The organism is Streptomyces fradiae ATCC 10745 = DSM 40063 (assembly GCF_008704425.1).
GTDB classification, from domain to species: Bacteria; Actinomycetota; Actinomycetes; order Streptomycetales; family Streptomycetaceae; genus Streptomyces; species Streptomyces fradiae.
Window position 1 is genome coordinate 6,061,060 of record NZ_CP023696.1, and the last position, 113,926, is coordinate 6,174,985.

Here is a 113,926-nt window from a genome sequence, read left to right on the forward strand (position 1 = left end):
CCCCGCCTGACCACGGGATATGAGGGTGAAGGGCACCTCAAACCCCTGGTAGAGTTATCCATGTCGCCGCGGGGAACACCCCGCGAAACGGCAGACACCTTGTCCGGGTGGCGGAATGGCAGACGCGCTAGCTTGAGGTGCTAGTGCCCTTTATCGGGCGTGGGGGTTCAAGTCCCCCCTCGGACACCATCACGGAAGAGACCCCAGTACACCTGGGGTCTCTTCCGTTTACGGCTGCATCGCACGTGGCCACACTTCCAGCAGGCGAGCGAACGCCCTGGTCACATCGTGGATGTCCTTCCGTACCGAATGACAAAGAAGAGCCGTCACCCGCGTATGCGCCCCGGCGGAGGGAAGCCCGCCGGGAGTCCGGGATCGGTTCGTCACGTCAGGGGGTAGCGGGGAAGTCTTCGGCTACCGCGTCCATCAGGAGTTCATCGCAGGGGCGACCGCGCCAGTAGCCGGACTGGCGCAGGCGCCCGGCGGGTTTGAACCCGGCCTTCTCATAGGCGGTGAGCCCTGCTGCGTTCGGCTCCAGTACCTTCAGCCAGACCATCCGCAGGGCGGCGTACTCGAACGCCCACCGCAGCGTCAGGGCCGTTGCCTCTGTGGCCAGCCCTTGGCCCCGGACTTCCGGTGCGAGCAGGATGACGTACTCGGCGGTCCGTACGGCTGAGTCGATCTGGAGGGTTGTGAGACCGACCGGAGTGCGCTCCTCGGTCGTGATGACCTCGAACTGGGGGAAGTCCCGGTTCCGTCCGGCCGCTTCCCATCCGCCGGCACGAACCTCCCAGGACTGGGGAACCTGGGTCCCGAAGCCCAGGATCGTGCCGGGGTCGTTCTCCCAGCGGTGGTAGTCGGGCAGGTGGTCGCGGTCCGGCATAGCCAGGCTGACGCGCTGGCCCGGGAGCAGGATGTGAGGGTCGGTCATCGATACCTCTTCGGTGTTGGCTCTGGCCCGTTGATGGGCGAGTAGTCCCCAGTCTGGTCGGGTTCCTCGACAGGCTGGCCGTGAACGTCACAGATCCACGCATGCATACGAATCGGATCGATGGCGACGCCGTGCCTCCAGGCTCCTCCACGACCGCCAGCCGCCAGCAAGAGCGCGGCTGTCGTGGACTCCTCCAGGCATGCGACACGGGCGGGGAACAGTCGCGCGGCCCAGCGGACCGACCGGACTGCCAGGGTGGCGTGCGCCCGGGTCGGGCGCGGGAGGTTGCGGCCCGCTTCTGCCAGCCGTACCAGGCGACCGAAGCGCATGCGCCCTCGTCCCAGATGGCGCGTTGCGAGGGTGCCCGCGAGAAGCACGCTCGCCGCGATGCGCCACGACCACGGGGGCGGTGCCGGAGCGTTCAGCCGTGCGGCTGACTCACTCGTCCCCCACGAGGTTTCCGAGGGACGGACCGTGACGGGGGCGGGTGCTTCGCTGTGTTCCAGGCAGTCGAGCCAGCGCGAGAGGGAATCGCCGGTAAGGACCACGGTTGTTCCGGTCCGGTAGTTGACGACTACGCCCGCCGCTCCGGTCAGTGCGGTACGGGTGTGACGGCTCGGAGCGGGGACCTTCACGGCCTGTCCTCCCAGCGGACTCGTTCGGTTGCGGTGTCGCTGATACGTAGCCATAGCTCGGTGCCGAGCAGCGGTTCGAGCAGTCCCCAAGGAACGTCCACTCCGAGCACGGCGCGCCGGAGAAGCGAGCGGAGGACTGCCGGGCGTACAAGTCCGAGGTCCGCCAGGTACCCGTCAGCGAGCTCCAGGACGTTCGCCTGGTGAGCACGTAGGCCGTGGTGGTGGTCCACCGCGAACAGCCCTTTGGAGCCGCGTCGCACAACCTCCCCGGGCAGGAGGTCCACGACCGCATCGGTAAGCAGCGGCTTGTATCGGCGGGCCGACCATCGGTCCGAGGCGGGACCCGACATCACCGCTTCCAGAACCCGGGTATCCGTGTACGGGTTGTGCATCTCGATGCCGTACGCGGCGGCAAGCTGGTTCTCCGTCGCGGCGGTACGGCCGACGTACCGTGCTTCGGTGAGAAGGTGGCGGTCGGCGTAGCCCAAGCCGTCAACGCCCGTCTCCGGCGAGATGACCGACTCGGCCAGGGCGGTTGCCTGGCGGGTGAGCCAGGGCTGCGGGAGCGCTCTGCCTGCCAGCCGATCGGGCGCGTTCCAGGCCGCTGTCACGGCAGGCCAGGGGCTCGAACGGTAGAGGCGGCCCCACGCCTGAGCATCACGCGCTAGGCGGACAAGGCGGCCGGAGCGGACTAGGTCTGCCAGGTGGACCGGCGGCGGCATGAACAGGGTGTCGCCGCCATCCCCGGTCAGATGCACGGAAGCACCCTCCTCCGCCAGTAGAGCGAACTCGTGGCAGAGCTGCGCGATGGTCACGGCGGACGGTGCCGGCTCGTCGGTCAGGACCAAGGCGTCCAGGTCGGTGAACGGAAGGTGCTCGCGCCCCAGGGCCATGAGCCGGTGCCGGATGGAGGGGAACGCACGGGCCACCTTGCGGGCGTGGTCCACGTCCCCACCCGACTCCCGGTCCTTGGGGTGGAAGGTGACTCCCAGGACTGGCCCGCACTGCGCGGCATAGGCCGCGAGAGTGCTGGAGTCCAGACCGCCGGACAGATCGGAGGAGACTTCCCGCCCGCTCGCCCGGATCAGCACGCCGTCCGACAGGTCGAGTCGTAACCTTTCCACCGCCTCCGACCACGTGGAAGAACATGGCCGCCAGTACGGCACGGAGAACGGCGACCCGTCACGCGGAGCCGTCCACCGGTGGCCCGGCGGTATCTGCGCTACGCCCGTCCACGCCGACCGCCCCGGGACACAAGCGGTCGGGTGTGCGAGGTGGGCTGCCAGCCAAGCCGTGTCCGGCCGACTCCCCAACAGGGAGGCGAGCGCCAAGGAACTCGACGCCCAGACGAGCGCGCCATCGGCTTCCGCCACGTAGAGGGGGCAGGAGCCTGCCGGGTCGGCCCACAGGGTGAACGATCCCACGCCGTCGTCCAGGGCAAGGGCACAGGAGCCAGACCAGGTCGAGGCCGCCGCGTCGAACTCTCGCAAGTCCGTGGAACGGGCCAGCCGCTCCAGTTCCGGGTTCGTCGCTCCGCACGGGCCGAACACTGCCAGCCTCCGCCCGCCCTCGCTCTCCGCGTGGCGCACTGTGGTGCCCACGGTCCAAGCGTCCGGCTTCTGCCATAGGGCATCAGCGCCCACGGGTCTCGGGGCCTTGCCATAGGGGGCGAGTGCCCCGCCGAACCAACGCATGCCGTCACCTCCTTCTTCTGCGAGTGGGAAAGGGCGCGGCGGCACCCCCGCAGGAATGCCGCCGCCGGGCGTCAGGCCCCGTAGGGCGAGCGCTTGTTCTCCACGCTGGAGTTGGTGTTGCCCTTCGTCAGACGCGTCGCGTCCTCCAGGGTCACGACCTCCTCCTCCGGCTCGGTGTCGAGCTGAGAGCGGTTCTCCATGGTGTTCACCTCCGTCCGAAATCCGTAGGGCGTGGAGGGGTGGCGTCCCCGCCACGGTGGTACAACCTCCCGGTGCGAGTGCTGCGGCCCGGGAAGAGCGTGGGCCGGATCGCTTGGTGATCCGCGCGGGTCCCTCAGCCGGTCGTTTCCTGGTCCGGTACCGACCGATCGACCAGGGGCGACACGAGGTCTTCCAGTGCGCTGTGCTGAGTCACGGTGACACCGAGGAGGAACAGAGCCAGGACGTGGTCCAGCGCCCAGGGGGCGGTCAGTGCCGATCCGATGGGGTCGTGCCGTTCCCCGCGATGCCGACCCTTGGCCTGGCCGAACCCGAGATCCACGTCGTTCTCCGCTGCCATGTCCGCACGCCTCCGCAGGTTCACCACCGTGTCCGTTTGCGACAACCCCAAGAGAAGCGGAGGGAGCCCACGCGCTCCACGGCATCGATGCGGCAGTCTTGATGCACCTCCGTGCACGGGGGTGCCACACGTTCAGGTCAGGGGAAGGGGCCGTCATGGGACTGGCCGAACGGCGCAAGGCCCTGGGCTACAGTCAGGAGAAGTTGGCCGAGTTACTCGGGGTGGACCGCACCACGGTCGGGCGCTGGGAGAGCGGCAGGATCAAACCTCAGCCACCGCAGCGACGGGGCTTGGCCATCGCCCTCGAAGTCACTCTCACCGAGCTTGACGCCCTCCTGACGCAGCCACGAGCAGTCAGCCAGGAGGCCGCAGGGCACCAGTCCAGTGACCACCCAGGCGCGGGAGACCCCGACGAAATGATCCGCCGCGAATTCCTCCGCATCCTCACCGTCAGCGGAGCCCTCACCGCCCTGCCGTTGGATGAGGCGGAAGCCCTCACCGAGGGAGTACGCAGGGGCGCACCCGCCGACTTCACACGGATGAACAGCCACCTGTGGCAGGTCTACCAGCTAGCCCGCTCAAAAGGCTCCGTCTACCCCGTCGTCCGCGACCAGCTCTCGACACTGAACGAAGCCCTGGCGGACACCCGAGGCAACTCCCGCCCTCTCCTGAACGCGGCAGCCGACCTCTTCCAGCTCGCCGGAGAAGTCGCCTTCGACGCCAACCGATACACCGACGCGGCAGTGTCCTACTCCCTGGCGGCATCCGTCAGCAAGGACGCCCGAGCCTTCGACCTGTGGGCATGTGCCCTCGTGCGGCACGCCTACGTGGACGTGTACGAGCACCGATACGAGCAGGCGGCACAGATCCTCGGAGCGGCGGAGAGACTGGCCCGGCGGGGAGACAGCAGCCTCGCCACCCGTCACTGGGTCGCCGCTGTCCAGGCCGAGGCGTACGCCGGCATGGGCGACCTGGCCTCGTGTGAGCGCGCGCTGGATGAGGCCGAGCGGGTGCTGGAACTGGGCACGGACAGCGCCAACGGGGGCTGGCTGCGCTTCGACGGCACGCGGTTGGCCGAGGAACGGGGAGCGCGCTACGTACAGCTTGGACGCCTCGACCTGGCAGAAGAGACCTTGAAGCAGGCACTGGCCCAGTCCGCCCTTGCCTCCGGGCAGTCGTACCGGCGCAGGGGTGCCGTACTGGCCGACCTTGCCGCCGTCGGAGCGAAGCGGCGTGATCTCGAACAAGTCGTCGCGTACGGGCGGGAGGCCATCCGGTTGGCCCAAGCATCATCGTCCGGGTACGTCGCCCGTGGACTCCAAGCCCTGTGCGATGAGTTCGGCCCCCTGAGCAGGGACCGCCGGGTAGCGGAGCTGGGGGCGGAGATCGCCACGCTGAGCACGCCGTGACGAGAGGGGTTGGCATGTCGCAGGTCGAAGGCGCACGAGTGTTCCGGGAAGCCTGGATCGAAGGAGTGCACCGCCACTTCCCGGGGGAGCCGAAGCCCGGGTACGTCACCCCCTGGGAGGACACGCCGCAGTGGGAGCGTGAGGCCGCAGGCGCCGTGTACGACCAGGTCCGCCAGTTCATCGAGGTCAGTGGCGGTCGCACGGCGAAGCTCTCTCGGGAGCAGAAGGGCCGGTTCGTGGCGGTGTGCTGGACGGCGCAGATGTTCAAGCACTTCGAGAACCCCAAGCCGGGGTACGTCGCCGACTGGCCCGACCTCCCGGCATGGCAGCAGGAGACGGACGCCGATATCTTCGAGGTCATCGAAAAGTCCTGATCAGGGCCAGGGCCCGAGGGTTGGTCACGTGACCGACGCATGACCAACAGGGGCCCGAGAGGGCCTGAAACAGCAGGAAAGAGCGGGAGAAACGCCCGCCGAAATCGAAGCCTGTCGACGGGCGTTTCCCCAGGTCAGAGCGGTTGTGGGCGGGTGCCCGAGAGGAGAGTTCGAGTCCCCCCTCGGACACTCATGCGAGTGCACAGACGCTGGTTGCGACCTAACGGTCACAACGCGCGTTGTCGTGTGACAGGCGACCCGGCCGCCGACGGGGTGGTGCCGTGACGGCTCGCCGTCTCGCGTGTGCCTGCGCGCGGACCATGCCCGCGCCGTGTCAGGTGCCCCAGTTGGCGATGGACGCGGCGCGGTCGCCCCAGCCGAAACGGGCCAGGTCCGGGGTGGTGCAGCCCTTGCGGGCGAAGAACTCGTTCCCCTGCCAGTCGAAGGCGTCGAACAGCGAGACGTCGAAGCGGCACCAGCTCAGCGACGAGATGACGTCGTTCCAGTTCTGGGTGGAGAGGAAGCCGCGGCGCACCCGGCTCAGGTTCGGGTAGCCGAGGCCCGCATCGAGGCACTTCACGTCGCCCTGCTCGCCGGCGTCCTCGAAGAAGCACACGCGCGCGGGGAGGGCCGCCGGGTTCGTCGTGCAGATGGTCTCGAAGGACGCGCGGGCCCGCTCCAGCCGCTCCGGGGAAGGCTCCCCGTGCGTGCCGTCCTCCCGCCGTACCGCCTCCAGCATCGCCGCCCGGTCCGTGAACGCGGCCAGCACCGCGGTGTCGCCGTGCCCCAGCGGGGTCAGATGCAGGGGCCCGGCCAGGTCGGCGTGCTCCTCGTGCGCGACCGGCTCCCCGTCCAGCACCAGCGGTACCGACGCCCCGAACGGCCGGACGAGGCCCAGGGGCGCCCGGTCGGCGAAGAGGTGCCGCTCGGCGTGCTGGGGGAGGGGGCGGGGCTGCTCGTCGGGTACCGCGCCCTGTGCCGCCCCGGTCTCGTCGACGTGCCGCTCGGTCATGGCGCCACCTCCGTCCACCCGTCCAGGCTATGCCCGCCCTGAGGGACCCGCTCGGCGGGACGGGCGGAGCCGGGGACGGGGGGTGGCGGAGGCCCCGGAGCGGAGCCGGGGGCAGGGCCGGGGCGGGGCCGGGTGGGTGCTCGGCGGGTCCCGTACCGAGGTGTCGGCCCCGGCCGATGGGGCGGCCCTCAGCCGGGCGGCGCGGGCGGTTCGACGCGGGCGGCCAGTGCGTCGAAGTACCCGCGCGTGACGGCGGCCAGGTCCACCTGCTCGGGGTCCAGCAGCCACAGCAGGTGGACCCCCTCCAGGAATGCCGCCGCCTCCGCCGCCAGGGTCTCCACCGGCAGGTCCGCGGGGGCCGAACCGGCCGCCACGGCCCGCCGGAACACCTCCGCGAGCCTCGACCGCAGCGCCCGGTTGCGGTCCCGGAACCACGCGTGCAGCCCCGCGCCCGGCTCCAGGTTCTCTGCCGTCAGCGTCGTGTGCAGGGCGGCCAGCTCCCGCTCGGCCGCCGCCGTGTGCTCCGCGTCCCGTACGAGCCAGTCGAACGCCTCCCGGACGGTGGGCCGCGCGGCCGGTGTCGCCGACAGCCGCTCCAGGGCCCGCCGGTCCGCCTCCTCCAGCACGGCCCGCAGCAGGCCCTCCTTGGAGCCGAAGTGGTGGATCAGGGCGGACGGGGTGACGCCGGCGCGCTCGGCGACGGCGGCGACGCCCGTACCCCGTACGCCGCCCCGCGCGAACAGCGTGATCGCCGCGTCCACCATCGCGCGGCGCCGCTCCACGCCCCGCCTCTGCACCTGTCCCTTGACCCCGGCCATGCGGAACAGGGTGCCGGGAGCGCCGCCCCGCGTCCAACCGGCCCCCGCACGACAGTGCCGTCCGCCCGCGCCGGCGCCGGGGTGGAGGGGCGGCACGAGTGGTCCGTCCGCGGGGTGGGGGCGGCGCACACCCGGCCGGAAACCTGTGGCGCCGGGCCTCCGTACCCATTATGTTGAATGGCCATGCAGGAAAATGAGTGCGGGACCGAGAAGGACCGCCACACGGGAATCGAGCGCATGGTGCCGGCCGGGGAGCTGGAGCTCTGGACCGAGGAGTTCGGCGACCCCGAGCATCCGGCGGTGCTGCTGCTGATGGGAGCCGGGGCCCAGGGCGTGCAGTGGAACGACGGGTTCGTCCGGCGCCTCGTCGCCGGGGGCCGCCGCGTCATCCGGTACGACCACCGGGACGTGGGCCGCTCCTCCACCGTCGACTTCGCCGCCCACCCCTACACGGTCGCCGACATGGCGGCGGACGCCGTCGCCGTGCTCGACGCGCTCGGCGTCGAGCGGGCGCACTTCGTGGGGGCCTCCCTCGGCGGTGTCATCGCCCAGTGCCTCGCGGTGACCCGCCCCGACCGGATGCTGACCCTGACCGCCCTGGCCTCGTCGCCGATGGGCACCGACATGTCCGCCATCGTGGGGCGTGCGATGGCCGGGCAGGCGCCCGCGGACGGGGAGCTGCCGCCGCCCACCCCCGAACTGCTCGCCGCGCTCGCCTCGTTCCCGCAGCGGGCCGGGGCCGGGCTGGAGGAGTACCTGACCGGGAGGATGCCGCTCTGGCGCGTGCTGCACGGTCCCGACCTGCCGTTCGACGAGGCCGAGTACCGGGCGATGGAGACGCGCGTGTACGAGCGGGCGCGGGATCTGTCCGCCGCCGTCCACCACACGCTCGCCGGGGCGGCCGGCAGCGGGAGCACGGAGGACCTGGCCAAGGTGGCCGTGCCGACGCTGGTGCTGCACGGCACCGCCGACCCGATGTTCCCCTTCGCGCACGCCGAGGCGCTGGCCGCCGCGATCCCGGGAGCGCGCCTGGTCGCCGTGCCCGGCATGGGGCACACCCTGCCCGCCGCGATGGACGGGATGCTCGCCGAGGAGGTGCTGCGGCACACGAGGTGAGTTGGGGCGGGGGAGGCCCGGTCGCGTGAAAGGCCCGCCCCGCCCCGGGTGAGTCCCTTCCCTGAGGCGGGGCGGGCCCGGCCCCGTACGGGGCTCACCGCGTCGGGCGCGCCCCGTGCTTGCGGCCCCGTCGGGTGAACCCGTGCAGGAGGCCCCGCTGCGGGTCCTGGGCGATGACGCCCTGCTGTGGGGCCGCACGCGGTGGGGCCGCACCCGGTATCACCCCTCCGTGTGGCCCCGCCCGCCTCGGGCGTCCCGCCCCGCCGACCACGGGCCGGCCGGGGCGCGTGCGGTCCGTGGCGTCAGGGCGCGGCCGTGAGGTGCGCCTCCACCGCCGCCTTGTCGACGCCGAGGCCGCTCAGCACCCCGTCGCCGTTCTCGTACTCGAGCTGGGCCAGCAGCAGGTGCGCCGGGCCGACGTACTGGTCGCCGAGGCGCAGGGCCTCGCGGAACGTCAGCTCCAGGACCTTCTTGGCGGCCTGGTCGTACGGGACGAGCGACGGCGGCTCGTCGGCCGCCGGGGGGAGCGCGTCGGTCGCCGCGCGCCGTACGTCGTCCAGCGTCACGCCCTGCGCCGTGAGCGCCCGGACGGCCGCCGTCTCCGGCTCGGACAGCAGGCCCAGCACCAGGTGGGGGAGGCCCAGCTCGGCGCTGCGGGCCTGCTGCGCGGCCGTGTGCCCCGCGACGACGACCTTCCGGGCGGTCTCGTCGAAGCGGCCGAAGCCCTGGCTCGGGTCCGGTTCGGTGGGCTCGCCGGGGTCCTTCGGCACGAAGCGCTTCTGCGCCGCCTGGCGGGTGACGCCCATGCTGCGGCCGATGTCCGTCCAGGACGCGCCGGAGCGCCGCGCCTGGTCCACGAAGTGCCCGATCAGGTGGTCCGCCACGTCGCCCAGGTGGTCGGCGGCGATGACGGCGCTGGAGAGCTGGTCGAGGGTGTCGGTGTGGGTGGTCTTGATGGCGTGGATGAGGTCGTCCAGGCGTACGGACGCGGCGACGCCTTCGGGTTTCGTCATGTGTCAACCGTAAGTTGACACCCCTCTGGGTGTCAACTGGTGGTTGACGCCTCGCGGTCCGGGGTCGCGGCGGGGCGGCCCTTCGGGGTCAGGGCAGTGCGAAGCGCAGCTCCGGGCGCTCCCAGGTCACCTTCGGCGGAATCGGGGGCGACATGCCGACACGCTCGGCTCCCATCCTCCGGTAGAAGGGCTCGGCCGGCGGGTGGGCGATCACCCGCACCTCGGAGAGCCCCGCCTCCCCGGCGCGGGTGAGCATGTGCTCCATCAGCAGGCGCCCGACGCCCGCCCCCTGGGCGTCGTCCGCGACGAACGCCAGGTCCAGCTCGGGCGGCGCCAGGATGAGCGCGTAGAAGCCGAGGATCCGGTTGCCGGTGCCCACCGCCGCGAAGACCTCGTGGCGGCTCACGTACTCGGGTGTGACGTCGTACCCGGCGACCATCGCCGCGTAGGGCCCGCGATAGGCGCCGGACGTCCGGACCAGTGAGGTGAGGCGCTGCGCGTCCTCGGGGGCGGCCCGTCTGATCATGGGGGTGCGCATGGCCTGAGTATAGGGGTGCAATGGGCCTTTGGGGCTTACGAGGGAGGGTGGTGCCGGTGGGGTGCGGCGAGGGCGCCGGGGGTGCCGGCGGGGGCTGCGGAGGGCGGCGCCGTACGGCGGGGCGCAGGGGGTGCGGTCGCGGGCGGCCGGGGGAGCGGTGCCTGGTGACGGGCTGTCGGTGGCGACCGCTACAGTTCCCGTGCGCATGCGTGTTCGGGGCGCGTGTGGCGGAGCGGAGGGAAGACCATGCACGCGCGACTCATCGATGTGGCACGGGAGTTGGCGCCGCTCCTGTGGCGGGAGCACACCTTGTACCGGGAGCGGTCGGGCGGTGTCGTCATCCGGGGCGAGCACGTACGGCGGTGGGTCAGCCTCTCGCCGCGCGGCACCCGTGACGACGTGCTCGTCCGGGCGGGCCGCATACTCGACGGCGGGACCACCGCGCCCGCCCGCTCCGAGGTCGTCGTGAGCCTCTCCGTCGGCCGGGGAGAACTGGCCGCCGTCTGCCGCCGCGTGCTGGCCGAGGCAGCCGCCGACGCGGTGCCGTCCGGAGCCGTACGCGCGGAGTCCGCTCGCGCGGGCGCCAAGTCCGCGCGGCGCGGCGGGAAGGGCGCGCGTACGGGCCGTGCGGGCGGGCCCCGCCCCCGCAAGGGCCGCTCGCGGCACACCGGCCTCACGTCCTGGGCCATCCTCCTCGGCGTGATGGCCCTGGTCGGGGTCTACGCCTACAGCGTCTCCGCCGCCTACCGCTGACCGCCCGCCCCCGCGCTCCCCGCCCGTGGCGAGGACCCACCGGGCGGCGCCGTACTCGAACGGACCACCAGCTCCGTCTCCAGCTCCACCGGTAAGCCGTCCGCCGCCCCGCCCGGCGCCAGGCGCGCCAGCAGGGCCAGCGCGGCCCCGGCCATCTCCGCCACCGGCCGCCGCACCGTCGTCAGCCCCGGCACCGCCCACCGCGCCTCCGGCAGGTCGCCGTACCCCACGACCGCCATGCCGTCCGGCACCCGCAGGCCCCGCTCGGCGAGGGCGCCGTACACCCCCGGCACCCACGCGTCCGAGCCGACGCACACCGCCGTCGGCGGCTCCGGGAGCTCCAGCAGCTCCAGCGTCCGCAGCCGCGCCCCGCACGGCCCCGGCTCGCCGGCCCCGACGCGGCGCACGTACGCGGCCCGCTCCGGCAGCCCCGCCCCGGTGACCGCCTCACGCCAGCCCGCCAGCCACCCGGCGCCGGCCCGCCCCGGCGCGGCGGCGGCGAGCACGGCGATCCGCTCATGGCCCAGCGCCAGCAGATGCGCCGCGGCCGCGCGGCCGCCCCCTCGGTCGGCCGCGCCCACCCACGCCGCTCCCCGCGGAGGCTCCCCCCACGGGTCCACCAGCACGTACGGCACCCGGTGCCGGGCCAGCCACGCCCGCTGCGCCGCGCTCGGCGCGTCCCCGTGGAACAGCACCCCCGCCGTGCCGCGGGCGGCCAGCCGGTCCAGCCGGTCCCGCCCCAGGTGGCGCCCGGCCGACACCACGACCTCCAGGCCCTCGGTGTGGGCGGCCCGCTCCACCCCGTGCAGCACCGCGGAACCCTCGGCGCCCCCGCCGAGCGGCGAGGCCAGCACCAGGTCGATCATGCCGTGCGGCTTCGGCGGCCCGCCGCGGCGGCGGCGCACGTATCCGAGCCGGTCCAGGACCTCCGTCACCCGGCGGCGGGTCTCGGGCGCCACGTCGTCGCGGCCGTTGACCACCTTCGACGCCGTCGGCACCGACACCCCGGCCTCGCGGGCCACCACCGCCAACGTCGGCCCGGCGGTGCTCCCCGTACGCGGCATGGCGTTCCTTCCGAACCGTGAGCGGTGATGGTAAGCGCTTCCTATGCGGCACCCCACCCTAAGCGGAGCCCCACGGGCCCGAAAGCCCCCTACGGGAGCACCCCTGATGCGGCCTGCCCCGTCGGCCCCATCCCGTGCGGCCCCATCCCGTGCGGCTCATCCCGTACGGCTCATCCCGTACGCCCTCACGCCCTACGCCCTCACGCCCTGCGCCCTCACCCGCAGCCCCCTCCCAGCCCCCGCCTCACAGCCCCCACCCGGACCCGCCGAACCCCTACGCACCCGATCACCCCTGCGCCCCCTGGTCCCGCCCTGGCCCTCGCCCCCGCAACCGCTCCGCCACCGCCGCCACGGTGTCCGGGCCGACCCGGCAGCAGCCTCCGATCAGCCGCGCCCCGGCCTCCCGCCACTCCTCCGCCAGATCGGCGGAGAAGGCGGGCCTCCCGCGCCAGCCCCGCGCGGCGGCGTCCCACCGCTCCCCGCTGTTCGGGTACACGACCACCGGCTTGCCTGTCACACGGGCCGCCACCTCCACCGCCCGCAACGCGTCCTCGGGCGCGCAGCAGTTCACGCCGACCGCGACGACCTCCTCCGCGTCGGCCAGCAGACCGAACGCCTCCTCCAGCGGTTGCCCCGCCCGCGTCCGGTCGCCGCTGACGGTGTACGACAGCCAGGCCGGTACGCCCAGCCCCCGCACCGCCCGCAGCAGCGCGCGGGCCTCGTCGGCGTCCGGCACGGTCTCCAGGGCCAGGACGTCCGGCGCGGCGGCGGCCAGGACCTCCAGGCGCGGCCGGTGGAAGGCCTCCAGCGCGGCCGTGCCGATGCCGTACCGGCCCCGGTACTCCGACCCGTCGGCGAGCATCGCCCCGTAGGGGCCTGCGGACGCGGCGACCCACAGGGGGCGGCCCGCACCGGCGGCGGCGGCGCGGCGGGCGGCCCGCCGGACCAGGTCCACCGAGAGCGCCAGCAGTCCGGCGGCGCACTCACGGCCGATGCCCCGGCGGGCGAACCCCTCGAACGTGGCCTGGTAGCCGGCGCTCGTCACGACGTCGGCCCCGGCCTCGTAGAAGGCGAGGTGGGCGGCGACCAGGGCCTCGGGGTCCTCGACGAGGAGCCGCGCCGACCACAGCGCGTCGCCGAGGTCGTGACCGGCGGACTCCAGCTGGTGGGAGAGTCCCCCGTCGAGGACGAGGGCGGCGGACGGCGAGGCGAGGGCGTCGGCGAACGGGGGAGCGGCGGTCGTCATGCCGCCGACCGTAGCCAATCCGGCCCCGATCCGGCCCACGCGCGCGGCACGCACGGCCGCCGGGTCCGTGCGAGCGGTCACCCGCGCCCCCGGGTCGCGCGCGCCGCCGCGCCCCGATCAGATGCGGGAACCGAGGTCCGGCACCGTCCAGGCCGGGGCCGTGCCGGTGAGCTGGCAGACCATGAGGTACAGCGGGATCGGCGGCGTGTACGGGGACGTCGTTCCGGGGCGCCGCATCAGGCGGGGCTGCCGGTCGGGGACGTAACCGCCGGGCGCGTAGCAGGCGGGCAGCGGCCAGCGCAGGTCCGCGTCCGAGCCGGCCGGGACGAGCCACCACCACCAGTCGGAGTCGGCGAAGACGCAGCCGTTGCCGGGCAGTCGGCTCAGCAGCCGCAGCCCGTGACGGGCGGGCACGCCGACGGCGTCGCAGCCGAGTGCGGCCGGCAGATGGGGCGGCGGCGTGAGCTGGACCTCACCGAGGGACGCCCCGCCGAGGGACGTCTCGCCGAGGGACGCCCCGCCGAGGGACGTCTCGCCGACCGGGCCCCCGCGGTGGCCGTGCGCGCCGTGCAGCCCGTGCGGCCCATGGGGCCGAGGCGGACCGTACGTCCCCTGAGAACCATGAGAACCACGAGCCCCTTGGGAATCGTGAGCCCCCTGATCGCCCTGGGAACTCTGCGAACCCTGCGGTCCATGCGAACCCTGATACCCGCGCGGACCCTGGGATCCCTGAGGACCCTGGGATCCCTGAGGACCACGGGCACCAGGGGAGCCGTGTGGCCCGTGCCCCCCGTGCAGCAGTGCCACCATCGACCTCAGCATGGCGCCGCCGTGTCGTGGAGCAGCTCGGCCCAGACGACGCGGCCCGCCCCGTGCCGCGCGTCGTGGCTGCCCCAGGCCGCGCACATGGCGTCGACGAGCAGCAGGCCGCGTCCGCACTCCTCACGGTCGGCCGTGCGCAGCCGGGGCCCCGTGACCCGGCAGCCCTCGTCGTGGACGGCTATGCGCACGTGCTCGCCCCGGTCGCGCAGCTCGCAGACGACGCGGCCGCTCGCGGTGTGGACGACGGCGTTGGTGAACAGCTCGGAGACGACCAGTTCGGCGGTGTCCCGCACGTCCCCGCCGACGCCCCACCGGGCGAGGCGCTCCACGACGAGCCGGCGTGCCCTGGCGACGGCCTCGGCGCGGGCGGGCAGCTCGAAGGCGAAGCGGCGGACGTCGGCTGTGTGCGACCGGGCCGGATGCGCGTACGGGCGGGGTGCGTGGGGCAGTCCATGAGGATGTGACGCGGGGGTCACCGGTCGAGCGGCTATGAGCTGGGGGGTGAGCGCATTACCAGGTGCCACGACCGATTCCTCACATGGGAGCGGCGCCGAGCGGCGCATCTCCTCGGGGCAGAGCGCGCGGCAGCCGCGTGAACTGGTTCACCGACTGGTTCATCGGAATACTTTCCTCCCGTCGCGGACACTTGGCAAGTGGCACTGTGAAAATTGCAGAGTGCGGTGTTCTCTCTGGCCGTCACACATGGCACACTCGACCAAAAAGCGCGTGGGGAGGTCAGAAGTGAGCGAGCCGCGGTCCGCCCCCACCGTGGGACAGGTCGTTCTCGGTAGACGGTTGCAGGATCTGCGGGAGAGGGCGGGTCTCAAGCGGGAAGAGGCCGCCAAGGTCCTGCACGTGGCCCCGGCCACGGTCCGGCGCATGGAGACCGCCGAGGTCGCCCTCAAGATCCCCTACGTCCAGCTGCTCCTCCAGGCGTACGGCGTCGACCGCGACGAGGCCGACGGTTTCGTGCGCCTCGCCGAGGACGCCAACAAGCCCGGCTGGTGGCAGCGGTTCCACGACGTGCTGCCCGGCTGGTTCAGCATGCACGTCAGCCTGGAGGGCGCGGCCAGCGTGATCCGGTCCTACGAGCCGCACTTCGTCCCCGGCCTCCTCCAGACCGAGGAGTACGCCCGCGCGGTGCTGCGGGCCGGCGCGGTCGGCCAGGTGGGCCCCGAGGACATCGAGCGCCATGTCGCGCTGCGCATGGAGCGGCAGGCCCTGCTGACGCGCGACGACGCGCCGAGGTTCTGGGTGATCATGGACGAGACGGTGCTGCGGCGCCGCCCGCCCGGCACCGGGCCCGCGCTGATGCGCGCCCAGCTCGACCGGCTGGCCGAGGCGGCGGAGCAGCCCCACATCACCCTGCAGGTCGCCGAGTTCGCGACCGGTCTGCACCCCGGCGCGTACGGCCCCTTCGTCCTCTTCCGGTTCGCCGTGCCCGAACTGCCGGACATGGTCTACAGCGAGTACCTGACCGGCGCCGTCTACCTCGACGCGCGCCCCGAGGTGGCCTCCCACCTCGAGGTCATGGACCGCATGGCGGCGCAGGCCGCCACCGCACAACGCACGAAGGAAATCCTCCGGGCTTTCCGCAAGGAGCTGTGAATGGTTCGCATATACAACGGCATGCCCGCCGCCGACCTCGGCGCCGACGGGTGGCACAAGCCGTGGAGCGGCGGCAACGGCGGCAACTGCATCGAGGCCATGAAGCTGGCCGACGGCAGGGTCGCGGTGCGCCAGTCGGCGGATCCGGACGGCCCCGCCCTCATCTACACCCCCGCCGAGATCGCCGCGTTCATCCAGGGCGCCAAGTCGGGACAGGCCGACTTCCTGCTGACCTGACCGGAGACGCACCTACCGGAGGCGCACCCACCAGAGGCGCACCCACCGGAGGCGCACCCACCGGAGGTGTACCTGCCCGAGGGAGTACCTGCCCGAAGCCGTAGCTCACCGAAGTCGCACATCGACCCCGGTCGTGTACGGCCCAGGTCGCACACCCGCCCAAGTCGCATCGGCCAAGCCGTACCTGACGAAGCCGCAGCTGACCCCGCGTCATACAGTGTCACCCCCACGGTGCGGCCCGCGCGGGCCGCACCGCGCGGCGCACCACCCCGAGACAGCGAGCACACAGCCACCCCCGATCACCCCGATTCTGGAGCAGCCGATGACCGGGAACGACACCGCCACCGACGGCGCGACCACCGAAGGCGTACGGATCGACACCAGCAAGCCGCATCCGGCCCGGATGTACGACTGGTTCCTCGGCGGCAAGGACAACTACCCGGTCGACGAGGAGATGGCCCGCCAGCTCCTCACCATCGACGCGCGCGGACGCGACATGGCTCGGGTGAACCGGGCGTTCATGCACCGCGCCACCCGGTGGCTCGGCAAGGCGGGCGTCCGCCAGTACCTGGACATCGGCACCGGCATCCCCACCGAGCCGAACCTGCACCAGATCGCCCAGCAGGTCGCGCCCGAGTCGCGCATCGTCTACTGCGACAACGACCCGATCGTCCTCGCCCACGCCGAGGCACTGCTGCGCTCCACCCCGGAGGGCGCCACCTCGTACATCCAGGCCGACGCCCGCGACCCGCAGACCATCCTGGAACGCGCCGGGGACGTCCTCGACTTCGCGCAGCCGATCGCGCTGTCCATGCTGGCCCTGCTCCACTTCGTGGACGACGAGGACGGGGCGTACGAGCTGGTGGCCCGCCTCGTCGAGCGGCTCGCACCGGGCAGCTACCTCGTCCTGTCCCATGTGACGGGCGAGTTCGACCCGGAGGGTGCGGCGAAGGCGCGCGCCATGTACCAGGGGCGCGGCCTGACCCTGCGGCCCCGGACCCGCGAGGAGCTGACCCGCTTCTTCGACGGGCTGGAGCTGGTCGAGCCCGGCGTCACCCTGACCGCCGAGTGGCACCCGGAGCTGGGCGAGCCCGTCCCGGTCGCCGGTGACGCCCCCATCCCCGGCTACGCGGGTGTCGCCCGCAAGCCGTGACGCCCCTCCCCGCCGGGGCCCGCCGTCCAGGACGGGAGGCCCCGGCGGGGGCGAAGCCCCCGGCGCCCGGCAGTCGCGTCCCCCTCCTCACCGGGGGTGCGCCTAGCCCAGGTAGGCCAGCCCCGGATGCTCCGCGCGGTACGCGTCGAGCAGCCGCCGGGCCACGGCCACCGAGTCGACGAGCGGGTGCAGGGCGAAGGCCTTCACCGCCGCCTCCCGCGACCCGCTCTCCGCCGCCGCGAGCACCTCCCGCTCCACCGCCTTCACCGCCGCCACCAGCCCCAGCGCGTGGTACGGCAGCGGCGCGACCGCCACCGGGTGGGCGCCGTTCGCGTCGACCAGGCACGCCACCTCGACCACCGCGTCCGCGTCCAGCCCCGGCAGCGCCGACCGGTTGCGGACGTTCAGGATCAGCGTGGCCCGCTCGTCGCGGGCGACGGCGCGCATCAGCGCGAGCGCCACCCGCTCGTACCCGCCCGGCTCCAGGTCCTCCGGGGCGCGGCCCCCCGCGTCGCCCGCCGCCTCCCGGTTCGCGGCCATGTACGTGGCCTCCCGCTCGGCCAGGGTGCGCCGCCAGGCGTCCAGGGCCCGCACCTCGGGGCGGGCCGCCGCCGTGTAGAACCCGGCCTGCTGGTCGCGCAGGTAGGCGCCGCGCGTCCGCTCCGCCTCCCGGTAGGCCCGCACGGTCTCGCGGTTGGCGTAGTAGTAGTGCAGGTACTCGTTGGGGATCGCGCCCAGCGAGCGCAGCCACGCGGCGCCGAAGAGGCGTCCCTCCTCGAAGGAGCCGAGCGCCGCCTCGTCCGCCAGCAGGTCCGGCAGCAGGTCCCGCCCGCCGACCCGCAGCCCCCGCAGCCAGCCCAGGTGGTTCAGGCCCGCGTAGTCGATCCACGCCCGCGCCGGGTCGGCGCCCAGCACCCGTGCCACGCGGCGGCCCAGGCCCACCGGCGAGTCGCAGATGCCGATCACGCGGTCGCCCAGCACCCGCGACATCGCCTCCGTCACCAGGCCGGCCGGGTTGGTGAAGTTGACGACCCAGGCGTCCGGGGCCAGCCGCGCCACGCGCCGGGCGATGTCCACCGCCACCGGCACGGTCCGCAGGCCGTACGCGATCCCGCCCGCGCCCACGGTCTCCTGGCCCAGCACGCCCTCGGCGAGCGCCACCCGCTCGTCGGCGGCCCGCCCGGCGAGACCGCCGACCCGGATCGCCGAGAAGACGAAGTCCGCGCCCGTCAGGGCCGCGTCCAGGTCGGTCGTCGCCGTCACGGCCGGCGCGTCCGCCACCCCGTCCGCCTGCTCGGCCAGCACCCGGCGGATGGCCGCCAGCCGGGCGGGGTCCACGTCGTGCAGGACGACCCGGTCGATGCGCCCCTCGCCCCGGTCGGCCAGCAGCGCCCGGTACACCAGGGGCACCCGGAACCCGCCGCCGCCCAGAATCGTCAGCCTCATGCCCGTACGCTACTGCGTCGAGGTCAGCCGAAGTCGAGGGCGTTGGGCAGCCCCAGGCGGTACCGGGCCAGGTCGTGCCGCTTCAGCGGCTCCAGCTCGGGCGGCCGGAACAGCGGGGTCACCGCGCAGCGCGGCGCCGTCGAACCGGTCCGGTCCAGCAGGGCGTTGACGGCCTGCCGGGCCGAGGCGTTCGCGCCCTCCATGGTCGCCAGGTCGATGTCGACGGAGACGTAGTCGCCCGCGAGGAAGAGGTTCGGCACCCGCGTCGCGGCCGGCGGCCGGTCGTGGAACGTGCCCACCGGGTGGATCAGCAGCTCGTCCTCGTTGGTCGGGTGCGGCGTGCCCAGGCCGTCCACGCCGGGGTCCAGGAACCACGAGTGGAGCGCCCCGTCCCTGAGCGCCGGCGCGCCCGTGTCGTTGAGGGCGGCCTTGAGCTGCGCCCACACCTCCCGCGCCACCTGCTCGCGGGTGCACTGCTTGGCGGTCTTCCCGTACAGGACGCCCGGCCGGTCCCACTCGGAGACGTCGACGGACAGGCAGTCCACCACCGTCCCGTCGCCGTACACCCCGGCGAAGTCCCGTCCCGCCCAGTGGTGGGCCTGCGCGATGGCCGTCAGCGCCCAGGGCGAGTCGACGCAGTTCACATGGCCCCGCACCAGCGGCGGGCGCTCGGTCAGATAGAACTGGATGCCCGTCATCCAGTCCGTGCGCAGCCGGTCGCAGCGGGCCAGCCGGGGGTCGGCGGCCCGCAGCGCCGGGCCCCACGTGCGGCGGGCGTGCTCCACCGGCAGGGCGCAGACGTAGTGGTCGGCGGCGACCGCCCGGCGGGTCCCGTCGGGGCCGTCGACCAGCGCGGCGGTGATCCGCCCGTCGCCGTGGCGCAGCTCCCGCAGCGTCCAGCCCACCCTGAACTCCACGCCCAGGGCGCGCAGGTGGGCGACCCACGGGTCGATCCAGGCCTCGTTCGTCGGCGCGTTCAGGATGCGGTCCGGGGGGCCGTCCGCGCCCCGGCCGAGCGCGTTCAGCACGAACGCCTCGCCGAGGGTGCCGACCGTGCGGGTGCTGGCCTCCTCGGCCTTGGTGGCGACGATGTTCCGGGTCACGCCGACGGCGAGGAGCCGCTGGTAGTCGGCGGACATCCGGGCGGCCCGCGTGAACTCCCACCACGGGGTGCGCTCCCACTGCCCGTCGCGCCGCTCCTGGCAGCTCGTCAGGAACACCAGGGCGCGGCCGACGAAGTACGCCACCTCGTGCGCGGGCAGCCGGACGGCCGTCTCCAGCAGCGCGGTCAGGGCGCGGCGCAGCTCGTCGAGGGTGAGCGGCTCCGGCCGGTGGCCGGGCCACGGGATGGGCAGGCGCAGGTCCTCGCGGCCGGTGCGGGCCATCATCATCTCGCCGGGTGCGACCAGGTTGCCGTACACGCCGTCCGGGTTCCCCGGGTAGGGGATGCGCCGCATCGTGTCGGGGAGGTTGTGGTAGATGCCCGGGATGAAGCGGAAGCCGTGCTCGGCGGGGAGCGGGCGCCGCCCGCCCGCGGCGCTGCCGGGCACGTCCATGCTGCGCGCCTTGCCGCCGAGGGCCCGCCGCTCGTACACGGTCACGGCGAAGCCCCGCTCGGCCAGCTCGTGCGCGGCCGTCAGCCCGGCGACGCCGCCGCCCAGGACGGCGACCGTGCCGGCCGGCGCCGGACGGGCGCGCCCCGCCCCCGCGGTGGCGGGCCCGGCCGCGCGGGCCTGCCCGGCCCCGGCGACGACCGCCGTCCCGGCGAGGCCGGCCCCGGTGACGGCGGTCGCACCCGCCACGAACGTGCGCCGCGTCGTACCCGTACCGTCCATGCCCACCCCTTTACCGGAGGTAACCACCTGTCCGGCGCAGGAGGATAGGGGCGCCCCCGCGGACCCGGAACCACCGTGGGCGGGGCCCGCCCACAATGGCCCGAAACCGCTCCTGGGGCACAATGGCCGGCATGTCCCGACGCACGCCCCGACGCACGTCCCGCCCGGCGGCCGCCGCCGCACCGGGCCCGAAGGCCCGCCCGAGGTCCGCCGCCGCGCCCGGCCCGGCGCCCGCCGTCCGCCCGGACGGGCCCTGCCCCTGCGGGCTGCCCGCGGCGTACGGGGAGTGCTGCGGGCGCTTCCACACGGGGGCGGCCACGGCCCCGACCGCCGAGCGGCTGATGCGCTCCCGCTACAGCGCCTTCGTGGTCCGCGACGCGGCGTACCTGCTGGCCACCTGGGCCCCGGCGACCCGCCCGCGCGACGTCGACTTCGACCCGGACATGCGCTGGACCGGCCTGGAGATCCTGGACACGCGCGACGGCACGCCGTTCCACACCACCGGCACGGTGGCCTTCACCGCCCGCTACACCCATCGGGGCGAGCCCGGCGAGCTGCGCGAGCGCAGCCGCTTCGAGCAGGCCGGCGGCCGGTGGCTCTACGTGGACGGGACCTTCGGCTGACGGTCAGCGGACGCCGCCGCCGGGCCGCAGCACGAGGCCCGGATGGTACGCGGCGAGGACCTTGTTGGCGCGGGCCAGCGTCGCCAGGGCGTGCTCCCGGTCGGCCTGGTCCTCGGGGCACATCGGACCGCGGAAGCGGCGCACCTCGCGCGCGGCGCATTCGGCGTCGATCTCCGCCTGGAGCACGCCCGGCGGCATGCAGGACCCGATCAGGGCGGCGACGTGGTCGGGGATCGGGACGGGGATGAGACGCGACACGGTCACGTGAGGTCCTTTACTGCTGTCCTGCCCGTGGCAGGCGCCGGGTGCGGGATGTACTCCACCATGGTGACGGCTCGCGGGCCCCGATACGGCCTCCCGTCCGTAATCGTCCTGCAACCGTTGGGACGTTTCAGGCCCGCGCGGCGGTGATCCGGAACGGCCCGCGCCGCCCCAGGGAACGCTCGCGCATCCCCCCGCACCCGCGCACCCCTCGCACCCCCCGCACCCCCCGCATCCCCCGCGCCCCTCGCATCCCTCGCCCCCGCCCCCCCGCACCCCTCACGCGCCCGAGAGCACCTCGTCCAGGTCGTACGACACCGGCTCCTCCAGCTGCCCGTAGCCGCAGCTCTCCGGGGTGCGGTCCGGGCGCCACCGGCGGAACTGCGCGGTGTGCCGGAACCGGTCGCCCTCCATGTGGTCGTACCCCACCTCGCACACCCGCTCCGGGCGCAGCGGCACCCACGACAGGTCCTTCCGGCCGGTCCAGCGGCTCGGCGCACCCGGGAGCCGCGCCCCTTCGTGCGCGGCGGCCTCGGCCCAGGACGCCCACGGGTGCCCGTCGGGCGGGTCCATGACCAGCGGCGCCAGCTCCTCGACGAGCTCCGCGCGCCGCGCCGCGGTGAACGCGGCGCACACCCCGACGTGCTGGAGGACGCCACCGGAGTCGTACAGACCGAGCAGCAGGGAGCCCACGACCGGACCGCTCTTGTGGAGCCGGTAGCCGGCCACCACCACATCCGCCGTCCGCTCGTGCTTGATCTTGTACATGGCCCGCACGTCCGGCCGGTAGCGCAGGTCGAGCGGCTTGGCGACCACCCCGTCCAGGCCGGCGCCCTCGTACCGCTCGAACCACCGCTCCGCCACCGCCGGATCGGTGGTGGCGGGCGCCACGTGCACCGGGGGCCGCACCCCGCCGAGCACCCGCTCCAGCGCCGCCCGCCGCTCGCTGAGCGGCGCGTCCATCAGGGACGCGTCGTCCAGCGCCAGCAGGTCGAAGGCGACGAACCGGGCCGGAGTCCGCTCCGCCAGCGTCCGCACCCGCGAGTCCGCAGGGTGGATGCGCTCGGAGAGCCGGTCGAAGTCGAGCCGGCCGCCGTGCGCGACCACGATCTCGCCGTCCACCACGCACCGTCGCGGCAGCCGCTCGCGCACCGCGTCCACCAGCTCGGGGAAGTACCGGGTCAGCGGCTTGCCGGTGCGGCTGCCGATGACCACCTCGTCGCCGTCGCGGTGGACGACGGCCCGGAAGCCGTCCCACTTCGCCTCGTACTGCATCCCCGGCGGGATCGTCTTGACGCTCTTGGCGAGCATCGGCTTCACGGGCGGCATCACCGGCAGGTCCATGGCACGATTCTGCGCCCGGACCATCCCGATATGCGCGTTGTACGTGCTCCGCCTACCGTGGCGCCCATGGGAGAAGCGGTGGAGCTGGAGGCCGGTGGGCGGACCGTGCGCCTGTCCAACCCGGACAAGGTGTACTTCCCGGAGCGCGGGTTCACCAAGCTGGACGTCGCCCGGTACTTCCTCGCCGTCGGCGACGGCGTCACCCGCGCGCTGCGCGACCGCCCCACCACCCTGGAGCGCTTCCCGGACGGTGTCGGCGGCGAGTCGTTCTTCCAGAAGCGGGCCCCGAGGAACCTCCCCGACTGGATCCCCACCGCCCACATCGCCTTCCCCAGCGGACGCTCCGCCGACGAGATCCGCCCCACCGAGGTCGCCGCCGTCCTGTGGGCCGCCAACCTCGGCACCCTCACCTTCCACCCCTGGCCGGTGCGCGGTGACGCCACCGAGCACCCCGACGAGCTGCGCATCGACCTCGACCCCCAGCCCGGCACGGGCTTCGCCGACGCGGTCCGCGCCGCCCACGAGCTGCGCGCCCTCCTCGACGAGTACGGGCTGCGCGGCTGGCCCAAGACGTCCGGCGGGCGCGGCCTGCACGTCTTCGTGCCGATCGAGCCGCGCTGGACGTTCACCGGGGTGCGCCGCGCCGCCATCGCGGTCGGCCGCGAACTGGAGCGCCGGATGCCCGGCGAGGTCACCACCGCCTGGTGGAAGGAGCAGCGCGGCGAGCGGATCTTCGTGGACTACAACCAGACGGCCCGCGACCGCACCATCGCCTCCGCCTACTCCGTACGCCCCCGGCCGCACGCCCCCGTCTCCGCGCCGCTGCGCTGGGACGAGCTGGACGCGGCCGACCCGCGCGACTTCGACCTGCTCACCATGCCCGCCCGGTACGCGGAGCTGGGCGACGTCCACGCGGACATGGACGACCACGCCTTCGGCCTGGAGGGGCTGCTGGAGCTGGCCGAGCGCGACGAGCGGGACCACGGCCTCGGAGACCTGCCGTACCCGCCGGACCACCCGAAGATGCCCGGAGAGCCCAGGCGCGTACAGCCGAGCCGCGCCAAGAAGGAGTGACACCTCCATGCTGACCAACCGTTTCGTCACCGGGACGCCCATCTGGGTGGACCTCGGCACCCCCGACATCGACGGGGCGAGCGCGTTCTACCGGTCCCTGTTCGGCTGGGAGTTCACAGCGGGCGGCGCCGAGGTCGGCGGCTACGGGATGTTCACGAAGGACGGCCGGACCGTCGCGGGCGGCATGGCCGTACCGCCCGAGCAGGGCCCCTCCGCCTGGACGCTGTACTTCCGCACCCCCGACGCCGAGGGCGCCGCCACCGCCGTGCGGGCGGGCGGCGGCAGCGTCGCCCTCGATCCGATGGACGTCATGGACCTCGGCCGCATGGCCCTGTTCACCGACCCCACCGGGACGGGCTTCGGCGTGTGGCAGCCCGGCGGCATGAAGGGCCTCGACGCGGTGGGCGAGGAGGGCGCCCTGTGCTGGACCGAGCTGTACACCCCGGACCCCGTCGCCGACCTGTCCTTCTACGACATGGTCTTCGGCACGGAGGCCCACACGGACGCGGCCGGGGCCACGGGCGCGACCTACACGCTGCTCCAGCCGGCCGGTACCGGCACGGCCTCACCGGCCGACGCGTTCGGCGCCGTCGTCCCGCTCGCCGACGACCCGGCGGAGGCGGCCGACGGGCCGTCGTGGACGCCGTACTTCGCGGTCGGCGACCTCGACGCCGCCGTGGCGGAGGCCGAACGCGCCGGCGGCAAGATCCGCCGGGGGCCCGCCGACCTGCCGGGCCTCGGGCGGAGCGCCAAGCTCACCGACCCCTACGGGGCCCGCTTCGCGGTCCTGGCACCGGCGCGCGACGCGGGGTGACACGCCCGGCCGGGGAACCCCTTGTCCCGCCACCGCGCGGGGGGCCATCCTGGCTCACGCCGGAGCGAGCGCCCGCCGGGCGTTGATCCGGCGTTGAGGAGTCGTTTATCGGCGTCGGGCAGCGTGGTCCGCATGCCGACGCACACCTTCGAAGACCGCGCCGCGGTCCGCACCGCAGCCCGTTCCGCAGTCCGCTCCGCCGTTCGCCCGGCCGCAGTCCCGGCCTCCGCCGTTCGCCCGGCCGCCGCCTCCGCCGTTTCGGCCGTCGCCGTCCCGGCCGGCGCCGAGCCGTCCTGGCAGGAGAGCGCCCTGTGCGCCCAGACCGGCCCCGAGCTGTTCTTCCCGGAGCCGGGCTCCTCCACCCGCGAGGCGAAGTTCCTGTGCGGGCTCTGCGAGATCCGCGAGGCGTGCCTGGAGTACGCGCTCACGCACGACGAGCGGTTCGGCGTCTGGGGCGGCCTTTCCGAGCAGGAGCGGTACGAGCTGAGGCGGCGGCGCTCCTCGTCCGCGGCCTGAGCGGCGGCCGCCGCGCACCGGGCCTCGCCGGGGACGCTCTGCCGGATGCCGGATGCCGGATGCCGGATGCCGGATGCCGGATGCCGGATGCCCGGACGCCGCAGGGCGCCGGGCGCCGCCGAGCACCGGACGTGCGGCCGGCCGGCCGGCCGCACGGCGCCGGGCCGGCGGCCGTCAGCGCGCGGCGCGGGCCGCCATGCGGGCCTTGCGCGCGGCGAGCTTCTCGTCGAACTTCGACGCCTCCGAGTCCAGGCCGTTCATGTACAGGCCCAGCTCCTCCTGCGCCTTCAGGCCCTCCGGGCCGAGGCCGTCGATCTCCAGCACCCGCAGGAACCGCAGCACCGGCTGGAGCACGTCGTCGTGGTGGATGCGCATGTTGTAGATCTCGCCGATCGCCATCTGGGCCGCCGCGCGCTCGAAGCCGGGCATGCCGTGGCCGGGCATGCGGAAGTTGACCACCACGTCGCGCACCGCGCTCATCGTCAGGTCGGGGGCGAGCTCGAACGCCGCTCCCAGCAGGTTCCGGTAGAACACCATGTGCAGGTTCTCGTCGAGCGCGATGCGCGCCAGCATCCGGTCGCACACCGGGTCGCCCGACTGGTGCCCGGTGTTGCGGTGCGAGATCCGCGTCGCCAGCTCCTGGAACGCCACGTACGCCACCGAGTGCAGCATCGAGTGCCGGTTGTCCGACTCGAAGCCCTCGCTCATGTGCGTCATCCGGAACCGCTCCAGCTGGTCCGGGTCCACGGCCCGCGACGCGAGCAGGTAGTCCCGCATCACGATGCCGTGGCGGCCCTCCTCGGCGGTCCAGCGGTGCACCCAGGTGCCCCAGGCGCCGTCCCGGCCGAAGAGGGAGGCGATCTCGTGGTGGTAGCTCGGCAGGTTGTCCTCCGTGAGCAGGTTCACCACCAGGGCGATCCGGCCCACGTCGGACACCTTGGACTGGGCCGGCTCCCACGCCTCGCCGTCCTCGAAGAGGCCGGGGAAGTTCCGGCCGTCCGACCACGGCACGTACTCGTGGGGCATCCAGTCCTTCGCCACCTTCAGGTGGCGGTTCAGCTCCTTCTCGACCACCTCTTCCAACGCGTACAGCAGCCGGGCATCAGTCCACTGGGCCGAACTGCCGAGGTGGGGAGAGGTAAGGGTCACGGGGGCTCCTGGAAAAACGGATCACTACCTACGGGCTCGTAGGTTACGAGACCGTAGGTTAAGCGGGCCGTAAAGCCCTCGCCAAGCCCGGATCCGGCTATGACCGGTTACCCGCCGTTATGCGGTGGGGTGAGCCGGTCCATGTCCAGGCGCCGTGTGACGCCGATCGCCTCCAGGAACGGCTCGTCGTGGCAGGCCACGAGCAGTGCCCCCTCGTACGCCTCCAGCGCCTGGGTGAGACTGCGCACACTGGCCAGGTCCAGGTTGTTCGTCGGCTCGTCCAGCATCAGCAGCTGCGGGGCCGGCTCCGCCAGCAGCAGCGCCGCCAGCGTCGCCCGGAACCGCTCGCCACCCGACAGGGTGCCCGCCGGCCGGTCCGCCGCCGCGCCCCGGAACAGGAACCGCGCGAGCCGCGCCCGGACCCGGTTCGGCGTCGCGCCGGGCGCGAACCGGGCCACGTTCTCCACGACCGTCAGCCCGTCGTCCAGCACGTCCAGCCGCTGCGGCAGGAAACGGTGCGGCACCCGCACCGCCACCTCGCCCGCGACCGGCTCCAGCTCCCCGGCGACGGTCCGCAGCAGCGTGGACTTGCCCGACCCGTTGCGGCCCACCAGGGCCACCCGCTCCGGGCCTCGCACCTCGAACTCCCCGTCCAGCCGTCCCCCGTGGCGCAGCGTCAGGTCGCGCAGGAGCAGCACGCCCCGGCCCGGCGGGACGGCCGTGTGCGGCAGCTCCACCCGGATCGCGTCGTCGTCCCGTACGGCCTCCACGGCCTCGTCCAGCCGCTCCCGCGCCTGCTCCAGGCGCTGGGCGTGCACGGCCCTGTGCTTGCCCGCCGACACCTGCGCGGCCCGCTTGAGGCCGCCGGCGACGATGGGCGGCACGACCTTGTTGGCGGCCTGCTTGTCCCCGTACCTCTTGCGCTTGGCCAGTTTGACCTGCGCCTCGGCCAGTTCGCGGCGCTGGCGGCGTACGTCGGACTCGGCGGCGCGCACCATCCGCTCGGCCGCCTCCTGCTCGGCCGCGACGGCCTCCTCGTACAGGGAGTAGGGCCCGCCGTACCAGGTGACGCCGCCGTCGCGCAGCTCCGCGATCCGGTCGACGCGCTCCAGCAGCTCCCGGTCGTGGCTGACGACGACGAGGACGCCCTGCCAGGCGGCGACCGCCGCGTACAGCCGGCGCCGGGCGTGCAGGTCGAGGTTGTTGGTCGGCTCGTCCAGCAGCAGCACGGCGGGCCGCGCGACGAGCAGCGCGGCGAGCCGGAGCAGCACGCACTCGCCGCCGGAGACCTCCCCGGTGGTGCGGTCGAGGTCCACCCGCTCCAGGCCGAGCTGGTCGAGCGTGGCGCGGGCGCGTTCCTCCACGTCCCAGTCGTCGCCGACGGCCGCGAAGTGCTCCTCCCGCACGTCGCCCGCCTCGATGGCGTGCAGCGCGGCCCGCGCGCGGGCGATGCCCAGCACCTCGTCGACCCGCCGGTCCGTGGCGAGGGTGGCGTCCTGCGGCAGGTAGCCGACCTCCCCGGCGGCCCGGACGGTCCCGGAGGCCGGGGTCAGCTCGCCCGCGAGCAGCTTCAGCAGCGTGGACTTGCCCGAGCCGTTGCGCCCGATGAGGCCGGTCCGGCCGGGGCCGAACCCCACGCTCAGCTCGTCGAGGACGGGGGTGCCGTCGGGCCAGGAGAAGGACAGGCGGGAGCAGGAGAGGGCGGCGGTGGTGGGGGGATGTGACATGAGCGTCTCCCTGTTGCGTGATGCGCGTCGCGTGTCGCCCGCGTGCCGTGTGCTCCGTGGCTTGGGCGAGTCGCGTGTCGCGGTGGGATGAGTGCGGGGCAACGGGTGAGACACCGGGGGAGCGGCCTGGGCGGGGGCGCGGGCGCCACGCGGCGCGACCGCCTCACGGGGCGGTGCGTGCGGAGGGGCGGGGGACGGGCTCGTACGCCGAGGTCGCACACGGGCGGCGCGCACGGCACGCGGAGGCGCGCGGGTGCGGCGGCACGGTGTCTCAGGACCTCAGACGAGCAATGTCCTACTCCGATCGACGGCGATGGGCCGAGGAAGACGTTAGGCGGGGCCCGGCGGGGCGGCAACCGGTTTTCCGGGGGCGGCGGGGACGCGCGCCGCCGGCGGCGACGGGCGGCGGGCGACGGGTGGCGGACCGCGGGCGGCCGGGCCCGGCCCGCGCCCGCACGGCGGCCCCGGGCGGCCCGGTGCGGGACCGGGCGCGGGGCCCGGTGAGGTGACCGGGTCAGCGCGCGTCGCGCAGCAGATGGGCGAGGTCCCGGTCCAGGTCCAGGAACAGGTACTCGCACCCGGAGGGCACCACCTGCCGGGTGCGGCGCAGGAAGCGGCGCACCTCGCTGGTGCGGACGTGGACCACGGCCACGCCCTCGACGGCGTGGAACTCCACCACCGTACGGTCGTGGCCGTACGGCCGGATCCGCACGTCGCCGACGCCTGCGGGCGCGTCCGCCCCGGCCGCGAGCAGGTCGCGGGAGAACGCCCACTCCGCCTCCACCCCTTCGAGGGTCGCCGGCGCGGGGAAGGCCATGCGGACGGCGAAGGGGTCGGCGGGGTCGTAGCGCAGGACGACCGGGACGACGTCCATGCGGGGAGCGGACGCGACGAGGCGGGCCTGCAGGGCCTGTTCGATGACGGTGGACACGTCCGGCTCCCTCGATGGTCTCGCTCTTCACGGGGGAGGACGGTGAATCCGGCCACGGCGTGCACCGCGCACGGATATGACCTGCGTCACCCGACCCGGCTGCCGGGGCTCGTACGGCGGCCGGGCCGGCGGCCGACCTCCGCCCGCGACCCCGCCCACCGAGGGACGGCGGCGCCTAGGCTTGCGGGCACTATGACGATCATCGAAACGCCCGCCGGGTGGCCCGCCGACGAGACCGAGGCGCTGGCGGTGCAGGACCGGCTGCGCACCCGCGTGGTGCTGGACGAGCCGGGGCCACCGGTCGGCACGGGCCTGGTGACCGGGGTGGACGTGGCGTACGACGACGAGCGGGACCTCGTCGCCGCGGCGGCCGTGGTGCTGGACGCGCGCACCCTCGACGTGGTGGACCGGGCGACCGCGGTCGGCCGGGTGGCCTTCCCGTACGTGCCGGGGCTCCTGGCGTTCCGCGAACTGCCCGCCGTCCTCGCCGCCCTGGACGCCCTGTCGGCGGGGCCCGGTCTCGTCGTCTGCGACGGCTACGGGCAGGCGCACCCGCGCCGCTTCGGCCTCGCCAGCCACCTGGGCGTCCTCACCGGGCTGCCGGTGCTGGGCGTGGCGAAGAACCCGTTCACCTTCACGTACGAGCAGCCGGGGCCCGCGCGGGGCGCCACGAGCCCGCTGCTCGCCGGCACCGAGGAGGTCGGGCGCGCGGTGCGCACCCGCGACGGCGTCAAGCCGGTCTTCGTGTCGGCCGGGCACCGGATCACCCTGGACGGCGCGTGCGCCCACACCCTGGCGCTGACGCCCCGCTACCGGCTGCCGGAGACGACCCGGCACGCCGACGCCCTGTGCCGGGGCGCGCTCGCGGAGGCGGTACGGAGGGGGAGCGGCGCCTGACGGCTCCCCTGGCCGGGAGGCGCCGGCTCCCGCCCGCGCCCGGCCCGCCGCCACGCCGGTACCCGGCCGGGGCCCGCCCGCAGCCGGGCTGTTCAGCCGCCCCGACGGCGCCGTCCCTCCCGCCTCGGACGGGAACGACCGCCTCGGCGCCCCGCCTGGCGTCCCGGCCCGGCGTCCCGGTCCCACGCCCCGGCACCCCGCACCGCTTCCGGCCAGGTGCCCCGCCGCCCCGCCGCCCTCAGCGGGCGTCCGCCACGCGGAAGCGGATGCCCGCCGCGCGCAGCCGCTCCAGCAGCGCGTCGCCCATCGCGACCGCGGTCGTCACCTGCCCGGCCACCGGCGGCAGGCCCTCGTCGAGGGCGAGGCACAGCGCGGACTCGGCCAGCATCTTCGCCGTCTCGTCGTACCCCGGATCGCCGCCCGACACCTCCGCGCACACCCGCCGCCCGCCGCCCTCGCCGACGAACCGCACCCGGAACCAGCTCCGCCGCCGGCGCTCCGCGTCCGGCCCGCGGCCCGGCTCGTAACGGCCCATCAGCCACCGCCGCGCGGCCGGGACCTGGGCCAGCGCCGCGCCCGCGCCGACGGCCGCCGCGCCGCCCAGCGCCATCGGCAGGGTCCGCACCGCCGCGTAGTGCCGGTACCGGAAGTCGGGGCCGTACAGGGGCAGCGCCGCCGCCGACCGCTCCACCACGCGCGGGTCCAGCGTCGGCAGCGGCAGCGCCCACGCGCCGGTCTCGCGGCTGAACCGGGGCGCGCCCAGTGGTGCCCGCGCCCGCCGATCCGCCTGCCGGGGCTCGTGCAGCCGCCGGTCCCGCGCCGCCCGCGCCGCCTGCCGCCCCCGGCCCGCCGCGGTGAGCGCGGAGGCGAAGGTGCCGCCCGAGAAGGCGGCGTTCGACCGCACGAACCCGTCCACCCGCAGCGGCACGCCCCTCGGCAGGTGCCGCACGGTGAAGTAGACGCCGAGGTCGTGCGGGACCGAGTCGAAGCCGCAGGCGTGCACCAGCCGCGCCCCCGTCTCCCGCGCCCGCGCGTCGTGGCGCACGTACATCAGGTCGACGAACTCCGGCTCGCCCGTCAGGTCGACGTAGTCGGTACCCGCCTCCGCGCACGCGGCGACGAGCGGTTCGCCGTACCAGAGGTACGGGCCGACCGTCGTCGCGACCACCCGCGCCGACTCCGCGAGGCCCCGCAGCGCGGCGGCGTCGCCCGCGTCGGCGACCAGCAGGGGCACCCCGGCGCACTCCGGGTGCTCGGCCGAGAGCCGGTCGCGCAGCCGCTCCAGCCGGTCGCGGTCCCGCCCGGCGAGCGCCCAGCGGCAGCCCTGAGGGGCGTGCGCGGCGAGGTACCGGGCGGTCAGCTCCCCGACGAAGCCGGTCGCCCCGAAGAGCACCACGTCGTACGTCCGTGCCGTGTCGTTCCGCGTGTCCATCCGGTCCTCCGCCGCTGCTCTGGTGGGCTGGTCCACGAAAGGCAGAGGGTAGGGCCTCTCCCCGGAACCGTCCCGGCGCGGACGGGGCGAGTCCGCGTCCGGCCGGGAAGCGCGGGCCCCGTCGGAGGGGGTTGTGCGCAGTGGAACACGTTCTTAACATCATCACTGTTACAGCGGAAGTGTCACAGTGGCGTGGCGGCGGCGCGGCGCCGCGGCCATCCCGCCGACGGGGACGGCCGCGACGGGGACGACCACGGCGCGGCGACCGCGGCGCGGCGACCGCGGCGCGGCGACCACGGTGAGGCGACCGCGGCGCGGCGACCGACGAGGCGTCCGCGACGAGGCGAGGAGGCCGGATGGCGGCGGCAGGGAACGGCCCGCTCGGCGGGGTGCGCGTGGTCGAGCTGGCCGGGATCGGTCCCGCCCCGTTCGCGGCCATGCTGCTGGCCGACCTCGGCGCCGACGTCGTCCGCGTCGACCGGCCCGGCGGCGCCGGGATCGGCATCGACCCCGCGTACGACCTCACCAACCGGAACAAGCGCTCCGTCCTCGTCGACCTCAAGGCCGGCGACGGACCCGCCACCGTGCTCGACCTCGCCGAACGGGCCGACATCCTCATCGAGGGCTACCGTCCCGGCGTCGCCGAACGCCTCGGCGTCGGCCCCCGCGCATGCCTCGCCCGCAACCCGCGCCTGGTGTACGGGCGGATGACCGGCTGGGGCCAGGACGGACCGCTGGCCGCCCGCGCCGGCCACGACATCACGTACATCGCCGTCACCGGCACCCTCTCCGTGATCGGCGCGCCGGACGAGCCGCCGGCCGTCCCCGCCAACCTGCTCGGCGACTACGCGGGCGGCTCCCTCTACCTCGTCGCCGGTGTCCTCGCCGCCCTCCACCACGCCCGCTCCGAGGGCGGCGCGGGACAGGTCGTGGACGCGGCCGTCGCCGACGGCGCCGTCCACCTCGCCACGATGCTCCACGGCATGCTCGCCGCGGGCGCCTGGCAGGACCGGCGCGGCGCCAACCTCCTCGACGGCGGCTGCCCCTTCTACGGCGCCTACGAGACCTCCGACGGCCACCACATGGCGGTCGGGGCGCTGGAGCAGCGGTTCTACGACGAGTTCGCCCGGCTCCTCGGCCTCGACGACGAGACCGCCGCCGCCCGCCACGACCCGGCCCGCTGGGCGGAGCTGCGCGACGCCGTCGCCGCCCGCTTCCGCACCCGCACCCGCGCCGAGTGGACCGCCCTGTTCGAGGGGACCGACGCCTGCGTCGCGCCCGTCCTGTCGCTGCGCGAGGCGCCCGGCCACCCGCACCTCGCCGCCCGCTCCGCGTTCACCCGCCACGGCGGCCTCACCCAGCCCGCGCCCGCGCCCCGCTTCTCCGCGACCCCCGGCTCGGTGCGCCGCCCGCCCGCGCGGCCGGGCGCCGACGCCGCCGAGGTCGCCCGCGACTGGGACGTACCGGGCCTCAACGGCGACCCCGCCGATCCCGCACGCCCCACGGACACCACCCACCCGGCAGCCCCCACCCGCCCCGCCGGCCCCGCCCATCCCGCCGACCCCGCCGCCGACCGGAGGCCGAGTTGAAGCGCACCCTCTTCCACGCCGAGCACGAGGCGTTCCGCGAGACCGTCCGCACCTTCCTCGCCAAGGAGGTCCTGCCCCACTACGCGCGGTGGGAGCGGGACGGCGTCGTCGCCCGCGACGCCTGGCTCGCCGCCGGCCGCCAGGGCCTGCTCGGCGTCGCCGTGCCCGAGGAGTACGGAGGCGGCGGCAACCCCGACTTCCGCTACGCCGCCGTCCTCGCCGAGGAGTTCGCCCGCGCCGGCGCGCCCGGCCTCGCCCTCGGCCTGCACAACGACATCATCGGCCCCTACCTGGTGAACCTCGGCACCGAGGAGCAGAAGCGCCGCTGGCTGCCCGGCTTCTGCACCGGTGAGACGATCACCGCCATCGCCATGACCGAGCCCGGCGCGGGCTCCGACCTCCAGGGCATCCGCACCACGGCCGAGGACCGCGGCGACCACTGGCTGCTCAACGGCTCCAAGACGTTCATCTCCAACGGGATCCTCGCCGACCTCGTCATCGTCGTCGCGAAGACCACCCCGGAGGGCGGCGCCCACGGCCTGTCCCTCCTCGTCGTGGAGCGCGGTACGCCCGGCTTCGAACGCGGCCGCAACCTCGACAAGATCGGCCAGAAGGCCCAGGACACCGCCGAGCTGTTCTTCCGCGACGTCCGCGTCCCCAAGGAGAACCTGCTCGGCGACGCCGACGGAGCCTTCGGCCACCTGATGACCCACCTCGCCCAGGAGCGCCTCGCCATCGCCGTCGCCGCCGCGGCCGGCGCCGAGCACCTGCTGGAGGCCACCACCGCGTACGTCAGGCAGCGCGAGGCGTTCGGCAGGCCCCTCGCCAGGCTCCAGCACGTCCGCTTCGAGATCGCCGAGATGGCCACCGAGTGCGCCGTCACCCGCGCCTTCGTCGACCGGTGCGTCGAGGACCACGCGGAGGGCGGCGGACTCGACGCCGTCCACGCCTCCATGGCCAAGTGGTGGGCGACCGAACTCCAGAAACGGGTCGCCGACCGCTGCCTCCAGCTCCACGGCGGGTACGGCTACATGAGCGAGTACCCCGTCGCCCGTGCGTTCACCGACGGGCGGATCCAGACCATCTACGGCGGCACGACCGAGATCATGAAAGAGATCATCGGCCGCTCGCTGCTCGGCTGACTTGACCCCGGATGTCCAAGCGACCTCCGCGACGCGAAAGGCCCGACCCAGTGACCACCGAAGCGTACGTGTACGAAGCGATCCGCACCCCGCGCGGACGCGGCAAGGCGAACGGCTCCCTGCACGGCACCAAGCCCATCGACCTCGTCGTCGGCCTCATGCACGAGATGCGCGACCGCCTCCCCGGGCTCGACCCCGCCGCCGTCGACGACGTCGTGCTCGGCGTCGTCTCCCCGCTCGGCGACCAGGGCTCCGACATCGCCAAGATCGCGGCCATCGCGGCCGGGCTGCCCGACACCGTCGCCGGGGTGCAGCAGAACCGCTACTGCGCCTCCGGCCTCGAAGCCGTCAACACGGCCGCCATGAAGGTCCGCTCCGGCTGGGAGGACCTCGTCCTCGCCGGCGGCGTCGAGTCGATGTCCCGCGTCCCCATGGGCTCCGACGGCGGCGCCTGGATGTCCGACCCGATGACCAACCACGACACCCGCTTCGTCCCGCAGGGCGTCAGCGCCGACCTCATCGCCACCGTCGAGGGCTTCACCCGGCGGGACGTCGACGAGTACGCCGCCCTCTCCCAGGAGCGTGCCGCCACCGCCTGGAAGGAGGGCCGCTTCGACCGGTCCGTCGTCCCGGTCAGGGACCGCAACGGGCTCGTCGTCCTCGACCACGACGAGCACATGCGCCCCGGCACCACCGCCGACAGCCTCGCCTCGCTCCGGCCGTCGTTCGCCACCGTCGGCGAGGCGGGCGGCTTCGACGCCGTCGCCCTGCAGAAGTACCACTGGGTGGAGCGGATCGACCACGTCCACCACGCCGGGAACTCCTCCGGCATCGTGGACGGCGCCGCCCTCGTCGCCGTCGGCTCCCGCGAGGTCGGCGAGCGGTACGGGCTGACGCCGCGCGCCCGGATCGTCTCCGCCGCCGTCTCCGGCTCCGAGCCCACCATCATGCTCACCGGCCCCGCCCCCGCCAGCCGCAAGGCCCTCGCCAAGGCCGGGCTCACCATCGGCGACATCGACCTGGTGGAGATCAACGAGGCGTTCGCCGCGGTCGTCCTGCGCTACGCCCGCGACATGGACCTGCCCCTCGACAGGATCAACGTCAACGGCGGCGCCATCGCGCTCGGCCATCCGCTCGGCGCCACCGGCGCCATGATCCTCGGCACCCTCGTGGACGAGCTGGAGCGCCAGGACAAGCGGTACGGCCTCGCCACCCTCTGCGTGGGCGGCGGCATGGGCATCGCCACCATCGTCGAACGCCTCTGACCACCCGCCACGGCCCGCCCGCGTCCGCGCCCGTATCCGCCCGGCCGCCCGCGCCCCGATCCGCCCGCCCGCACCCGCGCCGGCGCCCGTGCCCACCCCCGTATCCGCCGCCCGGCGCCGCCCGCCCGTCCGCACCCGCGCCACGACCGAGCCGCCGCGAGCACCCGCAGCGGCCCGCAACGGAAGAAGCATCCATGACCGCCACGCCGACGCGTTCCACCATCCGCTGGGAGCAGGACGAGACCGGGATCGTCACCCTCGTCCTGGACGACCCCGAGCAGTCCGCCAACACCATGAACGAGGCGTTCCGCACCTCCCTCGCCGCCGTCGCCGAGCGGGCGGAGGCCGAGCGGGACGCCATCCGCGGCATCGTCTACACCTCCGCCAAGAAGACCTTCTTCGCCGGCGGCGACCTCGGCGACCTGCTGAAGGCCGGCCCCGCCGACGCCCGGCGGGTCTTCGACGCCTCCCGCGACATCAAGCGCGCCCTGCGCCGCATCGAGACCCTCGGCAAGCCCGTCGTCGCCGCGATCAACGGCGCCGCGCTCGGCGGCGGGTACGAGATCGCCCTCGCCGCCCACCACCGGATCGCCCTCGACGCGCCCGGCGCGAGGATCGGCCTGCCCGAGGTCACCCTCGGCCTGCTCCCCGGAGGCGGCGGCGTCACCCGCACCGTACGGCTCATGGGCGTCACCGACGCCCTCCTCAAGGTCCTCCTCCAGGGCACCCGGTACGCGCCCCGGCAGGCCCTGGAGAACGGCCTCGTCCACGAGGTCGCCGAGACGCCCGAGGAGATGCTGGCCAAGGCGCGCGCCTTCATCGACGCGCACCCCGAGTCCCGCCAGCCCTGGGACGAGCCCGGCTACCGCATCCCCGGCGGCACGCCCGCGCAGCCCGCGTTCGCGGCGAACCTCCCCGCCTTCCCCGCCAACCTGCGCAAGCAGCTCGGCGGCGCCCCCTTCCCCGCCCCCCGCAACATCCTCGCGGCGGCCGTCGAGGGCTCCCAGGTCGACTTCGCGACGGCCTGCGACATCGAGGCCCGCTACTTCACCGAGCTGGTCACCGGGCAGACCGCCAAGAACATGATCCAGGCGTTCTTCTTCGACCTCCAGGCGGTCGACTCCGGCCGCAGCCGCCCCCGCGGCCCCGAACGGCGCACGGTCCGCAGGGCCGCCGTGCTCGGCGCCGGGATGATGGGCGCCGGCATCGCGTACGCCTGCGCCAAGGCCGGCATCGAGGTCGTCCTCAAGGACGTCACCGAGGAGGCCGCCGCACGCGGCAAGGCGTACTCCGAGCAGCTCTGCGCCAAGGCCGTCGAGCGGGGCCGCACCACCCGCGGCAAGGCCGACGCGCTGCTCGCCCGCATTCGGCCCACCGCCGACGCGGCGGACCTCGCCGGCTGCGACGCGGTGATCGAGGCCGTCTTCGAGGACACGGCGCTCAAGCACAAGGTGTTCCAGGAGGTCCAGGGCGTCGTGGCGCCCGACGCCCTGCTCTGCTCCAACACCTCGACGCTGCCCATCACCGACCTCGCCGACGGCGTCGAGCGGCAGGCGGACTTCGTCGGCCTGCACTTCTTCTCGCCCGTCGACAGGATGCCGCTGGTCGAGATCGTCAAGGGCGGGCGGACCGGCGAGGAGGCCCTGGCCCGCGCCTTCGACCTGGTCCGGCAGATCGGCAAGACGCCGATCGTCGTCAACGACTCGCGCGGCTTCTTCACCTCACGGGTCATCGGCCGGTTCATCGACGAGGGCGTCGCCATGGTGGGCGAGGGCGTCGAGCCCGCCTCCGTCGAGCAGGCGGCGGCGCAGGCCGGCTACCCCGCGAGGGTGCTCTCCCTCATGGACGAGCTGACCCTGACGCTGCCCCGCAGGATCCGCGAGGAGACGCGGCGCGCGGTGCTGGAGGCGGGCGGCACCTGGCACACCCACCCGGCCGAGGCCGTCGTCGACCGCATGGTCGACGAGTTCGGCCGTCCGGGCCGCAGCGGCGGCGCCGGCTTCTACGAGTACGACGAGGAGGGCCGCCGCACCCGTCTGTGGCCGGGCCTGCGCGAGCACTTCACCCGGCCCGGCGCGGACATCCCCTTCGAGGACATGAAGGAGCGGATGCTGTTCTCCGAGGCGCTCGACGCGGTGCGCTGCCTGGAGGAGGGGGTCCTCACCTCGGTCGCCGACGCCAACGTCGGCTCCCTGCTGGGCATCGGCTTCCCCGCCTGGACGGGCGGCGTGCTCCAGTACGCCAACGGCTACGCGGGCGGGCTGCCCGGCTTCGTCGCGCGGGCGCGCGAGCTGGCGGAGCGGTACGGCGAGCGCTTCGCACCGCCCGCGCTGCTGGTGGAGAAGGCGGAGCGGGGCGGGACCTTCACGGACTGAGGGGCGCCGACGGGGCGCCTGCCGCAAGGGGCTGCCGGGGGCGCCCTCCGCGGCGGGCGCCCTCGCGGCGGGCGCGCCCCTCCGCGGCGGGTGCCCTACTCGGCCGGGGCCCGGAAGGCGGCCCGCAGCTCGTCGGTGAGGGAGCGCTGGAAGGCGGTCACCAGGGCCTGGAGCACCAGCGGCTGCATGTGGGCCGACAGCGACTTCATGGCCTTGACGCGCCGCGGGTCCTCCGGGTCCGGCTCCCGCTCCCGGTACGGGCCCCACACCTCGTCCCGGAAGAGCCGGGTCAGCTCCTGCGCGGCCGCGCGGGTGTGCTCGACCAGCACCTCGCGGGCGGCCACGATGGTGGCGTGCGGGATGGGCACGTCGAGCAGTTGCAGGCCGAGCCGCAGCAGCCCGGGGTCGACCCGCAGGGCGCCCCGCGCGTCGGGCCCGGAGAGCACGTCCATCGCGGCCAGCAGGTCCATGTCGGCGTCGGTCAGCGCCCGCCCGGCCCGCCGCTCCAGCTCCCCGCGCGTCAGGCTCTCCGTGCTCTCCGGCGACCAGCTCGCGACCAGCGCCCGGTGGATGGCGAGGTCCTGGGCGTCGACGTCCGGCGGCAGCTGCTCCAGGTACCGCTCGATCGCGGCGAGGGTCATGCCCTGGTGCTGGAGCTCCTCGATGAGCGCCAGCCGCGCCAGGTGCTCCGGCCCGTACCGGCCGACCCGGCGGGGGCCGATGACGGGCGGTGGGAGCAGCCCGCGCGTGCCGTAGAAACGGATGGTGCGGACGGTGACGCCCGCCCGCGCGGCCAGCTCGTCCACGGTGAACGCCTGCTGCTGCGTCGTCTCGGCCGCCACGCTACCGCCCCCGTCCTCCTGCGCTGTCGCACTGCTGCAACAGTATTGCTGTCTCACCACCACTGCGAAACCGCACGGCCCTCCGGCCCGCCTCGGCTCCGGCCCCGCCGGGACGGCCACCGGCCGCTCCTCTCCCGGCGGTGATGCCGGTGGCGCCTCGTGCGGTGGCGGGTGTGACGGGGACGGGGCCCCGGCTCGGCTGCGGGCCGGCGGGTGGCCGGTGGGAGCGGGTGGAGCCGCTGACAGCCGCGCGTCTGGCCGCCCGCGGCGTCCCGGTCACCGTGTACGACGTGGACGGCCCCGGCGGGTGAAGGGCCCCGGGCGCGGGCCGACCGCGGGGGCGATCAGCAGGAGCATGGCGGTGGGAAGGAAGAAGGACATGCCGCCCATGGCGCCGATGAACGCCCACACGCAGAGGCCGGCCCCGAGGAGCAGGCACGTCCACGCGAAGGCGAACGGCCACCGCGCCAGCAGGAGCGGCGCCGCCACCGGCGCGGCCGTCACGAGGGCCAGCCCGCCGACGGCCGTGTCCATGAGAAGCAGGCAGGGACCCGCGGTCCCCAGGGCGGCGAGCACCGCCACCGCGTACTGGAGCCCGTGCACCCGCGTGTGTGTCCGCGCTTCCGCGTCCATGACCACCGCCCCCTGGAGAGTGAACCCTCGGAATTGAACACGTTCAAACTACCTCATGGGCCCGCCCGTAAACGACTTGCCGGTCCCTCCGGCACCGTGGTCGGCTGGCCCGATGGACCCTGAAGGCGTACGCGAGCTGTTCGACAGGCGGATGCGGCGGGAGGTGTCCCCGGACGGCCCCGGCTGCCGGGTCGAGCGGGTGGGGGACGTCGTACGGCAGACGGGCCCGCCCGACGCGTGGAACGGCGTCCTGTGGAGCGGCCTCACGGCCGCCACCGCGGACGCCGCCATCGCGGAGCAGATCGCCCACTTCACCGCCCTCGGGCGGGAGTTCGAGTGGAAGCTCTACGCGCACGACGCCCCGTGCGACCTCGGCGACCGGCTGCGCGTCGCCGGTTTCACGGCCGGGCCGCGCGAGGCCCTGATGGTCGCCGAGTCCGAGCGGATCGCCGCGCTCGGCACGGCGCCGCCGGACGGCGTGGAACTGGTCCCCGTGACGGACGCCGCCGGGGTGGAGCTGATGGGGGAGGTGCACGACCGCGCGTTCGGCACGGACGGCACCGCGCTGCGCCGCCGGCTCGTCCGGCAGCTCGCCGAGCGGCCCGGCACGCTCGTCGCCGTCGTTGCCGTCACCGTGGCCGACGGGCGGCCGGTCAGCTCGGCGCGCATGGAGCTGGTCCCCGGCACCGGCTTCGCCGGGCTGTGGGGCGGCGGCACGGTGCCCGGGTGGCGCGGGCGCGGGCTGTACCGCTCCCTCGTCGCCCACCGGGCCCGCGTCGCCGCCGACCTGGGCTTCCGCCGGCTCCAGGTGGACGCCTCCGACGACAGCCGGCCGATCCTGGCCCGGCTCGGCTTCACGGAGCTGTCCACCACGACGCCGTACGACTACCGGCCGGACGCCACGACCGGGTAGTGGTCCGACAGGTTGGTGTACGTGTACGAGGTGCCCCAGCTCGACACGGTCCAGGGGGCGCTGCGCTCCTTGACCACCGTGTTCGTCCAGCCGGCCGGGCGGGCGTGCCCCGCGCGGTGCAGCACGTGGTCGAGGTCCTCACGGGGGTCGTCCGGGTAGCGCTCGGCCGCGATGGAGTTCTCCGCCGTGTCGAAGGAGTACGGGTGGCCGGTGCGGCCGTCCGCGTCGGCCAGGCCCGCGTTCGCGAGCATCGACGCGTACTCCGGGGTGCGGGTGTCCACGTTGAGGTCGCCGGCCACGATCACCTGCTCCGACGCGGGGATCCTCTTGGCGTCCAGGAACGCGTCCATCGCCTGGAACTGCCGGGCGCGGGTCTGCGCGGCCTGCCCGGCCGAGCACCCCGGATCGGTCGACTGGGCGTGGGTGCCGACCACGTGGACCCGCCGGCCGTCCACGTCCAGCACCGCGTACACGAAGCCCTTGTTGGAGTACCAGTCGGCCCCGCACGCGTCCTTGAAGACGTACTGCTCCTTGCGGAGGATCGGCCACCTGCTCAGGACCGCCACACCGCCGTCCTCGGGCGTGGCCGAGGAGTACGACCCGCCCGTCGCGTCCCACCCGGACGTGGAGCGCCCCATCACGGGCGTGCGGTGCGGGTACTGGGCGGAGGCGTTGCGCAGCAGCGCGTCCGACGCGGTGTTGTCGAACGCCTCCTGGACCACCACCACGTCGTTGCCCTGGAAGAACGGCGCCTCCGGGACGGCCTTCGCCCGGTGGTCCTGCCCCCAGTTCGGGTAGAGGTGCCGGCTGAACAGGAAGACGTTGTACGTGAGCACCCGCAGACTCGGCGTGGCCTCGGCCGAGGCGGCGGGCACGGTCGCGGTGGACGCGGTGGACGCGGTGGTCGCGGCGGGTGCGGCGGGTGCGGCCGAGGCGGCCGGAGCGGAGGCGGCCAGTGACGCCGCGGCGAGGACGGCGGAGACGGCGGCGGACAGGACGGTGCGCGGCGTGCGGCGCGGCGTGCGGCGCGCCGCGGAACGGGGCTCGGACTGCGTCTGGGGCACGGCAACTCCCTTGTGCGGGGGGCGGGTTTCGTACGGGGCGCCGCACATCAAAGCAGCCGCGGTTACTCTCGGGTAGACACCGGTTGGAGGAGATCTTGCGTGGATCGGGCGGCCCGGCGAAGATCCTCCTGCCCGCGCCCCCGGCACCCCGCCGCACCTCCGCCGCCGGTGATCGCATACTGGAAGTCCACCGACCCGGCGGCCACCGGCCGGGCCCACCGCCCAGGAGACCGGGCCCGGCCACCGCGCGCGCCCGCCGGAGACCGGCTCCGGCCAGCGGCCCCCGCCCCCGGCCGCACCCGATGACAACCCCCACCAGAACCGGAGCAGCGCCCATGACCCACGCGTCCGGCCGGCCCGCACCGCCGCCGCCCGGCGGGGTGCTGTGGACCCTCACCGGCGACATCCGCTCCCTGCTGATGCTCCCCGCCGCGTTCGTGCTCCAGGTCGCCCATCCGGCCGTCGGCGCGGGAGTCGACGAGCACTCCGTCTTCCGCACCGACCCCTGGGGCCGCGCCGACCGCTCCCTGCGCTCCCTCCAGCTGTGGGTCTACGGCGGCGAGCAGGCCGCCGAGGAGGGCCGCCGCCTGCGCCGCGCGCACCGCGCCGTCCGGGGCACCGACGCGCACGGCCGCCCGTACCACGCCCTCGACCCCGCCGTGTACGCCTGGGTCCACGCCACCGGCTTCCCCGTCCACCGCCACGCGGCCCGCTACCTCGTCCGCCCGATGACCGCGGCGCAGGAGCGGGCCTTCTACGCCGAATGGCTCCAGGTCGGCCGGATCCTCGGCATCCGCGACCGGGACATGCCCCAGACGATCGAGGAGTTCTGGCCGTACTACCGCAAGGCCCTCGCCGACGTGGTGGAGCCGACCGCGGTCGTCCGCGAACTGCTCGACCCCGGCGTCCCCGTCCCGCCGCCCGACCGCGGCCCCCTGCCGCTGCGCCTCCTGCTGCGCGCCCTGTGGCCGCTGCTGTGGCCCCGCTTCACCCGCTTCCGGGCGTTCGTCGCCACCGGCTTCCTGCCGCCCGAGGCACGCGAGGCGCTCGGTGTCGGGTGGACGGCGGCCCAGGAGCGGAAGCTGCGCCTCCTCGGCCGGGTCGCCCGCGCCGTGGTGCCCGCACTCCCCGAGCGCCTGCGCTACCTCCCCCTGGCCCGCAGGGCCCGCGCCGCCCACCGCGCGGACCTCCGGGCGCGCCGCCCCGTGCGATGACCCCGGCGACCTCCCGGTCCTGCCGCACTCGGCCGGCGTGGCGGGTCTCCGCCGTACGCGCGGGTCGGCGCGGGTACCGCGGCTCGCGCCCGGCGGCCGGCGCCCGCGCACGCCGGCACCCGCCCGTGCCGGGGCCTACGCCGAGGCGCGCAGGACCAGTTCCGTCGGCGTGATCACCGAGGCCGGCGCCGCGCCGGGGGCGCCGTCCTGGTTGAGGGCCCGCATCAGCAGCCGCACCATCAGCCGCCCCATGCCCTCGATGTCCTGGCGGACCGTGGTCAGCGGCGGGTCCGTCGTCTCGGCGACCGACGCCATGTCGTCGAAGCCCACCACCGCCACGTCCTGCGGCACCCGCAGCCCCCGCTCGCGCAGGACCCGCAGGGCGCCCGACGCCATGAGGTCGTTGCCCGCGAACACCGCGTCCAGCCCCGGCCGCCGCTCCAGCAGCTCGGCCATCGCCCGCGCGCCCGACTCCTCCGTGAAGTCGCCCTGCGCCACCAGGCCGGGGTCGGCGTCCAGCAGCACGTCCCGGTAGCCGGCCAGCCGGTCCGTCGCCGACGTCTGGTCGCTCGGGCCCGCGAGGTGCGCGATCCGCTCCCGGCCCAGGCCCAGCAGGTACCGCACGGCCTCGCGCGCCCCGCCCCGGTTGTCCGCGTCCACGTACGGGGCGCCCGCGTCACCGGCCGCGCCCGGCCAGCCGGGGCGCCCGCCGAACACGGTGGGCACCTGTACGCGGCGGACGACGGACGGCAGCTCGTCGTCGTCGTGGACCGAGAACGCCAGCGCCCCGTCGACGTGGCCGCCGCCCAGGTAGCGGGCGATCCGCTCGTAGTCGCCCGGGCCCTCCACCCACAGCAGCACCAGCTGCGTGTCGTGGGCCGTCAGCTCGCGGCTGATGCCCCGCACCTGCTGCTCGAAGAACGGGTCGGAGAAGATCCGGAACTCCGGCTCCGCGATGATCACGGCGACGGCGCCGTTGCGCCGGGTCACCAGGGTGCGGGCCGCGTGGTTCGGGACGTACCCCAGCTCCTCGACGGCCCTGCGCACCCGCTCCGCCAGCGGTTCGCGCACCCCGGCCCCGCCGTTGACGACGCGCGACACCGTCGCCCGTGACACCCCGGCGCGGACCGCGACGGCTTCCAGCGTGGGACGGGCCCCCGGGCTCGAATCGGGCAAGACGGACTCCTCAGGCGGCTCTGACGGGCGTGCCCGGTCAGAATATCGGGTGGCCGTCCTGGTGAGAGCGCTCTCTCCGTTGCCGGGCCGGGGCCCTGCGGCCGTCGGCCCCGCCGGGCGCGGGCCCCTGCGGGCGGGGCCCGGCGCGGGTGGGCGAGCCCCTGTGGGCGAGCCGGTCCCGGCGCGGGCGCCGCGGGCGGCCCCTGCCGGGTGCGGGGCCCGCGCCGCGCCCGGTCCGGCTGGGCGCGGTGCGGGCCGTCGCGACCGCCCGCGTACGGAGGCCACCCTTTCCCTGCGGTCGGGCACCCCGCGATCACCGGGTGCCTGCCGGAACGGCCGGGTGCCGCCCGCACCGGCCGCCCGGCGCCCCGGCGGTCCGGCGCCCGTTCCCCGTACCCGGCGATGGCCGTGGCCCTCGCGGCCTAGCTGTATTGCCCTGTGAGGTTGGGGACGCGGCTGGCGGGTGGTTTGCCTGCGAGCGCGGTGTGTCCGCGGTGGTGATTGTAGGTATGCAGCCAGTCGGGGAAGGCATCGCGTCGTTCCTGCTCTGAGCGGTAGGGGCGGGCGTAGGCCCATTCGTCGAGCAGGGTGCGGTTGAAGCGTTCGACCTTGCCGTTGGTCTGGGGCCGGTAGGGCCGGGTTCGCTTGTGGGTGATCCCGGCCGCCGCCAGCGCGTCGCGCCAGGCGTGGGATCTGTAGCACGAGCCGTTGTCGGTCAGGACCCGCTGCACCGTGATCCCGCATGAGGCGAAGTAGGCGTGGGCCCGCTGCCAGAAGGTGGTGGCGGTCTCCCTCTTCTCGTCGGCCAGGATCTCGCTGTAGGCGAGACGGGAGTGGTCGTCGACGGCGGTGTGGATGTAGCTGTAGCCGACGCCGGACTTCGTCTTGCGGCCGGCTTGGCGGCCGAGGGTCTTGTGGCCGCCGCCGTCGGGGATGTTGCCGAGTTTCTTGATGTCGACGTGCACGAGTTCGCCGGGCCGGTCGCGTTCGTAGCGTCGTATGACACGGCCGGTGGCCCGGTCCAGGGAGGTCAGGCGGGCCAGCCCGAAGCGGGTCAGCACGCGGTGGACCGTGGAGGGCACCAGGTCCAGGAGGTGGGCGATGCGGGCCGGCCCCCACCGGCGGATGAGGCGGACCTTGATGATCCGGCGTTCGGTGCGGGTCGGGGTCCGGCGCGGGCTTGCGTGCGGACGGGAGGAACGGTCGCCCATCCCGGCCTCGCCCATGGCCCGGTAGCGGGCAGCCCATCGATGGGCGGTGGTGGGTGAGACCTGGAAACGTTCGGCGGCCCGCCGAAGCGGCCAGCCGTCCTTGACCACGCAGCGGGCCAGGCGCAGCCGTCCGGTCTCGGTCAGGGGTGCATTACGGTGGGGCACGAGGGCCTTTCTGGTCGCCGGTGCAGATGTCGCAATCCACACCAGGCCAGAAGGCCCTCACCCATTTCAAGATCCCTCAGCCGAGACCTGCATCACCCGTCCACAACCTCCCGGGACAGAACACCTAGCGGTGGCCGTGGCCCTCGTGACCGTGGCCCTCGTGACCGTGGTCGCCGTGGTCGTGGATGGTGTTCGTCGCGGCGATCTTGGACCAGGACCTGGGCGGGCTCGACGGAGCCGCCGGGGCCTCGCGGACCGGGGCGGACGCGGCCGCCCCCGCCTTCCCCGCCGTACCGGACCCGGCCGCCGGAGCCGGCGGGGCCTCCGGCTTGGACGGCTGGTACAGCCAGGTGTCGAACAGGCCGCCGAGCCGCTTGCCGGACACCTGCTCCGCGTAGGCGACGAAATCGGCCACCTCGGCGTTGCCGTACGCCCGCTCCGTGGGCCAGCCCTTAAGGACGCGGAAGAAGACCGGGTCGCCCAGTTCGTTGCGCAGCGCCTGCAGGGCCAGCGCGCCCCGGTCGTAGACGGCCGTGTGGAACTGGTTCTCCGCCCCCGGATCGCCCGGCCTCACCTTCCAGAACGGGTCGTCCGCGGGCCGCGAGGCGTACACCCAGTCGGCCAGCTCCTGCGCCGTGCCCTCGCCCTCCCGCTCGGACCACAGCCACTGGCTGTAGCGGGCGAAGCCCTCGTTGATCCAGATGTCCCTCCAGTTCCGCACGGACACGCTGTCGCCGTACCACTGGTGGGCCAGCTCGTGGACGACGACCGACACGTTGGAGCCGTTCGCGAACTGGCGCGGGCTGTAGAAGGGGCGGGTCTGCGTCTCCAGCGCGTAGCCGCTGCGCACGTTCGGCACGTACCCGCCGAGCGCGTTGAAGGGGTACGGGCCGAAGACCTCCTCCAGCCACTCGGCGACCTCGACGGTCCGCTCGACGCTGGCGCGCGCCGCGCCCGCGTTGGCCCCGAGGTCCTTGCTGTACGCGTTGACCACCGGCAGGCCGTTCGCCGTCGTGTCGGTGGTGACGTCGAACCGGCCGACCGCCAGCGTCGCCAGGTACGTGGCCTGCGGCTTGTCGGACCGCCAGTTGTAGCGGGTCCAGCCCAGCCTGGAGCTCTGCGACTGCAGGACGCCGTTGCTGATGGCCTGCGTGCCGTCCGGGACGGCGACCGAGACGTCGAAGGTCGCCTTGTCGAGCGGGTGGTCGTTGGAGGGGAACCACCACACGGCCGACTCGGGCTGCTGCGCGGCCACCCCGCCGTCCGGGGTGCGGTGCCACGCCGTCCAGCCGTCGATCCGCACCTCCGAGGGCTTCCCCGCGTACCGTACGACGACCGAAACCGGACGGTCCTTCGGCAGCGGTACGGCCGGGGTGATCTCCAGCTCCTGGGCCCCGGACGTCGTGAACGACGCCTTGCGGCCGTTCACGCGCACCTCCAGCGCCCTGAGCCCGAGGTCCAGGTTGAAGCGGGACAGGTTCTGCGTCGGGGTGGCGAGGATCGTCGCCGTGCCCTCCAGCAGGTCCGTCGACGGCTGGTACTTCAGCCGCAGGTCGTAGTGGGCGACGTCGTATCCGCCGTTGCCGCTGGCCGGGTAGTAGGGGTCCCCGATGCCCGGCGCGCCGGGCGTGAAGTCGGCGGCCGATGCCGGGATCGCCAGCAGCAGGGAGGCCGCGATCGCGCCCGGGGCGATCAGTCTGCGGTGCACGTATGACGCTCCAAGTCGTAGGAGGACCGGATGTTCCGAACGCCATTGAGCGTGGTGGCCGTGGTCATGTCCACGGCGCGTACGATCACACGATCGCCATTCGGCCGACCTGGGCGCGCCTCCGCCCGCCTCACCCCCTCTGCCGTGCTTGCCCCGCAATCGCCCTCTACTGCCGGACAGCCGCCGGCAGTACCGTCCCGCCATGCCGAAACGCACGCGCAGGAACGCCGCCGCCCGATGACCCCGCGCCCGCGCCTCCTCGCCGCCCTGGCCGCCTGCGCCGCCGCCCTCGCCGTCCTGGCGGACCCGGCCCAGGCGTCCCCGGCCGACGCGGCCGCCGCACCCGCCCCGGCCGCCCCTGCCGCCGCACCCGCCCCCGCCGCCGTACGCGTCCCGGCCGTTCCGGCGGACACCCCGGCTGAGGCGGCCGCCCCGTCCGCCCCGCCCCGCACCGGCTTCGAGACGAGCGGAGGCGCCCGCTGGACCGGCCTGGACGAGGAGGAGCGCTTCCTCACCGCCGTCGACCGGGGCAGCGAACGGGCCACCCTCACCACCCTCGGCACCACCCGCCAGGGCCGCCCCCTGCGCCTCGTCCGCGTCGGCGCGGCCCCCGGCCCCGCCGCCACCACCGTCCTCCTCGTGTGCGGCCAGCACGGTGACGAGCCGTCAGGGCGCGAGGCGTGCCTCACCACCGTCCGCGACCTCGCCTACGCCCGCGACGCCCGGACCCTGCGGTTCCTGGCCCGCACCACCGTCCTCGCCCTCCCCACCGCCAACCCGGACGGCCGGGCCGCGAACACCCGCCACAACGCCGACGGTGTCGACGTCAACCGCGACCACATCGCCCTGAGCACCGCCGAGGCCCGCGCGACCGCGCGCGTCCTGCGCGACCACCGGCCCCACGTCGTGCTCGACCTCCACGAGTACGCCGGCACACCGCCGTACTACGTGAAGGACCTCCTCGCCCTGTGGCCCCGCAACCTCAACACCCGCCCCGCCGTCCACCACGAGTCGCGCACCCTCTCCGAGGCGTACGTCCGGCCCGCCGCCGAGCGCGCCGGCTTCACCAGCGGGCTCTACGGCATCTGGACCGATCCCGTCACCGGCGAAGCGGTACGCCAGGTCGCCGGCGACGGCCAGGAGCGCATCCTGCGCAACACCACCGGGGTCAAGCACGCCGTCGGACTCCTCGTGGAGACCCGCGAGAACGCCCTCCCCGGCACCGGCACCGGCACCGGCGGGGGCGCGGGCGGCGACCCCGCCCGCGACCACCGCCGCAGGGTCGCGAGCCAGCTCGCCGCCCTCGACGGAGCGTTCGCGTACGTCACCGAGCGCCGCGCCCGGATCACCGCCGCCACCGCCGCCGCCCGGACCGCCGGGTACGCCGACCGGGGCCCCGTCCTGCTGGGCGGCGCCGACAACGACCCCGCCGGCCCCGCGGAGACCCTCCGGAACCCGCCCTGCGGCTACCGCCTCAGCCCCGGCCAGTACGCCGAGTGGTCCGACGAGCTGACCCTCCACGGCGTCCGCGCCGTCCCGGACGCCGCGGGCGCCTTCGTCCCGCTCCGCCAGCCGCTGCGCGCCCTGGTGCCCCTGCTCCTGGACGCCCGCGCCGCCCACCACCTCACGGCGGCCACCCCCGTGCCCCACTGCTGACCACCGGCCCGGTCCGCCCCGGCTGCCGCCCGGTCCGTCCGGTCATGTTCCTCACGGTCCCATCGCGGCGGCCCGCACCATGCCGCACGCCCGCGCTCGCCGGAGCCGACCGGCGAGATCACCGCGGAGCCCGCTGCACCGGGTCCCGCGGCCGCCCCGTCGCGGGCCCCGCCGAGTCCTACGGCCGCTCCGCGGTGAGGTAGCGCTGCACGGTCGGGGCGAGCCAGGCGACGACCTCGTCCCTCGTCAGGTCGGCGGCGGGCGGGAGCTTCACCACGTAGCGGACCAGGGCCATGCCGAGGATCTGCGAGGCGACGAGCGCGGCACGGCGCGGGGCCTCGGCCGGGTCGGGGCACAGGCCGAGGACCAGCGGGCCGAGCTGCTCCCGGAAGATCGCGTGCATGCGCTCCGCGCCCGCCGGGTTGGTGATGCCGCCGCGGAGCACCGCGGTGAGCACGTCGTCGGCCTCCCAGCGGTCGAGGAAGTGGCCGACGAGGGCCGCTCCCACGTGCTGGGCGGGCAGCGCGCCCAGTCGCGGCAGGCGCAGGTCGATCTCGGACGCGGCGGTGAAGAGCCCCTCCTTGTTGCCGTAGTAGCGCATCACCATCGACGGGTCGATGCCCGCGTCGCGGGCGATGGCGCGGATGGTGGCGCGCTCGTAGCCGTCGGCGGCGAAGCGTTCCCGGGCGGCCGCGAGGATCGCGGCGCGCGTGGCATCCGAACGGCGCGGGTGCTCGGGCGCGGGGTCGGTGACTTCCGTCGTCATGCCGGCGAATGTAGGCCAACAACCGTTGACAAGCCAGGCGTGACGGGAGCAGGATGGCCAACAAGCGTTGACCAACGAGCGTTGGCAAACGCTTGTTGGCGTTCGTCTGCCACGGGGAGGGCGGCATGGACCGGACACCGCACACAGGCACAGGATCAGACAGGGGTGCAGGTGCAGGACAGGGCGCGGGCCCTGACCCGCGGCACGGGGCGGGCGGAAGCGGAGGAGTCCCGGAGGCCGACGTCGCCGTGGTGGGCGCGGGCCCGACGGGGCTGCTGCTCGCCGGAGACCTCGCCGCGGCCGGTCTGCGGGTCACCCTCGTCGAACGCCGGCCGGCCGACACGGACACCCTGACACGGGCCTTCGGTGTCCACGCCCGCACCCTCGAAGTGCTGGACGCCCGAGGCGTGGCCGACGAACTGGCCGGCACGGGCAGCCGCCTCACCCGGCTACGCCTCTTCGGGCGCGCCCGACTCGACCTCGCCGGGCTGCGGTCCCGCTTCCCCTACCTGCTCGTCACACCGCAGTACGAGGTGGAGCGCGTCCTGCGGCGGCGTGCGGAGGAGGCCGGTGCCGACTTCCGGTACGAGACCGCCCTGCGGTCACTGTGCCAGGACGCCGAGGGTGTCACGGCGGAGCTCGACGGACCCGGCGGCGGTACGTCCACGCTGCGGGTCCGGTACCTCGTGGGAGCGGACGGGCTGCGCAGCACCGTACGGGAGCTGCTGGGGCTCCCCTTCCCCGGTGCGGCGGTGATCCGCTCGATGGTCCTCGCCGACGTGCGGTTCACGCGGGAACCCGACGACCCGGTGGCCGTAGAGGCCGCGGACGGCGCTTTCGCCTTCATGGCGCCCTTCGGCGACGGCTGGTACCGGGTGATGGGCTGGGACCGCGACCGCGAGGCGCCCGACGGCGAACCGGTCGGACTGCAGGAGGTCCGCGACATCGTGCGCCGGGCCCACGGCACGGACTACGGCATGCACGATCCGCGCTGGCTCTCCCGCTTCCACAGCGACGAGCGGCAGGTGCCGGCGTACCGCACCGGGCGGGTCTTCCTCGCGGGCGACGCCGCACACGTCCACTCGCCCGCGGGCGGCCAGGGCATGAACACGGGGCTGCAGGACGCCGCCAACCTCGCGTGGAAGCTGGCCGCCGTGCTGCGCGGCCGCGCCCCCGCCCCGGAGGCGCTGCTGGACAGCTACCACGCGGAACGCCACCCGGTCGGCAGGGCCGTGCTGCGCAGCAGTGGCGGCATCCTGCGCCTCGCCATGGCGGACACCCCGGCGCGGCGCGCGCTGCGTGCGGCCGTCACCGGTCTGCTCGGCGCCGCCCGGCCCGTGTCGGACAGGGCGGTCGGCCAGCTCACCGGGGTCGGCATCCGCTACCGCGCCGCCCAGGGTGCCCACCCCCTCACGGGGCGGCGCGCGCCGGACCTGGCCCTGGAGGAGGGCCGCCTCTACGAACTGCTCCGGAAGGGCATGTTCGTCCTGGTGCGCCCGCAGGGACGCGCAGCGGCCGCGGCCCGGACCCCTCCCGCCTCCGCCGTGGCCGGGGACGTACTCCACGCCACCTGGGCCCGCCCCGGGCGGGGCACGACCCTGCTGGTCCGGCCCGACGGCTACATAGCGTGGGCCGCCGGCTGACGGGCCGACCGCCGACCGCCGACCGCCGTGCGCCGCGGCCGAGCGGCCGCCGACGCCGCCGTCCTGGGCGTCCCCGCCCCCGCGCTCGGCGACCGCATGCCCCCGACGCGAGCTGCGACGGCGCGGCCTGACCCCGCCCGGCCGGGGAGGACCGGCCCCGGGACCCGCCGCCCTGCCCGGATCCCCGGCTACGGCCCGGTCCGCACAGGTCCCGGCCCGCCCCACCCCGGCCACCCCGGCCACCCCGGCCCCGCCCCGGGTCCGACCTGACCCCGGGTCCGACCCGACCCGACCCCGGCTCCGACCCCGCCCCCGCCTCAGCTCCGACCCACCCCCACCCCGCCCCGCCGCGACCGGCCCTGACCCGACCCGACTCGACCCCCGCCCCGACTCCGACCCGGCCCGACCCCCGCCTCGCCGCGACCGGCCCTGACCCGACCCGACTCGACCCCCGCCCCGACTCCGACCCGGCCCGACCCCCGCCTCGCCGCGACCGGCCCTGACCCGACCCGACTCGCCCCCCGCCCCGACTCCGACCCGACTCGACCCCCCCCGCCCCGACTCCGACCCGGCCGCTCCGGCCCGGCCCGGTCCCCGCCTCCGGCCGGAGGCAGGCGCTCCCCACCGCCCGCGAGGTCCGGGGCAGCGGGGAGCCCGCCCGGCCGGCTGGCCTAGGATCGGCCTCCTGATGACTGCCACCCTCGTCGCCAAGAACCTCGCCGCCGGGCACGCCGAGCGCTCCCTCTTCACCGGGCTCGACCTCGTCGTCGCGCCCGGCGACGTCATCGGGCTCGTCGGTGTCAACGGCGCCGGGAAGTCCACCCTGCTGCGCCTGCTCGCCGGGCTCGACGCCCCCGAGGACGGCGAGGTGCACCTCTCGCCCCGCACCGCCACCGTCGGCCACCTGCCCCAGGAACCCGAGCGGCGGCCGGGGGAGACCGTCCGCGACTTCCTCGCCCGCCGCACCGGCGTCGCCCAGGCGCAGGCGGCGATGGACACGGCGACGCAGGCCCTCGTCGACGGCGCGCCCGGCGCCGACGACGCGTACGCGACCGCCCTCGAGCGCTGGCTCGCCCTCGGCGGGGCCGACCTCGACGACCGGGCCGAGGAGACCGCCGTCGGCCTCGGCCTCACCGTCGGCCTCGACCAGCCGATGACCGCGCTCTCCGGCGGCCAGGCCGCCCGCGCCGGGCTCGCCTCGCTGCTCCTCTCCCGGTACGACGTCTTCCTCCTGGACGAGCCGACCAACGACCTCGACCTGGACGGCCTGGAGCGGCTGGAGACCTTCGTGCGGGGCCTGCGCGCCGGCACGGTCGTCATCAGCCACGACCGCGAGTTCCTCGCCCGCACCGCCACCAAGGTCCTCGAGCTCGACCTCGCCCAGCACCAGGTCACCCTCTACGGCGGCGGCTACGACGCCTACCTGGAGGAGCGCGAGACGGCCCGCCGCCACGCCCGCGAGGAGTTCGACGAGTACGCCGACAAGAAGGCCGCCCTGGAGAGCCGGGCCCGGATGCAGCGCTCGTGGATGGACAAGGGCGTCAAGAACGCCCGCCGCAAGGCCGGCGACAACGACAAGCTCGGCCGGAAGTTCCGCAGCGAGGCCAGCGAGAAGCAGGCCGCCAAGGCCCGCCAGACCCAGCGCATGATCGAACGGCTCGACACGGTCGAGGAGCCCCGCAAGGAGTGGGAGCTGCGCATGGAGATCGCCGCCGCACCCCGCTCGGGCGCCGTCGTGGCGACCCTGCGCGACGCCGAGGTCCGGCGCGGCGACTTCGCCTTCGGCCCCGTGACCCTCCAGGTCGACTGGGCCGACCGGATCGCCATCACCGGCGCCAACGGCTCGGGCAAGTCGACCCTCCTCGCCGCCCTCCTCGGCCGCCTGCCCCTGGACGCGGGCCACGCCGCGCTCGGCTCCGGGGTCGTCGTCGGCGAGGTCGACCAGGCCCGCCGGCTGTTCCACGGCGAGCAGACCCTGCTGGACGCGTTCTGCGCGGCGGTGCCCGACACCGAACCGGCGGACGTGCGGACCCTCCTCGCCAAGTTCGGCCTGAAGGCCGCCCATGTGCTGCGCCCGGCGACGACGCTCTCGCCGGGGGAGCGGACCCGTGCCGCCCTCGCCCTCCTCCAGGGCCGCGGCGTGAACCTGCTGGTCCTGGACGAGCCGACCAACCACCTGGACCTTCCGGCGATCGAGCAGCTCGAGTCCGCGCTCGACGCGTACACCGGGACGCTGCTCCTGGTCACGCACGACCGGCGGATGCTGGACGCCGTCCACGTGACGCGCCGCGTCGAGGTCGCGGACGGCAAGGCCGCGGAGGTCTGACCCGGCCGCCGGCCGACCCCCGGTCAGCGGCGCCGCGACGTGCGGTGCGCGGCCGAGGCCCCGTCCGCCCCCCGTCTACGGGCGGTCCTCGGGCTCCTCGTAGGCGTCGAAGGTGCTGTACGTCTCGTCCGCGTCGTCGGGCACCGCGCCGCGGACCGCCCCACGCTCCTTGTGCTCCCCTCGTGCGTCCGGGGCGTCCTCGGTGCGCCGGTCGCGCTCGTCGCGGCCACGGGCGCGCCGCTCCTCCTCCTGGTGCCTGCGGACCTCTTCGGGCTTGTCGCCGATCTGGTTCATGGCCGCTCCGTCCGGGTCTCCGCCGTCCCGGGCCGTCGCCGGGGGCGCTCTGGTGACCCGCACAGAGTCACACGCCGCGCCCCCGCCCGCATGTCGGCCGGTCCCGCCCCACCCCGTCCGGCCGGCAGGCCGGCCGCGCCCCTCGGCCGGGCCGCGCCCACGTCGCCTCCCGGCCGGACCCGGCCCGGCCGGGAACGCCGACCGGGGCGGGCGGGGAAGGGCCCCGCCCGCCCCGGAACGGACCACACCGACGGGCGCGCCGCACCCGGGCCGACCCGGGCACGGCCACCAGGAAACCGGTCACCCCGGCCGGGTGGCGCGGCCCCGACCACGCCCGTCCCCGCGCGGCGCGGCCCTGCCCCGTGCGACCCGGCCCCGGCGCTTCCCGATCCCGGCGCGCCCGGCCCCGATCCCGGCGCACCCGGCCGCGACGGGCCCGCGGCCTTGGGGGTCCGGCCGCGACGGGCCCCGCCCCGGTCGTCCGGTGGCGCGGGCCCGATCCGGCGAGGCACCGCCGCCCCACGGGGCGGCCCGCCCGGCCACCCGGCGACGGCGGACCCGCCGCGAAGGGGCGCGGGACCGGTCCGCCTCGGCTCAGCGGCGCCCCCGGCCCCCGCCGGAGCCACCGGTACCGCCGGAGCCCCCGCCCAGGAGGCCCGCCTTGCGCAGGGCGTCCGCCATCGCACCGTTCGCGGGGGCCGCCTGCCGGTCACCGCTCCGGGGGCCGCCGGCCCGCTCGCCGCGCCCGCCGCGCCGGTCCTGGCCGCCACCGCCGTCCCGGCCGCCACCGCGCCCACCGCCACCGGCCGCGCCGCCCTGGCGCTGCTGCGGCGGGCGGGCGCCCCGCTCCCGCCGCGGCCCACCGGAGGTGCCGCCGGGCGCCGCCTCGTCGTCCAGGCGCAGCGTCAGCGAGATCCGCTTGCGCGCCACGTCGACGTCGAGCACCTTCACCTTCACCACGTCACCCGGCTTCACCACCTCGCGCGGGTCCTTCACGAAGTTCCGCGACATGGCGGAGACGTGCACCAGGCCGTCCTGGTGGACGCCGACGTCCACGAACGCCCCGAACGCCGCCACGTTGGTGACGACACCCTCCAGCACCATCCCCGCGGCCAGGTCGCCGATCTTCTCGACGCCCTCCTTGAAGGTGGCCGTGCGGAACGCGGGCCGCGGGTCGCGCCCCGGCTTCTCCAGCTCGCGCAGGATGTCGGTGACGGTCGGCAGGCCGAACTTCTCGTCCACGAAGTCGTCGGCCCGCAGCGACCGCAGCACCCCCGTGTTGCCGATCAGGCTCGCGACCTCGCCGCCCGTCCGCTTCACCATCCGCCGCACCACCGGATACGCCTCCGGGTGCACGGCCGACGCGTCCAGCGGGTCGTCGCCGCCGCGGATGCGCAGGAAGCCCGCGCACTGCTCGTACGCCTTGGGGCCGAGGCGCGGCACTTCCTTCAGCGCCCGGCGCGACCGGAACGGGCCGTTCGCGTCGCGGTACGCCACGATGTTCTCCGCCAGGCCCGAGCCGATGCCGGAGACCCGCGACAGCAGCGGCGCGGAGGCGGTGTTGACGTCCACGCCGACGCCGTTCACACAGTCCTCCACCACCGCGTCCAGCGACCGGGACAGCTTCACCTCGGAGAGGTCGTGCTGGTACTGGCCGACACCGATCGACTTCGGGTCGATCTTCACCAGCTCCGCGAGCGGGTCCTGGAGCCGCCGCGCGATCGACACGGCGCCGCGCAGCGACACGTCGAGACCGGGCAGCTCCTGCGAGGCGAACGCCGACGCCGAGTACACCGAGGCGCCGGCCTCCGACACCATCACCTTGGTCAGGTTCAGCTCGGGGTGGCGGGCGATCAGGTCGGCGGCGAGCCTGTCGGTCTCGCGCGACGCCGTGCCGTTGCCGACGGCGACCAGCTCGACGGCGTGCTCCTTCGCCAGCCGCGCCAGCACCGCCAGGGACGCCTCCCACTTGTTGTGCGGGACGTGCGGGTGGATCGTGTCCGTCGCGACGACCTTGCCCGTCGCGTCGACCACGGCGACCTTGACGCCCGTGCGGTAGCCGGGGTCCAGGCCCAGCGTCGCCCGCGTGCCGGCGGGCGCGGCCAGCAGCAGGTCCCGCAGGTTCGCGGCGAAGACCCGCACGGCCTCGTCCTCGGCGGCCGTCCGCAGCCGCAGCCGCAGGTCGATGCCGAGGTGCACCAGGATGCGGGTGCGCCACGCCCAGCGGACCGTGTCCGCAAGCCACTTGTCGGCCGGGCGCCCCCGGTCCGCGACGCCGAACCGCCGGGCGACCATCCCCTCGTACGTGGACGGCCCGTCGACCGGCTCCTCCGGCTCCAGGACCAGCTCCAGCACGTCTTCCTTCTCACCGCGCAGCATCGCCAGCACCCGGTGCGAGGGCAGCTCGGTGAACGGCTCCGCGAAGTCGAAGTAGTCGGCGAACTTGGCGCCCGCCTCCTCCTTGCCCTCGCGGACCCTCGCCACCAGCCGGCCGCGCGTCCACATCCGCTCGCGCATCTCGCCGATCAGGTCGGCGTCCTCGGAGAAGCGCTCCGTGAGGATCGCCCGCGCGCCCTCCAGCGCGGCGGCCGGGTCCGCGACGCCCTTGTCCGCGTCGACGAACGCGGCGGCGGCCGCGAGCGGCTCCACGCCCGGATCGGCGAGCAGCCCGTCCGCGAGCGGCTCCAGCCCGGCCTCGCGGGCGATCTGCGCCTTGGTGCGCCGCTTCGGCTTGAACGGCAGGTAGATGTCCTCCAGGCGGGCCTTCGTGTCGGCCTGGAGGATGCGCGCCCGCAGCTCCTCGGTCAGCTTGCCCTGCTCGTGTACGGAGTCGAGGATCGCGGCGCGCCGGTCCTCCAGCTCCCGCAGGTACCGCAGCCGCTCCTCCAGGGTGCGCAGCTGGGCGTCGTCGAGCATCCCGGTCGCTTCCTTGCGGTAGCGCGCGATGAACGGCACGGTCGAGCCGCCGTCCAGCAGCTCCACGGCCGCCCTGACCTGCCGCTCCCGTACGCCGAGCTCCTCGGCGATCCTGCCTTCGATGGACGTCGTCACGGTGTGTCCCGACCCGCCTTCCCGTGCTTTCGGATTGCGCTCGCATTCTGCCTGGCCCGGCCGGGCCGTGTCGCATTCCGTCGCAGGCGGGTCCGAAGGGCGTCCCCGTCCGCGCCCCGGACCCAGCCCGTCCGCGCCCCAGACCCCGTCCGTCCGCGCCCCCGGACCCCGTCCGCCGCGTCCACCGGCCGGGGTCCGCCCGGCGCCCGGCCGGGGGGCGTGCATGCCGCGCCCCGGGTGACGGGACCCGGCGGCCACGGCCACCGGCCGGCGCCGGGCCGCGCGGACTCACCTCCGGCCGGTGAGCCCTGCCGGGAAGGCGCCCGCCTCGGCCGCCGTCGCGAGGAACCCCCTGGCCAGCTCGGTGAGCCGGGCGACGCCCGCCTCGCCCAGGTGGGCGTAGGGCGCCGTGTCCATCCGGTCGGTCAGGTCCTCCACCTCCTCGCGCAGCGCCGCGCCCGCCTCGGTGAGCGCGCCCTCGCCGTCCAGCAGCCCCCGGCCGCGCAGCCGCTCCACGGCGGAGTCCCAGTCCGCCCGCGCCCAGCCGCGCGAGGCCAGCACCCATGTCGTCGAGGCGCCCGCACTGGTCGCGCCGTGGGCGACCAGGGACTCCAGCGGGTCCAGGCCCGAGGTCAGCAGGGCGGCGAAGTGCGCGTCGCCCCGGTGCTCGCGCAGCAGCGTCGCCGCGTGCCAGTACGCCAGGTGCGGGGCGTCCGGCACCGGCAGGTCGGCGTGGGCGGCGTACAGCGGCCGGGCGTGCCGGGTGCACGCCTTCGCGGCGCGCAGCGCCAGCTCGGCTGCCTCCGCCATGGCGGCCGAGTCGGCGGCGTCGCCGAGCAGCCGCCGCACGGTCCGGTCGGCCGCGCGCAGCCGGGCGGCGAGCGCGTCGGCAGGCGAGGCGCTCTCCCACACGGCGGGCAGGTGCCGGGCGACCAGGTCGTGGCTGAAGTTGTAGAACGTCCCGGTCACCGCCCCGGCGCCGACGGCGCCCAGCGCGGCGGCGCGCCCCGCGAAGTAGGCGGCGTGCGGGTCCTTCACGCCGGCGGCGGCCAGCTCCTCGGCGTACTCGGGGGAGAAGTAGACGGAGGCGTGGAAGAGGTTCAGCGGGTGGGCGCAGCGGCGCACCGCGCGCGGCGGCAGCGGGCTCGGGGCAGTCGTCGTCATGCCGCACACGCTACTGACTGGTCGGTACGGAATACAGGGCTCCGCCTACGCCCGAACGGCCCCAGGAGCGCGGCGGCCGGCGGAAACGGGGCTCCGGCACCCGGTGGCGGGCGGGCGCGCACCCTCTCACGAAGGCGCTCGGCCGACGGAGCCGGTGGGGGCGCCCGCGCCCTCCGCGGGAGGCCCCCGCATGCCCGTGCCGGCCCGGGGTCCGGGCGTCCAGGGGCCCGGCGCCCGGGCGTCCGGGTGGCGCGTCCGGCGCGTCCGGTGCTCAGGCCCGCCTCCGGGCACGCCCGCCCCGGCGGGCCGTCGCCCCGGCTCCCGCCCCCGAGCGGGCTCCGGGGGCCGGGTCGCGAGCCCGGCGGGTGCCTCAGCCCCGGTAGGTGAAGCGGGGCGGGCGCCGCTCCAGGAACGCCGCCACGCCCTCCGCCCGGTCACCGCTCCGGCGGGCCTCCTCCGCCCAGTGCGCGTCCCGGTCGGTGCGCCCGTCGGCGAACTCCTTCGCGGCCGCCTGGGTCAGCGGCGACCGCGCCAGCAGCACCCGGACGAAGTCCTCCACCCGCTTGTCCAGCCCCCCGGCTGGCAGCAGCTCGTCGACCAGGCCCGTGCGCAGCGCCCGCTCGTCGTCGATCAGCTCGGCGGAGTACAGCAGGTACTTGGCCGCGGCCGGCCCGACCAGGGAGACCAGCCGCCGCGTGGACGCCGACGGGTAGACGATGCCCAGCTTCGCCGGGGTCACCCCGAACCGTGCGCCCTCCTCGGCGAAGCGCAGGTCGCAGGCGGCGGCGAGCTGGCAGCCGCCGCCCACGCAGTAGCCGCGCACGGCGGCGAGGGTCGGCCGGGGGAAGGCGGCCAGCGCCTCCTCGGCGCGCAGCGCCAGCGACGGCTGCCGGTCGTCCGGTTCGCGCAGCCCGGAGATGTCGGCCCCGGCGCAGAAGGTGTCCCCGGCGCCGGTCAGGACGAGCGCCCGGACGTCCCGGTCGGCGGCCAGCTCCTCCAGCAGCTCCGGCAGGGCACGCCACATGCCGGCCGTCATGGCGTTGCGCTTGGCCGGGTTGTGGATGACGACGGTCGCGACCCCGTCCGTGACGCGGTGCTGCAGCTGCGGCTCCATGGGCCGGATGCTATCCCCGCGGCCCGAACGTACGATCAGGACGGGGGCGCCGCGGCAGTCGCACCAGGAAGCGAGACCCCCATGTCCCCCACCCCCCACGCCCCGGACGCCGAGGGCGCCGGACCCCGCCGCCACCTCGCCCTGCTCGTCCCGCTCGGCGTGGTCCTGGTGGCCGGCGGCCTGTTCGGGCTGGTCTACACCGGACTGGCCACGCTGACGTCCATGCTGGTCTTCGGCTGGCTGCTGCTGGTCGGCGGCGCGGTGGGCCTCGTCCAGGCGCTGGAGTCCCGCGGTACCGGCGCCTTCTGGCCGGCCGCGGTGGTCGCCGCGCTGAACATCGCCGCCGGATTCGTGGTGATCCGTCATCCGGGTGAGTCGGCGGAGGCGTTCACCATGTTCGCGGCGCTGCTCTTCCTGACGGGCGGGGTGTTCCGGCTGGTGGGGAGCGCGGTGGTGCGCGGGCCCCGGTTCGGCTGGTCGCTGCTCCAGGGCGCGTTCGGCATCGTGCTGGGCCTGCTGGTGCTCTTCGACTGGCCCCGCAGCAGCCTCTACGTGCTGGGGACGTTCTTCTCGCTGGCGCTGTTGTTCGACGGGCTCGGCCTGATCGCGGCCGGGGTGGGCGGGCGCGGCGCCTCCGGCCCCGTACCGGCCCCCGGCCCCGTACCCGCCACCGGCTCGGGCCCCGCCACCGGCTCGGGGCGGGAGGCGGCTCCGGAGGGCGTACGGCACAGCGGTACGCGCCCGTCAGAACCCGACCAGAAGCGGCCGGATAGGTAAGAAAGCGTTCTGATCACGAGCCGTATCGCTCGACAACGCGCCAGTTCCGGTCTCCCTCCCGGCGCTCGCGCCCCGAGGCCAACACTCGGTCCGTGGCGACAATCGAGCACGAGGGCGGGAGCCGGACCATGGAGAGCCGCGGAAGCGTGCCGGCCCGGCCACCGTCGTACGAAGGGGTCTGGCGCTTCACCGCACCGGCGGTGGACGCCTCGGTACCGCGGGCCCGGCACGCCGTCCGGGACCTGCTGAAGCGCCAGGGGGCCCCGGTCGCCGACGACGCCGTCCAGGGCCTGCTGCTCATCGTCTCCGAACTGGTGACCAACGCCGTACGGCACGCGGCGCTGCTCTCCCCGCAGGTCGCGGTGGAGGTCGCGGTCGGCGCCGAGTGGGTCAGGGTCGCCGTCGAGGACGACCACCCGTACCGCCCGAAGGCCCTGGAGACCGACTACGGGCAGACCGGCGGGCGCGGCCTGCTGCTGGTGCGCGAGATCACCCGCGCGGCCGGCGGCGTCTGCGACGTCGAGCGCACCGCGACCGGCGGCAAGATCATCTGGGCCGCGCTGCCCCGCTGACGGCCCGTACGCCGCGGCGCGCCCCAGCCGCGTACGGCCGGGGCGCGCCGCGGGCCTCCCTTCTCGGGAGCCGGGCCGGCAGGACACCGGGCCGACAGGACACCGGGCCCGCGGCACACCGGCCCGCAGGTGGCCGCGGAGCCCAGGACGCCGGCCCGTCAGAGCGCCGGCGCCCCGGTATCGGCGCCCCGGCGCGTCACCAGCCGCCAGCGGTCCCCGTCAGCTCCCTGATGGCGGGCCGGGCCGCGTCGAGCACGGTCATGAACCACGCGGAGAACGGCGCCGACGCGTGCCGCTCCGCCAGCTCCCGCGCCGTCACGAACGCCGTCTCCCCGACCTCGTCCGGGTCCGGCCGCGGCGGGGCCTGCACCATCCCCACGAACAGGTGGTTGAACTCCTGCTCCACCAGCCCCGACACCGGGTCCGGGTGGTTGTAGCGGACCGTGCCCGCCTCCGCCATCAGCGACGGCGACACGCCCAGCTCCTCGGAGACCCGCCGGGCGGCGGCCGTGAACGGCGCCTCCCCCGGATACGGGTGCCCGCAGCAGGTGTTCGACCAGACGCCGGGGGAGTGGTACTTGCCGAGCGCCCGGCGCTGGAGCAGCAGCCGCCCCTCCTCGTCGAAGAGGAACACCGAGAACGCCCGGTGCAGCCGGCCCGGTGCCCGGTGCGCCGACAGCTTCTCGGCGGTGCCGATGGTGGTGCCGTCCTCGTCGACCAGCTCCAGCATGATCGACGGTGCGGCTCCGTTCGGCGCGCTGTTCGCCGCGGTGGCAGGTGTGGTCGGCATAACCATCCTTCGCATCGGTTCTCGGCCCTGTGGGGCAAGTCTCAGTCTGCCGTACGCGAGCCGCTCGCCGGACACGCGATCCCGCGTCCGCCCGGCGCACCACGGCCCCCGTTCCGGTCAGACGACCGGGCCAGACGACCGGGCCGGACGACAGGGCGGCCGGGGGACGGCCGGCCACCCGCGGGGTCAGACGCCGAACGCGGGCGGATAGGTGATGGTCCCGGCGGGCACGACGCCCCCGTCCGCCAGCGGGAGCGCCATCATCGCCTCGTCCGGCACCTCGAAGGAGGGCCTGATGCCGTACCGGGAGGCCGGGACGAAGCCGAAGCGCGGGTAGTACGCGGGGTGGCCGAGCACCAGCACCAGCGGTTCGCCGGCGCGCCGGGCCGCGTCCAGCACCGCCCGCACCACGGCCTGCCCGGCGCCCCGCCGCTGGTGCCCGGGGGCCACCGCCACCGGGGCGAGGGCCGCCGCCGGGGCGTCCCCGACCCGGCAGCGGGTGATCAGGGCGTACGCCGCGACCGAGCCGTCCGGCGCCTCGGCGACGTACGACAGGCCGGGCAGCCAGGCGTCCGGGTCGGCGCGCAGCGCGTCGACGAGGTCCGCCTCGGCGGTGGTGTCGAAGGCGGCGGCGTTCACCGCGCGCACGGCGGCGCGGTCGGCGTCCGCCTCGGGGCGGGTGCGCCATCCCGGCCGCGGGGAGGGGGCCGTCGGCCGCGGGGTCAGTGGCACAGCCCCGCCTCGTGGGCCGCGTGCCCGCTGGGCTCCAGCTGGAAGGTGCAGTGCTCCACGTCGAAGTGGCCCACCAGGCACTCCTGGAGCGCGTGCAGCGTCTTCTCGTGCCCGGGGCCCTCCAGGGCGCTCGCCTCGACGACCACGTGCGCCGACAGCACCGGCATACCGGACGTGATCGTCCACGCGTGCAGGTCGTGGACGTCCTCCACACCGGGGAGAGCCAGCATGTGCCGCCGCACCTCCGTCATGTCCACGCCCTTCGGGGCCGCCTCCAGCAGGACGTCCAGCGTCTCACGGAGCAGCCTCACCGTGCGCGGCACGATCATCACCGCGATCACCAGCGAAGCGATCGGGTCCGCCGCCTGCCAGCCGGTGGCCAGGATCACCCCGGCGGCCACCAGCACCGTCACCGAGCCCAGGGCGTCCGCCAGCACCTCCAGATAGGCGCCGCGCACGTTCAGGCTCTCCTTCTGGCCGCGCACCAGCAGGGACAGGGAGACCATGTTCGCGACCAGGCCGACCAGGGCGAAGACGATCGTCAAGCCGCCCTTGGTCTCGGCGGGCGCCATGAAGCGCTGGACCGCCTCGAACAGCACGTAGCCGCCCGCGCCCAGGAGCAGCAGGCAGTTCGCCAGTGCCGCCAGGATCTCGGCGCGGGCGTAGCCGTAGGTGCGCTTGGCGGTGGCCGGGCGGTTCGCCATGTGGATGGCGAGCAGCGCCATCCCGAGCCCCACCGCGTCGGTTGCCATGTGGGTCGCGTCGGCGATCAGGGCGAGCGAGTCGGCGAGGACGCCGCCGACGATCTCCACGACCATCACGGAGAGCGTGATGGTGAGCGCCACCCGCAGCCGCCAGCGGTGCGCGGCGCCCGCCGTCCCGGGGGGCGGCGGCCCTCCGTGCGTGTGCCCGTGGTTGTGCCCAGCCCCCATGAGTCGCCTCCAGATCAGTGCCGTGACCGCTTTCCGCGCGGTCAGTCAACTACGGGTGGGGGGTATGGGCAAGCCGGGGCTGAACACCGTTGTCATTGCCTCTGACCTGGGCTTCCCCGCCTCCCGCCCGCGCGGGTCCGCGCTCCGGCGGAGCGGGCGGGACCGGTGGTGCGCGGGGCCGCCGCGACCTGGGGTTTGTGACCCGAGCCGGTGATCGAGGATGATGGGCGCGCCGTCGGCACGGGACGCCGCCGTACACCGAAACCTCGGTGAACCGCGCCTTCCACCCATCCGATAGCCTCTGCCGACGTGCCGCCGCCCGCGACCGGGCCGAGCCCCGCACACCCAGCAGCTTTCAGCTCCAAGGAGTGAGTTCGTCTGTCGACCGCCATCCTCACCGGTCCTCCGGTACCCGGATCGCCGCTCGAGGGCGATCTGCGGTCGCTGGGCTTCGAGGTCCGCACCGCCGCGGACCCGCGCGAGACCGCCGCGCTGCTCGCCGCCGTACCGGCGGGCGAGCGCGTCGCCGTCGTCGACCCGCGCTTCGTCGGCCACCGGCACGCGCTGCGGCTGGCCCTCACCGACCCCCGCTTCCCGGCGGGCGCGGCTCCAGGCGCCCTGACGGCCCGGCCCGAGGCCCGCCAGGGCCTGACCCGCGCCCTCGCCGCCCTCGCCGCCGACGGCGACCCGGCGGCGGCGCCCGCCGCGCCCGCCCCGTCCTCCACGCCCGGGGGCCCCGCGGAGACCGCGTCGCCCGAAGGGGCCGCGTCCGCCGCGGAGAGCGCCGCCCCCGCCGAGGCCCCGGCACCGTCCGCCCCCGCCGCCACCCTCCCCGACAGGCCCGCGGCCCCCGCCGCCACCCTCCCCGACGCGCTGGCCGCCGCCCTGGAGGACGAGGGCGTCGCCGTGCACCGGCCGGAGCTGGGCTCCCTCGTCGCCGCCGTCCCCGTCGGCCCGCAGGCCCGCAAGGAGACCCGCGACGCCGTGGCCGCCGTCGACGACGAGGCCGTACGCCTCCGCTCCGCCGTCAAGTCCCGCGACGGCTTCTTCACCACCTTCTTCATCAGCCCCTACTCGCGCTACCTCGCCCGCTGGTGCGCCCGCCGGGGCCTCACGCCCAACCAGGTCACCACCGCATCGCTGGTCACCGCGCTGGTCGCGGCCGGCTGCGCGGCGACCGGCACCCGCGGCGGTTTCGTCGCCGCCGGGCTGCTGCTCCTCTTCTCCTTCGTCCTGGACTGCACGGACGGCCAGCTCGCCCGCTACTCCCTCCAGTACTCCACCCTCGGCGCGTGGCTCGACGCCACCTTCGACCGGGCCAAGGAGTACGCCTACTACGCGGGCCTGGCCCTCGGGGCCGCCCGCGGCGGGGACGACGTGTGGGCGCTCGCGCTCGGCGCCATGGTCCTCCAGACCTGCCGCCACGTCGTGGACTTCTCCTTCAACGAGGCCAACCACGACGCCACCGCCAACACCAGCCCCACCGCCACGCTCTCCGACCGGCTCGACGGCGTCGGCTGGACGGTCTGGGCGCGGCGCATGATCGTCCTGCCCATCGGCGAGCGCTGGGCCATGATCGCCGTGCTCACCGCCCTCACCACCCCCCGCGTCGTCTTCTCCGCGCTGCTGATCGGCTGCTCCTTCGCCGCCCTCTACACCACCGCCGGCCGGGTCCTGCGCTCCCTCACCCGCAAGGCGAGCCGCACCGACCGCGCCGCGCGGGCGCTCGCGGACCTCGCCGACAACGGCGCGCTCGCGCAGGCCGCCGCCAAGGTGCTGCGGCCCGTGGCCCGCCCGCTCGGCGGACGCACCCCGTACGCCCTCGCGGGCGCCGCCGTGCTGCTGGCCGCCGCCGCGGCCGCTCCGCTCGACGGCCCCCTCGTGGTCCTGGCGGCCGTGCTGTACGCCGTCGCCTCCGGCGCCGCCGTCGCCCGCCCCCTCAAGGGCGCCCTCGACTGGCTCGTCCCGCCCGCCCTGCGGGCCGCCGAGTACGGCACCGTCCTCGCGCTGGCCGCCCGCGCCGACGCCCCGGGAGCGCTCCCGGCCGCGTTCGGGCTGGTGGCGGCGGTCGCCTACCATCACTACGACACGGTGTACCGCATCCGCGGCGACGCCGGCGCGCCGCCCGCCTGGCTGGTGCGGGCGCTCGGCGGCCAGGAGGGGCGCACGCTGCTGGCGGCCGTCCTCGCCGCCCTCCTCGCGACGGGCGGGGGCGACGGCTTCCCCCTGGCGCTCACCGCCCTCGCCGGCGCCGTGGCGCTGCTGGGGCTCGCGGAGTCCATCCGCTTCTGGGTGTCCTCCGGAGCACCCGCCGTACACGACGAAGGAGAACCCGCATGATCGGCCTCGTACTGGCAGCCGGTGCCGGACGGCGTCTGCGCCCCTACACCGACACGCTCCCGAAGGCCCTCGTGCCGGTCGACGGCGACACGACCGTCCTCGACCTCACCCTCGCCAACTTCGCCGAGGTCGGCCTCACCGAGGCGGCCATCGTCGTCGGCTACCGCAAGGAGGCCGTGTACGAGCGCCGGGCCGCCCTGGAGGCGAAGTACGGGATCAAGCTCACCCTCGTCGACAACGACAAGGCGGAGGAGTGGAACAACGCCTACTCGCTGTGGTGCGCCCGTGACGTGCTGGGCGAGGGCGTCATCCTCGCCAACGGCGACACGGTCCACCCCGTCTCCGTCGAGCACACCCTCCTCGCGGCGCGCGGCGGCGACAAGCGGATCATCCTCGCCCTCGACACGGTGAAGTCCCTCGCCGACGAGGAGATGAAGGTCGTCGCCGAGGACGGCCTGGGCGTGCGCCGCATCACCAAGCTCATGGACCCGGCCACCGCCACCGGCGAGTACATCGGCGTCACCCTCATCGAGCCCGGGGCCGCCGCCGACCTCGCCGACGCCCTGAAGGCCACCTTCGAGCGCGACCCCGACCTGTACTACGAGGACGGCTACCAGGAGCTGGTCCACCGCGGCTTCCGGATCGACGTGGCCCCCATCGGAGACGTCCGCTGGGTGGAGATCGACAACCACGACGACCTCGCGAAGGGCCGTGAGATCGCGTGCCTGTACTGACCCGGCTCATCCCCTCGCCGGTCGTCGTCGACATCGGCGGCGGCGCGATGGACAAGCTGGGCGGCCTCCTCGCCGACCAGCGGATCTCCGCGTCCGGCAAGCTCGCCATGGCCGTCAGCAACGGCTCCGGCCGCGCCCTGCGCGAGAAGCTGGAGCCGCTGCTGCCGGACGCCCACTGGTACACGGTCGAGGACGGCACCATCGACTCCGCCGTGCGCCTCGCCGACGCCATCCGCGGCAAGCGGTACGACGCGGTCGTCGGCGTCGGCGGCGGCAAGATCATCGACGTGACGAAGTACGCCGCGGCGCGCGTCGGCCTGCCCATGGTCGCCGTCGCGACGAACCTCTCCCACGACGGCATCTGCTCCCCGGTCTCCACGCTCGACAACGACAACGGCCGCGGCTCGTACGGCGTCCCCTCGCCGATCGCCATGGTCATCGACCTCGACGTGATCCGCGACGCTCCGCAGCGGTTCGTCCGCTCCGGCATCGGCGACGCCCTGTCCAACATCTCCGCCATCGCCGACTGGGAGCTGTCCCGCCGGGTCAACGGCGAGCCGGTGGACGGCCTGGCCGCCGCCATGGCCCGCACCGCCGGCGAGTCCGTGCTGCGCCACCCCGGCGGCGTCGGCGACGACGAGTTCCTCGTCGTCCTCGCCGAGGCCCTGGTCCTCACCGGCATCGCCATGTCGATCAGCGGCGACACCCGGCCCGCGTCCGGCGCCTGCCACGAGATCAGCCACGCCTTCGACCTGCTGCACCCCCGGCGCGCCGCGCTCCACGGCGAGCAGGTCGGTCTCGGCGCCGCCTTCGCGATGCACCTGCGCGGCGCCCGCGACGAGGCGGGCCTCTTCGCCGAGGTGCTGCGCCGCCACGGGATGCCGGTGCTGCCCGAGGACATCGGCTTCACCCCCGGCGAGTTCGTCGCGGCCGTGGAGTACGCGCCGCAGACCCGTCCGGGACGGTTCACGATCCTGGAACACCTCGACCTGTCCACCGACCAGATCAGGGACGCGTACGCCGACTATGCAAAAACCATCGGTAGCTGAGCTCCGCCCCGTCGTCCACCCGCCGGGTGTGAAGGACCGGCGCAGCGGCGAGCACTGGGGTGGCCGCCTCTACATGCGCGAGGTCTCGCTGCGCGTGACCCGCCACCTGGTCACGACGAAGGTCACGCCGAACCAGCTCACGTACGTGATGACCGTCGCCGGTGTGCTGGCCGCCCCCGCGCTCCTCGTGCCCGGCATCCCCGGCGCGCTGCTCGGCGTCCTCATGGTCCAGCTGTACCTGCTGCTCGACTGCGTCGACGGCGAGGTCGCCCGCTGGAAGAAGCAGTTCTCCCTCGGCGGCGTCTACCTGGACCGCGTCGGCGCGTACCTGTGCGACGCGGCCGTGCTGGTCGGCTTCGGGCTGCGCGCCGCCGACCTGTGGGGGAGCGGGCGCATCGACTGGCTGTGGGCCTTCCTCGGCACGCTCGCCGCGCTCGGAGCCGTACTGATCAAGGCGGAGACCGACCTGGTCGCCGTCGCCCGGCACCAGGGCGGGCTGCCGCCGGTCAAGGAGTCGGCGTCCGAGCCCCGCTCCTCCGGCATCGCGCTGGCCCGCCGGGCCGCCGCCGCGGTCAAGTTCCACCGGCTCGTCCTGGGCATCGAGGCCAGCCTGCTCATCCTGGTCCTCGCCGTCGCCGACACGATCCGCGGCGACCTGTTCTTCAGCCGCCTCGGTGTGGCCGTCCTCGCCGGGATCGCGCTGCTCCAGACGGTGCTGCACCTGGTGTCGATCCTCGCGTCCAGCAGGCTGAGGTGACGCCCGTGAAGCTCGGTGCCGTCATCATCACCATGGGCGACCGCCCCGACGACCTGAACGCCCTCATCGAGTCCGTCGCCCGCCAGGAGGGCGAGCCGGTGGAGGTCGTCGTCGTCGGCAACGGCGCCCCCGTCCGCGGCGTCCCCGGCTGGGTGCGCACCGTGGACCTGCCGGAGAACCTGGGCATCCCCGGCGGCCGCAACGTCGGCATCGAGGCGTTCGGCCCCAACGGCTCCGACGTCGACGTGCTGCTCTTCCTCGACGACGACGGGCTGCTGCCCCGGAAGGACACCGCCGAGCTGATCCGCCGGGCCTTCGCCGACGACCCGGAGCTGGGCATCGTCAGCTTCCGCATCGCCGACCCGGAGACGGGCGCCACCCAGCGGCGGCACGTGCCGCGGCTGCGGGCCTCCGACCCGATGCGCTCCTCGCGGGTGACGACCTTCCTCGGCGGCGCCAGCGCCGTACGCACCAAGGTCGTCGAGCAGGTCGGCCCGCTGCCCGGCGAGTTCTTCTACGCGCACGAGGAGACCGACCTCGCCTGGCGCGCCCTGGACGCCGGCTGGATGATCGACTACCGGGCCGACATGGTGCTCCACCACCCGACGACCGCCCCCTCCCGGCACGCGGTGTACCACCGGATGGTCGCGCGGAACCGGGTCTGGCTGGCCCGCCGCAACCTGCCCGCCCCGCTGGTCCCGGTCTACGTCGGGGTGTGGCTGCTGCTCACCTTGCTCAGGCGCCCCTCGGGGCCCGCGCTGAAGGCGTGGTTCGGGGGCTTCAGGGAGGGCTGGACGACGCCCTGCGGGCCGCGGCGCCCCATGCGGTGGCGCACGGTGTGGCGCCTCACACGACTGGGCCGTCCGCCCGTCATCTGACAAGCTCGGACCCGGCGGCACCGGTGCCCGGGAAGGGGCCGCCCCCTTCGCGGACACCGGCGCCGCACCTCTACCGCCCCGCACCGTGAACACGAAAGTTTCGACCTGTGAGTGAGACAACCCACGACCGACCGGTCGCCGTGAGTGTCCCGCCCTCGCCCGACGACGGCCTCACGCCGGCGGAGCTGGCGGCCAAGTACGGCCTGTCGGTGAGCGGCGCCCGGCCGGGCCTGGGGGAGTACGTCCGGCAGCTGTGGGGACGGCGCCACTTCATCCTGACGTTCTCCCGGGCGAAGCTCACGGCCCAGTACAGCCAGGCCCGGCTCGGACAGCTCTGGCAGGTGGCCACGCCGCTGCTGAACGCCGCGGTGTACTTCGCGATCTTCGGCCTGATCCTGGAGGCCGGCCGGGGCATGGACAAGAAGGTCTACGTCCCGTTCCTGGTGACGGGCGTCTTCGTGTTCATGTTCACGCAGACCTCGGTCATGTCGGGCGTGAAGTCCATCTCGGGCAACCTGGGGCTGGTGCGGGCGCTGCACTTCCCGCGCGCCGCGCTCCCCATCTCCTTCGCCCTCCAGCAGTTGCAGCAGCTGCTGTACTCGATGCTGGTGCTGTTCGTGATCGTGGCGATCTTCGGCAGCTACCCGTCCCTGGCGTGGCTGCTGATCGTGCCGGCCCTGGCGCTGCAGTTCACGTTCAACACCGGCCTCGCCATGATCATGGCGCGGATGGGCAGCAAGACCCCGGACCTGGCGCAGCTCATGCCCTTCATCATGCGGACGTGGATGTACGCCTCGGGCGTGATGTTCTCCATCCCGATCATGCTGAAGGACAAGCCGGCGTGGATCGCCGACGTCCTGATGTACAACCCGGCGGCGATCTACATGGACCTGATCCGCTTCGCGCTGATCGACGGCTACACCTCCGAGAACCTGCCCGACCACGTCTGGCTCGCCGCGGTGCTGTGGGCGGTCGTCGTCGGCGTCGCCGGGTTCGTGTACTTCTGGAAGGCTGAGGAGCGGTACGGCCGTGGCTGACGACATCGACGGCGCCCGCCCCGCCGGCCCCCGCATCCCCACCGTCATCGCCGACGACGTGCACATCGTGTACCGCGTCAACGGCGGCTCCGCGGGCAAGGGGAGCGCCACGGCGGCGCTCAGCCGCATCCTCCGCCGCGACAAGGGGGAGAGCCGCGGGGTGCGCAAGGTCCACGCGGTGCGCGGCGTGTCCTTCACCGCGTACCGGGGCGAGGCGATCGGCCTCATCGGCACCAACGGCTCCGGCAAGTCGACGCTGCTGCGCGCCATCGCCGGCCTGCTGCCCACCGAGCGCGGCCGCGTCTACACCGACGGCCAGCCCTCCCTCCTCGGCGTCAACGCGGCGCTGATGGGCGACCTGACCGGCGAGCGCAACGTCATCCTCGGCGGCCTCGCCATGGGCATGTCCCGCGAGGAGATCAGGGAGCGCTACCAGTCCATCGTCGACTTCTCCGGGATCAACGAGAAGGGCGACTTCATCACCCTGCCCATGCGGACGTACTCCTCCGGCATGGGCGCCCGCCTCCGCTTCGCCATCGCCGCGGCCAAGGACCACGACGTCCTGATGATCGACGAGGCGCTGGCGACGGGCGACCGCAAGTTCCAGATCCGCTCCGAGGAGCGCATCCGGGAGCTGCGCAAGGAGGCCGGCACGGTCTTCCTGGTGAGCCACAGCAACAAGTCCATCCGCGACACCTGCGACCGGGTGCTGTGGCTGGAGAAGGGCGAGCTGCTGATGGACGGACCGACCGACGAGGTGCTGCGCGCCTACGAGAAGGAGACGGGCCGCTGAGGCACCCGCCACCCCCGAGGGGCCCCGCCCGGACCGCCGGCACGGGGCCCCTCGCGGGTAAGGGGAGCGGCGGCTCGCCCCCCTGGGAAGGGGCGGCCGCCACCTGGCGCGAGTGGACCCGGAGGGGCGCGGGTGCCGGCCTCGGCAGGGAGGCCACCTGTCCCCTGGGAGGGGGCGGCCGCGCACCCGGTGCGCGAGTGGAGCCGGAGGGGCGCGCGCTCACGGCGCCCCGGAGGCGGAACGAGCCGAAGAAGATCCACCCGCGGGCGACCGCGTAAGCTGTAGCGGTTCGTTTCAGGCCACATGCGGTGGCCGCTCAGGGATCCGGCGGCGTGTCCGAAATAGGATGTTTTGCGTCCGGAGTGTAGAACGGGAGACGTGACGGCCATGACGGAGAACCCCCGGCTGACCCCAGGGTGCCGGCTGAACGGAGGTCCCGCCGTCCCCGTGCCGAGCGGCCTTCGGCGACGGGTGTCCGGCAGGTGACCCCCGACGCGCCCGCGCGTACCACCCTGGACAAGGCCGCGGACGAGAACTTCCCCGTGGCCCCCTTCTTCCTGCCGCGCGCCTGGCGCGCCGACCTGATGGCCGTCTACGGCTTCGCCCGGCTCGTGGACGACATCGGCGACGGCGACCTCGCCCCCGGCGGCGCCGACGCCCGCCTCCTCGGCGCCCGCCCCGGCGACGGCCCGCACGCGCTGCTCGACGCGCTCGAGACCGACCTGTCCCGCGTCTTCGACGACGCACCCGCCACGCCCGCCGCACCCGCCACGCCCGCCGCACCCGGCGCGTCCGAGGCCCCCGCCCACCCGCTGCTCGCGGCCCTGCGGCCCACCGTCCGCCGCCACGCGCTCGGCCCCGCGCCGTTCCGGGCGCTCATCGAGGCCAACCGCCAGGACCAGCGCGTCCGCCGCTACGCCACCCACGACGACCTCCTCGCCTACTGCGAGCTGTCCGCCAACCCCGTCGGCCGCCTGGTCCTCGCCATCAGCGGCACCTCCACCCCCGAACGGATCCGGCACTCCGACCGGATCTGCACCGCGCTCCAGATCGTCGAGCACCTCCAGGACGTCGCCGAGGACCTCCGGCGCGACCGGATCTACCTGCCCGCCGAGGACATGGCCCGCTTCCACGTCACCGAGGCCGACCTGGCCGCCCCCACCGCCAACGCCTCCGTGCGGGCCCTCGTCGCGTACGAGGCGCGGCGCGCCCGCGACCTGCTCGACGAGGGCGCCCCCCTCGTCCGCAGCGTCCAGGGCAGGCTCCGGCTCCTCCTCACCGGCTTCGTCGCGGGCGGCCACGCCGCCCTCGACGCCCTGCGGGCCGCCCGGTACGACGTACTCCCAGGACCGCCCCGGGCCTCCGGGCACCGCCTGCTCCGCCGCGCCGGAGCGGTGTGGCGAGCAGCGCGCGGGGAGGGGTGAGCAGGACCGTGGACACGACGACGCCCACGCCGCCGCCGGTCGAGGCGGCGTACCGCTACTGCGAGGCCGTCACGGCGGGGCAGGCCCGGAACTTCGCCTACGGCATCCGGCTCCTGCCCACCGCGAAGCGCCAGGCCATGTCGGCGCTGTACGCCTTCTCCCGGCGCGTGGACGACATCGGCGACGGCACCCTCGGGCCCGACGCCAAGCGGCGCCGCCTGGAGACCGCCCGCGACACGCTGGACCGCGTCCGCCGCGGCGCCGTGGCCGAGGACGACACCGACCCGGTGGCCGTCGCCCTCGCCGACTCGGCCCGCCGCTTCCCGCTGCCGCTGGGGGGCCTGGACGAGCTGATCGACGGCGTCCTGATGGACGTGCGCGGCCGCACGTACGAGACCTGGGACGACCTGAGGACGTACTGCCGCTGCGTCGCCGGCGCCATCGGGCGGCTCTCCCTCGGCGTCTTCGGCACGGCCGGGGGAGCGCCCGGTGCCGACCGCGCCCCGCACTACGCCGACACCCTCGGACTCGCGCTCCAGCTCACCAACATCCTGCGCGACCTGCGCGAGGACGCCGCCAACGGCCGCAGCTACCTGCCCGCCGAGGAACTCGACAAGTTCGGCTGCTCCGGCGGCTTCCACAGCGCCACCCCGCCCCCGGGCGCCGACTTCACCGGCCTCGTCCACCACGAGGTGCGCCGCGCCCGCGCCCTCTTCGCCGAGGGCTACCGGCTGCTGCCCCTGCTGGACCGCCGCAGCGGCGCGTGCGTCGCCGCCATGGCCGGGATCTACCGCCGCCTCCTCGACCGCATCGAGCGCGACCCCCTTGCCGTCCTGCGCGGCCGCGTCTCGCTGCCCGGCGCGGAGAAGGCGTACGTCGCCGTGCGCGGCCTGTCCGGACTCGACACCCGCACGGTCACCCGCCGCACCGAAAGGACCCGCCCGTGAGCCCTCGCCCGCACCGCGGCCGCCCCGGAGGGCCCGCGTGACCGGCCGGCACGCCGTCGTCGTGGGCGGCGGCCTCGCCGGGGTCACCGCCGCCCTGCGCCTCGCCGACGCCGGAGTGCGGGTCACCCTGCTGGAGGGCCGCCCCCGCCTGGGCGGCCTGGCGTTCTCCTTCCGGCGCGGCGACCTGACCGTCGACAACGGCCAGCACGTGTACCTGCGCTGCTGCGCCGCGTACCGCTGGTTCCTCGACCGCGTCGGCGGCGCGGACCTCGCGCCCGTCCAGGACCGCCTCGACGTGCCCGTCCTGGACGTCGGCGGCCCGCGCGGCCCCCGCCTCGGCCGGCTGCGCCGCACTGCCCTGCCCGTCCCCCTCCACCTGGCCGCCAGCCTCGCCGCGTACCCGCACCTCTCGGTCGCCGAGCGGCTCGCGGCCGGCCGGGCCGCCCTCGCCCTGAGGTCCCTCGACCCGGCCGACCCGGCCCTGGACGACGCCGACTTCGCCGGGTGGCTCGCCCGCCACGGCCAGTCGCGCCGCGCCGTCCAGGCCCTGTGGGACCTCGTCGGCGTCGCCACCCTCAACGCCACCGCCGCCCAGACCTCCCTGGGCCTGGCCGCCATGGTGTTCCGCACCGGACTGCTCTCCGCCCCCGGCGCCGCCGACATCGGCTGGGCCCGCGTCCCGCTCGGCCACCTCCACGACACCCTCGCCCGCGAGGCGCTCGAAGCCCGCGGCGTGCGCGTCCTCGTCCGCACCAGGGTCAGCGCCGTCACCCCCGCCGACGGCGGCCGCTGGGTCGTCGACGTGCCCGGCGACAGCCTCGACGCCGACACGGTCGTCCTCGCCGTACCGCAGCGCGAGACCCACGACCTGCTCCCGCCCGGCGCCCTCGACACACCCGGTGACCTCCTGAGGATCGGCACCGCGCCGATCCTCAACGTCCACGTGCTGTACGACCGCCCGGTCCTGCGCCGCCCGTTCTTCGCCGCCCTCGGGTCGCCCGTCCAGTGGGTCTTCGACCGCACCGAGGCGTCCGGCATGTCCGGGCCCGGCCAGTACCTCGCCGTGTCGCAGTCGGCGGCCCAGGCCGAGATCGATGCTCCCGTCGCCGAACTGCGCGCCCGCTACCTGCCCGAGCTGGAGCGGCTGCTGCCGCCCGCGCGGCACGCCCGCGTGACCGACTTCTTCGTGACGAGGGAGCGCACGGCCACCTTCGCACCCGCTCCCGGAGTCGCCCGCCTCCGCCCCGGCGCCCGAACTCGCCTGCCCGGCCTGTATCTTGCGGGCGCGTGGACCGCCACAGGCTGGCCCGCGACCATGGAAGGGGCGGTACGCAGCGGTTTCACCGCGGCGGCCGCCGCTCTCTCGGCCCTCGGCCGCCCCCACGTACATCCGCTCGAGGAGGCGGCATGAGACCGAGTACAGGAAACAGAGGAGAGACCGTGCCGACAGTGCCCCCGGCGAACCCCGCCGTCGACGCAGCGGAGGTCGCCGCGCTGCTGGACCGCGGGCGGACCCTGTCCACCCCCGTGCTCCGCGCGGCGGTGGACCGGCTGGCGAAGCCCATGGACACCGTCGCCGCCTACCACTTCGGCTGGATCGACGCCCTCGGGCGGCCCGCCGACGGGGACGGCGGCAAGGCCGTCCGACCGGCCCTCGCGCTGCTGTCCGCCGAGGCGGCGGGCGCCCCGCCGGAGACCGGGATCCCCGGCGCCGTCGCCGTCGAGCTCGTGCACAACTTCTCGCTGCTCCACGACGACCTGATGGACGGCGACGAGCAGCGCCGCCACCGCGACACGGTATGGAAGGTGCACGGTCCCGCCCAGGCCATCCTCGTCGGCGACGCGCTGTTCGCCCTCGCGGGCGAGGTCCTGCTGGAGCTCGGCACCGTCGAGGCCGGGCGCGCCACCCGCAGGCTGACCGTCGCCACGCGGAAGCTGATCGACGGCCAGGCCCAGGACATCTCGTACGAGCACCGCGAGCGGGTCACCGTCGAGGAGTGCCTGGAGATGGAGGGCAACAAGACCGGCGCCCTGCTCGCCTGCTCCGCCTCCATCGGCGCCGTACTCGGCGGCGCCGACGACGCCACCGCCGACGCCCTGGAGGCGTACGGCCACCACCTCGGCCTCGCCTTCCAGGCCGTCGACGACCTGCTGGGCATCTGGGGCGACCCGGAGGCGACCGGCAAGCAGACCTGGAGCGACCTGCGCCAGCGCAAGAAGTCCCTGCCGGTCGTCGCCGCGCTGGCCGCCGGCGGCCCCGCCTCCGAGCGGCTGGGCGAGCTGCTGACCGCCGACGCCAAGAGCCAGGACCTCGACGCCTTCTCCGAGGAGGAGTTCGCCACCCGCGCCGCCCTCATCGAGGAGGCCGGCGGCCGGGACTGGACCGCCCAGGAGGCCCGCAGGCAGCACGCGGTGGCCATCGGGGCGCTGGACCGCGTCGACATGCCGCCCCGCGTCCGGGCGCAGCTCACGGCGCTCGCCGACTTCGTGGTCGTACGGAAGCGATGACCGCCCCCCGCGCCCTGAGCGGGCCCGGAGCCCCCGCAGGCTCCGGGCCGAGGAGTCCGCTCCGGCACATATGACGTCGCGGTCGCCGGCCGGTGCCGTACGCCACGCGCGCGTACGGCACCGGCCGACGGCATACCCGAGGCAGCAGCACGTCCACTGCACGAAGGGGAAGCCATGACAGCGACGACCGACGGAAGCGCCGGGAGCACGGGCCCCGCCCCGGCCCCGGCCGACGAACTCCACCGCACCTCCGGCGGTTCCACCGCCACCGCCACCGCCACCGCCGAACCCGCCACCGCCGTCCCGCCCGCGGAGCCCGCCCCGGCCGCCGCGCACGCCGCCCAGGCCACCGCGCTCACCGGCCCCGCCGCCCCGGCCGCGCCCGCCCCCGCCCCCAGCGGGGCGGACCTCCTCGCCGCCGCCGAGACCGCGATGCGGCGCTCCGTCGACCACCTGCTCGCCCGGCAGGACGCCGAGGGGTGGTGGAAGGGCGACCTGGAGACCAACGTCACCATGGACGCCGAGGACCTGCTGCTCCGCCAGTTCCTCGGCATCCGCGACGATGCCACCACCGAGGCCGCCGCCCTCTTCATCCGCGGCGAGCAGCGCGGGGACGGCACCTGGGCCACCTTCCACGGCGGGCCGGGCGACCTGAACGCCACCGTCGAGGCGTACGTGGCGCTCCGCCTCGCCGGGGACCCGCCCGACGCGCCGCACATGGCCCGCGCCGCCGCCTGGGTGCGCGAGCGCGGCGGCATCGCGGCGACCCGCGTCTTCACCCGGATCTGGCTGGCCCTCTTCGGCTGGTGGAAGTGGGACGACCTGCCCGAGCTGCCACCCGAGATGATCTACCTGCCGCCCTGGTTCCCGCTGAACATCCACGACTTCGGCCAGTGGGCCCGGCAGACGATCGTCCCCCTCACCATCGTCTCGGCGAAGCGGCCCGTCCGCCCCGCGCCGTTCGCCCTGGACGAGCTGCACACCGACCCGCGCCGCCCCTGCCCGCCGCGCCCCCTGGCCCCCGCGGGCACCTGGGACGGGCTGTTCCAGCGCCTCGACCGGGCGCTGCGCCACTACCGGCGGTTCGCGCCGCGCCCCCTGCGCCGCGCCGCGATGAACGCCGCCGCCCGCTGGATCGTGGAGCGGCAGGAGAACGACGGCTGCTGGGGCGGCATCCAGCCCCCGGCCGTCTACTCGCTGATCGCCCTGCACCTCCTCGGCTACGACCTCGGGCACCCCGTCATGCGCGCCGGGCTCGCCTCCCTCGACCGCTTCGCCGTCCACCGCGAGGACGGGGCCCGCATGGTCGAGGCGTGCCAGTCGCCCGTCTGGGACACCTGCCTCGCCGCCATCGCCCTCGCCGACGCCGGGCTCCCGCCCGACCACCCCGCCCTCGTCCGGGCCGCCGACTGGCTCCTCGCCGAGCAGGTCGTGCGCCCCGGCGACTGGGCGGTACGGCGCCCCGGCCTGCCGCCGGGGGGCTGGGCGTTCGAGTTCCACAACGACACCTACCCCGACATCGACGACACCGCCGAGGTCCTCCTCGCCCTGCGCCGGGTCCGCCACCCCGACCCGGCGCGGGTCGACGCGGCCGTCCGGCGCGGCGTCCGCTGGACCCTCGGCATGCAGAGCGGCGACGGGGCCTGGGGCGCCTTCGACGCCGACAACACCAGCCGGCTCCCGAACCGGCTGCCGTTCTGCGACTTCGGCGAGGTCGTGGACCCGCCGTCCGCCGACGTCACCGCCCATGTGGTGGAGATGCTCGCCCACGAGGGCCTGGCCGCGGACCCGCGCACCCGCCGGGGCGTCGCCTGGCTGCTCGCCGAACAGGAGCCGCGCGGCTCCTGGTTCGGCCGCTGGGGCGTGAACCACGTGTACGGGACGGGCTCCGTGGTGCCCGCGCTCACCGCCGCCGGACTGCCCCGCAGCCATCCGGCGATCCGGCGGGCCGCGGCCTGGCTGGTGTCCGTGCAGAACGAGGACGGCGGCTGGGGCGAGGACCTGCGCTCGTACCGCGAGGAGGAGTGGATCGGCCGGGGCGCCTCCACCGCGTCCCAGACCGCGTGGGCGCTCCTCGCGCTGCTCGCCGCGGGGGAGCGGGAGTCCGCCGCCGTGGCGCGCGGCGTGGCGTGGCTGGCCGCGACGCAGCGGGCGGACGGCTCCTGGGACGAGCCGTACTTCACGGGCACGGGCTTCCCGTGGGACTTCTCCATCAACTACCACCTGTACCGGCAGGTGTTCCCGCTCACCGCGCTGGGCCGGTACGTCCACGGGGAACCGGCCGTCGGCAAGGGGCGCTGAGTGGCCGGGGAGCCGGACCCGCGCCGGGCACCGGAGGCGGGCGACGGACCGGGCCCGGCGCGGGCCGCCTCCGCGGGACCCGGCCCGCGCGCTGAGCGGGGCGCCGAACCGCGCCGTGCGCCGGGCTCCCGGCCCGTGGCCCGGCCCGGCACCGGGACGCCCCGCGAGCCGGTGCCCGGCTCCGGCGCGGGATGCGCGGCGCGCCCCGCGCGGGGCCCGGCGCCGGACCTCGGGCCGGTGCGGGCACAGGAGCCCCCACAGCGCCCCGCCCCGGGCGCCCCGCCGTCGGCCCGGTCCGGAGCCGGCACGCCCCCGCGGCCCCGGCCGGGCGCGAGGACGGAGCCCCAGCCGGGGGCGGGGCCCTTGCCGGCCTCGGATCCGGAGTCCGGGACGGCCTCGGATCCGGAGTCCGGGACGGTGCGGCCGCCGGAGGCGCTGCTGGTCGCCTGCGCGCTCGGCATCGAGCACCTGGCCCTGCGCAGCAGCCGGGCGGCGGGTCCGGGCGCGGGCGCCGGGGCGGGCCCGGTGACGCTGCTGCGCACCGGCATGGGCCCCGAGCAGGCCCGCCGGGCGGTGTCCGCGGCCCTGCGGTCCGAGCCGCTGCGCACCGCCGCCGTGATCGCCTCCGGCTTCTGCGCCGGCCTCGCCCCCGGCATGCACCCGGGAGACCTGGTCGTCGCCGACGAGACGCGCGGCCCGCACGGCACCACGCCCTGCACGGCCACGGACGCGCTGGTCGCGGCCCTGGCGCGGGCGCTGCCCGGCCGCACGGTCCACACCGGCCCGCTGACCGGCTCCGACCACGTCGTCCGCGGCCCCGAGCGGGCCGCCCTGCGGGCCACGGGCGCCCTGGCGGTGGACATGGAGTCCGCCGCCACCCTGCACGCGGCCCTCGCGGCGGGCCCCCGGCCCGTTGCCGCCGTCCGGGTGGTCGTGGACGCCCCGGAGCACGAGCTGGTCCGGATCGGCACGGTACGCGGGGGAATATCAGCCTTCCGTGTCCTTCGTGCCGTCCTCCCCGCGTTCCTCGAATGGCACCGTTCCTTGCTGCTCCCCAGGAGGTGAGCCAGATGGCCATGCCGCTCCGCCAGACCGTCCGGGTCGGGACCTATCTGCTCCGGCAGAAGCTCCGCGGGCGTGAGAAGTTCCCCCTCATCGTCGAACTGGAGCCCCTCTACGCCTGCAACCTCGCCTGCGAGGGCTGCGGGAAGATCCAGCACCCGGCCGGTGTGCTGAAGCAGCGCATGCCCGTGGCCCAGGCGGTCGGAGCGGTCCTGGAGTCCGGCGCCCCCATGGTCTCCATCGCCGGCGGCGAACCGCTGATGCACCCCCGGATCGCCGAGATCACCCGCCAGCTCGTCGCCCGCCGCAAGTACGTCTTCCTCTGCACCAACGCCCTGCTGCTCCGCAAGAAGCTCCACGAGTTCACGCCCTCCCGCTATTTCGCGTTCGCCGTCCACATCGACGGCCTGCGGGAAAGGCACGACGAATCCGTCGCCAAGGAAGGGGTCTTCGACGAGGCCGTGGCAGCGATCAAGGAGGCGCAGCGCCGGGGATTCCGCGTCACCACCAATTCCACCTTCTTCAACACCGACACACCGCAGACCGTCATCGAGGTACTGGACTACCTCAACGACGACCTGCGGGTGGACGAAATGATGATCTCGCCCGCGTACGCCTACGAGAAGGCCCCCGACCAGGAGCACTTCCTCGGCGTGGAGCAGACCCGCGAACTGTTCCGGAAGGCGTTCGCCGGCGGCAACCGGCGGCGCTGGCGCCTCAACCACTCGCCGCTCTTCCTCGACTTCCTGGAGGGCCGGGCCGACTTCCCCTGCACCGCCTGGGCCATCCCCAACTACAGCCTCTTCGGCTGGCAGCGCCCCTGCTACCTGATGAGCGACGGCTACGTCCCCACCTACCGCGAGCTGGTCGAGGAGACCGACTGGGACAAGTACGGCCGCGGCAAGGACCCCCGCTGCGCCAACTGCATGGCCCACTGCGGCTACGAGCCCACCGCGGTCCTCGCCACCATGGGCTCCCTGCGCGAATCCCTGCGCGCCGCCCGGGAGGCCGTCCCCGCCCGGCGCGCCTGACGAGGAGCTGAGCATGACCACCGACTTCGACCTGGGCAAGTTGCTCGCGGACCGCGCCTCCGAGCGGTACGAACTGCACGCCCGGCACCTCAACCACCAACTGCCCCGCATGCTCCACACCATCGGCTTCGACAAGGTGTACGAACGGGCCGAGGGCGCCCGCTTCTGGGACGCGGAGGGCAACGAGTACCTCGACATGCTCGCCGGCTTCGGCGTCATGGGCCTGGGCCGCCACCACCCCGTGGTGCGCCGCGCCCTGCACGACGTACTCGACCTCGACCTGCCCGACCTCACGCGCTTCGACTGCGCGCCGCTGCCCGGCCTCCTCGCCGAGCGGCTGCTCGCCCACTCGCCCCACCTCGACCGGGTCTACTTCGGCAACAGCGGCGCGGAGGCGGTGGAGACCGCCCTCAAGTTCGCCCGCCGCGCCACCGGCCGCCCCCGCGTGCTGTACTGCGCCCACGCCTTCCACGGACTGACCACCGGGGCGCTCTCCGTCAACGGCGAGGACTGCTTCCGCGACGGCTTCGCCCCGCTGCTGCCCGACACCGCCGTCGAGCTGGGCGACCTCGACGCCCTCGACCGGGAGCTGCGGCGCGGCGACGTGGCCGCCCTCATCGTCGAGCCCATCCAGGGTAAGGGGGTCCACGAGGCCCCGCCCGGCTTCCTGAGGGCCGCCCAGGAACTCCTGCACAAGCGGGGCGCCCTGCTCGTCGCCGACGAGGTGCAGACCGGCCTCGGCCGCACCGGGGACTTCTACGCCTACCAGCACGAGGAGGGCGTCGAACCCGACCTGGTGTGCGTCGCCAAGGCCCTGTCCGGCGGCTACGTGCCGGTCAGCGCCACGATCGGCAAGGACTGGATCTTCAAGAAGGTCTACTCGTCCATGGACCGCGTCGTCGTCCACTCGGCCAGCTTCGGGGCGAACGCCCAGGCCATGGCCGCGGGCCTGGCCGTCCTGGCCGTCCTGGAGGACGAGGACGTCGTCGGCAACGCCCGCCGCACCGGCGCCCTCCTGAAGTCCCGGCTCGCCGCGCTCACCGACCGGTACGAGATGCTCCGCGAGGTGCGGGGGCGCGGCCTGATGATCGGCATCGAGTTCGGCAGGCCCTCCTCGCTCGGGCTGCGCGGGCGCTGGACGATGCTGCAGACCGCCCGCCGGGGACTCTTCGCGCAGATGGTGGTCGTCCCGCTGCTCCAGCGGCACCGCATCCTCACCCAGGTCTCCGGCGACCGACTCGAAGTGATCAAGCTCATCCCCCCGCTGGTCATCGGCGAGGCGGACGTCGACCGCTTCGTCACCGCCTTCACCGACGTGATGGACGAGGCGCACTCCGGCGGTGGACTGATCTGGGACTTCGGGCGCACCCTGGTGAAGCAGGCGGTCGCGAACCGCTGACTTTTGCCCCAAGGGCAAGAAGTTTGCCCCTGGGGCAGTTTCCTGGCGCAATGGACGCATGACGAGCGTCGAAGGAGAGCCGGCCGACGGCCTGCCGGACGTCGCGCCCCGGCTGCGGGCCCTGCGCCGCCGCCGCGGTCTGACCCTGGAGGCGGCCGCCCGGCGCGCCGGGCTCTCCCCGGCCCACCTGTCCCGCCTGGAGACCGGCCGCCGCCAGCCGTCGCTGCCGATGCTGCTCGGGCTCGCCCGCGCCTACGGCACGACCGTGTCCGAGCTGCTCGGCGAGGCCGCCCCGGCCACGGACCCGGTGGTCCGCTCCGGCCGCGCCGAGCCGGTCGAGGCGGGCGGCTGGACGTACCACCAGGCGGGCGCGGCCGGCCGGGCCATGCAGGCCCTGCGCGTCGACGTGCCGTACACCGGGCTGCACGACGCGGTCCGGGTCCACCCCGGCGAGGAGTGGCTGTACGTCCTCGCCGGACGCGTACGGCTGACGCTCGGCGAATCCGCGCACGTCCTCGATCCGGGCGACAGCGCCCACTTCGACTCGCTCACCCCGCACCGCATCGCCTCGGCGACCCGGTCCGGCGCCGAGCTGCTGTTCGTCCACACCCTCGTCCAGAGCTCCGCCGCCGACCTGTGCCTCGGTGGCGGTCCCGCCCAGCACCACTGAGCCGAACCGAGAGGTACGCCATGCCCGAGCCGGAGAACCCGCAGCCCATCCCGAGCACCCAGGAGCGGTGGATCAACCGCAACCTGGTCATCCGGCTGTTCGCCTACCTGGTTGCCGGGCACCTGTTCGCGGCCTTCCTCTACCTGCTGTTCATGCTGGGCGGCCAGAACCAGTAGCCGGGCCCGCCCCCGGCCCCGTGCGCGCGGGGGCGCGGCCCCGCGCCTCAGCCGTCGAGGAGGCGGGCGCGCAGCCGCTCGCGGGTGTCCCCGGCCAGGCCGAGCCCGTCGGCCAGGTAGCGCTCGGTGGAGCCCCAGTGCTCCTCGATGGTCGCGTACGCGGTGTGCAGGTACTCGCCGCGCGCGTCGAACAGCGGGCTGAGCAGCTCCATCACCTCGGCGGACATCCCGGCGGGGGACGAGTCGCTGCGGCGCACCCGGTACCGGCGGTGCGGGTCGTTCGACTTCAGGTAGTCGGCCTCGATGGCCTCCCGCTCCACGCCGAGCGCCAGCAGGACCACCGCTATCGACAGGCCGGCGCGGTCCTTGCCCGCCGCGCAGTGCATCAGCGTGGGCACGCTGTCCGAGGCGACGGCGTGCAGGACCCGGCTGTGCTCGGCGGTGCGCTCGGTGATGATCGAGCGGTACGCCGCCCGCATGCGCGCGGCGGCCCGGCCGTCGCCCAGCAGCTCCCGCAGCTGGTCCAGGTCGCCGTTGCGGACCATCGCCCAGAACTCGGCGCCGTCGGCCGGGTCGGTCAGCGGGATGTTGACGTTCCGCACGCCCGGCAGCTCCACGTCCGGGCCTTCCAGGGCCTGGTCGGCGGCGTTGCGGAAGTCGAAGACGGTGTGCAGCCCCAGGGACGCCAGGAAGGCGGCGTCCTCCTCGGTGGCGTGCGCCAGGTGCCCGCTGCGGAACAGCACGCCGGGCCGCACGCGCCGCCCGTCCACCGTCGGCAGCCCGCCCACGTCCCGGAAGTTCCGGACGCCGGACAGCTCCGGCTCGGCGGTCGACGGCATGGGCGGCAGCTGCTGCGTCACGGGTGCTCCTCCGCGTCCGGCGCCGGCGACGTCCGCCGACGGGGTGGCGGTCCGACGATACGACATGGCTCCCCCGTCCACCCCCTCCCCGACCCCTCCGGCCCCCCTCCTGGACCCATCCGCCCCCTCCGGGCCCATCCGCCTCTTCCGGGCCCATCCCCGCCCCCCGCCGTCACGCCCGCCCGCCACCGGCCCCGGCGCGGCCCGCTCCGCCCTCCCGGACCGCGCCCCGGCCACCCGCAAGCCCGGCGGCCCGCTCCCCCGAGCAGCCGGACCCCGGGCGTCCCGGTCGACCCCGTGGAAACGCGTCCGGACCCGGGGCTCGCCGCGCCACCGCGCACCCGCCCGTGCAGCGACCGCCCGGGGCGCCGTGACACCCGGCCCGCCCGTGCCCCTGTGGCACCCGCCCCGCCCCGCCCCGCCCTCCCTCCGCCCGCGGCCTCGGTCGCTGTGTCCCGTGCGGCTCCCGTCCGCGCCACCGGGCCCCACGGGAATGAGGGGAAGGATCCAGGACGCCGACCCCATCGCGTCTCACCAGCCCCGTGCCCCTTCTGTCCCGTTCCAGCCGTCTTCGCGGCAGGGACCGGAGGCGGAGGGGGCGTTGTTCTGCGCCAGTTGAGGTCCCATGGGGTACTAGATGCGCTTCTGGTGCTTCTGTCCGTATTGAGTGTCTACGTCATAACCCGCCCTGGAAACAAGGGAGATGACCCGCGCGCGTGAGCAGCGTCATAACGGTGACGGAACGTGGCCGGCCGCGGCGCCGAAAAACCCTGCCGGGCAAGCGAATTCATGATCCGTAATCCACGGACAGTGACCGCCGCTCTCCGGCCGATTCCCCTCCGTGAAAGCGTCGGCGCAACCTTCCGCTTGTTCCCGTCGTCCCCACTCGTTTACGGTCCCGTTTCAGCCGGGCGGATCGCCGAATCCTGCCGCCGCCCCGGAATTCGCACCCATCCACGTGTGGCAGGAGCGGGGGAACCAGGTAGTTCGCCGTACGGGAATTCCCGCACGGCTCGGGGTGAAGTCGCGCCAACACGCGGCCGGGCATCTCCAGTCCGAACCCGACAGCTCACCTCGCAGGCGCCGGAGAGGAATTCGCCATGCCCGCCAAGGGTAAGCACCGCCGCATCAAGTCCAGCCCGATCACCCGCGGTTTCGTCGCCGCCGGCACGGGCGGCGCCACCATCGCCCTCCCGTTCCTCGGTGCGACCGGCGCGCAGGCCGCCGCCCCCGCCGCCGCCCCGGCCGCCGCCCCCGCGCAGACGGCCGCCGTCGCGACCGTCGCCGAGGCCGGCAAGCCCGCCCCGCGCGTCTACACCGTCGTCGCCGGCGACTACCTGGCGAAAATCGCCCACAACAAGAACGTCAAGGGCGGCTGGAAGAAGCTGTACGCCGACAACCGCGAGGCCATCGGTGACGACCCGTCGCTCATCCACCCGGGCCTGAAGCTCACGCTCGGCGCCAAGGGCGAGGGCCGGAGCAGCGCCCAGTCCGCCCCGCGCACCGCCGACTCCGATGAGGCGCGCGCCTCCCGCTCCGCCGAGACCCCGGCCCGTACCGCGGTCAAGCCCGAGCCCAAGCCCGAGACCCCGGCCCCCGCCCCCGCCGAGAAGGCCGAGGAGCAGGCGCCCGCGCAGAGCGGCTCCGGCTTCACCGCCCCGGTCTCCGCCGGCGTCACCACGCCGTACCGCGCCTCCGGCGCCATGTGGTCCTCCGGCTACCACACCGGCGTCGACTTCGCCGCCTCCTCCGGCACCTCCGTGAAGGCGATCGGCGCGGGCACCGTCGTGTCCGCCGGCTGGAGCGGCGCCTACGGCAACGAGGTCGTCATCAAGCACGCCGACGGCAACTACTCGCAGTACGCCCACCTCTCCTCCCTCTCCGTCTCCGCGGGCCAGTCGGTCGGCGGCGGCCAGCAGATCGGGCTGTCCGGCTCCACCGGCAACTCCTCCGGCCCGCACCTGCACTTCGAGGTCCGCACGGGCCCCGGCTACGGCTCCGACATCGACCCGGTGGCCTACCTCCGCAGCCACGGCGTCAGCATCTGACGCACCCCGCGCGAGCCGTCGCGTCACGCCGCTGCCCGGCACCCTCCCACGGGTGCCGGGCAGCGGCGCGGTGGTGGAAATCACGCCCAGTCAACCCCTCCCTACGGTCGCGTAGGTCACATCCCGCGGAGGATGATGTCTCGCCGTGGCAGACGATTCGACGATGGGGGAGAACGACATGATCGGGTCGTACACGGCGATCGGGGACAGCTTCACCGAGGGCGTCGGGGACCCGGGCCCGGACGGGCGGTTCGTCGGCTGGGCCGACCGCCTCGCGGTCCTGCTCGCCGACCGGCTCCCGGACGACCGGGACTTCCGGTACGCGAACCTCGCGGTACGCGGCAGGCTCCTCGACCAGATCGTCGCCGAGCAGGTGCCCCGCGCCAAGGAGCTCGCACCCGACCTGGTGACCTTCTGCGCGGGCGGCAACGACATCATCCGGCCCGGCAGCGACCCCGACGACGTGGCCGAGCGGTTCGAGCGCGCGGTCGCGGAGCTGAAGGCCGCCATCGGCACGGTCGTGGTGACCACCGGCTTCGACACGCGCGGCGTCCCGGTCCTGCGCCGGCTGCGCGGCAAGATCGCCACGTACAACGGGCACGTCCGCGCCATCGCCGACCGGTACGGCTGCCCCGTGCTCGACCTGTGGTCGCTGCGCACCGTCCAGGACCGCCGCGCCTGGGACGCCGACCGCCTCCACCTGTCGCCGGAGGGCCACACGCGGGTCGCGCTGCGGGCCGCCCAGGTCCTCGGCCTCGACGTGCCGGCCGACCCCGACCAGCCGTGGCCGCCGCTCCCGCCGCGCGGCACCCTGGAGGTGCGGCGCGACGACGTCCAGTGGGCCCGCGAGTACCTGGTGCCGTGGATCGGCCGCCGGCTGCGCGGCGAGAGCTCCGGCGACCGGGTCTCGGCCAAGCGCCCCGACCTCCTGCCCCTGTAGCGCGCGGGGCCGTGCCGGGCGCCGGGTCGCTGTCGTACCCGGCGCCCATAATGGGAGGCACCCGATTCCTCTGGAGGTGCCGTGAGCGGTGTCGATCCCCTCGGCCGGCTGCGCGCCCGCGTCCGCTCGCTGCGTCCGGCCGCCTTCGGCGCGGACGCCACCGGCGAGCGGCTGGCGCGCGTCCGCCGCTCGCCGAACTTCGCCGACGGCTCCTTCCGCAATCCCGGAGCCACCCGGCACCGGCCCTCCGGGTCCGCCGTCGAGTTCGCGAAGACGTACTTCCGCAAGGAGGAGCGCCTGCGCCGCGCCCCCGCCCGGCCGGTGCCCCTCCACCCGGACACCACCGCCGACCTGGCCCGGCCGCCCGCCTCCGGACTGCGCCTGACCTGGGCGGGGCACTCCAGCGTGCTCGCCGAGATCGACGGGGCGCGCATCCTGTTCGACCCCGTGTGGGGCGAGCGCTGCTCCCCCTTCTCGTTCGCCGGACCCCGGCGGCTCCACCCCGTGCCGCTGCCGCTCGCCGCGCTCGGCCCGGTCGACGCCGTCGTGATCTCCCACGACCACTACGACCACCTCGACCTGCCCACCGTCCGCGCCCTGGCCGGCACGGGGACGCTGTTCGCCGTGCCGCTCGGGGTGGGCGCCCACCTGGAGCACTGGGGCGTCGCCCCGTCCCGGCTGCGCGAGCTGGACTGGAACGAGTCGGCCGACGTCAAGGGCATACGCCTCACCGCCACCCCGGCCCGCCACTTCTGCGGGCGCGGCCTGCGCAACCAGCAGCACACGCTCTGGGCGTCCTGGGTCGCCGAGGGCCCCGCGCACCGGATCTACCACAGCGGCGACACGGGCTGGTTCCCCGGCTTCCGCGACATCGGAGCCGCGCACGGCCCGTTCGACGCCACCATGATCCAGATCGGCGCCTACTCGGACTTCTGGCCGGACATCCACATGACGCCCGCCGAAGGAGTGCGCGCCCACCTCGACCTCCAGGGCGGCCGGCCCTCCGGCGTGCTGCTGCCCATCCACTGGGCCACCTTCAACCTGGCCTTCCACGCGTGGGCCGAGCCGGGGGAGTGGACGAAGGACGCGGCCGAGGAGGCCGGCCAGGCGGTGGCGCTCCCGCGGCCGGGGCAGCCGTTCGAGCCGGCGGGGGAGGTGCCGGTGGAGCCGTGGTGGCGGGCGGTGTCGGGCCCGATCGCCCGTCCCTGGCGCCGCCCGCGGGACACCGGGGGCGCGGCCGAGACCAGCAGGGGCGGTCTCGACCTCGCGGGCGAGCGGTGAGGTCGCCCGACCGCGGGCAGGAGGGACGGCCCGACTGCCGGCGCGGACGCCCGTGACGCGCCCGGGCAGCCCGGCTGCCCGGCCTCCCCACCCGGCCGGTCCGGGGGAGGACACCGGGCGGCGCCGTCCGGCGTCCCGGGCGCTCGCGGCAGGGGGCCCGCCCACGCGCGGGGCGGTGTCTCACGCCGCCGCCGGGTCCGGGACACCGGGGTAAGGTGATCGCCGCCGGTTCGTCGACGGGTTCGCGACCTCCGGCTCTGTGGCGGTGAGGTGAGGGAGGCCGGCGGGTGGCGGGGCAGCTGACGAGGGTGCGGCGGTCGCTGTTCGCCGTGCACCCGGCCCGGTCCCTGGTGCTGGCCTTCGCCGCGGTGGTGCTGCTCGGGACGTTCCTTCTGACGCTGCCGGTGTCCTCCGAGAACGGCGGGGCCACAGGGCTCGTGACCGCCCTGTTCACCGCCACCTCGGCGGTGTGCGTGACCGGCCTGGTCGTGGTCGACACCGGGACGTACTGGAGCGGGTTCGGCGAGGGCGTCATCCTCGCGCTGATCCAGGTCGGCGGCTTCGGCATCATGACCATGGCCTCGCTCCTCGCGCTGCTCGTCTCGGGCAGGCTGCGGCTGCGGATGCAGCTGACCGCGGCGGCGGAGACGAAGAGCCTGGGCATCGGCGACGTGCGCCGCGTCCTGCTCGGGGTCGCCGGCACGACGCTCGCCGTGGAGCTCGCCGTGGGGGCCCTGCTCGCGCTGCGCTTCCGGTTCGGCTACGACCGGTCCATCGCCGACTCCGCGTACTCCGGGCTCTTCCACGCCGTCTCGGCCTTCAACAACGCGGGCTTCGGGCTCCACGTGGACAACCTCACCCCGTACGCGCGCGACCCCTGGGTGACGCTCCCCATCGCCCTGGCCGTCATCCTGGGCGGGCTCGGCTTCCCGGTCCTCCTCGAACTCCTGCGGCACCGCACGCGGCGGAGGCTGACCGGGCGGCGCACCTGGTCGCTGCACACCCGGATGACCCTGGCGACCACGGTCGCGCTGCTGCTGACCGGCACGGTGCTCACCTGCCTCCTGGAGTGGACCAACCCCGGGACCCTGGGGCGCTTCGACTGGGGCGGGAAGCTCCTCAACGGGTTCTTCCACTCCGCGATGAGCCGGACCGCCGGCTTCAACGCCGTCGACATCGGCGCGATGGAGGCGTCGACGCTGCTGATGACCTGCACGCTGATGTTCATCGGCGGCGGCAGCGCCGGCACGGCCGGCGGCATCAAGGTGACCACGTTCGCGGTCCTGGCCGCCGCCATCTGGGCGGAGGTGCGGGGCGAGCCGAACTCCACCGTCATGGGCCGGCGTCTGGCCCCGCACGTGCTGCGCCAGGCGCTGACCGTCGCCCTGCTGGCCGTGGGGCTGGTGGTCGCGGCCACGCTCGCCCTGCTGACCGTCTCCCCGGCTCCGATGGAAGCCGTCCTGTTCGAGGCGGTGTCCGCGTTCGGCACCGTCGGTCTGTCCACCGGCATCACGGCCGACTTCCCGGACTCGGGCCGGTTGGTGCTGGTCTTCCTGATGTTCGTCGGCCGGCTCGGTCCGGTCACCCTGGTCTCGGCCCTCGCCCTGCGAGAGCGGACCCGCCGCTACCAACTGCCCGAGGAGCGACCCGTCATTGGCTGACCACCCGCACCCCCTGCGCCGGCGCCGCCGAGGGCGGCTCGCCCAGCACCGCTCCGAGACGGCCGACCAGCGGGTCGCCGTCATCGGCCTGGGCCGGTTCGGCAGCTCCCTGGCCCTGGAGCTGACCCGGCGCGGCTGGGACGTACTCGGCATCGACACCGACCCCGCCCTCGTCCAGCGGCACAGCGACACGCTCACGCACTCCGCGGTCGCCGACTGCACCGACCCCGAGGTGCTGCGGCAGCTCGGGGTGCACGAGTTCACCAGCGCGGTCGTCGGCATCGGCACCGACATGGAGGCCAGCATCCTGATCGCCTCCAACCTCCTGGAGGAGAACGTCCCCAACATCTGGGCCAAGGCGATCAGCCGCCAGCACGGCCAGATCCTGGAGCGGCTCGGCGTCCACCACGTCGTGCTGCCCGAGCACGAGATGGGCGAGCGCGTGGCCCACCTCGTGACGGGGCGGATGCTCGACTTCATCGAGTTCGACGACGACTACGCCCTGGTGAAGACCGTCGCACCCGACAGCATCACCGGCGTACCGCTGAGCGAGAGCGCCGTGCGGTCCAGGCACGGGGTCACGGTCGTCGGCATCAAGCGCCCCGGTGAGGGCTTCACCCACGCGACCGCCGAGACCGTGGTCGCGAAGGGGGACGTCATCATCGTCACCGGCAAGATCCAGGCGGTGGAGGCCTTCGCCGAGGCGGGCTGAGGACGATCCGGCGGGCGGCGACGGCTCAGGCGGCCGGTGCGGCCGGACGCTCCGGCCGCACCGGCCGCCGGTCCGGCGTCCTGGGCAGTGCGATCACCACGGTCAGCCCGCCACCGGGGGTGTCCTCGGCGGTGACGGTGCCGCCCATGGCCTCGACGAACCCGCGGGCGACCGCGAGGCCGAGCCCGGCACCGGCGCCGGGCGGCGCGCCGCCGTACCGCCGGAAGGGGTCGAAGACGGCGTCCTTGGCCTCGTCGGGGAGACCGGGCCCCCGGTCGGCGACGCGCAGCTCCACACGGTCGCCGACCGCGCCGGCGGAGACCAGGACCGGGGTGCCGGACGGGGCGTGCCTGACGGCGTTCCCGACGATGTTGGCCACGGCCCGCTCCAGCAGCCCCCGGTCCACCGTGACCATGGGCAGGGTCTCCGGGATGTCCGACACGACGCCGCCCTCCGGCACGCCGCCCAGCGCCGTCGGCACGACCTCGTCGAGCCCGGTCTCGCGGAGCACCGGTCTGACGGTCCCGGTCTGCAGCCGGGACATGTCGAGCAGGTTCCCGACCAGGTGGTCGAGGCGGTCGGTGCCCTCCTCGATGCCGGCGAGCAGCTCGGCGCGGTCCTCCCGCGACCACTCGACGTCGCCTGCCCGCAGGGAGGTGACGGCGGCCTTGATGCCGGCCAGCGGGGTGCGCAGGTCGTGGCTGACCGCGGCGAGCAGGGCGGTGCGGATCCTGTTGCCCTCGGCGAGCCTGCGGGCCTCGGCGGCCTCACCGACGAGGCGGCGGCGTTCGAGGACGACGGCGGCCTGGGCGGCGAAGGCGCCCAGGACCCGGCGGTCCTCGGCGGGCAGGACCCGGCCGGTCAGGGCCAGGGTCAGACGGTCGCCGACGGGCATGTCGACGTCGGCGTCCTCGGGCCGGGCGACCGGCCGGGCCGTGCCGGCACCGCTCGCACAGGTCCACGGCCCCGCGTCGCCGGCCCGCTCCAGCAGGGCCACGGACTCCATGGCGAACGTCTCCCGCACCCGCTCCAGCAGCGCCTCCAGGCTGGTGTCGCCGCGCAGCACGCTGCCCGCGAGCAGGGACAGGGTCTCGGACTCCGCCCGCAGCCGGGCCGCCTGCCGGGTGCGGCGGGCCGCGAGCCCGACGACCGACGCCACGGCCGCCGCGACCGCGAAGAAGACGAGGACGGTGAAGGCGTTCCCGGGGTCGGTGAAGGTCCATGTGTGGACGGGGGACGTGAAGTACCGGTTCAGGAGCAGCGAGCCGACGGCGGCCGAGGTGAGCGCGGGCCACATGCCGCCCAGCAGCGCCGCCGCGACCGTCACGGCCATGAAGAGCTGCGTCTCGTAGGCCGGCCCCGCACCGCCGCCCGTCGACGCCAGCCCCAGGGTGAGCAGGAGCGGCCCCGCCACGCCGACCAGCCAGCCCGCCGCGAGGCGCGGACCTCCCAGGCGGGTGCGCTGGCGCCGGGGCAGCCCCCGGCCGCGGCCGGCGGCGTCGTGGGTGACGATGTGGACGTCCAGGTCGGGGCCCGACTCGTGGGCCACGGTGGCGCTGACCCCGGGCCCGAGCACGTACTGCCAGGAACGGCGGCGGCTCGCGCCCAGGACGATCTGGGTGGCGTCGACGCCCCGGGCGAACTCGAGCAGGGCCGAGGGGATGTCCTCCCCTTTGACGTGGTGGAACGTTCCGCCGAGGCTCTCCACCAGGCTCCGCTGCACGGCCAGCTCCTTGGGCGAGGCCGAGGCGAGGCCGTCGCTGCGGGAGACGTAGACCGCGAGGACCTGGCCGCCCGCGCCCTTCTCGGCCAACCGGACCGACCGGCGGATCAGGGTCTGGCCCTCGGGGCCGCCGGTGAGGCCGACCACGATCCGCTCCCGGGATCCCCGGATCGCGGAGACCTCCTGCTCCGAGCGGTACCGGTTGAGGTACGCGTCGACCCGGTCGGCCACCCACAGCAGGGCCAGCTCGCGCAGCGCGGTGAGGTTGCCGGGCCGGAAGTAGCGCGACAGGGCGGCGTCGACCTTGTCCGGCCGGTAGATGTTCCCGTGCGCCATCCGCCGCCGCAGTGCCTCCGGCGACATGTCGACCAGCTCGATCTGGTCGGCGCGGCGGACGACCTCGTCGGGGACGGTCTCCTTCTGCCGTACGCCGGTGATCGACTCGACGATGTCGCCGAGGGACTCCAGATGCTGGATGTTCGCCGTCGAGATGACGTCGATCCCGGCCGTCAGCAGTTCCTCGACGTCCTGCCAGCGCTTGGGATGGCGCGAGCCGGGGATGTTGGTGTGCGGGAGCTCGTCCACCAGGGCGACGGCGGGCCGGCGGGCCAGTACGGCGTCGACGTCCATCTCGGTGAAGACGCCGCCCCGGTACGCGATCTCGCGGCGCGGGACCTGCTCCAGGCCGTGCAGCAGCGCCTCCGTACGGGGCCGGCCGTGGTGCTCGACGAAGGCGACCACGCAGTCCGTGCCCCGCTCGACACGGCGGTGGGCCTCGGCGAGCATCGCGTACGTCTTGCCCACTCCCGGAGCCGCGCCGAGGTAGATCCGGAGCCTTCCGCGTCCCATGGGGGTCCTTCGTGTCGAGGCGGATGGGGCCGTGGCCGGCGCGGGCGCCCGCCCCGACGCGGGGCGGGCGCCACCCGGCCTTCCCGGCGGCGGCCCGCCGGCCGGACCGTCAGCGGGCGGCCAGGTCCTCCAGCGCGAGGTTGAGCTTGAGGACGTTGACGTGCGGCTCGCCGAGGAAGCCGGCCGTGCGGCCCTCGGTGTGGTCCTCGACCAGCTTCGCGACCCGCTGCCCGGACAGACCGCGGGCCTCGGCCACCCGCTTGATCTGGATCTCCGCGTACTCCGGGGAGATGTGCGGGTCGATCGCGGAGGCCGAGCCGGTGACCGCGTCCTCGGGGACCTCGGACTCCGGCACGCCGTTGAAGGCGGCCACGGCCTTCCTGGCGTCGCCGACCAGCCTGGTCAGTGTCGGGTCGGACGCGCCGAGCTGGCTGGAGCCGGTGGACAGCGGGTCGTACCCGCTGTCGGAGGGGCGCGGCTGGAACCACTTCGGGTCCGGCCGGGCGGCCTCGGTCGCGTCGTCGGGGTTCCTCCTCGGCAGGTTCCAGGTCTGGCCGATGAGCGCGGAGCCGACCTCCTCGCCCTCCACCTTCACGATCGATCCGTTGGCCTTGTCGTTGAACAGGACCTGGGCGATGCCGGTGACGACGAGCGGATAGACGATCCCGGTCACGACCGTGAGGACGAGCAGCATGCGCAGCGCGGCCCAGACCAGGCGTCCCGTGTTCGCTACGGAGTTGTTCATGACGATCAACCGATTCCGGGGATGAGGGAGATGAGCAGGTCGATGAGCTTGACGCCGACGAACGGGGAGATCAGGCCGCCCAGCCCGTAGAGGCCCAGGTTGCGGCGGAGCATCTTGTGCGCGCTCATCGGCCGGTAGCGCGCGCCCTTCAGGGCGAGCGGGACCAGCGCGATGATGATCAGCGCGTTGAAGACGACGGCGGAGAGGATCGCGGACTCCGGCGAGGCCAGGCGCATGATGTTGAGCTTGTCCAGCGACGGGTAGGCGACCGCGAACATCGCCGGGATGATCGCGAAGTACTTCGCGACGTCGTTGGCGATGGAGAAGGTGGTCAGCGCGCCGCGGGTGATGAGGAGCTGCTTGCCGATCTCGACGATCTCGATGAGCTTGGTCGGATCGGAGTCGAGGTCCACCATGTTGCCCGCCTCCTTCGCGGCCGACGTGCCCGTGTTCATGGCCACGCCGACGTCCGCCTGGGCGAGGGCCGGGGCGTCGTTCGTACCGTCTCCGGTCATCGCGACGAGCTTGCCGCCGGCCTGCTCGCGCTTGATGAGGGCCATCTTGTCCTCGGGGGTGGCCTCGGCGAGGAAGTCGTCGACGCCCGCCTCGTCGGCGATGGCCTTCGCGGTCAGCGGGTTGTCACCCGTGATCATGATCGTCTTGATGCCCATGCGGCGCAGCTCGTCGAACCGCTCGCGCATGCCGTCCTTGACGACGTCCTTCAGGTGGATGACCCCCAGGACGCGAGCGCCCTTGTCGTCCTCGGCGGCGACGAGCAGCGGGGTGCCGCCGGCCTGGGAGATGCGGTCGGTCAGCTCGCGAGTGTCGGCGGCGACCGTGCCGCCCTGCTTCTCGACCCAGGCGATGACCGAGCCGGTCGCGCCCTTGCGGATCTTCCGGCCGTCGACGTCCACGCCGGACATGCGGGTCTGGGCGGTGAACTCGATCCACGTGGCGTGTGCGAGTTCGCCCTGGTGGCGCTCTCGCAGGCCGTACTTCTCCTTGGCGAGGACGACGATCGAGCGGCCCTCGGGCGTCTCGTCGGCGAGCGAGGAGAGCTGGGCGGCGTCGGCGACCTCGGCCTCCTTCGTACCGCGCACAGGCACGAACTCGGATGCCCGGCGATTGCCCAGGGTGATGGTGCCCGTCTTGTCCAGCAGCAGCGTGGACACGTCGCCGGCGGCCTCGACCGCGCGGCCGGACATCGCGAGGACGTTTCGCTGGACCAGGCGGTCCATGCCGGCGATGCCGATCGCGGAGAGCAGCGCGCCGATCGTGGTCGGGATCAGACAGACCAGGAGCGCCGTGAGGACGATCACCGAGGTCTGCTCGTCGGCCCCGGCGTAGATCGCGAACGGCTTCAGCGTCACGACGGCGAGCAGGAAGACGATCGTCAGGGACGCCAGCAGGATGTTGAGGGCGATCTCGTTCGGAGTCTTCTGTCGGGCGGCGCCCTCGACCAGGTTGATCATCCGGTCGATGAAGGTCTCGCCGGGCTTAGCCGTGATCTTGATGACGATCCGGTCCGACAGCACCTTCGTACCGCCGGTGACCGCGCACCGGTCGCCGCCGGACTCACGGATCACCGGGGCCGACTCGCCGGTGATGGCCGACTCGTCCACGCTCGCGACGCCTTCGACGACGTCACCGTCGCCGGGGACGATGTCGCCGGCCTCGCAGACCACCAGGTCACCGATCTTCAGTTCGGTACCGGGGACGCGCTCCTCGTTCTTGCCCATGATCCGGCGGGCGACCGTGTCGGTCTTGGCCTTGCGCAGGGTGTCCGCCTGGGCCTTACCCCGGCCCTCCGCCACCGCCTCCGCCAGGTTCGCGGAGATCGTCGTCAGCCACAGCCAGGCGGTGATCGCCCAGCCGAACCAGTCGCTCGGGTCCTTCACCGCGAGCCCGGTGGTGACCACCGAGCCGACCAGGACCACGAACATCACCGGCGACTTGGCCATCACGCGTGGATCGAGCTTGCGCAGCGCCTCCGGCAGGGACTTGACCAGCTGCTTGGCGTCGAACAGGCCGCCGCCGACCCGGCCGGCCGGCTCCTTGTGCCCGGAGGGGACGTCGGAATGGGGGGCGAGGGTGGGGGTTGCCGCCGTCCTCTGGGACACAGCGTCCCGCTTCTCTACGTCGGTGGTCATGCCGCGAGCCCTTCGGCGAGCGGGCCCAGGGCGAGGGCCGGGAAGAACGTCAGACCGGTGATGATCATGATCGTGCCGACCAGGAGGCCGGTGAACAGCGGCTTCTCGGTCCGCAGCGTGCCCGCCGTCTCGGGGACGGGCTGCTGCCCCGCCAGCGAGCCCGCGAGCGCGAGGACGAAGACCATCGGCACGAACCGGCCGAGCAACATGCACAGGCCGAGCGCCGTGTTGTGGAAGCCGGTGTTCGCGTCGAAGCCCGCGAAGGCGGAGCCGTTGTTGTTCGAGGCCGAGGTGTAGGCGTACAGGACCTCGGAGAAGCCGTGCGGCCCGGTGTTCGTCATGGACGACTCGCCATGCCCGGTGGCCATCGCGACCGCCGTGCCGGTCAGCACGAGGGCCGGGGTGACGAGGATGGAGCAGGCCGCGTACGTCATCTCGCGGGTGCCGATCTTCTTGCCCAGGTACTCCGGGGTGCGGCCGACCATCAGGCCGGCGACGAACACCGCCACGACCGCCATGATCAGCATCCCGTACAGGCCCGAGCCGACACCGCCGGGCGTGATCTCGCCCAGCATCATGCCGAGCAGCAGCACACCACCGGACAGGCCGCCGAAGGAGTCGTGGAAGGAGTTGACCGAGCCGGTCGACGTCATGGTCGTGGAGACCGCGAACAGCGACGAGGCGCCCTCGCCGAAGCGCTGCTCCTTGCCCTCCATCGCGCCGCCCGCGAGCTGCGAGGCGGTGCCCGGGTGGGCGTACTCCAGCCAGGTCACCAGGACCACGCCGGCGAACCAGATCGTGGCCATCGCGCCGGCGATCGCGTAGCCCTGCCGCACGCTGCCGACCATCCTGCCGAAGGTGCGCGGCAGCGAGAACGGGATGACGAGCAGCAGGAAGATCGTCAGGAGGTTCGAGAAGCCGTTCGGGTTCTCGAAGGGGTGCGAGCTGTTGGCGTTGAAGTAGCCGCCGCCGTTCGTGCCCAGGTTCTTCACGGCCTCCTGGGAGGCGACCGCTCCGGGGCTGATGGACTGCGTCTGCCCGGTGACCGTGGTGATCTCGTGGATGCCGGCGAAGTTCTGGACCGCCCCGGCCGCGACGAGCAGGACCGCCGCGATCACGGAGATCGGCAGCAGGACGCGGACGACACCGCGGACCAGGTCGGCCCAGAAGTTGCCCAGCTCACCGGTGCGGGAGCGGGCGAAACCGCGGACCAGCGCCACCGCGACCGACATCCCGACGGCGGCCGAGACGAAGTTCTGCACCGCGAGGCCGGCCGTCTGGGCGACGTGCCCCATGGACGACTCGCCCGCGTACGACTGCCAGTTCGTGTTCGACACGAAGGACGCGGCCGTGTTGAACGCCTGGTCCGGCGTGATCGCCGCGAAGCCGAGCGAACCCGGCAGGGTGTCCTGCGTCCGCAGGATCAGGTAGAGGAACAGCACGCTGATCGCGGAGAACGCCAGCACGCCGCGCAGGTACGCGGGCCAGCGCATCTCCGTGTCGGGACGGACCCCGACCGCGCGGTAGATCCACTTCTCCACCCGCAGGTGCCTGCCGGGGGAGAAGACGGCGGCCATGTGGTCGCCGAGGGGGCGGTGCACCAGGGCGAGCGCCGCGACCAGCGCGGAGACCTGGAGCACGTCGGCAAGAACGGGGCTCATGGCCCCCGGAGCGGAAGCGACCGGTGTCACCGTCAGAACCTCTCCGGCTTGATGAGGGCGAGGACGAGATAGCCCAGCAGGCAGACGGCCACGACGAGGCCGACGACGTTCTCGGCGGTCACAGCTTCGCCACCCCCCTGGCGATCGTGACGACCAGCGCGAATACCGCGACCGTGGTGACGACGAAGGCCACATCGGCCATCGCATGCTCCTAGAGAGAAGAGGTTCGGAGAGGAACGGACTCCACGAGACAAGCGCACCCTGGCGCGAAACCGCCCCCCGTTGACGACCCCCTTACGCCCCCGACCGCCCCTTTGACGGCATCCATACGCAGCGGTGCCGTGGCGTCCTGCCCGAGCCGGGGGTGCGCGAGCCGGGGGTGCGCGAGGCGGGGGTGCCGGCGTCCCGCGGCAGCCGCACGCGGAAGGCTGACGTGAGGTCAGGCCGTGCCACGGGCCGCGCGGCCTGCGCCTCGCGCTCCCGGTGCGTGCCGGACCGCGGTGTCCCGGCACGCACCGCCGAGCGTCCTCCGCCCGGCGGACCTACGAACGGGGCGGCGACGGCCGATAGCGCTCCAGGTTGGCACGGACCCGGTCGAGGTACGGCTGGATGCGCCGCAGCTCGGGGCCCTGCCGCTGGACCCGCCAGGTCGAGATGCGGTAGCCCGCGGCGAGGTTGAGTGCCGGGTCGCCCGGGACGCCTTCGAGCTCGGGGGCTATGGCGCAGAGCATCCTGCCCACGGCGGGGATGGAGTCCTCTGGGCTGAAGGGCGGCGTGGGGACGGTCTTCTGCCGCGCGGGCGGCAGGTAGTAGCGAAGGACGCGTGGTGTCCAGCGGGCGATCCCGTACTCGTCCCTGGCCGGGTCGCTCAGCGTGGGGTCGAACCCGCTCTCCGCCTCCAGCACGGCGGCCACCAGGGCGGGCGTGACCTGGGGGACGTCGCACATGGTCCCGGCCTCGATGATCAGGTGCCGGTAGCGCTGCGGGATGTCCGCGCCGGTGCGCAGCCACCGGCCGTCGTTTCGGGGCCGTACTCCCCCTGGGGGGTCGGGCACCACGGGCGTCCGGTCCGCCGACAAGGCGCCCTGGGGTGGGGCGGAGTCGCCGGACACGAGCGCGCCGAGCGTCATGACGGCCGCCACGCAGGCCGCGGCGATGCCCCTGAGCCGGCGCGGCAGCCGCCCCCGCCGCGGCGGCGACCCTGAACCAGCCGGCGGCGCCTCGACGCGGGGCGCGGAGTCGGGCGGTGCGATCGGAGTGGCCGGAGGGGGCGGGGGAGAGGGCGAGCAGGCCGGAGGGGGCGGGGGAGGGAGCGGGGAGGCCGGAGCCGGAGAAAGGGGCGAGGAGACCGGAGAAGCCGGAGCGGCCCCCACCGATGGCGGTGGGGGATTCGTCGACAGGTGGTGCGCGCGGATCCGGCGCTGCTCCCATTCCACCGGATCGCCGCCGCAGGCGCTGACGAAGGCCGCGAGGACGGCCTCGCTGGGCAGGCGCCGGCCGGCCGCGGCGGCGGCCAGGGTGGAGGCCGAGTAGTGGGTCCGGGCGGCGAGTCGCCGATAGGGCGGGCTGCCCGCACGGCGTCTCAGGTCGCGTAAGTCGTAGGCGAATCGGGCCACGGGGCCCTGCTGCGGGTCCAGCGGCTGTTCCTGGCGTCCCACCTCTGGTTCCTTCCATCCTCGGGAGTGGTCCGTCCACCGGCGCACGGAGGCCGCCGACGCCGGGGAGGGCCATTGTCCGGGGATTGTCCGGGATCTGTCCGGCGAGGTCCGAGGCCGGGACACGGCGCGCGGACCCGCGGTGGAATGTGCGCGGCGTACGACGGGAACGGTCCGTGGCGGGCAGGCCCCACCACGCGTCGGCGCCGGAACGCGAACAGCACGAGGACTGACGGATCATCCACAGGAAGGCGTCATGCGCTCACATCCCTTACGTGCGCCGCATCTCTGGGCGGCACCGCTCATCGCCCTGCTCATGCTCGCCACCGGAGTCGTCGGCACCGCGCGGGCGGCCGAGGCGGCCGACGGCGACTCCTGGACCTTCGCGACGGCCAACGGACGCCGACTCGACGTCCAGAACGGCAACACCGGCGACGGCGTGTTCGTCGTCGCGAACAACACCCCCGGCCACCATCAGAACTGGCGGCTGATCCCGCTCGGCCACGGCGAGTTCCAGGTCGCCAACACCGTCACCGGCAAGTGCCTGACCGAGGGGTTCCCGCTGAGCCAGCAGGCGTGCGGCAAGGCCGGACAGGAGTGGCACTTCCGCCCGGTCGCCGGCAAGCCGAACACGTTCACACTCGTCCGCCGCACCAACGACCGCTGCCTCGACATCGTCCAGGGTGCCCAGCACACCGACGCCTGGACCCAGGTGTACCGGTGCAACGGCACCGGGGCGCAGGAGTGGACCGTCTCGGCGGCGAAGCAGCCGGAGGCCATGCGGCTCGCCACCGACTACTACGCGCGCCTGTGCGCCACCAGCACCTCCACCTGCTCCTGGAAGCAGACCTCCGAAGGGGACCCCCGGGCCCTGCCGCTCGAGAAGGCGTCCTCGGTCTGGTACAACGACACCTCCGAGAAGGTCACCCAGGTCTTCACGACGATCTACCGCAGCGGATGGTCGCAGAGCTTCTCCGCGGGCGTCTCGACTTCCCTGGGCGTCTCCGCCCCCCTGCAGGCCATGATCAGCTCGCAGCTGACGTCGACCACCACCTACCAGGTGGACGAGTCCGAGATCAACGGCGTGCTCGTCACCGTTCCGTCGAAGAACTACGGCTGGGTCGACTTCGCGGCCGTCGCGAAGGAGGTCACCGGCACCTGGACGTTCGACAGGGGCGGCTCCCCCTGGACGACCGAAGCCACCGTCATGGTCCCCGTCGTCGATTCCTCCGCCGGGTCGACCATGTACATCGCCCACACCGGTCCCACCCCGCCCGGCGGCGACCCGGCCGGTACCGAGGCCCAGCCCCAGACGTACGAGAAGACGGCCACCACGACCCTGACCATCCCCGACGGCTACCGCGCCGCCGCCGAGGAGGACAGGCTCCTCGTGGTCGACTCCGACGGCGTCACCCACGCGGTGATCAGGCCCGGAACGCTGCGGGACACCACCGGCAGGACGCAACCGGTCCACCTCCGTGTCGAGGGCACCACGCTGATTCAGACCATCGGCGACGGCAGCGGTACGGTCACTGGCACCATGACCGCGCCCGGCTTCTCCGTCGGCCAGGGCGCTTCACTCGCCTCTCCCACCGCGAAGACGTCCTCCGCAGTGGCCCGTCAGGTGTTCTTCGCGCCGGCTGCCGCTCTCGGAGCCGCCGCCGAAGGGCCGCGGCACAAGGAGTGGCACGACTGCATGCGCAAGGAGATGAACAAGGCGGTCGTCGGCGCGGTGGTCGGCGGTGTCTTCGCCGGTGGCCCGGCCGGTGCCGCCGCCGGACTGCTCGGCGGCGCGTTCGGCGGCTACTTCATCGGCAAGATCCAGTGCGGGCCCGAGCCCGACATCGGCTCTTAAGGCATCGGAGCCCCCGCCCGGCGGCGACCCGGCCAAGCGGGTGGTGCGCCCGCGCAGGGTGCTCTCAGGGGCCGTCCGCCCGGTCCGGCGCGGGTGGGGCCGGGAGGTCGTCGCGGCGGGTGGACGGCGCGGCCGGGGTGTTCGACCGGTACGCGCCGCGGCCCACCGCGTAGGCGGCGAACGGGGTCGTCAGCAGTTGCGCCGCGGCCCCCGCCGTGAGGACGACGGCGGTGAAGGGGTCCGGGTCGAGGACGAGGACGCCGAGCAGGACGCAGACGACGCCGAGCGCGGCGGCCTTGGCCACCGCGTTGGCCCGGTTGTACGCGTCGGGGAGGCGGACCATCCCGAGCGCCGCGACCACGATCAGGGCGGTGCCGGCCCCCGCCAGCGTGTACCCGAGCACGGACTGCGCGGTCACGGCCGGTTCCTCCGTTCGAGCAGGTGGGCGACGGCGATGGTGGCGAGGAAGCCCACGAGGGTGGCGACGAGGACCAGCACGAGCACGGCGGACTCCCGCGTCCTGACGGCCAGCAGCGCCACCGCGGCCACGAGGACCACGAACGTGAGGTCCGCGGCCACCACCCGGTCGGCGTCGGTGGGGCCGGCGGCCAGCCGCCACAGAGCCACGGGCATCACCGCGGCCAGGGCGCCCAGCAGGATGTCGACGGCCGTCACGGGACACCTCTCCCGGCCTCGGCCGGGCGGACCACGGCCAGCAGCCGGTCCTCGAGATCCCGAAGCGTGGCGAGGAAGCGCCGGGGGTCTTCGGCGTGCATGCCGTGGACGAGCAGCTCGGGCGGGGCGGTCCGCGCCTCCAGGACGAGCGTCCCCGGCGCCAGGCTGACCAGGTGGGCGAGTGCCGCGATCTCCCAGGGCGTGCGGCTGCGCAGGGGCAGCCGGGTGATGACCGGGGCGAGCCGGCTGCCGGGGCTGACGATCTCCCAGGCCACGACCGCGTTGGCGTGCAGGAAGTACCGGCCGTAGTACAGCAGGAAGGGCACGGCGCGACCGCAGACGGCGGCCGCTCGTCGCAGCCGGGCGGCACGTCGGGTGAAGCGACGGGTCACCGGGTCACCGCCCGCACGTAGGCCGAGGTGTCGACGAGGCCGGCCGCCGCCGTGGACGAGGCGGCCAGCAGCGGCTCGGCGAGCACGCCCAGGGCGAGAGAGGGGACGGCCAGGAGCAGCGCGGGGGCCGTCAGGGCCGGCCGCACGGGGGCCGACGCCAGCGGGAGGGGCGCGCTGCGGGTGTGGGAGGGGACCACCGAACCGCTCCAGAAGGCGGTGCTCCAGATCTTGATCATGGAGGTGAGGGTGAGCAGGCCGACCGCGGCGGCGACCCCGAGGGCGAGGTACTCCGCCTGCTGCGCCGCCGCCCTGATCAGGGCCAGCTTCGCGGTGAAGCCGGACAGGGGCGGCATCCCCGCGAGGGAGAACGCGGCGACCAGGAAGGAGCCCGCGAGCACGGGCGCGCTGTGGGCCAGCCGGTCCAGCTCGTCGAGGCGGTCGGTGCCGTGGACGCTCTCCACGGCCGCGGCGCAGGTCAGCAGGGCCGCCTTGACGAGGACGTACTGGACGAGGAAGAACACCCCGGCGGCGAGCCCGGCCGCGGTGAACAGCGCCAGGGCGAGCAGGAGGTAGCCGATCTGGCTCACCATGTGGAAGCACAGCACACCCCGCATGCCGGGCTGCCCCACGGCCCCCAGCACACCGACCACCATCGTCACCAGGGCGGCCGCCATGATGACGGGAGAGAGCCCGGTGCCGTCGAAGACGACCGCGTACACCCTGATGATCCCGTACACGCCCACCTTGGTCAGCAGACCGGAGAAGAGCACGGTCACCGAGGGCGGCGCCGCCGGGTAGCAGCGCGGCAGCCAACCGTGCAGCGGTACGACGGCCGCCTTGGCGGCCAGGGCGAGCAGGACGACGCCCGCGGCGACGGCGGTGGCCGGGTCCCGGCTCGCCGCGCCCGCCAGCTCGCCCAGGTTCACGGTGCCCGCGGCGCCGTAGACGAGGCCGGTCCCGGCCAGCAGGATCGTCGAGGCGAGCAGGCTGACCGTGGTGTAGACCCGGCCCGCCGCGGTCCCCCTCCGTCCGCCGGACATGCTGAGCAGGGCGTACGAGGGGACGAGCATCACCTCGACGCACACGAAGAGGTTGAACAGGTCCGCGGTGAGGAACGCCCCGTACACGCCGGCGGAGAGGACCAGCGCGAGCGGGGTGAACAGCGGGTCCCGGTCGTCGCCGGCGGCGGCGGCGAAGGCGAGCGAGACCGTCACGAGGACGGCGCTGACGCACACCATCAGCGCGCTGAGCATGTCGCAGGCGAACACGATCGAGATGCCGGGGGGCCACCCGCCGACGGCCTGGTGGAGGACGGTGCCGTCCGCGGTGGCGGCGACGAGCGCCGAGCCGAGGCCGAGCACCGCCAGGGAGACGGCCGCGGCCGTCCACCGGCGCGCTCCGGCCCCGACCGGCAGGAGGACGAGCAGCCCGGCCGCCAGCAGCGGAAGCGCCAGGGGGAGGGTGAGGACGGTGCCGCTCACGGGGCGCCCTCCCGGTGGCCGTCGGACGGGCGGCGGCCGGAAGCGGGCCCGGCGGGGGCGCGCGGCGGGAGGCCCGACGGGGGGTGCTCCGCATCCGGCCCGGCGGGGGCGTGGGACGGGGGGTGCTCGGGGCCCGGCTTGGCGGGTGCGTCGGGCACGGGGCGCTGCGGAAGCGGCCCGGCGGGGGCGTCGGAGGCCGGGGGCCCGGGGGGCGGCCCCGCGGGGTCGGCGGACGCCAGGCCGAGCAGGTACACGGTGATCCCGAAGGTGATGACGATGGCCGTCAGGACGAACGCCTGCGGCAGCGGGTCGGCCATCAGCGGGACGGCGCCGTGGCCGATCAGCGGGGCGCCCCGGCGGGCCGTGCCGCCGGCGGCCAGCAGCAGCACGTTCACCGCGTGGCCCAGGAGGACGAACCCGAACGTGATGCGGACCAGACCGGGGCGCAGCACGAGGAAGACGCCCCCGGCCGTCAGGACGCCCACGGCGAGCGCGGCCGTCACCACGACGCGCTCCGCACCCCGCCGAGCCGCCGCACCACGACCACCGTCAACCCCAGGACCAGGGCGTACACCCCGGCGTCGAACAGCAGCGCCGTACGGGGCCAGCCGCCGGGGGCGGTCAGGGGGGTCAGGAACGGGCGGCCCGCCAGGGTGGCGGCCAGCCCCGCCGCGAGCGCCAGCAGCAGCCCCGCCGCGAGCAGCGGCCCGCCCCGCAGCCACCGGGGGAGCGGGGTGCCGGCGAGCTGGGCCAGCGCCACCGCGGCTCCGGCGGTGAGCGCGGCGATGAAGCCGCCGCCCGGTTCGTTGTGGCCGCGCAGGAACAGGTAGCCGGAGAGGACGGCGACGGCGGGCGCGAGCAGGCGGTAGGCGGGCGGCAGGACCTCGGCGTACGGCGCTTCGGCGAGCCGCCCGCGGGCGGGCGCGCCGGGCCCGCCGGGCAGGAGGAGGGCCAGCCCCAGGGCCGCCGCGACCAGGACGGCCGACTCGCCCAGGGTGTCCAGCCCCCGGTAGTCCACCAGGATCGTGTTGACGACGTTGCTCCCTCCGGTCTGCGGCTCGGCGTTGCGCAGGAAGTACTCCCCGGCCGCCGAGGGGGCCCGGCGCCCGGTGAGGGCCAGGACGGCCCCCGTCGCGGCGCACCCGGCCGCCACCGCCACGGCCAGGGCGCCCAGCGCACCGCCGCCGCGGCCGGGCCGGCCGGGGTACGAGGCGGGGCCGCGCAGGACGAAGGCGGCCACCACCGCGGTGAGCACCTCCACCAGGAGCAGGGTGAGCGCGACGTCCGGCGCCCCGGACAGCAGGAACCACACGGTCACGATCAGCCCCGTGGTCCCCAGCAGCCCCACGGCCGCCACGGGCGACCGGGCGGCGGCCAGCCCGGCCACCGCCGCCGCGAGCAGGAGCAGCACCACCCATCGCGCCGGGCCGTCCCCGGCGCCGGACACGGCCCCCGGCGCGTCCGTGAGCGCGAAGGCCGCGCCCCCCAGGGCGGCGAGCCCCAGCACCGGGCGGACCAGGTACGGGCCGGGCGCCGCGCGCAGATCGAGGCGCCCGACGAACCCGCCGAGGTCCAGCAGACCGCGGTACGTCCGGTCGAAGGTGACGGTGCCGCCGAGCCGGGGCAGCCGGCGCAGCGCGACGTCGGTCCTGCCGCGGGCGAGGAGGAGCGACACGCCGAGCGCCATGGTGACGGCGGACATGGCCAGTTCGGGGCTCAGCCCGTGCCAGAAGACGAAGGACGGCGGAGTCCCCCAGGGCTCGGCGTCCAGCACGGCCCTGCGCATCAGCGGGTCCAGCAGGCTCACGGCGGGCCCGAGCAGCAGCCCCGCCGCCGCCGCGACCGCCGCGGGGGCGAGGAAGGGCCAGGCGGGTTCGTAGAGCCGCAGCTGGACCGTCGGGCCGGTGAACACACCGAAGAAGATGCGCGTGCCGTAGGCGAAGGTCAGGGCGGAGGCGGCGACGGCCAGGGCGCCGGCGACCAGTCCGGCCCCCGGGAACACACCGGCCCCGGCGAACCCCTGGAACAGCGACTCCTTGCTGACGAAGCCGATCAGCGGCGGCACCCCCGCCAGGGACAGCCCGGCCAGCCCGGTCAGCGTCGCCGTCACCGGCATGACCCGCCGCAGCCCCGACAGCGTGCGGATGTCGCGGCTGCCGGCCTCCTGGTCGATGACCCCCACCAGCATGAACAGGGTCGCCTTGAACAGCGCGTGCGCGAAGGTGTGCAGGACGGCCGCGGCCAGCGCCGCCGTCGTGCCGACCCCGATCGCCGCTACCAGCAGCCCCAGCTGACTGACCGTGGAGTACGCGAGGAGCGCCTTCAGGTCGTACTCGCGCAGGGCCTGCAGGGCGCCCAGGACCGCGGTGACCAGGCCCACCGAGAGCAGGGCGAGCGACCAGCCCGGCTGCCCGGCGTACACGGCGGAGAAGCGCAGCAGCAGGTACACGCCCGCCTTCACCATGGTCGCGGCGTGCAGGTAGGCGCTCACCGGCGTGATGGCGACCATCGCCCCCGGCAGCCAGAAGTGGAAGGGGAACTGGGCGGACTTGGTGACGGCCGAGAGGATCAGCAGCGCCGCCACGGCCGGCCCGAGGGGGGAGGCCAGGACCTCCTCGCGCGCGTCCAGCACCGCCGCGACGTCCGTGGTGCCCGCGGCGATCGTCAGGAGGACCACGGCGACGAGCAGGGCGAGGCCGCCGAGGGCGGTCACCAGCAGCGCGCGCACGGCGGGCCGCGCGGCTTGCGGACCGGTCGTCCCGATGAGCAGGAACGACAGGATGGTGGTCAGCTCCCAGAAGACGAAGAGCAGGACGAGGTCACCGGCGAGGACCAGGCCGAGCATCGCGGTGCCGAAGGCCGTGAGGAGGGTGTAGACGCGTCCGTGCCGGCCGTCCTCGGACAGGTAGCGGGCGCTGTAGGAGAGGACCAGCGCGCCGACCGCCAGGACGAGCAGGCAGAACAGCCACGCCAGGCCGTCCAGGCGCAGGGTGAGGGACACGCCGAGCGAGGGCATCCACCGCCAGGAGACGGTGACCGGCTCGTCGGCCAGGGGCGCCCGCGCCGCCAGTCCGAGGGCCACCGCCAGGGTCACGAAGGCCGCCGCGAGCACGTACCCCGCGTCCCGCCGCAGGCGCCGCACGAGCCAGGGGGTGGCGGCGGCCAGGACCCCCATGGCGGCCGGCACGCCGACGAGCGTGGCCTCCGGGAGCGTCACCGGCGGCGCGGGGCGCCGGGCCCGCCCGTCACGAGCACCGGCACGGCCCCCTCGCGCAGCAGCGCCTGGGGCACGCTGCCCATCAGCCGCTTGGACAGCCCGCGGCCGTGGCGCCCGACGACGACGAGGTCCATGCGGTTCTCCCGGGCGTACCGGCCGAGCGCCTCGGCCGGCGGGCCCGCGAGCACCTCGTATCCGGTCAGGTACGGGGTGACGTCCCGGTCCGGGGTGCCGATGCGCCGGCGTACCGCGGCGGCGGGGTCGCCCGCGCGCTCCGCCTCCGCGCCGTCGTAGTCGGCGACGACCGCGGCGACGAGGGTCGGCGCGTACGGCCCGAAGAGGTGGACGGCGGTCCTGAGCGCCTCGCGCGACTCCGGCGACCCGTCGACGCCGACCAGCACCCGCAGGAGCCCCTGACCCTCGGCGGTACCGGCCGGAGGCGGGCCCTGCGGGGCGTGTTCGACCCGCTCGCCCGCCGTGACGGCCAGAACCGGGCCGAAGACCGCTCCCATGAACAGCCCGCCGGGGCTGCGGTGGCCCCGGCGGGCCATCCACAGCGCGGTCACCAGACCGACGACGATCCAGGCCGCGAGCGCGATCAGCACGAGGACGACGTCGCTCACGATCCCTCCCTTCCGTCCGGCGGATCATCACATTAAGGGAGGTATCGGTGTCATCCGGGTATTGGGGCGCGCCCCGCCCCGTGTCACCGGGCACGCCGGCTCCGGGCGGGGCCGCCCGGGCGTTCGCGTACCGGGCGGCCCGCCGGGCGCGTCACGGCGCGAGGGTGAAGTAGTTCTCCTCCTCCTGGGTGAAGTGCAGGCGCAGGACCGTGTTCAGCCCGTACAGGCAGGAGCGCAGGTCGTCGAGTTGCCCGGGGGCCAGCCCGCCGCTCGCGCGGGCCAGCTCCAGGTGGGTGGCGACGCGCCGGGAGAGCCGTTCGATCTCGGTGTGGGCGCGGCTCATGGTGGCCGTGGCCTCGGGGCCGCCGAGCGTCGGGGCCAGCGCCGGGTACAGCTCGTGCTCCTCGGCGTACTCGTGGGGCAGCAGCCGCTCGGTCAGCAGCCGGTGGGTCTCCTCCACGGCCGCCAGGGCGTCCGGGCCGGGGTCGCCGGAGAGGCGGTCGGCGGCGGCGCGTACGGAGTCGAGGACGTCCCGCAGGTCGTCGTGTTCGGCGGCGAACCGGTGGACGAGGGCCTCGGCGGCGGGCGTCAGGGCGGGGCGCGCGGCCCGGTCGACGCGCAGCGCGCGCAGGGCGTTGAGGATGACGGCGACGTCGATGCCCTCCTGGAGCAGCGCGCCCACGGCGGGCGGGAGCAGGCCCACGGCGGCCGCGGCCATGGCGGCCAGCGACATGACCATGCCGCCGAGGGCGCTCTGGACGGCGATGCGGCGGGCGCGCTGGGCGATGGAGACGGCGTCGGCGAGGCGGTCGACGCGGTCCGTGGTCAGGACGATGTCGGCGGCCTCCGACGAGGCGGTGGCGCCGCGCGCGCCCATCGCGACGCCCACGTCGGCGGCGGCCAGCGCGGGGGCGTCGTTGACGCCGTCGCCGACCATGACGGTGACCGCGCGCGCCCGCTCGTCGCGTACGGCGGCGACCTTGCCGGCCGGGGTCAGCTCGGCGAGCACGCCGTCGAGGCCCAGCACGGCGGCGACCTCGTGGGCGGGGGCGGCGCGGTCGCCGGTGAGCATCAGGACGCGCTCGATGCCGGCCGTACGCAGATGGCGCAGGGTGCGCGGGGCGTCGTACCGCAGCGGGTCGCGCAGCAGGACGGCGCCGGTGAGGCGCCCGTCGACGGTGAGCCAGGCGACGGCCGCGCCGTCGAGCAGCGCCCGGTTGTCGACGGCCTCGGCCCACGCGGGCCGCTCCCCGTCGGGGGCGTGGCCGGGGGCGGGGCGGCCGACGGAGACCAGGTGCCCGTCCACCCGGCCCGTCGCGCCCCGTCCCGGCTCCTCGGTGACGTCCGCCGGGACGGGCAGCGCGAGGCCGCGTTCCCGCGCGGTCTCGACGATGGCCCGCGCCAGCACGTGGGGCGAGAACTGGTCGACGGAGGCCGCCAGGCGCAGGACGTCCGCCGGCCCGGTGCCGGGCGCGGCGGCGACGTCGAGGACACGGGGGCGCCCACCGGTGAGGGTGCCGGTCTTGTCGAGCAGGAGGGTGCGGGCGCGGCCCAGGGTCTCCAGTGCCCCGCCGTCGCGGATGACCACGCCGAGCCGGGAGGCGCGGGAGAGCCCCGAGACGACGGCGACCGGGGCGGCCAGCAGCAGCGGGCAGGGCGTGGCGACGACCAGCACGGCCACCGCGCGCACCGCGGAGCCGCTGAGCAGCCAGGCCAGGCCCGCCACCGCGAGGGTCAGGGGCAGGAACCAGGCCGCGTACCGGTCGGCCAGCCGTACGACCGGCGCCGACTCCGCCCCGGCCTGCCGGGCCAGCCGCACGATGCCCGCGTAGGTGCTGTCCCGCTCCGTGGCCGTGGCCCGCACCTCGAAGGCGCCGCCCGCGTTGACCGCGCCGCTGCGCACGGGCTCGCCGCGCGGGCGCTCGACCTGGAGGGACTCGCCGGTGAGCACCGACTCGTCCAGGACGGCGGCGGCGCTCTCCACCCGTCCGTCGACGGGCACCACCTCGCCCGGCCCGACGACGAGCAGGTCACCGACGGCGACCTCGGCCAGCGGCACCGCGGCCACCTCGTCCCCCGTGCGGCGGCGTGCCACGCGCGGCGCGTGCTCCAGCAGGGCGCGCAGGTCGTGCGAGGCCCGCCGCCGGGCCGCGGCCTCCAGGGTGCGGCCGGTGGCGAGCATGAGGGCGATCAGGGACCCGGCCAGGTACTCCCCGACGGCCAGGGTGCCGCCGAGCGCGAGTACGGCGATCAGGTCCACGCCCGCGTGCCCGCGCCGCAGCGCGGCGAGCACCCACGCCACCGCGGGTACGACGGCCGCGACGGTCCCCAGCGCCCAGACGAGGTCCGCCGCGCCGTGCGCGCCGAGCAGCCAGGCGACGCCGCCACCGGCCAGCGCGGCGGCGGTGACGGCCAGGAGGACCGGTTCGAGCCGCGCCGAGGCGATCGCCGCGGTGATCGCGGCGGTGGTGCGGCGCAGCCGTACGGGGGTGTGGCTCATGGCGCCCCTCGGATCATGCGGTGCGGCGACCGCGCGGGCGGTGCGCGGTGCGGGGGCCGCGGTGTGCGGTGCGGCGACCGCCTGGGCTCGCTCCCCTCCATCCCACCGCGGCACCGGCGGGCGCGGCAGGGGCCGTCCGGCCCTGGCCCGGGGCCGGACGGCGCGCCGCTCCGGGCGGCCGGCGGCGCACGCTTCCGGGAGCCGGCGGGACGCGGGGCCCCGGTGGCGCAGGGTTTCCGGGGGGACCCGACGGCGCGCGGCCCCGGCGGACGGCCGCCGGCCCGGGGGTCAGAGGAGGCTCGCGATCAGCAGGAGCGCCGCCGAGCAGGACAGCACCACGGGGCAGACCTTGAACCAGACGACACCCGTACGGGCTCCGGTGGCAGCCGTCAGCGCCGCGATGACGAGCAGCGCGCCCGCTACCACCCGGTACGTCCAGTGCGCGGTGGCGGTGCCGCCGCCGACCGCGGTGACGACGGCGACGAGGACCGCGAACGCCCACATCGCCACCGCCTCGGCCAGCCACTCCTGCACCAGCACCCGGCGGTTGTCCGCGGAGATCTCTCCGAAGCCGGCGACGACGGACCGGGTCGGGACGGCGTGCGCGACCCCCCACAGCCCGGCCAGGGCCGCTGCGGCGTAGGCGAGGACTTCTTCCATACCTCCAGGGTCAGGTCACCGGCGCGCCCGTGCCACCCGTCACGGGGGCGGCCGGCCGGCGGGTGGGCGGGGCGGTCGCGTGGCCTCGGACCGGGCGGTGGAGCCCCTGCTCCGAACCGGTGAGAACGGGCGGGCCGGTAGGGCCGGTACGGCGCGGCCGGCGGCGCGGGTGGTTGTCTGCTGCTCCCGATCCCCCCTCGCACAAGGAGTGCCGCCGTGCCGTCAGAGCCCGCCGACATCGCGTACACCATCCCCGGGATGAGCATCCAGGACAGCCAGGGCATCATCGAGCTGCTGCAGATGCGCCTGCACTGCCTCAACGACCTCCACCTGACGCTCAAGCACGTCCACTGGAACGTCGTGGGCCCCCACTTCATCGCCGTGCACGAGATGATCGACCCGCAGGTCGACCAGGTCCGCGCCATGACCGACGACCTCGCCGAGCGGATCTCCACGCTCGGCGGCGAGCCGATCGGCACGCCGGGCGCGCTGGTGCAGCGGCGCACCTGGGACGACTACTCGATCGGCCGCGCCGAGGCCATCGAGCACCTCGGGGCGCTCGACCTGGTCTACACGTCCGTGATCGAGGAGCACCGCGAGGCCATGCGGGCCACCGAGGCCACCGACCCGGTCACCCAGGACATGCTGATCGAGCAGCTGCGCGGGCTGGAGCTCTTCCAGTGGTTCGTGCGCGCGCACCTGGAGTCCAGTGGCGGGCGGCTCAGCACCCGCGGCGCCACCACGGAGACCGGCGCCGCCGGCCAGGCGGCCGAGCAGGCGCGCCGCCAGCCGTGACCGCCCGCGCCGGCGGGCGCGACCGCCGCGCGCGCCCGCGCGGTGCCGGCCTCCCGGTACGCGCCGGGTCCGCGTGCCCGCTGCCCCCCGCGGTCCGCTGCCCGTACCACCACACGACCAGCGCGCAGGCGAGCAGCCCGAGTGCGGCCAGGGCGCCCCGGCGGCGGGCGGTCGGGGCGCCGGAATCCGAGGGAGGGGCCGGCGGGGTGGGCGCCCGGCGGGGCGGCGGTTGAACGGGGCGCGGCGGTTGAACGGGGCGCGGCGCGGGTGCGGCGGCCGACGCGGAGCCGTCCGCCGCCGGGGCGGTTCCGTGGGCCGCGGAGGGGCGCTCCTGCGCCGCCAGGCCGCGTACGACGCCCCGCCACACCCGCTCCGGCGGGGCGGCGGGGAGGTCCCGCTCCTCCACCGCGCGGGCGGCGGCGACGACACGGGCCAGGCGGCGCAGCTCCTCCCGGCAGTGCCCGCACCCGGCGACGTGCCGTAGCGCCTCGGCGTCGTCGCAGGACGAGTTGCCGTTGCCCAGGGCGATCTCCGCCAGGTGCGTGGGTTCGACGTGCGGCACCGCCACTGTCCTGCTCCGTATCTGTGTGGGGCCGCCGCCCGCCGGCTCGTGGTGGTCACGTCTCAGCTGGTGAGCGGCTCCGCGACGACGATCAGGTTGGCCTGGTAGCCGCCGTCCTCGGGGGTGAACGGGGGCGCGCAGGTGATGAGGGTGAGGACCGGCGGGCCGCTCCTGCGGAAGGCCTCGTCCGGGAGGGCGTCCTTCGGGACCGTCGTGCGGGCCGTGACGCGGTAGGCGACCGGTTCGGCCCCGGCGCGTCCCACCTGGACCCGGTCGCCGGGCCGCACCCGGTACAGCGCGGCGAACTCGCCGAGGTCCCCGGTCTCGCCGTCGACGTGCCCGACCAGGACCGCGGAGCCCTCCGCGCCGCCGGGGGCCGGACCGTAGTGGTACCAGCCCGCGACGGCCGGGTCGGCGGGGACCGCCATGTCGCCTTCGGCGGTGACCCCCACGGGGCGGACCGGGGCGTCGAGTCCCACACGGGGCACCGTCACGCGCCGCGGGGCGGGGGACGGCTCCGCCCGGGACGCCGCCGGCAGCGGCGCGGGGGGCCCCGACGCCTCGGGCGCGGCGGCGAGCACGGTGTCCACGCGGCCGAAGCCGGGGGGCGCCGACGCCCGTTCCGCCGGGCCGGCCCCCGTGGCGAGGACCGCCGCCAGGGCGGCGGTCGTCACCACGGCGAGGCCGGTGAGCCGCCGTGCCGAGTCACCCACGCCGGTTCGCGGTCCGGCGGACCATCAGGGCGCCCGCGAGGGCGGCCATACCGGTCACGGCGGTCGCGGCCAGCCACTGGTCGGACGAGTTGGCGACGGCCGCGCCGGTGCCGCCGGCGTGCACGGCGTTCGGGGCGGAGGTCGTCTCGTCGTCGAGCGTCTGGGTCGCCAGCGCGAGGTTCTTGTCGGCCGCGCTGCCCCAGGCGTACACGACGGTCTCGGTGCCTTCCTTCAGGTTCAGGTCGGCGGGCCCGATGGCCACGGTGTCGGTGCCGGCGAGCACCACGTCGGCGGAGACGGTGCCCGGGTCGACGGTGGCGGTGTCCTCCTTCGGGTTCACCAGGTCCTCGAAGACCGGCTGGCCGTTCGCCCGGACGTCCACCGCCGGGGCGGCGGCGACGTGGCGTACGGTCAGCTCCGCCTTGCCGGCCTCGATCTTGGAGACGTCGTTGACGAACGTCGTCAGCATCGGCTTGCCTTCGGCGGAGAGGTGGGCCGCGACGGTGGCGTTCGCCCCGGCGGGCACCTCGACCTTCTTCGAGATGGCCGCCGTGCCGTCGCCCGGGCCCTCGCCGGCGGCGAATATCTGGATGTCGTACGTCCCGGCGGCCAGGGACTTGGGCTCGGTGACCGTCCCCGGCTTGAAGTCGCTGAGGAGCTCGTCGCCGTTGGCGTAGACGTCCACGGTCAGCCCGGGGACGCCGTGGAAGACGGACACCTTCGCGGTGTCCTCGCTCTCGGCTGCGGGCACGGCCGCCGCGGCCGGGGCGACGACGGAGAGGGCCAGGGCGCAGGCGCCGGCCGACGCGCCGAGGACGAGGGGGGTACGAGCAGTCATGGCAACCATTCCTTCGAGGGGTCTCGCGCCGGTTGCGCGGTCTCAGGGGGATTTCGTCCGCGGATGCCGTCCTGGATGCGGACGGATGGGTGTTTTCTGGTGGTTCAGGCTGATTCGCGGTGCGACCGGCCCTGTTCGATCGCCTCCCGCAGGCGGTGCAGGCCGCGACGGGTGTGGCTCTTCACCGTCCCGAGGGGCAGGCCCGTGCGCGCCGCGATCTGGGACTGGGTCAGGTCCTCGTAGAAGGCCAGGCACAGCACCTCGCGCTGACGGTGCGGCAGCCGGGACAGGGCGTCCACGACGAGCACCCGGTCCAGCACCTCGTCGGGTGCGCCCCCGTCGCGCCGCAGGTCCTCGGCGTCGTGGCTCACGGTGTCGATCAGGGTGAGGCGCCGGGTCCGGGCGGCCAGCGCGTCGACGATCTTGCGGCGGGTGATGCCGACGAGCCACCCGCCGAGCGGTCCCCGCTCCGGGCGGTAGCCGTCCCGGCCGCGCCAGGCGCCGAGGAACACCTGCTGGGTCACGTCCTCGGCCTCGTGGCGGTCGCCGAGGGAGCGGGTGGCCATGGTGTGGACGAGTGAGCCCCAGCGCCGGTAGACGGCCGCGAACGCGTCCTCGTCGGCGGCGAGCAGACCGCGTGCGAGCTCGTCCTCGTAGCGGCTCTCCCGCGTGGCCGCGGGGCTGGCGCCGGTGGTTCGTGTACGCGTGGACATGGCCTGGTTCCTCCTGCCGTCTGCGCTGTGCGGGCGCGGAAGAATCCGCCCGCGGAGCGGGTCGGGACGGCGTGTGTGCCGTTGTCGCCGGCTCGTGCGTCCAGTCTTGGCGAGGTGAAACGACGCGAACAAGCTGCGTCGTTTGTGCGTCGTAAGCTGAAGGTATGGCTACGGACAGGGAATCCGGCGAGGAAGCGACGCGGCGCCGGTACGAAAACGACGCAACCGGTGAACCGCGCGGCAGCGGGATGACTACCGGCGAGGTGGCGAGGCGCCTGGGGGTGGCGCCGACGACGGTCCGCTCATGGGACCAGCGTTACGGATTGGGGCCCGCCGCGCGAGTCGGCGGCCGGCACCGGCGGTGGACCGCCGGGGACCTGGCCCGCCTGGAGCGGATGTGCGCCCTGACGGCGACCGGACTCCCGCCGGCCGAGGCGGCCCGGCTGGCCCTGCACGAGGCGGGCGCGGAGGCCGCGGCCGCCGACGCGCCCCCGGAGGGCGGGCCCGCGGGAGGCGGATCCACGGAGGGCGGGCCCGTGGGGCGCGGATCCACGGGGCGCGGATCCACGGGGCGCGGATCCACGGGGCGCGGGCCCGCGGGGAGCGGGCCTCGCGGCGGCCGGGAGCCGCTCCCCGGCGCGCGGGAACCCCTCCCCGGCGGCGGGGGTCCGGGCGGAGGGGCCCCCGGCGCGGAAGCCCCCGCCCCGCGGCGGGCGGTCCGCGCGCGCCGCCCGGCGGACGGGGGCGGTCTGCGGCTCGGCGACGCGCGCCAGGAGTGCAAGGGCCTCGCCCGCGCGGCCCTGCGCCTCGACGCCGCCGCCCTCGACGCGCAACTGGAGGCCGCCATCGAGGAGTACGGCCTGGTCGCCGCGTGGCAGGAGGTGATCATGCCGACGCTCCAGGCGGTCGGCCGCAAGTGGGAGAACTCGGGGGAGCGGTACGTCGAGGTCGAGCACTTCCTGTCCTGGCACGTCTCCGGGGCCCTGCGCCGTCACACGCCGCCCGTGCCGACCGCTCCGGCCGCGGCGCCCGACCGCTCCGGCGCGGCCACCGTGCTCGCCTGCGTGCCCGGCGAGAACCACACCCTGCCGCTGGAGGTGCTGGCCGCCGCACTCGCCGAACGCGGCCTGCCGGTGCGCATGTTCGGCGCAGCGGTGCCCGTCGAGTCGCTGGTCGCCGCCGTCCGCAGGACCGGCCCCGCGGCGGTCGGCCTGTGGGCGCAGTCCCGCACCACGGCCAGCCGGCCGCTGGCCCAGTACGTCGCCGGGCTCGAGTGGGGGGTGCGCGGCGCCCGCAGGAGGCCGGCCGTGCTGACCCTCGGCCCCGGCTGGGCCGGGCAGACCGTACCGGGGCTGCCGCACCCGCC

General features: G+C 75.0%; 102 protein-coding genes, 1 tRNA gene, 2 pseudogenes and 1 riboswitch (1 of these 106 cut by a window edge). Of the genes and pseudogenes, 50 read left to right on the plus strand and 55 right to left on the minus strand.

Going from position 1 to position 113,926, the window contains the following annotated elements:
• Window positions 1-101: 101 nt before the first annotated feature.
• A tRNA-Leu gene (locus CP974_RS26490) sits at window positions 102-189 on the plus strand.
• 199 nt (window positions 190-388) lie between these two features.
• On the opposite strand, the gene CP974_RS26495 is transcribed toward CP974_RS26490, so the two are convergent.
• The 5 genes from CP974_RS26495 to CP974_RS29820 form a co-directional block, all read right to left on the minus strand.
• Window positions 389-931 carry a GNAT family N-acetyltransferase gene (locus CP974_RS26495; RefSeq protein ID WP_031129968.1) on the minus strand — a complete coding sequence of 181 codons (543 nt, stop codon included), beginning with the start codon at window positions 929-931 and terminating at the stop codon, window positions 389-391.
• Window positions 928-1,620 carry a lasso peptide biosynthesis B2 protein gene (locus CP974_RS26500; RefSeq protein ID WP_078915457.1) on the minus strand — a complete coding sequence of 231 codons (693 nt, stop codon included), beginning with the start codon at window positions 1,618-1,620 and terminating at the stop codon, window positions 928-930. The genes CP974_RS26495 and CP974_RS26500 overlap by 4 nt, the downstream gene beginning before the upstream one ends.
• Window positions 1,563-3,260, minus strand: a complete 1,698-nt coding sequence (locus CP974_RS26505) for an albusnodin/ikarugamycin family macrolactam cyclase (protein WP_051839194.1) — start codon at window positions 3,258-3,260, stop codon at window positions 1,563-1,565. Before CP974_RS26505 ends, CP974_RS26500 begins: the two co-directional genes overlap by 58 nt.
• 71 nt (window positions 3,261-3,331) lie before the next feature.
• Window positions 3,332-3,460, minus strand: a complete 129-nt coding sequence (locus tag CP974_RS29815; RefSeq protein ID WP_107408137.1) for an albusnodin family lasso peptide — start codon at window positions 3,458-3,460, stop codon at window positions 3,332-3,334.
• Between the two features lie 134 nt (window positions 3,461-3,594).
• Window positions 3,595-3,819 (minus strand): hypothetical protein, encoded by a 225-nt coding sequence (locus tag CP974_RS29820; RefSeq protein WP_031129966.1) that lies wholly within the window; start codon window positions 3,817-3,819, stop codon window positions 3,595-3,597.
• Window positions 3,820-3,974: 155 nt separating this feature from the next.
• On the opposite strand from CP974_RS29820, the gene CP974_RS26515 reads away from it, so the two are divergent.
• Together CP974_RS26515 and CP974_RS26520 are read left to right on the plus strand one after the other, a co-directional pair.
• Window positions 3,975-5,228, plus strand: coding sequence for a helix-turn-helix transcriptional regulator (locus tag CP974_RS26515; protein WP_031129965.1), 1,254 nt, complete (start codon window positions 3,975-3,977; stop codon window positions 5,226-5,228).
• Window positions 5,229-5,242: 14 nt separating this feature from the next.
• On the plus strand, window positions 5,243-5,602 hold the full coding sequence (locus CP974_RS26520; protein WP_031129964.1) for a hypothetical protein: 360 nt from the start codon (window positions 5,243-5,245) through the stop codon (window positions 5,600-5,602).
• A gap of 334 nt (window positions 5,603-5,936) precedes the next feature.
• On the opposite strand, the gene CP974_RS26525 is transcribed toward CP974_RS26520, so the two are convergent.
• Together CP974_RS26525 and CP974_RS26530 are read right to left on the minus strand one after the other, a co-directional pair.
• Window positions 5,937-6,614, minus strand: a complete 678-nt coding sequence (locus CP974_RS26525) for a hypothetical protein (protein ID WP_031129963.1) — start codon at window positions 6,612-6,614, stop codon at window positions 5,937-5,939.
• A gap of 188 nt (window positions 6,615-6,802) precedes the next feature.
• On the minus strand, window positions 6,803-7,432 hold the full coding sequence (locus tag CP974_RS26530) for a TetR/AcrR family transcriptional regulator (RefSeq protein ID WP_031129961.1): 630 nt from the start codon (window positions 7,430-7,432) through the stop codon (window positions 6,803-6,805).
• 183 nt (window positions 7,433-7,615) lie between these two features.
• Between CP974_RS26530 and CP974_RS26535 the strand changes: the two genes are divergently transcribed.
• On the plus strand, window positions 7,616-8,548 hold the full coding sequence (locus CP974_RS26535; protein WP_078915456.1) for an alpha/beta fold hydrolase: 933 nt from the start codon (window positions 7,616-7,618) through the stop codon (window positions 8,546-8,548).
• A 302-nt stretch (window positions 8,549-8,850) separates the two neighbouring features.
• Here the strand turns inward: CP974_RS26535 and CP974_RS26540 are convergent, their stop codons facing one another.
• Together CP974_RS26540 and CP974_RS26545 are read right to left on the minus strand one after the other, a co-directional pair.
• Window positions 8,851-9,561, minus strand: a complete 711-nt coding sequence (locus CP974_RS26540; RefSeq protein WP_031129959.1) for a Clp protease N-terminal domain-containing protein — start codon at window positions 9,559-9,561, stop codon at window positions 8,851-8,853.
• Window positions 9,562-9,649: 88 nt separating this feature from the next.
• Window positions 9,650-10,099 (minus strand): GNAT family N-acetyltransferase, encoded by a 450-nt coding sequence (locus tag CP974_RS26545; RefSeq protein WP_031129958.1) that lies wholly within the window; start codon window positions 10,097-10,099, stop codon window positions 9,650-9,652.
• Between the two features lie 246 nt (window positions 10,100-10,345).
• Between CP974_RS26545 and CP974_RS26550 the strand changes: the two genes are divergently transcribed.
• The gene (locus CP974_RS26550) at window positions 10,346-10,852 is read left to right on the plus strand and encodes a hypothetical protein (protein WP_031129957.1); all 507 of its coding nucleotides are present in this window, start codon (window positions 10,346-10,348) and stop codon (window positions 10,850-10,852) included.
• On the opposite strand, the gene CP974_RS26555 is transcribed toward CP974_RS26550, so the two are convergent.
• The 4 genes from CP974_RS26555 to CP974_RS26570 all read right to left on the minus strand — a co-directional run bounded on the left by CP974_RS26555 (window position 10,843) and on the right by CP974_RS26570 (window position 14,508).
• Complete coding sequence (locus tag CP974_RS26555; RefSeq protein ID WP_031129956.1) at window positions 10,843-11,916, minus strand: LacI family DNA-binding transcriptional regulator; 1,074 nt, start codon at window positions 11,914-11,916, stop codon at window positions 10,843-10,845. The genes CP974_RS26550 and CP974_RS26555 overlap by 10 nt on opposite strands.
• Before the next feature lie 286 nt (window positions 11,917-12,202).
• Entirely contained in the window at window positions 12,203-13,162 is a 960-nt protein-coding gene (gene mmuM, locus CP974_RS26560; protein WP_037937233.1) for a homocysteine S-methyltransferase, read from the minus strand.
• 117 nt (window positions 13,163-13,279) lie between these two features.
• Window positions 13,280-13,735, minus strand: a complete 456-nt coding sequence (locus CP974_RS30530; protein WP_373276779.1) for a hypothetical protein — start codon at window positions 13,733-13,735, stop codon at window positions 13,280-13,282.
• Between the two features lie 242 nt (window positions 13,736-13,977).
• A complete protein-coding gene (locus tag CP974_RS26570; RefSeq protein WP_373276778.1) occupies window positions 13,978-14,508 on the minus strand; it encodes an ATP-binding protein in 531 nt (176 codons plus the stop codon).
• Window positions 14,509-14,725: 217 nt separating this feature from the next.
• On the opposite strand from CP974_RS26570, the gene CP974_RS26575 reads away from it, so the two are divergent.
• From CP974_RS26575 to CP974_RS26585, 3 genes are all read left to right on the plus strand, one after another.
• Entirely contained in the window at window positions 14,726-15,592 is an 867-nt protein-coding gene (locus CP974_RS26575) for a Sco1979 family transcriptional regulator (protein WP_031129951.1), read from the plus strand.
• Window positions 15,593-15,829: a DUF397 domain-containing protein gene (locus tag CP974_RS26580; RefSeq protein WP_031129950.1), complete on the plus strand. Its 237-nt coding sequence runs from the start codon at window positions 15,593-15,595 to the stop codon at window positions 15,827-15,829.
• A gap of 322 nt (window positions 15,830-16,151) precedes the next feature.
• Window positions 16,152-16,982: an SAM-dependent methyltransferase gene (locus CP974_RS26585; RefSeq protein WP_037937230.1), complete on the plus strand. Its 831-nt coding sequence runs from the start codon at window positions 16,152-16,154 to the stop codon at window positions 16,980-16,982.
• Between the two features lie 102 nt (window positions 16,983-17,084).
• Here CP974_RS26585 and CP974_RS26590 read toward each other — a convergent pair whose 3' ends face one another.
• On the minus strand, window positions 17,085-18,428 hold the full coding sequence (locus tag CP974_RS26590; protein WP_031129947.1) for a 6-phospho-beta-glucosidase: 1,344 nt from the start codon (window positions 18,426-18,428) through the stop codon (window positions 17,085-17,087).
• 23 nt (window positions 18,429-18,451) lie between these two features.
• A complete protein-coding gene (locus CP974_RS26595) occupies window positions 18,452-20,263 on the minus strand; it encodes a hydroxysqualene dehydroxylase (RefSeq protein WP_031129945.1) in 1,812 nt (603 codons plus the stop codon).
• Window positions 20,264-20,394: 131 nt separating this feature from the next.
• On the opposite strand from CP974_RS26595, the gene CP974_RS26600 reads away from it, so the two are divergent.
• On the plus strand, window positions 20,395-20,886 hold the full coding sequence (locus CP974_RS26600; RefSeq protein WP_037937243.1) for a YchJ family protein: 492 nt from the start codon (window positions 20,395-20,397) through the stop codon (window positions 20,884-20,886).
• 3 nt (window positions 20,887-20,889) lie between these two features.
• Here CP974_RS26600 and CP974_RS26605 read toward each other — a convergent pair whose 3' ends face one another.
• Both CP974_RS26605 and CP974_RS26615 read right to left on the minus strand, forming a co-directional pair.
• Window positions 20,890-21,150 (minus strand): hypothetical protein, encoded by a 261-nt coding sequence (locus CP974_RS26605; RefSeq protein WP_031129942.1) that lies wholly within the window; start codon window positions 21,148-21,150, stop codon window positions 20,890-20,892.
• 276 nt (window positions 21,151-21,426) lie between these two features.
• Window positions 21,427-22,491 carry an ATP-dependent DNA ligase gene (locus tag CP974_RS26615; protein WP_031129941.1) on the minus strand — a complete coding sequence of 355 codons (1,065 nt, stop codon included), beginning with the start codon at window positions 22,489-22,491 and terminating at the stop codon, window positions 21,427-21,429.
• Window positions 22,492-22,557: 66 nt separating this feature from the next.
• Between CP974_RS26615 and ligD the strand changes: the two genes are divergently transcribed.
• The 3 genes from ligD to CP974_RS31040 all read left to right on the plus strand — a co-directional run bounded on the left by ligD (window position 22,558) and on the right by CP974_RS31040 (window position 24,895).
• The gene (gene ligD / locus CP974_RS26620; protein ID WP_031129939.1) at window positions 22,558-23,565 is read left to right on the plus strand and encodes a non-homologous end-joining DNA ligase; all 1,008 of its coding nucleotides are present in this window, start codon (window positions 22,558-22,560) and stop codon (window positions 23,563-23,565) included.
• A 7-nt stretch (window positions 23,566-23,572) separates the two neighbouring features.
• The gene (locus tag CP974_RS26625) at window positions 23,573-24,379 is read left to right on the plus strand and encodes a VOC family protein (RefSeq protein ID WP_031129937.1); all 807 of its coding nucleotides are present in this window, start codon (window positions 23,573-23,575) and stop codon (window positions 24,377-24,379) included.
• A gap of 132 nt (window positions 24,380-24,511) precedes the next feature.
• Window positions 24,512-24,895: a WhiB family transcriptional regulator gene (locus tag CP974_RS31040; protein ID WP_078915458.1), complete on the plus strand. Its 384-nt coding sequence runs from the start codon at window positions 24,512-24,514 to the stop codon at window positions 24,893-24,895.
• 174 nt (window positions 24,896-25,069) lie between these two features.
• Here CP974_RS31040 and CP974_RS26635 read toward each other — a convergent pair whose 3' ends face one another.
• The 3 genes from CP974_RS26635 to ssgD all read right to left on the minus strand — a co-directional run bounded on the left by CP974_RS26635 (window position 25,070) and on the right by ssgD (window position 28,702).
• The gene (locus CP974_RS26635; protein WP_031129935.1) at window positions 25,070-26,044 is read right to left on the minus strand and encodes an acyl-ACP desaturase; all 975 of its coding nucleotides are present in this window, start codon (window positions 26,042-26,044) and stop codon (window positions 25,070-25,072) included.
• A gap of 107 nt (window positions 26,045-26,151) precedes the next feature.
• Entirely contained in the window at window positions 26,152-27,771 is a 1,620-nt protein-coding gene (locus tag CP974_RS26640; protein WP_031129934.1) for an ABC-F family ATP-binding cassette domain-containing protein, read from the minus strand.
• A 514-nt stretch (window positions 27,772-28,285) separates the two neighbouring features.
• Window positions 28,286-28,702: a spore wall synthesis regulator SsgD gene (gene ssgD / locus CP974_RS26645; protein WP_031132529.1), complete on the minus strand. Its 417-nt coding sequence runs from the start codon at window positions 28,700-28,702 to the stop codon at window positions 28,286-28,288.
• A 192-nt stretch (window positions 28,703-28,894) separates the two neighbouring features.
• On the opposite strand from ssgD, the gene CP974_RS26650 reads away from it, so the two are divergent.
• Window positions 28,895-29,599: an endonuclease V gene (locus CP974_RS26650; RefSeq protein WP_031132531.1), complete on the plus strand. Its 705-nt coding sequence runs from the start codon at window positions 28,895-28,897 to the stop codon at window positions 29,597-29,599.
• A 238-nt stretch (window positions 29,600-29,837) separates the two neighbouring features.
• Here CP974_RS26650 and CP974_RS26655 read toward each other — a convergent pair whose 3' ends face one another.
• The gene (locus CP974_RS26655; RefSeq protein ID WP_031132533.1) at window positions 29,838-31,031 is read right to left on the minus strand and encodes a saccharopine dehydrogenase family protein; all 1,194 of its coding nucleotides are present in this window, start codon (window positions 31,029-31,031) and stop codon (window positions 29,838-29,840) included.
• Between the two features lie 356 nt (window positions 31,032-31,387).
• Between CP974_RS26655 and CP974_RS26660 the strand changes: the two genes are divergently transcribed.
• The 4 genes from CP974_RS26660 to CP974_RS26675 all read left to right on the plus strand — a co-directional run bounded on the left by CP974_RS26660 (window position 31,388) and on the right by CP974_RS26675 (window position 37,402).
• A complete protein-coding gene (locus CP974_RS26660) occupies window positions 31,388-32,620 on the plus strand; it encodes a CaiB/BaiF CoA transferase family protein (RefSeq protein ID WP_150485865.1) in 1,233 nt (410 codons plus the stop codon).
• Window positions 32,617-33,762 (plus strand): acyl-CoA dehydrogenase family protein, encoded by a 1,146-nt coding sequence (locus CP974_RS26665; protein WP_031132537.1) that lies wholly within the window; start codon window positions 32,617-32,619, stop codon window positions 33,760-33,762. Before CP974_RS26660 ends, CP974_RS26665 begins: the two co-directional genes overlap by 4 nt.
• Before the next feature lie 50 nt (window positions 33,763-33,812).
• Window positions 33,813-35,027, plus strand: coding sequence for an acetyl-CoA C-acetyltransferase (locus CP974_RS26670; protein ID WP_031132539.1), 1,215 nt, complete (start codon window positions 33,813-33,815; stop codon window positions 35,025-35,027).
• Between the two features lie 194 nt (window positions 35,028-35,221).
• Window positions 35,222-37,402, plus strand: coding sequence for a 3-hydroxyacyl-CoA dehydrogenase NAD-binding domain-containing protein (locus CP974_RS26675; protein ID WP_031132541.1), 2,181 nt, complete (start codon window positions 35,222-35,224; stop codon window positions 37,400-37,402).
• Window positions 37,403-37,497: 95 nt separating this feature from the next.
• Here CP974_RS26675 and CP974_RS26680 read toward each other — a convergent pair whose 3' ends face one another.
• Together CP974_RS26680 and CP974_RS26685 are read right to left on the minus strand one after the other, a co-directional pair.
• Window positions 37,498-38,244, minus strand: coding sequence for a MerR family transcriptional regulator (locus tag CP974_RS26680; RefSeq protein ID WP_031132543.1), 747 nt, complete (start codon window positions 38,242-38,244; stop codon window positions 37,498-37,500).
• A 276-nt stretch (window positions 38,245-38,520) separates the two neighbouring features.
• Complete coding sequence (locus tag CP974_RS26685; RefSeq protein WP_031132545.1) at window positions 38,521-38,877, minus strand: hypothetical protein; 357 nt, start codon at window positions 38,875-38,877, stop codon at window positions 38,521-38,523.
• Between the two features lie 112 nt (window positions 38,878-38,989).
• Here CP974_RS26685 and CP974_RS26690 point away from each other — a divergent pair, with 112 nt between their 5' ends.
• Complete coding sequence (locus CP974_RS26690) at window positions 38,990-39,790, plus strand: GNAT family N-acetyltransferase (RefSeq protein WP_031132546.1); 801 nt, start codon at window positions 38,990-38,992, stop codon at window positions 39,788-39,790.
• Here CP974_RS26690 and sph read toward each other — a convergent pair.
• Window positions 39,763-40,785, minus strand: coding sequence for a sphingomyelin phosphodiesterase (gene sph, locus CP974_RS26695; RefSeq protein ID WP_031132548.1), 1,023 nt, complete (start codon window positions 40,783-40,785; stop codon window positions 39,763-39,765). The two genes, CP974_RS26690 and sph, sit on opposite strands and share 28 nt — an antisense overlap.
• Before the next feature lie 404 nt (window positions 40,786-41,189).
• Between sph and CP974_RS26700 the strand changes: the two genes are divergently transcribed.
• On the plus strand, window positions 41,190-42,068 hold the full coding sequence (locus tag CP974_RS26700) for an oxygenase MpaB family protein (protein ID WP_031132550.1): 879 nt from the start codon (window positions 41,190-41,192) through the stop codon (window positions 42,066-42,068).
• 135 nt (window positions 42,069-42,203) lie between these two features.
• Here CP974_RS26700 and CP974_RS26705 read toward each other — a convergent pair whose 3' ends face one another.
• The 3 genes from CP974_RS26705 to CP974_RS26715 all read right to left on the minus strand — a co-directional run bounded on the left by CP974_RS26705 (window position 42,204) and on the right by CP974_RS26715 (window position 46,328).
• Window positions 42,204-43,244 carry a LacI family DNA-binding transcriptional regulator gene (locus tag CP974_RS26705; RefSeq protein WP_031132552.1) on the minus strand — a complete coding sequence of 347 codons (1,041 nt, stop codon included), beginning with the start codon at window positions 43,242-43,244 and terminating at the stop codon, window positions 42,204-42,206.
• Between the two features lie 422 nt (window positions 43,245-43,666).
• Window positions 43,667-44,620, minus strand: coding sequence for an IS481 family transposase (locus CP974_RS26710; protein ID WP_085921379.1), 954 nt, complete (start codon window positions 44,618-44,620; stop codon window positions 43,667-43,669).
• Window positions 44,621-44,744: 124 nt separating this feature from the next.
• Complete coding sequence (locus tag CP974_RS26715; RefSeq protein WP_031136075.1) at window positions 44,745-46,328, minus strand: M1 family metallopeptidase; 1,584 nt, start codon at window positions 46,326-46,328, stop codon at window positions 44,745-44,747.
• Between the two features lie 237 nt (window positions 46,329-46,565).
• On the opposite strand from CP974_RS26715, the gene CP974_RS26720 reads away from it, so the two are divergent.
• On the plus strand, window positions 46,566-47,984 hold the full coding sequence (locus CP974_RS26720) for a M14 family metallopeptidase (RefSeq protein WP_037939518.1): 1,419 nt from the start codon (window positions 46,566-46,568) through the stop codon (window positions 47,982-47,984).
• Window positions 47,985-48,162: 178 nt separating this feature from the next.
• Here the strand turns inward: CP974_RS26720 and CP974_RS26725 are convergent, their stop codons facing one another.
• Window positions 48,163-48,750, minus strand: coding sequence for a TetR/AcrR family transcriptional regulator (locus CP974_RS26725; RefSeq protein WP_031136071.1), 588 nt, complete (start codon window positions 48,748-48,750; stop codon window positions 48,163-48,165).
• A 125-nt stretch (window positions 48,751-48,875) separates the two neighbouring features.
• On the opposite strand from CP974_RS26725, the gene CP974_RS26730 reads away from it, so the two are divergent.
• Both CP974_RS26730 and CP974_RS26735 read left to right on the plus strand, forming a co-directional pair.
• A complete protein-coding gene (locus CP974_RS26730; RefSeq protein WP_078915876.1) occupies window positions 48,876-50,393 on the plus strand; it encodes an FAD-dependent oxidoreductase in 1,518 nt (505 codons plus the stop codon).
• Between the two features lie 688 nt (window positions 50,394-51,081).
• Window positions 51,082-52,719 carry an ABC-F family ATP-binding cassette domain-containing protein gene (locus CP974_RS26735; protein WP_031133825.1) on the plus strand — a complete coding sequence of 546 codons (1,638 nt, stop codon included), beginning with the start codon at window positions 51,082-51,084 and terminating at the stop codon, window positions 52,717-52,719.
• A gap of 75 nt (window positions 52,720-52,794) precedes the next feature.
• On the opposite strand, the gene CP974_RS26740 is transcribed toward CP974_RS26735, so the two are convergent.
• The 4 genes from CP974_RS26740 to CP974_RS26760 all read right to left on the minus strand — a co-directional run bounded on the left by CP974_RS26740 (window position 52,795) and on the right by CP974_RS26760 (window position 58,342).
• Window positions 52,795-53,013 (minus strand): hypothetical protein, encoded by a 219-nt coding sequence (locus CP974_RS26740; protein WP_031133826.1) that lies wholly within the window; start codon window positions 53,011-53,013, stop codon window positions 52,795-52,797.
• Between the two features lie 594 nt (window positions 53,014-53,607).
• A complete protein-coding gene (locus tag CP974_RS26750; RefSeq protein WP_031133827.1) occupies window positions 53,608-56,064 on the minus strand; it encodes a Tex family protein in 2,457 nt (818 codons plus the stop codon).
• Window positions 56,065-56,352: 288 nt separating this feature from the next.
• Window positions 56,353-57,228, minus strand: a complete 876-nt coding sequence (locus tag CP974_RS26755) for an SCO6745 family protein (protein ID WP_031133828.1) — start codon at window positions 57,226-57,228, stop codon at window positions 56,353-56,355.
• Window positions 57,229-57,598: 370 nt separating this feature from the next.
• Entirely contained in the window at window positions 57,599-58,342 is a 744-nt protein-coding gene (locus CP974_RS26760; RefSeq protein ID WP_031133829.1) for an enoyl-CoA hydratase/isomerase family protein, read from the minus strand.
• 81 nt (window positions 58,343-58,423) lie between these two features.
• On the opposite strand from CP974_RS26760, the gene CP974_RS26765 reads away from it, so the two are divergent.
• Together CP974_RS26765 and CP974_RS26770 are read left to right on the plus strand one after the other, a co-directional pair.
• Window positions 58,424-59,119: an HdeD family acid-resistance protein gene (locus CP974_RS26765; RefSeq protein WP_031133830.1), complete on the plus strand. Its 696-nt coding sequence runs from the start codon at window positions 58,424-58,426 to the stop codon at window positions 59,117-59,119.
• Between the two features lie 128 nt (window positions 59,120-59,247).
• The gene (locus CP974_RS26770; protein WP_031133831.1) at window positions 59,248-59,691 is read left to right on the plus strand and encodes an ATP-binding protein; all 444 of its coding nucleotides are present in this window, start codon (window positions 59,248-59,250) and stop codon (window positions 59,689-59,691) included.
• 196 nt (window positions 59,692-59,887) lie between these two features.
• Here CP974_RS26770 and idi read toward each other — a convergent pair whose 3' ends face one another.
• The 3 genes and pseudogenes from idi to CP974_RS26785 all read right to left on the minus strand — a co-directional run bounded on the left by idi (window position 59,888) and on the right by CP974_RS26785 (window position 62,145).
• Entirely contained in the window at window positions 59,888-60,481 is a 594-nt protein-coding gene (idi, locus tag CP974_RS26775; RefSeq protein ID WP_031133832.1) for an isopentenyl-diphosphate Delta-isomerase, read from the minus strand.
• 186 nt (window positions 60,482-60,667) lie between these two features.
• Window positions 60,668-61,168: pseudogene (locus tag CP974_RS26780) on the minus strand (GNAT family N-acetyltransferase); the annotation flags it as partial.
• A gap of 35 nt (window positions 61,169-61,203) precedes the next feature.
• On the minus strand, window positions 61,204-62,145 hold the full coding sequence (locus CP974_RS26785; RefSeq protein ID WP_031133834.1) for a cation diffusion facilitator family transporter: 942 nt from the start codon (window positions 62,143-62,145) through the stop codon (window positions 61,204-61,206).
• A 378-nt stretch (window positions 62,146-62,523) separates the two neighbouring features.
• Here CP974_RS26785 and CP974_RS26790 point away from each other — a divergent pair, with 378 nt between their 5' ends.
• The 17 genes from CP974_RS26790 to CP974_RS29830 all read left to right on the plus strand — a co-directional run bounded on the left by CP974_RS26790 (window position 62,524) and on the right by CP974_RS29830 (window position 81,251).
• Window positions 62,524-64,485, plus strand: a complete 1,962-nt coding sequence (locus CP974_RS26790; RefSeq protein WP_085921243.1) for a DUF5941 domain-containing protein — start codon at window positions 62,524-62,526, stop codon at window positions 64,483-64,485.
• Entirely contained in the window at window positions 64,482-65,219 is a 738-nt protein-coding gene (locus tag CP974_RS26795; RefSeq protein ID WP_031131340.1) for a phosphocholine cytidylyltransferase family protein, read from the plus strand. The genes CP974_RS26790 and CP974_RS26795 overlap by 4 nt, the downstream gene beginning before the upstream one ends.
• Window positions 65,207-66,268, plus strand: coding sequence for an iron-containing alcohol dehydrogenase family protein (locus CP974_RS26800; protein ID WP_031131339.1), 1,062 nt, complete (start codon window positions 65,207-65,209; stop codon window positions 66,266-66,268). Before CP974_RS26795 ends, CP974_RS26800 begins: the two co-directional genes overlap by 13 nt.
• Window positions 66,246-67,025 (plus strand): CDP-alcohol phosphatidyltransferase family protein, encoded by a 780-nt coding sequence (locus CP974_RS26805; protein ID WP_078915580.1) that lies wholly within the window; start codon window positions 66,246-66,248, stop codon window positions 67,023-67,025. The genes CP974_RS26800 and CP974_RS26805 overlap by 23 nt, the downstream gene beginning before the upstream one ends.
• Before the next feature lie 5 nt (window positions 67,026-67,030).
• The gene (locus CP974_RS26810) at window positions 67,031-67,903 is read left to right on the plus strand and encodes a glycosyltransferase family 2 protein (protein WP_031131335.1); all 873 of its coding nucleotides are present in this window, start codon (window positions 67,031-67,033) and stop codon (window positions 67,901-67,903) included.
• A 107-nt stretch (window positions 67,904-68,010) separates the two neighbouring features.
• Complete coding sequence (locus CP974_RS26815; protein ID WP_031131333.1) at window positions 68,011-68,940, plus strand: ABC transporter permease; 930 nt, start codon at window positions 68,011-68,013, stop codon at window positions 68,938-68,940.
• Entirely contained in the window at window positions 68,933-69,733 is an 801-nt protein-coding gene (locus CP974_RS26820) for an ABC transporter ATP-binding protein (RefSeq protein WP_051839360.1), read from the plus strand. Before CP974_RS26815 ends, CP974_RS26820 begins: the two co-directional genes overlap by 8 nt.
• Window positions 69,734-70,215: 482 nt before the next feature.
• The gene (hpnC, locus tag CP974_RS26825; RefSeq protein ID WP_031131330.1) at window positions 70,216-71,157 is read left to right on the plus strand and encodes a squalene synthase HpnC; all 942 of its coding nucleotides are present in this window, start codon (window positions 70,216-70,218) and stop codon (window positions 71,155-71,157) included.
• The gene (hpnD, locus tag CP974_RS26830) at window positions 71,154-72,104 is read left to right on the plus strand and encodes a presqualene diphosphate synthase HpnD (RefSeq protein WP_031131328.1); all 951 of its coding nucleotides are present in this window, start codon (window positions 71,154-71,156) and stop codon (window positions 72,102-72,104) included. The genes hpnC and hpnD overlap by 4 nt, the downstream gene beginning before the upstream one ends.
• Before the next feature lie 37 nt (window positions 72,105-72,141).
• Window positions 72,142-73,515 carry a hydroxysqualene dehydroxylase HpnE gene (gene hpnE / locus CP974_RS26835; protein WP_031131326.1) on the plus strand — a complete coding sequence of 458 codons (1,374 nt, stop codon included), beginning with the start codon at window positions 72,142-72,144 and terminating at the stop codon, window positions 73,513-73,515.
• Between the two features lie 38 nt (window positions 73,516-73,553).
• Window positions 73,554-74,612: a polyprenyl synthetase family protein gene (locus CP974_RS26840; RefSeq protein ID WP_031131324.1), complete on the plus strand. Its 1,059-nt coding sequence runs from the start codon at window positions 73,554-73,556 to the stop codon at window positions 74,610-74,612.
• A 174-nt stretch (window positions 74,613-74,786) separates the two neighbouring features.
• Complete coding sequence (gene shc / locus CP974_RS26845; RefSeq protein WP_031131322.1) at window positions 74,787-76,913, plus strand: squalene--hopene cyclase; 2,127 nt, start codon at window positions 74,787-74,789, stop codon at window positions 76,911-76,913.
• 417 nt (window positions 76,914-77,330) lie between these two features.
• Window positions 77,331-77,978 carry a phosphorylase family protein gene (locus CP974_RS26850; RefSeq protein WP_031131319.1) on the plus strand — a complete coding sequence of 216 codons (648 nt, stop codon included), beginning with the start codon at window positions 77,331-77,333 and terminating at the stop codon, window positions 77,976-77,978.
• Window positions 77,979-77,983: 5 nt separating this feature from the next.
• Window positions 77,984-79,006, plus strand: coding sequence for an adenosyl-hopene transferase HpnH (gene hpnH / locus CP974_RS26855; protein WP_031131317.1), 1,023 nt, complete (start codon window positions 77,984-77,986; stop codon window positions 79,004-79,006).
• Between the two features lie 13 nt (window positions 79,007-79,019).
• Complete coding sequence (locus tag CP974_RS26860) at window positions 79,020-80,405, plus strand: aspartate aminotransferase family protein (protein WP_031131315.1); 1,386 nt, start codon at window positions 79,020-79,022, stop codon at window positions 80,403-80,405.
• Between the two features lie 58 nt (window positions 80,406-80,463).
• Window positions 80,464-81,075, plus strand: a complete 612-nt coding sequence (locus CP974_RS26865; RefSeq protein WP_031131313.1) for an XRE family transcriptional regulator — start codon at window positions 80,464-80,466, stop codon at window positions 81,073-81,075.
• Complete coding sequence (locus CP974_RS29830) at window positions 81,072-81,251, plus strand: DUF6126 family protein (protein ID WP_031131311.1); 180 nt, start codon at window positions 81,072-81,074, stop codon at window positions 81,249-81,251. Before CP974_RS26865 ends, CP974_RS29830 begins: the two co-directional genes overlap by 4 nt.
• A 47-nt stretch (window positions 81,252-81,298) precedes the next feature.
• On the opposite strand, the gene CP974_RS26870 is transcribed toward CP974_RS29830, so the two are convergent.
• Window positions 81,299-82,111, minus strand: a complete 813-nt coding sequence (locus tag CP974_RS26870; RefSeq protein WP_031131309.1) for a tyrosine-protein phosphatase — start codon at window positions 82,109-82,111, stop codon at window positions 81,299-81,301.
• Window positions 82,112-83,048: 937 nt separating this feature from the next.
• Window positions 83,049-83,209, plus strand: a riboswitch (cyclic di-AMP (ydaO/yuaA leader).
• Between the two features lie 2 nt (window positions 83,210-83,211).
• Here CP974_RS26870 and CP974_RS26875 point away from each other — a divergent pair.
• The 5 genes from CP974_RS26875 to CP974_RS26895 all read left to right on the plus strand — a co-directional run bounded on the left by CP974_RS26875 (window position 83,212) and on the right by CP974_RS26895 (window position 88,753).
• On the plus strand, window positions 83,212-84,159 hold the full coding sequence (locus tag CP974_RS26875; RefSeq protein WP_031130018.1) for a M23 family metallopeptidase: 948 nt from the start codon (window positions 83,212-83,214) through the stop codon (window positions 84,157-84,159).
• A gap of 145 nt (window positions 84,160-84,304) precedes the next feature.
• Entirely contained in the window at window positions 84,305-85,099 is a 795-nt protein-coding gene (locus CP974_RS26880) for an SGNH/GDSL hydrolase family protein (protein WP_037937283.1), read from the plus strand.
• An 81-nt stretch (window positions 85,100-85,180) separates the two neighbouring features.
• Complete coding sequence (locus tag CP974_RS26885; RefSeq protein WP_031130021.1) at window positions 85,181-86,380, plus strand: MBL fold metallo-hydrolase; 1,200 nt, start codon at window positions 85,181-85,183, stop codon at window positions 86,378-86,380.
• Between the two features lie 287 nt (window positions 86,381-86,667).
• On the plus strand, window positions 86,668-88,041 hold the full coding sequence (locus CP974_RS26890; RefSeq protein WP_051839200.1) for a TrkH family potassium uptake protein: 1,374 nt from the start codon (window positions 86,668-86,670) through the stop codon (window positions 88,039-88,041).
• Window positions 88,034-88,753 (plus strand): potassium channel family protein, encoded by a 720-nt coding sequence (locus CP974_RS26895; protein WP_031130023.1) that lies wholly within the window; start codon window positions 88,034-88,036, stop codon window positions 88,751-88,753. Before CP974_RS26890 ends, CP974_RS26895 begins: the two co-directional genes overlap by 8 nt.
• Window positions 88,754-88,778: 25 nt before the next feature.
• Here CP974_RS26895 and CP974_RS26900 read toward each other — a convergent pair whose 3' ends face one another.
• The 7 genes and pseudogenes from CP974_RS26900 to CP974_RS30880 form a co-directional block, all read right to left on the minus strand.
• A complete protein-coding gene (locus tag CP974_RS26900; protein WP_031130024.1) occupies window positions 88,779-91,325 on the minus strand; it encodes a sensor histidine kinase in 2,547 nt (848 codons plus the stop codon).
• A gap of 109 nt (window positions 91,326-91,434) precedes the next feature.
• Complete coding sequence (gene kdpC, locus CP974_RS26905; RefSeq protein ID WP_031130025.1) at window positions 91,435-92,070, minus strand: potassium-transporting ATPase subunit KdpC; 636 nt, start codon at window positions 92,068-92,070, stop codon at window positions 91,435-91,437.
• Window positions 92,071-92,075: 5 nt separating this feature from the next.
• A complete protein-coding gene (kdpB, locus tag CP974_RS26910) occupies window positions 92,076-94,220 on the minus strand; it encodes a potassium-transporting ATPase subunit KdpB (RefSeq protein WP_031130027.1) in 2,145 nt (714 codons plus the stop codon).
• Window positions 94,217-95,881, minus strand: a complete 1,665-nt coding sequence (gene kdpA, locus CP974_RS26915) for a potassium-transporting ATPase subunit KdpA (RefSeq protein ID WP_031130028.1) — start codon at window positions 95,879-95,881, stop codon at window positions 94,217-94,219. Before kdpA ends, kdpB begins: the two co-directional genes overlap by 4 nt.
• Window positions 95,882-95,913: 32 nt before the next feature.
• The gene (gene kdpF / locus CP974_RS26920) at window positions 95,914-96,003 is read right to left on the minus strand and encodes a K(+)-transporting ATPase subunit F (protein ID WP_037937286.1); all 90 of its coding nucleotides are present in this window, start codon (window positions 96,001-96,003) and stop codon (window positions 95,914-95,916) included.
• Window positions 96,004-96,423: 420 nt separating this feature from the next.
• Entirely contained in the window at window positions 96,424-97,011 is a 588-nt protein-coding gene (locus tag CP974_RS29835; protein ID WP_140160762.1) for a lytic transglycosylase domain-containing protein, read from the minus strand.
• A gap of 312 nt (window positions 97,012-97,323) precedes the next feature.
• Window positions 97,324-97,662: pseudogene (locus CP974_RS30880) on the minus strand (helix-turn-helix domain-containing protein); the annotation flags it as partial.
• A gap of 130 nt (window positions 97,663-97,792) precedes the next feature.
• On the opposite strand from CP974_RS30880, the gene CP974_RS26930 reads away from it, so the two are divergent.
• A complete protein-coding gene (locus CP974_RS26930) occupies window positions 97,793-99,391 on the plus strand; it encodes an RICIN domain-containing protein (RefSeq protein WP_031130031.1) in 1,599 nt (532 codons plus the stop codon).
• 64 nt (window positions 99,392-99,455) lie between these two features.
• Here CP974_RS26930 and CP974_RS26935 read toward each other — a convergent pair whose 3' ends face one another.
• The 9 genes from CP974_RS26935 to CP974_RS26975 all read right to left on the minus strand — a co-directional run bounded on the left by CP974_RS26935 (window position 99,456) and on the right by CP974_RS26975 (window position 108,939).
• Window positions 99,456-99,809 (minus strand): cation:proton antiporter, encoded by a 354-nt coding sequence (locus tag CP974_RS26935; protein ID WP_069978986.1) that lies wholly within the window; start codon window positions 99,807-99,809, stop codon window positions 99,456-99,458.
• Window positions 99,806-100,066 (minus strand): MrpF/PhaF family protein, encoded by a 261-nt coding sequence (locus CP974_RS26940; RefSeq protein ID WP_031130033.1) that lies wholly within the window; start codon window positions 100,064-100,066, stop codon window positions 99,806-99,808. The genes CP974_RS26935 and CP974_RS26940 overlap by 4 nt, the downstream gene beginning before the upstream one ends.
• Complete coding sequence (locus CP974_RS26945; RefSeq protein ID WP_031130035.1) at window positions 100,063-100,458, minus strand: Na+/H+ antiporter subunit E; 396 nt, start codon at window positions 100,456-100,458, stop codon at window positions 100,063-100,065. Before CP974_RS26945 ends, CP974_RS26940 begins: the two co-directional genes overlap by 4 nt.
• Entirely contained in the window at window positions 100,455-101,939 is a 1,485-nt protein-coding gene (locus CP974_RS26950) for a proton-conducting transporter transmembrane domain-containing protein (RefSeq protein ID WP_031130036.1), read from the minus strand. The genes CP974_RS26945 and CP974_RS26950 overlap by 4 nt, the downstream gene beginning before the upstream one ends.
• A complete protein-coding gene (locus CP974_RS26955) occupies window positions 101,936-102,445 on the minus strand; it encodes a sodium:proton antiporter (protein WP_215908540.1) in 510 nt (169 codons plus the stop codon). The genes CP974_RS26950 and CP974_RS26955 overlap by 4 nt, the downstream gene beginning before the upstream one ends.
• Window positions 102,439-105,126, minus strand: a complete 2,688-nt coding sequence (mbhE, locus tag CP974_RS26960; protein ID WP_196786101.1) for a hydrogen gas-evolving membrane-bound hydrogenase subunit E — start codon at window positions 105,124-105,126, stop codon at window positions 102,439-102,441. The genes CP974_RS26955 and mbhE overlap by 7 nt, the downstream gene beginning before the upstream one ends.
• A 26-nt stretch (window positions 105,127-105,152) precedes the next feature.
• Window positions 105,153-105,779, minus strand: coding sequence for a universal stress protein (locus CP974_RS26965; protein WP_031130040.1), 627 nt, complete (start codon window positions 105,777-105,779; stop codon window positions 105,153-105,155).
• 151 nt (window positions 105,780-105,930) lie between these two features.
• Window positions 105,931-108,279: a heavy metal translocating P-type ATPase gene (locus tag CP974_RS26970; RefSeq protein ID WP_031130041.1), complete on the minus strand. Its 2,349-nt coding sequence runs from the start codon at window positions 108,277-108,279 to the stop codon at window positions 105,931-105,933.
• Window positions 108,280-108,567: 288 nt separating this feature from the next.
• Window positions 108,568-108,939: a hypothetical protein gene (locus tag CP974_RS26975; protein WP_031130042.1), complete on the minus strand. Its 372-nt coding sequence runs from the start codon at window positions 108,937-108,939 to the stop codon at window positions 108,568-108,570.
• A gap of 216 nt (window positions 108,940-109,155) precedes the next feature.
• Here CP974_RS26975 and CP974_RS26980 point away from each other — a divergent pair, with 216 nt between their 5' ends.
• Complete coding sequence (locus CP974_RS26980) at window positions 109,156-109,734, plus strand: Dps family protein (RefSeq protein ID WP_031130043.1); 579 nt, start codon at window positions 109,156-109,158, stop codon at window positions 109,732-109,734.
• Between the two features lie 310 nt (window positions 109,735-110,044).
• Window positions 110,045-110,218 (plus strand): hypothetical protein, encoded by a 174-nt coding sequence (locus CP974_RS29840; protein WP_159311479.1) that lies wholly within the window; start codon window positions 110,045-110,047, stop codon window positions 110,216-110,218.
• A gap of 140 nt (window positions 110,219-110,358) precedes the next feature.
• On the opposite strand, the gene CP974_RS26990 is transcribed toward CP974_RS29840, so the two are convergent.
• From CP974_RS26990 to CP974_RS27000, 3 genes are all read right to left on the minus strand, one after another.
• On the minus strand, window positions 110,359-111,009 hold the full coding sequence (locus CP974_RS26990) for a class F sortase (RefSeq protein ID WP_031134224.1): 651 nt from the start codon (window positions 111,007-111,009) through the stop codon (window positions 110,359-110,361).
• Entirely contained in the window at window positions 111,002-111,847 is an 846-nt protein-coding gene (locus CP974_RS26995) for a DUF4397 domain-containing protein (protein ID WP_031134226.1), read from the minus strand. The genes CP974_RS26990 and CP974_RS26995 overlap by 8 nt, the downstream gene beginning before the upstream one ends.
• A 104-nt stretch (window positions 111,848-111,951) precedes the next feature.
• A complete protein-coding gene (locus CP974_RS27000) occupies window positions 111,952-112,560 on the minus strand; it encodes an RNA polymerase sigma factor (RefSeq protein ID WP_031134228.1) in 609 nt (202 codons plus the stop codon).
• Window positions 112,561-112,808: 248 nt separating this feature from the next.
• Here CP974_RS27000 and CP974_RS27005 point away from each other — a divergent pair, with 248 nt between their 5' ends.
• Window positions 112,809-113,926, plus strand: the 5' portion of a protein-coding gene (locus tag CP974_RS27005; protein WP_051839745.1) for a MerR family transcriptional regulator. The gene runs 49 nt beyond the window's last position; only the first 1,118 of its 1,167 coding nucleotides appear in the window; its start codon is at window positions 112,809-112,811; its stop codon lies beyond the right edge, outside the window.

Bases quoted from the DNA above. Each gene is read 5' to 3' on its own strand.
- CP974_RS26795 (WP_031131340.1), top strand. From the start codon at position 64,482: ATGATCGGCCTCGTACTGGCAGCCGGTGCCGGACGGCGTCTGCGCCCC.
- CP974_RS26530 (WP_031129961.1), bottom strand. From the start codon at position 7,432: ATGGCCGGGGTCAAGGGACAGGTGCAGAGGCGGGGCGTGGAGCGGCGC.
- CP974_RS26760 (WP_031133829.1), bottom strand. From the start codon at position 58,342: ATGGAGCCGCAGCTGCAGCACCGCGTCACGGACGGGGTCGCGACCGTC.
- CP974_RS26860 (WP_031131315.1), top strand. From the start codon at position 79,020: ATGACCACCGACTTCGACCTGGGCAAGTTGCTCGCGGACCGCGCCTCC.
- CP974_RS26640 (WP_031129934.1), bottom strand. From the start codon at position 27,771: ATGTCACATCCCCCCACCACCGCCGCCCTCTCCTGCTCCCGCCTGTCC.
- CP974_RS26615 (WP_031129941.1), bottom strand. From the start codon at position 22,491: ATGGACCTGCCGGTGATGCCGCCCGTGAAGCCGATGCTCGCCAAGAGC.
- kdpC (WP_031130025.1), bottom strand. From the start codon at position 92,070: ATGAACAACTCCGTAGCGAACACGGGACGCCTGGTCTGGGCCGCGCTG.
- CP974_RS26660 (WP_150485865.1), top strand. From the start codon at position 31,388: ATGGCGGCGGCAGGGAACGGCCCGCTCGGCGGGGTGCGCGTGGTCGAG.
- CP974_RS29835 (WP_140160762.1), bottom strand. From the start codon at position 97,011: ATGACGCTCGGCGCGCTCGTGTCCGGCGACTCCGCCCCACCCCAGGGC.
- CP974_RS26595 (WP_031129945.1), bottom strand. From the start codon at position 20,263: ATGGACGGTACGGGTACGACGCGGCGCACGTTCGTGGCGGGTGCGACC.
- CP974_RS26805 (WP_078915580.1), top strand. From the start codon at position 66,246: ATGCAAAAACCATCGGTAGCTGAGCTCCGCCCCGTCGTCCACCCGCCG.
- CP974_RS26585 (WP_037937230.1), top strand. From the start codon at position 16,152: ATGACCGGGAACGACACCGCCACCGACGGCGCGACCACCGAAGGCGTA.
- CP974_RS26875 (WP_031130018.1), top strand. From the start codon at position 83,212: ATGCCCGCCAAGGGTAAGCACCGCCGCATCAAGTCCAGCCCGATCACC.
- CP974_RS26495 (WP_031129968.1), bottom strand. From the start codon at position 931: ATGACCGACCCTCACATCCTGCTCCCGGGCCAGCGCGTCAGCCTGGCT.
- CP974_RS26685 (WP_031132545.1), bottom strand. From the start codon at position 38,877: ATGGACGCGGAAGCGCGGACACACACGCGGGTGCACGGGCTCCAGTAC.
- CP974_RS26550 (WP_031129957.1), top strand. From the start codon at position 10,346: ATGCACGCGCGACTCATCGATGTGGCACGGGAGTTGGCGCCGCTCCTG.
- CP974_RS26975 (WP_031130042.1), bottom strand. From the start codon at position 108,939: ATGGAAGAAGTCCTCGCCTACGCCGCAGCGGCCCTGGCCGGGCTGTGG.
- CP974_RS26600 (WP_037937243.1), top strand. From the start codon at position 20,395: ATGTCCCGACGCACGCCCCGACGCACGTCCCGCCCGGCGGCCGCCGCC.
- CP974_RS26770 (WP_031133831.1), top strand. From the start codon at position 59,248: ATGGAGAGCCGCGGAAGCGTGCCGGCCCGGCCACCGTCGTACGAAGGG.
- CP974_RS26865 (WP_031131313.1), top strand. From the start codon at position 80,464: ATGACGAGCGTCGAAGGAGAGCCGGCCGACGGCCTGCCGGACGTCGCG.
- CP974_RS26765 (WP_031133830.1), top strand. From the start codon at position 58,424: ATGTCCCCCACCCCCCACGCCCCGGACGCCGAGGGCGCCGGACCCCGC.
- CP974_RS26580 (WP_031129950.1), top strand. From the start codon at position 15,593: ATGGTTCGCATATACAACGGCATGCCCGCCGCCGACCTCGGCGCCGAC.
- CP974_RS26930 (WP_031130031.1), top strand. From the start codon at position 97,793: ATGCGCTCACATCCCTTACGTGCGCCGCATCTCTGGGCGGCACCGCTC.
- CP974_RS26740 (WP_031133826.1), bottom strand. From the start codon at position 53,013: ATGAACCAGATCGGCGACAAGCCCGAAGAGGTCCGCAGGCACCAGGAG.
- CP974_RS31040 (WP_078915458.1), top strand. From the start codon at position 24,512: ATGCCGACGCACACCTTCGAAGACCGCGCCGCGGTCCGCACCGCAGCC.
- ligD (WP_031129939.1), top strand. From the start codon at position 22,558: ATGGGAGAAGCGGTGGAGCTGGAGGCCGGTGGGCGGACCGTGCGCCTG.
- CP974_RS26735 (WP_031133825.1), top strand. From the start codon at position 51,082: ATGACTGCCACCCTCGTCGCCAAGAACCTCGCCGCCGGGCACGCCGAG.
- kdpA (WP_031130028.1), bottom strand. From the start codon at position 95,881: ATGAGCCCCGTTCTTGCCGACGTGCTCCAGGTCTCCGCGCTGGTCGCG.
- kdpB (WP_031130027.1), bottom strand. From the start codon at position 94,220: ATGACCACCGACGTAGAGAAGCGGGACGCTGTGTCCCAGAGGACGGCG.
- CP974_RS26545 (WP_031129958.1), bottom strand. From the start codon at position 10,099: ATGCGCACCCCCATGATCAGACGGGCCGCCCCCGAGGACGCGCAGCGC.
- CP974_RS26655 (WP_031132533.1), bottom strand. From the start codon at position 31,031: ATGGACACGCGGAACGACACGGCACGGACGTACGACGTGGTGCTCTTC.
- CP974_RS27000 (WP_031134228.1), bottom strand. From the start codon at position 112,560: ATGTCCACGCGTACACGAACCACCGGCGCCAGCCCCGCGGCCACGCGG.
- CP974_RS29820 (WP_031129966.1), bottom strand. From the start codon at position 3,819: ATGGCAGCGGAGAACGACGTGGATCTCGGGTTCGGCCAGGCCAAGGGT.
- CP974_RS26505 (WP_051839194.1), bottom strand. From the start codon at position 3,260: ATGCGTTGGTTCGGCGGGGCACTCGCCCCCTATGGCAAGGCCCCGAGA.
- CP974_RS26755 (WP_031133828.1), bottom strand. From the start codon at position 57,228: ATGACGACGACTGCCCCGAGCCCGCTGCCGCCGCGCGCGGTGCGCCGC.
- CP974_RS29815 (WP_107408137.1), bottom strand. From the start codon at position 3,460: ATGGAGAACCGCTCTCAGCTCGACACCGAGCCGGAGGAGGAGGTCGTG.
- CP974_RS26675 (WP_031132541.1), top strand. From the start codon at position 35,222: ATGACCGCCACGCCGACGCGTTCCACCATCCGCTGGGAGCAGGACGAG.
- CP974_RS26555 (WP_031129956.1), bottom strand. From the start codon at position 11,916: ATGCCGCGTACGGGGAGCACCGCCGGGCCGACGTTGGCGGTGGTGGCC.
- idi (WP_031133832.1), bottom strand. From the start codon at position 60,481: ATGCCGACCACACCTGCCACCGCGGCGAACAGCGCGCCGAACGGAGCC.
- shc (WP_031131322.1), top strand. From the start codon at position 74,787: ATGACAGCGACGACCGACGGAAGCGCCGGGAGCACGGGCCCCGCCCCG.
- CP974_RS26900 (WP_031130024.1), bottom strand. From the start codon at position 91,325: ATGGGACGCGGAAGGCTCCGGATCTACCTCGGCGCGGCTCCGGGAGTG.
- CP974_RS26515 (WP_031129965.1), top strand. From the start codon at position 3,975: ATGGGACTGGCCGAACGGCGCAAGGCCCTGGGCTACAGTCAGGAGAAG.
- mmuM (WP_037937233.1), bottom strand. From the start codon at position 13,162: ATGACGACCGCCGCTCCCCCGTTCGCCGACGCCCTCGCCTCGCCGTCC.
- CP974_RS26535 (WP_078915456.1), top strand. From the start codon at position 7,616: ATGCAGGAAAATGAGTGCGGGACCGAGAAGGACCGCCACACGGGAATC.
- CP974_RS26540 (WP_031129959.1), bottom strand. From the start codon at position 9,561: ATGACGAAACCCGAAGGCGTCGCCGCGTCCGTACGCCTGGACGACCTC.
- CP974_RS26625 (WP_031129937.1), top strand. From the start codon at position 23,573: ATGCTGACCAACCGTTTCGTCACCGGGACGCCCATCTGGGTGGACCTC.
- CP974_RS26690 (WP_031132546.1), top strand. From the start codon at position 38,990: ATGGACCCTGAAGGCGTACGCGAGCTGTTCGACAGGCGGATGCGGCGG.
- CP974_RS26650 (WP_031132531.1), top strand. From the start codon at position 28,895: ATGACGATCATCGAAACGCCCGCCGGGTGGCCCGCCGACGAGACCGAG.
- CP974_RS26995 (WP_031134226.1), bottom strand. From the start codon at position 111,847: ATGACTGCTCGTACCCCCCTCGTCCTCGGCGCGTCGGCCGGCGCCTGC.
- CP974_RS26700 (WP_031132550.1), top strand. From the start codon at position 41,190: ATGACCCACGCGTCCGGCCGGCCCGCACCGCCGCCGCCCGGCGGGGTG.
- CP974_RS26785 (WP_031133834.1), bottom strand. From the start codon at position 62,145: ATGGGGGCTGGGCACAACCACGGGCACACGCACGGAGGGCCGCCGCCC.
- CP974_RS26730 (WP_078915876.1), top strand. From the start codon at position 48,876: ATGGACCGGACACCGCACACAGGCACAGGATCAGACAGGGGTGCAGGT.
- CP974_RS26725 (WP_031136071.1), bottom strand. From the start codon at position 48,750: ATGACGACGGAAGTCACCGACCCCGCGCCCGAGCACCCGCGCCGTTCG.
- CP974_RS26500 (WP_078915457.1), bottom strand. From the start codon at position 1,620: ATGGCTACGTATCAGCGACACCGCAACCGAACGAGTCCGCTGGGAGGA.
- CP974_RS26520 (WP_031129964.1), top strand. From the start codon at position 5,243: ATGTCGCAGGTCGAAGGCGCACGAGTGTTCCGGGAAGCCTGGATCGAA.
- CP974_RS26590 (WP_031129947.1), bottom strand. From the start codon at position 18,428: ATGAGGCTGACGATTCTGGGCGGCGGCGGGTTCCGGGTGCCCCTGGTG.
- CP974_RS26970 (WP_031130041.1), bottom strand. From the start codon at position 108,279: ATGAGCCACACCCCCGTACGGCTGCGCCGCACCACCGCCGCGATCACC.
- hpnH (WP_031131317.1), top strand. From the start codon at position 77,984: ATGGCCATGCCGCTCCGCCAGACCGTCCGGGTCGGGACCTATCTGCTC.
- CP974_RS26525 (WP_031129963.1), bottom strand. From the start codon at position 6,614: ATGACCGAGCGGCACGTCGACGAGACCGGGGCGGCACAGGGCGCGGTA.
- CP974_RS26720 (WP_037939518.1), top strand. From the start codon at position 46,566: ATGACCCCGCGCCCGCGCCTCCTCGCCGCCCTGGCCGCCTGCGCCGCC.